This is a genomic window from Vibrio sp. Isolate34 (assembly GCF_022397915.1).
Classification (GTDB): Bacteria; Pseudomonadota; Gammaproteobacteria; order Enterobacterales; family Vibrionaceae; genus Vibrio.
In genome coordinates this window covers 1-82515 of sequence record NZ_JAKEUO010000019.1, presented here as the reverse complement: position 1 = coordinate 82515, position 82515 = coordinate 1, and the positions used below count along the sequence as shown (strand labels likewise).

63 protein-coding genes, 1 tRNA gene and 1 pseudogene are annotated in these 82515 nt (G+C 43.3%); 36 read left to right on the top strand and 29 right to left on the bottom strand.

Translation table 11 applies throughout. The annotated features are described in order from the left end of the window. On the top strand, positions 1-216 hold a 216-nt coding region (locus tag L1D22_RS18120), incomplete at its 5' end, for a transposase domain-containing protein (RefSeq protein WP_239830503.1). A 230-nt stretch (positions 217-446) separates the two neighbouring features. On the opposite strand, the gene L1D22_RS18115 is transcribed toward L1D22_RS18120, so the two are convergent. Continuing rightward, on the bottom strand, positions 447-1661 hold the full coding sequence (locus L1D22_RS18115) for a putative manganese transporter (protein WP_239830763.1): 1215 nt from the start codon (positions 1659-1661) through the stop codon (positions 447-449). Between the two features lie 201 nt (positions 1662-1862). Here L1D22_RS18115 and L1D22_RS18110 point away from each other — a divergent pair, with 201 nt between their 5' ends. Both L1D22_RS18110 and L1D22_RS18105 read left to right on the top strand, forming a co-directional pair. Then, positions 1863-2768, top strand: coding sequence for a manganese-dependent inorganic pyrophosphatase (locus L1D22_RS18110; protein ID WP_239830762.1), 906 nt, complete (start codon positions 1863-1865; stop codon positions 2766-2768). A gap of 149 nt (positions 2769-2917) precedes the next feature. Next, positions 2918-3307: a DUF2750 domain-containing protein gene (locus tag L1D22_RS18105; protein ID WP_004742050.1), complete on the top strand. Its 390-nt coding sequence runs from the start codon at positions 2918-2920 to the stop codon at positions 3305-3307. Positions 3308-3434: 127 nt separating this feature from the next. Here L1D22_RS18105 and L1D22_RS18100 read toward each other — a convergent pair whose 3' ends face one another. The 7 genes from L1D22_RS18100 to pspF form a co-directional block, all read right to left on the bottom strand. Then, the gene (locus tag L1D22_RS18100) at positions 3435-4214 is read right to left on the bottom strand and encodes a DUF2927 domain-containing protein (RefSeq protein WP_239830761.1); all 780 of its coding nucleotides are present in this window, start codon (positions 4212-4214) and stop codon (positions 3435-3437) included. A gap of 35 nt (positions 4215-4249) precedes the next feature. Then, positions 4250-5032, bottom strand: a complete 783-nt coding sequence (locus tag L1D22_RS18095; RefSeq protein WP_239830760.1) for an ATP-binding cassette domain-containing protein — start codon at positions 5030-5032, stop codon at positions 4250-4252. Beyond that, positions 5029-6030 (bottom strand): oligopeptide/dipeptide ABC transporter ATP-binding protein, encoded by a 1002-nt coding sequence (locus L1D22_RS18090; RefSeq protein ID WP_239830759.1) that lies wholly within the window; start codon positions 6028-6030, stop codon positions 5029-5031. The genes L1D22_RS18095 and L1D22_RS18090 overlap by 4 nt, the downstream gene beginning before the upstream one ends. Next, entirely contained in the window at positions 6030-6917 is an 888-nt protein-coding gene (locus L1D22_RS18085) for an ABC transporter permease subunit (RefSeq protein ID WP_239830758.1), read from the bottom strand. Before L1D22_RS18085 ends, L1D22_RS18090 begins: the two co-directional genes overlap by 1 nt. Further along, complete coding sequence (locus tag L1D22_RS18080) at positions 6904-7866, bottom strand: ABC transporter permease subunit (RefSeq protein ID WP_239830757.1); 963 nt, start codon at positions 7864-7866, stop codon at positions 6904-6906. Before L1D22_RS18080 ends, L1D22_RS18085 begins: the two co-directional genes overlap by 14 nt. Beyond that, complete coding sequence (sapA, locus tag L1D22_RS18075; protein WP_239830756.1) at positions 7866-9488, bottom strand: ABC transporter substrate-binding protein SapA; 1623 nt, start codon at positions 9486-9488, stop codon at positions 7866-7868. The genes L1D22_RS18080 and sapA overlap by 1 nt, the downstream gene beginning before the upstream one ends. Positions 9489-9590: 102 nt before the next feature. Further along, positions 9591-10613 (bottom strand): phage shock protein operon transcriptional activator, encoded by a 1023-nt coding sequence (pspF, locus tag L1D22_RS18070; protein WP_102433192.1) that lies wholly within the window; start codon positions 10611-10613, stop codon positions 9591-9593. A gap of 272 nt (positions 10614-10885) precedes the next feature. On the opposite strand from pspF, the gene pspA reads away from it, so the two are divergent. The 7 genes from pspA (at position 10886) to L1D22_RS18035 (ending at position 18209) form a co-directional block, all read left to right on the top strand. Next, entirely contained in the window at positions 10886-11557 is a 672-nt protein-coding gene (gene pspA / locus L1D22_RS18065) for a phage shock protein PspA (protein WP_239830755.1), read from the top strand. Between the two features lie 14 nt (positions 11558-11571). Further along, complete coding sequence (gene pspB, locus L1D22_RS18060; protein WP_029222098.1) at positions 11572-11805, top strand: envelope stress response membrane protein PspB; 234 nt, start codon at positions 11572-11574, stop codon at positions 11803-11805. Next, a complete protein-coding gene (gene pspC, locus L1D22_RS18055; RefSeq protein WP_026084203.1) occupies positions 11798-12184 on the top strand; it encodes an envelope stress response membrane protein PspC in 387 nt (128 codons plus the stop codon). The genes pspB and pspC overlap by 8 nt, the downstream gene beginning before the upstream one ends. Before the next feature lie 156 nt (positions 12185-12340). Then, complete coding sequence (locus L1D22_RS18050) at positions 12341-13375, top strand: efflux RND transporter periplasmic adaptor subunit (protein ID WP_239830754.1); 1035 nt, start codon at positions 12341-12343, stop codon at positions 13373-13375. Position 13376: 1 nt separating this feature from the next. Beyond that, entirely contained in the window at positions 13377-14462 is a 1086-nt protein-coding gene (locus tag L1D22_RS18045) for an efflux RND transporter periplasmic adaptor subunit (RefSeq protein ID WP_239830753.1), read from the top strand. Next, positions 14455-17565: an efflux RND transporter permease subunit gene (locus L1D22_RS18040; protein ID WP_176681612.1), complete on the top strand. Its 3111-nt coding sequence runs from the start codon at positions 14455-14457 to the stop codon at positions 17563-17565. Before L1D22_RS18045 ends, L1D22_RS18040 begins: the two co-directional genes overlap by 8 nt. A gap of 77 nt (positions 17566-17642) precedes the next feature. Continuing rightward, positions 17643-18209: a DNA-3-methyladenine glycosylase I gene (locus L1D22_RS18035; RefSeq protein ID WP_239830752.1), complete on the top strand. Its 567-nt coding sequence runs from the start codon at positions 17643-17645 to the stop codon at positions 18207-18209. Positions 18210-18324: 115 nt separating this feature from the next. Here the strand turns inward: L1D22_RS18035 and L1D22_RS18030 are convergent, their stop codons facing one another. Together L1D22_RS18030 and cls are read right to left on the bottom strand one after the other, a co-directional pair. After that, the gene (locus tag L1D22_RS18030) at positions 18325-19509 is read right to left on the bottom strand and encodes a cystathionine beta-lyase (protein ID WP_052879889.1); all 1185 of its coding nucleotides are present in this window, start codon (positions 19507-19509) and stop codon (positions 18325-18327) included. A 181-nt stretch (positions 19510-19690) separates the two neighbouring features. Further along, positions 19691-21145, bottom strand: coding sequence for a cardiolipin synthase (gene cls, locus L1D22_RS18025; protein WP_239830751.1), 1455 nt, complete (start codon positions 21143-21145; stop codon positions 19691-19693). A gap of 366 nt (positions 21146-21511) precedes the next feature. Here cls and L1D22_RS18020 point away from each other — a divergent pair, with 366 nt between their 5' ends. The 4 genes from L1D22_RS18020 (at position 21512) to L1D22_RS18005 (ending at position 26579) form a co-directional block, all read left to right on the top strand. Continuing rightward, positions 21512-22945 (top strand): sodium-dependent transporter, encoded by a 1434-nt coding sequence (locus L1D22_RS18020; RefSeq protein WP_081090249.1) that lies wholly within the window; start codon positions 21512-21514, stop codon positions 22943-22945. Positions 22946-23122: 177 nt separating this feature from the next. Further along, on the top strand, positions 23123-24739 hold the full coding sequence (locus tag L1D22_RS18015; RefSeq protein WP_239830750.1) for a methyl-accepting chemotaxis protein: 1617 nt from the start codon (positions 23123-23125) through the stop codon (positions 24737-24739). Between the two features lie 179 nt (positions 24740-24918). Beyond that, the gene (locus L1D22_RS18010; protein WP_239830749.1) at positions 24919-25617 is read left to right on the top strand and encodes a TIGR01621 family pseudouridine synthase; all 699 of its coding nucleotides are present in this window, start codon (positions 24919-24921) and stop codon (positions 25615-25617) included. Positions 25618-25625: 8 nt separating this feature from the next. Continuing rightward, positions 25626-26579, top strand: a complete 954-nt coding sequence (locus tag L1D22_RS18005; RefSeq protein WP_239830748.1) for a class I SAM-dependent methyltransferase — start codon at positions 25626-25628, stop codon at positions 26577-26579. A 77-nt stretch (positions 26580-26656) separates the two neighbouring features. Here L1D22_RS18005 and L1D22_RS18000 read toward each other — a convergent pair whose 3' ends face one another. From L1D22_RS18000 to L1D22_RS17985, 4 genes are read right to left on the bottom strand one after another with little or no spacing between them, the layout of a single operon-like run. After that, positions 26657-27277 (bottom strand): CDP-alcohol phosphatidyltransferase family protein, encoded by a 621-nt coding sequence (locus tag L1D22_RS18000; protein ID WP_017630062.1) that lies wholly within the window; start codon positions 27275-27277, stop codon positions 26657-26659. Beyond that, positions 27267-27917, bottom strand: a complete 651-nt coding sequence (locus L1D22_RS17995) for an ATP-binding cassette domain-containing protein (protein ID WP_239830747.1) — start codon at positions 27915-27917, stop codon at positions 27267-27269. Before L1D22_RS17995 ends, L1D22_RS18000 begins: the two co-directional genes overlap by 11 nt. Next, positions 27883-29583, bottom strand: a complete 1701-nt coding sequence (locus L1D22_RS17990; RefSeq protein WP_239830746.1) for a thiamine ABC transporter permease — start codon at positions 29581-29583, stop codon at positions 27883-27885. The genes L1D22_RS17995 and L1D22_RS17990 overlap by 35 nt, the downstream gene beginning before the upstream one ends. A 5-nt stretch (positions 29584-29588) precedes the next feature. Then, entirely contained in the window at positions 29589-30755 is a 1167-nt protein-coding gene (locus tag L1D22_RS17985) for an ABC transporter substrate-binding protein (protein ID WP_132935844.1), read from the bottom strand. 661 nt (positions 30756-31416) lie between these two features. Between L1D22_RS17985 and nadA the strand changes: the two genes are divergently transcribed. Both nadA and L1D22_RS17975 read left to right on the top strand, forming a co-directional pair. Beyond that, a complete protein-coding gene (gene nadA, locus L1D22_RS17980) occupies positions 31417-32478 on the top strand; it encodes a quinolinate synthase NadA (RefSeq protein WP_239830745.1) in 1062 nt (353 codons plus the stop codon). Between the two features lie 174 nt (positions 32479-32652). After that, entirely contained in the window at positions 32653-33684 is a 1032-nt protein-coding gene (locus L1D22_RS17975; RefSeq protein WP_239830744.1) for a potassium channel family protein, read from the top strand. 107 nt (positions 33685-33791) lie between these two features. Here L1D22_RS17975 and L1D22_RS17970 read toward each other — a convergent pair whose 3' ends face one another. Continuing rightward, positions 33792-34361, bottom strand: a complete 570-nt coding sequence (locus L1D22_RS17970; RefSeq protein WP_017630625.1) for a UPF0149 family protein — start codon at positions 34359-34361, stop codon at positions 33792-33794. Positions 34362-34531: 170 nt separating this feature from the next. Here L1D22_RS17970 and L1D22_RS17965 point away from each other — a divergent pair, with 170 nt between their 5' ends. The 3 genes from L1D22_RS17965 to L1D22_RS17955 all read left to right on the top strand — a co-directional run bounded on the left by L1D22_RS17965 (position 34532) and on the right by L1D22_RS17955 (position 38047). Then, complete coding sequence (locus L1D22_RS17965) at positions 34532-37078, top strand: hybrid sensor histidine kinase/response regulator (RefSeq protein ID WP_239830743.1); 2547 nt, start codon at positions 34532-34534, stop codon at positions 37076-37078. 248 nt (positions 37079-37326) lie between these two features. Next, a complete protein-coding gene (locus tag L1D22_RS17960) occupies positions 37327-37776 on the top strand; it encodes an L-alanine exporter AlaE (protein ID WP_102423554.1) in 450 nt (149 codons plus the stop codon). Positions 37777-37956: 180 nt separating this feature from the next. Next, a tRNA-Ser gene (locus L1D22_RS17955) sits at positions 37957-38047 on the top strand. Between the two features lie 1567 nt (positions 38048-39614). On the opposite strand, the gene L1D22_RS17950 is transcribed toward L1D22_RS17955, so the two are convergent. After that, a complete protein-coding gene (locus L1D22_RS17950; protein ID WP_239830742.1) occupies positions 39615-39770 on the bottom strand; it encodes a hypothetical protein in 156 nt (51 codons plus the stop codon). A gap of 435 nt (positions 39771-40205) precedes the next feature. Here L1D22_RS17950 and L1D22_RS17945 point away from each other — a divergent pair. Further along, positions 40206-40781: pseudogene (locus tag L1D22_RS17945) on the top strand (IS5 family transposase); the annotation flags it as partial. Positions 40782-40850: 69 nt separating this feature from the next. Here the strand turns inward: L1D22_RS17945 and L1D22_RS17940 are convergent. From L1D22_RS17940 to L1D22_RS17930, 3 genes are read right to left on the bottom strand one after another with little or no spacing between them, the layout of a single operon-like run. Continuing rightward, positions 40851-41522: a hypothetical protein gene (locus L1D22_RS17940; RefSeq protein ID WP_239830741.1), complete on the bottom strand. Its 672-nt coding sequence runs from the start codon at positions 41520-41522 to the stop codon at positions 40851-40853. Then, on the bottom strand, positions 41476-47766 hold the full coding sequence (locus L1D22_RS17935; RefSeq protein WP_239830740.1) for a hypothetical protein: 6291 nt from the start codon (positions 47764-47766) through the stop codon (positions 41476-41478). The genes L1D22_RS17940 and L1D22_RS17935 overlap by 47 nt, the downstream gene beginning before the upstream one ends. A gap of 9 nt (positions 47767-47775) precedes the next feature. Further along, on the bottom strand, positions 47776-48051 hold the full coding sequence (locus tag L1D22_RS17930; protein ID WP_239830739.1) for a hypothetical protein: 276 nt from the start codon (positions 48049-48051) through the stop codon (positions 47776-47778). A 1339-nt stretch (positions 48052-49390) separates the two neighbouring features. On the opposite strand from L1D22_RS17930, the gene gltS reads away from it, so the two are divergent. After that, positions 49391-50605: a sodium/glutamate symporter gene (gene gltS / locus L1D22_RS17925; RefSeq protein ID WP_239830738.1), complete on the top strand. Its 1215-nt coding sequence runs from the start codon at positions 49391-49393 to the stop codon at positions 50603-50605. Positions 50606-50844: 239 nt separating this feature from the next. Then, positions 50845-51771: a LysR family transcriptional regulator gene (locus L1D22_RS17920; protein ID WP_239830737.1), complete on the top strand. Its 927-nt coding sequence runs from the start codon at positions 50845-50847 to the stop codon at positions 51769-51771. A 130-nt stretch (positions 51772-51901) separates the two neighbouring features. Here L1D22_RS17920 and bcsG read toward each other — a convergent pair whose 3' ends face one another. From bcsG to bcsE, 3 genes are read right to left on the bottom strand one after another with little or no spacing between them, the layout of a single operon-like run. Then, positions 51902-53530, bottom strand: a complete 1629-nt coding sequence (gene bcsG, locus L1D22_RS17915) for a cellulose biosynthesis protein BcsG (RefSeq protein WP_239830736.1) — start codon at positions 53528-53530, stop codon at positions 51902-51904. Beyond that, positions 53530-53706 carry a hypothetical protein gene (locus tag L1D22_RS17910; protein WP_239830735.1) on the bottom strand — a complete coding sequence of 59 codons (177 nt, stop codon included), beginning with the start codon at positions 53704-53706 and terminating at the stop codon, positions 53530-53532. The genes bcsG and L1D22_RS17910 overlap by 1 nt, the downstream gene beginning before the upstream one ends. Continuing rightward, positions 53703-55286: a cellulose biosynthesis protein BcsE gene (bcsE, locus tag L1D22_RS17905; protein ID WP_239830734.1), complete on the bottom strand. Its 1584-nt coding sequence runs from the start codon at positions 55284-55286 to the stop codon at positions 53703-53705. Before bcsE ends, L1D22_RS17910 begins: the two co-directional genes overlap by 4 nt. A gap of 478 nt (positions 55287-55764) precedes the next feature. Between bcsE and L1D22_RS17900 the strand changes: the two genes are divergently transcribed. The 7 genes from L1D22_RS17900 to L1D22_RS17870 all read left to right on the top strand — a co-directional run bounded on the left by L1D22_RS17900 (position 55765) and on the right by L1D22_RS17870 (position 68061). Further along, on the top strand, positions 55765-55962 hold the full coding sequence (locus L1D22_RS17900) for a hypothetical protein (protein ID WP_239830733.1): 198 nt from the start codon (positions 55765-55767) through the stop codon (positions 55960-55962). Next, positions 55959-56741 carry a cellulose biosynthesis protein BcsQ gene (gene bcsQ / locus L1D22_RS17895; protein ID WP_239830732.1) on the top strand — a complete coding sequence of 261 codons (783 nt, stop codon included), beginning with the start codon at positions 55959-55961 and terminating at the stop codon, positions 56739-56741. Before L1D22_RS17900 ends, bcsQ begins: the two co-directional genes overlap by 4 nt. 3 nt (positions 56742-56744) lie before the next feature. After that, entirely contained in the window at positions 56745-59378 is a 2634-nt protein-coding gene (bcsA, locus tag L1D22_RS17890) for a UDP-forming cellulose synthase catalytic subunit (protein WP_239830731.1), read from the top strand. Continuing rightward, entirely contained in the window at positions 59368-61662 is a 2295-nt protein-coding gene (gene bcsB, locus L1D22_RS17885; protein WP_239830730.1) for a cellulose biosynthesis cyclic di-GMP-binding regulatory protein BcsB, read from the top strand. The genes bcsA and bcsB overlap by 11 nt, the downstream gene beginning before the upstream one ends. Then, positions 61659-62768 carry a cellulose synthase complex periplasmic endoglucanase BcsZ gene (gene bcsZ, locus L1D22_RS17880; protein ID WP_239830729.1) on the top strand — a complete coding sequence of 370 codons (1110 nt, stop codon included), beginning with the start codon at positions 61659-61661 and terminating at the stop codon, positions 62766-62768. The genes bcsB and bcsZ overlap by 4 nt, the downstream gene beginning before the upstream one ends. Next, the gene (locus L1D22_RS17875; RefSeq protein ID WP_239830728.1) at positions 62759-66529 is read left to right on the top strand and encodes a cellulose synthase subunit BcsC-related outer membrane protein; all 3771 of its coding nucleotides are present in this window, start codon (positions 62759-62761) and stop codon (positions 66527-66529) included. Before bcsZ ends, L1D22_RS17875 begins: the two co-directional genes overlap by 10 nt. 278 nt (positions 66530-66807) lie before the next feature. Further along, positions 66808-68061 (top strand): D-amino acid dehydrogenase, encoded by a 1254-nt coding sequence (locus L1D22_RS17870; RefSeq protein ID WP_239830727.1) that lies wholly within the window; start codon positions 66808-66810, stop codon positions 68059-68061. A gap of 78 nt (positions 68062-68139) precedes the next feature. Here the strand turns inward: L1D22_RS17870 and L1D22_RS17865 are convergent, their stop codons facing one another. From L1D22_RS17865 to L1D22_RS17850, 4 genes are all read right to left on the bottom strand, one after another. After that, positions 68140-68877, bottom strand: a complete 738-nt coding sequence (locus L1D22_RS17865) for a dienelactone hydrolase family protein (protein ID WP_060467434.1) — start codon at positions 68875-68877, stop codon at positions 68140-68142. Positions 68878-69095: 218 nt separating this feature from the next. Beyond that, complete coding sequence (locus tag L1D22_RS17860; protein WP_239830726.1) at positions 69096-70025, bottom strand: 1-aminocyclopropane-1-carboxylate deaminase/D-cysteine desulfhydrase; 930 nt, start codon at positions 70023-70025, stop codon at positions 69096-69098. Positions 70026-70117: 92 nt separating this feature from the next. After that, positions 70118-71416: a HAMP domain-containing sensor histidine kinase gene (locus tag L1D22_RS17855; RefSeq protein WP_239830725.1), complete on the bottom strand. Its 1299-nt coding sequence runs from the start codon at positions 71414-71416 to the stop codon at positions 70118-70120. Then, positions 71413-72090 carry a response regulator transcription factor gene (locus tag L1D22_RS17850; RefSeq protein ID WP_239830724.1) on the bottom strand — a complete coding sequence of 226 codons (678 nt, stop codon included), beginning with the start codon at positions 72088-72090 and terminating at the stop codon, positions 71413-71415. Before L1D22_RS17850 ends, L1D22_RS17855 begins: the two co-directional genes overlap by 4 nt. A gap of 125 nt (positions 72091-72215) precedes the next feature. On the opposite strand from L1D22_RS17850, the gene L1D22_RS17845 reads away from it, so the two are divergent. From L1D22_RS17845 to L1D22_RS17835, 3 genes are read left to right on the top strand one after another with little or no spacing between them, the layout of a single operon-like run. Beyond that, positions 72216-73235 (top strand): glycosyltransferase family 2 protein, encoded by a 1020-nt coding sequence (locus tag L1D22_RS17845; protein ID WP_239830723.1) that lies wholly within the window; start codon positions 72216-72218, stop codon positions 73233-73235. Beyond that, positions 73232-74719: a glycosyltransferase family 39 protein gene (locus L1D22_RS17840; RefSeq protein ID WP_239830722.1), complete on the top strand. Its 1488-nt coding sequence runs from the start codon at positions 73232-73234 to the stop codon at positions 74717-74719. Before L1D22_RS17845 ends, L1D22_RS17840 begins: the two co-directional genes overlap by 4 nt. Next, positions 74706-75170 carry a GtrA family protein gene (locus L1D22_RS17835; protein WP_239830721.1) on the top strand — a complete coding sequence of 155 codons (465 nt, stop codon included), beginning with the start codon at positions 74706-74708 and terminating at the stop codon, positions 75168-75170. The genes L1D22_RS17840 and L1D22_RS17835 overlap by 14 nt, the downstream gene beginning before the upstream one ends. A gap of 77 nt (positions 75171-75247) precedes the next feature. On the opposite strand, the gene L1D22_RS17830 is transcribed toward L1D22_RS17835, so the two are convergent. Then, positions 75248-76462, bottom strand: a complete 1215-nt coding sequence (locus L1D22_RS17830; RefSeq protein WP_239830720.1) for a benzoate/H(+) symporter BenE family transporter — start codon at positions 76460-76462, stop codon at positions 75248-75250. Positions 76463-76593: 131 nt separating this feature from the next. Here L1D22_RS17830 and L1D22_RS17825 point away from each other — a divergent pair, with 131 nt between their 5' ends. After that, entirely contained in the window at positions 76594-77232 is a 639-nt protein-coding gene (locus tag L1D22_RS17825; RefSeq protein ID WP_239830719.1) for an XRE family transcriptional regulator, read from the top strand. A gap of 101 nt (positions 77233-77333) precedes the next feature. Here the strand turns inward: L1D22_RS17825 and L1D22_RS17820 are convergent, their stop codons facing one another. Beyond that, complete coding sequence (locus L1D22_RS17820) at positions 77334-79733, bottom strand: YgiQ family radical SAM protein (RefSeq protein ID WP_239830718.1); 2400 nt, start codon at positions 79731-79733, stop codon at positions 77334-77336. A 237-nt stretch (positions 79734-79970) separates the two neighbouring features. On the opposite strand from L1D22_RS17820, the gene L1D22_RS17815 reads away from it, so the two are divergent. Continuing rightward, positions 79971-80651: a hypothetical protein gene (locus L1D22_RS17815; protein ID WP_176680109.1), complete on the top strand. Its 681-nt coding sequence runs from the start codon at positions 79971-79973 to the stop codon at positions 80649-80651. A 113-nt stretch (positions 80652-80764) separates the two neighbouring features. Continuing rightward, entirely contained in the window at positions 80765-80965 is a 201-nt protein-coding gene (locus tag L1D22_RS17810) for a DUF4250 domain-containing protein (protein WP_004741624.1), read from the top strand. A gap of 139 nt (positions 80966-81104) precedes the next feature. Here the strand turns inward: L1D22_RS17810 and L1D22_RS17805 are convergent, their stop codons facing one another. Continuing rightward, positions 81105-82016, bottom strand: coding sequence for a LysR substrate-binding domain-containing protein (locus tag L1D22_RS17805; RefSeq protein ID WP_239830717.1), 912 nt, complete (start codon positions 82014-82016; stop codon positions 81105-81107). 343 nt (positions 82017-82359) lie between these two features. Between L1D22_RS17805 and L1D22_RS17800 the strand changes: the two genes are divergently transcribed. Then, positions 82360-82515: transposase (locus tag L1D22_RS17800; protein WP_239829853.1), on the top strand; the 156-nt coding region annotated here is incomplete at its 3' end.

The window sequence follows — 82515 nt, the reverse complement described above, 5'->3', positions numbered from 1 at the left end:
GAGCGCGCAATTAAACCGCTGGTCATTGGCAGGAAGAACTGGCTCTTCTCGACCAATCCTAACGGGGCTGAAGCGAGTGCGATGCTTTATAGTATCGTCGAAACTGCAAAAGCCAACGGCCTTATCCTCTACGACTACATGGTCAAGTGCATGAAAGAGCTGGCGAAAGCAGAGCCAGATATCGATGCGCTCCTACCTTGGAATTTCAAACATTAGTAATATCGCCCCGTGGGTTCATGGGGCGGATACCTTGTATTTACGGTAAAGCAACTGTGTAGAGTGTTTAGAAGCGTATTGAGGGTGGAGCTAGTAACTGTATAGATTAGAGGGCGTTTACAAATAAGAGCGGCGGAGAGCAGTGATTAGAGTGATAAGGGGTTAGAAAGCAAAAAGGCCGATACAAAGTACCGACCTTACAGAAGCCTATGGAGTTAACTCTGATCAAGTTAGATCTCAAACATAAACCAATATCCGTATGCGCAGATTAATGCGGGTACACTTGAGTACAAGGTCGCGACCAGTGCGGCTTTGGGTGCCATCGCAATGGCAGGGAACAGGGCATCACCATCATTTGAAATTGCATTGCCTACCTGAGCTGAAAGAGGAAGTGCGCCTGAAAGGTATAAGCTAGTGACCAATAATTGTGGTCCACAGCCCGGTAGCAAACCCATCAGGACCCCAGCCAGGGGGAGCATGATCCCCCAATTTGAGAAAAGCGTCGAAAAATCCACATTTGCCAACACTGAGCCAAATTCAAAGAAAAGAAAGGCAACCACAACCCACGCTGTCACAAAGTTAGTGTCTTGAGCGGTTTTTTGCAGTGGATGAGAGCCTAAACATTTCTCGTCTTCACTTACGGCTGATTTGTAATCTTCAATTTCTCGAGTGAGACCCCATAGAAACATTGAGCTAATCAGTAAAATTGTCCCCGCCCATTCCATCGACATTTCAGGCAACGCGAGTAACTCGTTGACATCCACTTGAAAAGAACCAAGTAGAGCCACTGCAGCGCCGGGGATAATCAATACTGACCACAAGTAACCTTGCAAATTGATCGCTTTTTTAGAAACGGCTTCTTTGTTTTGTGATTGCGATGAACAGCTTCTAACAGGTTCATTATTCTCAACTTCTTTAGGGCGTAAAAAGTCATCGGCGTGGAATAGATTGATGATTCGACCTGAAGCCGTACCGACAATGACCCCCATCGCCATCATAGCGAGGCCTGTCTTCGGTTCGCTAGCGATAAGAAGAAAGGCCGCATCGCCCATAGTGGACACCAATACAGCGACAACAGCACCGAAACCGAGCTTACCTGAGATAAATTGTGTGGTTACCACGATAGCACCACCACAACCGGGCAGCGCCCCCATCAGAGCGGCAAATACAACTTGGTTAGCGCGAGATTGATGGACCAACTTACTGAATACGTTGTCTTTGTTGATGTAGAGAGCCAGCCAGTGATAGACAGCCAGGGTGAGAGCTACATAACAAGACACGGCCCAGAAGGCGTCAGATAAGGTGGTTACCGTAAGCTCTCGCGTAGCCGGTGCTGCAACTAGAGCGGCAAGTGAAATAGGCAAAAGCAGTCGCTTGAAAGAGAGTGAAAACTGAGTGGTTTTCGCAGTGCTACTGCTTGGTAAAAATGAGATTAGTCGATCCATAGGTGTTACTCAAAAATAGGTGTCTAAAGATCAATATATACGAATGATAATAATTATCAATTGCATTCTTGGGTTTTTCTCTATTCTTGAAGTGGGGAAAATCGACGAAACATGACCAAACTAAAAAAATAAGGTAAAGTGTGCCTAATAAAGAGAGGCTCTATAGGTAGAGTCGTAATTGTTAGTGTAATAGGAAGAAACATGATTTTAGTTGTTGGTCACAAAAACCCTGATAGTGACAGTATTTGTAGTGCGTTAGTTGCAACAGAGCTTCTTAAAGCTCGTGGCGAGGAAGCGACACCAATTCGCCAAGGCGAGATCAACCGCGAAACTCAACACATTCTTGAAGTTGCTGAAGCAGAAATGCCAGAACTTCGTACTTCTGTTGCTGGTGAGAAAATCTGGCTAGTAGACTACTCAGATCTAGCACAAGCACCAGACGATGTTGCTGACGCAGAGATCCTAGGTATTGTCGATCACCACCGTCTAGGTGACGTGATGACAGTTAACCCAATGGAAGCTTGGATCTGGCCTGTTGGTTGTACTAACACAGTACTTTTCAACATGTTCAAGATTGAAGGTCACGCTATCTCTCAACAAATCGCTAAGCTAATGATGTCTGCAATCCTTTCAGACACTGTTGGTTTCGCATCTCCAACTTGTACTCAAAAAGACCAAGACGCGGTTGCTGAACTTGCTGAAATCGCTGGCGTAGAAGACGTTGATGCATTCATCAAAGCACTTCTAATCGCTAAAACAAACATCGAAGGCCTATCTGCTGCACAGCTAGTAGAAAAAGACCTTAAAGGCTACCCATTCAACGGTCGCGATGTTGTTGTAGGTCAAGTTGAACTTGCGACTCTTGAGCAAGTAGATGGCATGATCGAAGCTCTAGAAGCTGATCTTGAAGAGCGTTGTGAGAAAGACGGTCTAGCATTCGCAGCTGTAATGCTTACTGACATCACTACAGCTCAAACTCGTCTACTTTACAAAGGTGAGTGGGCTGAGAAATTGGTTAAGCACGAAAAAGACGGCATGCTAATGATGGAAAATACATTAAGCCGTAAGAAGCAAGGCTGGCCTTGGCTACAAGGTGAGCTTGTTTAATCAAGTCACTTAATAATAAACGCCTGCTAACTTAGCAGGCGTTTTTCTTTGAAGTAAGCGCTTTTCTTCATCGATAATATTTGCAGTTAAAAGCACTCGGCATAAAATAACTTTAAGCGCAAAGTTAATGACTAACGTAGGAAATTAAGATGACTACACAGCTAGATGATAAAAGAATCGCTGAAATTAATAAGTATACGGGTGAGCAACGCCTAAAGTACTGTGTGAAAGAAATCGTAGCAAACCGTGAAGTATGGATCTTAACCGATGAGCACGGTTGTGTAATGCTAAACACAGAAGACGAAGACTGTGTTCCTGTATGGCCAAACCAAGAGTTTGCTGAGTCATGGGCGACGGGTGACTGGGCTGAGTGTAAGGCTGAGTCTATCTCATTAAACAAATGGCACAGTCGTTGGACTAACGGTCTAGAAGACGATGAACTTGCTGTCGTTGTATTCCCGAACGAGCAAGAAGAAGGCGTTATCCTGTTCCCTGATGAGTTCGATTTTGAACTGAAGAAGCAAGCCGCTAAGCGCTAATATTCTTGTAACATCATAAGTCAGCGTTGCCTTCTGCTAGGCAGCGCTTTAGTTCTGTTTACTGCTTTAGCTCTGTTTTATCGTTTCAGCTCTCCCCAAACAACAAAATCACTATCTCACGCTCTAATTAATATCCAATCAACTGATACAGAGGTGCTTGTTGAGCCGCTTTTGATGCTTGTTGAAGCACACCTGCTTCGCTGTATTTCTTTAGAATCTTTTTCACCACAGGCTTAACTTGTGCTTTGGTCATGCCCGCTTTCAATTCCGGTTCATATAATAGCTTTAGTAGCACCACATCTAATGGCGATAATAGGTCCTCTGGTGTGTGATCATTGAAGATAGAAGGGTAGGCTTTGTCTGAATCGTTAGGAAGCCCTAGCACTTGCGTTATCTCCTCTACGATACAAGCGACAAGCTTGCCTCGTGATCTTGCTTGATCAACGGGAATAACTACCCCAGCATAAACAATTTCACCCTTGGAGTTAGTTCGATAACCGGCGGTACAGATAGCGCTGTTTAAGTGCTGGGTCGATTTAAGCTTGAGTATGCTTTTAGATTCCGCTACCCACTTACTCTGCCTCGTGTATATCCACTTAACATTGGCTTCGGACTCTTTGTTGACGATTTTGATGGGGTGTTGCGTCACTTCGGATAAGTGCTGGATATGAAGTTCTGTGAGCTCTTGATGGAGTTCTTTGTCGCCGACTCGGTGATCAACCCATATCTTGATCGGTTGTTTCCATTTAGCGAGTGGTTTATTGCCTGAGGAATATTCGTGTTGCAGTGCGACGTTGTAGAAGGCCGTTTCGACAAACGACTTGTCTAACCAAGTGAGTGGTGTACTTACGGCATTAAAAGAAACAGCAGCAAGCAAAAGGGGAAGCAGTGAAGCGGTTCTTAACATACTTTCCCTCTTACCGAATATAGCCTTGTACCAACTTAGTGGTTTGGTGCTTTGGAGAAATGGCTCTCAACCAATCTTTGGGTGATTTGGTGAGTTGGGTTTGTCAGCACTTGATCTGTTTCGCCACTCTCAACCACATTGCCTTCGTGCATCACGATGATCTTGTCGGTGATGTGTTTAACAATACCGAGGTGTTGAGATACGTAAACGAACGACACGCCCATCTCTTCTTGCAGTTCTAAGAACAAATTGATGATTTGCGAGCGCATTGCCATGTCCAAACCATTCAATGCTTCATCAGCAACGATGATTGATGGTTGAAGTATCAAGGCACGAGCCAAACAAACCCTTTGTTTCTGACCTGCAGCCAGCATCTGAGGGTAGAAGTAGGCATGTTCCGGTAGAAGACCCACACGTAACAATGTGTCTTTCACACGTCGCATACGAGCTTCTGGAGGCATGTTGGTGTTTCGTTTCAACGGGCCTTCAAGAATACGACCTATCTGAATGCGTGGGTTAAGCGATGTGTTCGGATCTTGGAAAATCATGCGAATCAGCTTACAACGAGTCGAGTAGTCTTTGTGTTCTAGCTTTTCACCGTTTACGCGAATCTCGCCCGCAGTCGGTTCTACCATCCCTGCTAGCATTCTTGCTAATGTCGATTTCCCAGAGCCGTTCTGACCAATGAAGCCGATCGTTTGGCCTGCTTCAAGCGTAAAGCTTACCGGTTTCACCGCTTGATGAATCTTTTTACGGAAAAGACCAGAGCGAGTCGTAAAGTCTTTGGATAATTCACTGACTTCTAATAATGCACTCATGATTTCTTTTTCTTCTCCATATTCAGAGGGAAGTGGCAGTTAAACTTATGGTTCTTAATTCGCTTGGTATGTGGGATTTCCACACACTGTCTTTGCGCATATGGGCAACGAGGGCCCAATCGACAACCAATAGGAAGATGCTGTAGTGGAGGGATCGACCCTGGCAGCGACTGAAGCTTCTCTTTGTGTGGGAGCCAGTCATTAAAGTCTGGCATCGCTTTCAATAGGGCGACCGTGTAAGGGTGTTTCGGCACATCTAAAAGCTTTTGCGTGTCAGCCGACTCAACAGACTGACCACAGTACATAACGGTAATGCGAGTCGCCCATTGGGTAATGGTGGTTAAATCATGGCCGATCAGAACAATAGTCGTGTTATTGAGCTGATTCATTCTACTCAATAAACGCAGTATTTGAGATTGTGTAATTGGGTCTAAATCGTTGGTTGGCTCATCGGCAATTAAGACTTTTGGCTTGGCTGCGATCGCCATGGCAATCATCACCTTTTGACACTCACCGTCGGTCAATTCGTACGAATAGCTGTCCATTAGACGAGAGTGACCTTTAATACCAACTTTGTGCAGTAAAGCGATAGCTTGTTTCTTACGCCATTTAAATCGTTGCCACCAACGACCTTCAAAGGCACGAGATGGAATGACTTCAATGAGTTGCTTTCCAACTTTTTCAGAAGGATCAAGACACGTTGACGGTTCTTGGAAGATCATCGCGATATCACGTGCAATAACGCGCCTACGCTCTTTAGGAGTCAGTTGCAATAAGTCAACGTTCCCCAGTCGCATTCGGTCAGCTGAGACCTTCCAGTTTTCCTTACAAACACCAACGATCGCTTTCGCAACTAAACTCTTACCGGAGCCTGATTCGCCAACTAGACCACGAATTTCCCCTTCATTGAGGGTAATACTCATTCGATCTACCGCTTTAACCATTCCTTGAGGTGTTTCAATCTCGATGGTTAGATGTCGAATATCAAGTAACGGCATTATTCGATTCCTGCATTTAGCGCTTGGCGAACACCTTCACCGACAAGGTTAATCACGATCACTGTAAACATAATAGCTAAGCCGGGTAGGGTGACTGTCCATGGTGCTAGGTAAATCAATTCTACTGAATCCCCCAAAATTGAGCCCCATTCTGTACTTGGTGCTTGAGCGCCAAGGCCAAGGAAACCCAAAGCTGTGATATCAAGAATCGCCACTGATAATGCCAGTGTCGTTTCTAGTGCAACCACGGTAAGAATATTGGGAACAATCGAGTTCCATAATAGGTAAAAGTCGTTCGCACCATCAAGGCGAGAAGCGAGAATATAGTCTTTCTCTACTTCAGCATGCACGGCGATATAGACCGAGCGTATAAACCTCGGTATCAGGGCCAAACAGATGGCAAGCAGGATATTAAATTCACCAAAGCCAAGAAAGGCGACGAAGATAATCGCTAATAGCAACGATGGAATCGACATAACCGTATCAAGCAGGTGGTTGAGTGTGCTTGATAGCAAACCACGTGTCATACCGGCAAGTACGCCAATTAGGCAACCAATCACGGCCGCGATAAAGGTGATAACAACTGCAGCGCCAAAGGTAAGCTGAGAGCCAATAATCAGACGAGAAAGAATGTCTCGACCTAAATCATCGGTACCTAGGAAGTACTCAACCGTTCCTGCCGGATCCCAAGAAGGCGGCGTTAATAGGTGCCCCGTTTGTTCTTGTGAGTCATGCGGCGTGAGCCATGGTGAAGTGACCGTAACCAGAATGATAAGCACCAAACACCACAGGCCAAACATCGCTAGATTATTGGCACGGAAGCTTCGCCAGAAACGCTCGAACTGGGTTGGAATCTGTTCTTCTTGGTAGACGTTATTTGTTAGCATACCATTCCTTCCTTACCAGTGGATTGACCATCGCGCCCAAGAGATCGGACAGAATGTTCGCAGTCAAAACCAGTGTTGCCACCACAATTACGCCCGCTTGAATTGACACATAATCTTGATTAGACAGAGCATCTAATAACCAGCGACCAATCCCCGGCCAGTTAAAAATCGATTCAGTAATGATCGCGAGCGTTAACATACTCGATAGCTGAACACCGACCTTAGGAATAATTGGTGGAATCGCATTTCTTAATACGTGCTGAGTGATGATCTCTCGTGTTGAAAGACCTTTTATTCGTGCTGCACGGATGTAGTTTTGAGTCATCACCTCTGCAACCGATGCACGCATGAGTCGGATAACTTGAGTGGTCGGCGCGAGTGCTAAAACAAGACAAGGCAGTGCCATATGTTCGATAACGCTTTGCAACGCATGTGCTCGGTAACGACCTTCTGCAAAAAAAGCATCAATCATCGCGAAGCCAGTCACGTGTTCAATCTCGTAAAGCAAATCGTATCGACCGCCAACAGGGAACATCTCAAAGTGCAGTGAAAATACCATGATCATCAATAGTGCGACCCAAAATATAGGTGCCGAGTAGCCCGCCATTGAGGTGAACGAGATCGTCGTATCGACAAATTTACCTTGCCTCATGCCTGCGATAGTTCCGAAAGGGATACCAATAAAGAGCGCTAGCACAAAGGCGAAGAAGCACAGTTCTAGAGTCGCAGGGAATACGACGACCAGCTCATCAATGATGGGCACACCGTGTTTACTCAAACCGAAGTTCAGCGTTGATAGTTCAGTGATATAGCTAATCCAACCGGGCCAGAAATCTTGTATAGCCCAAGGAGACGTTTGGTCAAGTCGAAGCAATGAAAAACCAACCAAAGTCAGAATCGCTAGGGTAATAAGGAATAAGTTTATACGTCTTAATGTATACCAAAACATCAGCGCACCTCTCTTCTGACTTGATCAAAAGGTTGGGCATTGAATGGGCTCTGTTTAAAGCCGGTTAGCGAACGGTCGTGAACGCGGAATTGCACGCCATGCGCCAGAGGAATTACAGGAACTTCTTCATTGAGAATGTTTTGCGCTTGTCGATACAAGTTCACTCGGTGCCTTTGTTGATTGATCTCTAAAGCTAAATCCAGAAGGAAATCAAAGTCCGAATTACACCACATAGAAACGTTTAACCCTGCGCGTTCAGAACTGCAAGAGAGCAGGGGACGTAAGAAGTTGTCGGGATCGCCCGTGTTGCCAATCCAACCTGTAAGAAGCAAGTCTGTTGAGGCAATGGATGACAGTTGAGTGCGATCGAATCGGTCGTCGGTATAGAGTTTCAGTTCAATACCAATGTCAGCCAAGTTGGCTTGAATCAATTCTGCCGTTTTTCGTGGGCTTGGGTTGTAGGCGCGAGGCACTAAAGGTACCCACATTGAAAGTTCTAACCCCGGTTCAACACCTGCTTCTTTTAGCAGTGCGACAGCATAGTTTCGATCGTAGCGAACTTGAACGCTGTCCTTTTGGTGAGCCCAAGAGGTTGGAGGCAGCAAGGTATAAGCTTTGGTGCCTGTACCGTAATAAACAGAATCGAGAATGTTCTGGCGGTTGATCGCCAAGTTCAGCGCTTTACGGACACGCGAGTCACGCAAGGCTGGGTGCTCTGTGTTAAGCGCAATAAAAGAGACATTAACCGCAGGCGTTGCGGAAATCTGTAACTCTTCATGAGCTTGAATAATCGGGATCTGACTTGAAATCGGTGAGTTCAGTACGTCACATTCGTTACGAAGAAGCTTGGCAAGTGTGCCTGTTCCGCGTTGTGAGGTGTCGAACACAACTTGGTCCATTTGAACGTCACCTTTCCAGTAATGCGTGTTCTTTTTCAAGCGCACTAGATCGTTGATCTGGTATTCATCTAAGTAGAAAGGACCAGTGCCTACTGGCTTAGAATCAATTTGGTTTTTCTCATCCGCCGCAACGAGCTTATTGGCGTATTCTTTGGAGTGAATGACCGCGTAGCTGGTGGCGATGTTGTTGAGGAATGAATTATCAGGGCGACTTAGTTGGAACTTAACCGTCAGGTCATCGACTGCTGTGATGTCGACAATCAGGTTTTTGAAGTCGATGCCTGCAAACCATGGGTATAGGCCACCACCTACATAGTGAAATGGGTTCGAGCTATCGATGATGCGTTCGAAACTAAAGACCACATCTTGCGCATTCATGCTACGAGTTGGAGTAAACCAATCTGTGGTTTGAAACTCAACATTAGGACGCAATGTGAAAGTGTACTCAGTACCTGATTTATCGACAGACCAGCTTGTCGCCAAGTTCTGTTGTGGTCGATAAGTCATAGGATCAAGCGTTAGCAAGGTATCGAAGATTTGAGGGCTCAGCGATTCTGCGGTAATGCCACTATCAACCAATTGTGGGTTGAAGGTACTAGGGTTACCTTGGCCGCAATAAATGAAGCCTTTTTCACGGATCTGTTCGTGATCCACACTCTCACCACATCCGGCTAAAAAGCTCAGCGTGCAGATGCTCAGTGATAGTCTTATTAGTGCTTTCATAAAAAGAAATACTTTTCGAAACGAGGCGTTAGAGGAGCCTCAAGATCCGGACAATTTAACATTTTATTTATTCGGCTCCAAATAATAATCTAGTGTGGGCAGCTATTTATCGTTAGCTTGTCCGACAATCGCGTACTTCCTCACCATTCCTCGTAATTGGTTGTAGGTTAACCCGAGTAATTCAGCGGCTTGTTTCTGGTTATACTTGCTTTGTTTTAAGGCCTGATTGAGTAGCTTGATGTCTTGTTGCTCTTGCCATGCTTTGTAATCCAACGGCAAAGAAAAAGCGCTATCAGATGAAGTATGGCTGTTGGATTGAGCATTGCCAGTTTCTGGCGTCGAATCTTGCTCTGTTTTCCATGCTGGTTTGAATGGGTTAAACACTAAAGATTCAATAGGATATGGATTCTTACCATGCTGGTAGATTGCGCGCTCAATGACGTTTTTCAGCTCTCGCACATTCCCTGGCCAAGAGTACTCCAATAGCGATTCAACGGCTGATGGAGCGAAGCCGACAAACAACTCCAATTCCAATTCACGACACATCTTGATGGCGTAGTATTCTGCCAATAACGTGATGTCTTCTTTGCGCTCACGAAGCGGCGGGATAGTAATCACATCAAACGCTAATCTATCGAGTAAATCGGCTCTGAACTCGCCTTTTAATGCCATCTCAGGTAAGTCTGCATTGGTCGCACACACCAGTCTTACATTGGCACTCAAAGCCTTTTGGCCACCAACGCGTTCATATTGTCCGTATTCGATAACGCGTAATAGCTTCTCTTGAACGGCAAGGGGAGTGGTAGCAAGCTCATCGAGAAACAGTGTTCCGCCTTCAGCTCTTTCAAAGCGTCCTTGATGACGACCTTTCGAACCAGTAAAGGAACCGGATTCATGACCAAATAACTCAGAATCAATCAAGCCTTCGCTGAGTGTCGAACAGTTCAGAGAAATCAAAGGTTGATCCCAGCGTCTTGAAAGGTAATGCAGTCTTTGCGCGATCAACTCTTTACCTGTACCACGCTCACCAATTATCAGAATGGGCCTTTCAATTGGTGCGAGTTGAGAAACTTTATCTAAAACAGAGAGAAAGCTAGGTGATTCACCAATAAGATTCTGCTGCATAGCGGGTCCTTGTGTGAGCTGAGTGCTGGTGGAGGTCATTTAAGGGCTGTAGTGGTGAAAAATACCAATACTTGGCTAAATTCATCATAGCATGTCTCGAGTTAATCACCATTTTATTGTAAGTGTCTGATATGAAATGGCTTAAAAGTTGGCACGCTACTTGGATTAGTTATGGTAGGTTTAACAACAAACGTAAATTTGTGAGTAAGTGGATTGAGAATCGAATAACGATTTAAAACGCATTTGCCATCATTGTAATTAAGGAGTTCCTCATGGGTATTTTTTCTCGCTTTGCAGACATTGTAAATTCAAACATCAGTGCACTATTAGATAAGGCTGAAGATCCTGAAAAGATGATTCGCCTGATTATCCAAGAAATGGAAGATACGCTAGTTGAGGTTCGCACTAACTCGGCAAAAGCTATCGCAGACAAGAAAGAGCTAGCGCGTAAAGTTGAAGCTATCGAAACTCAGATTCTAGATTGGCAAAATAAAGCGACACTAGCGCTAACTAAACAACGCGAAGATCTGGCGAGAGCGGCTTTGATTGAAAAGCAAAAACTTGAAGACATCATCAAGAGCCTGCATACAGAGCAAACTTTGGTTCATGAAACCATCGAGAAGCTAACCAGTGAGATTGGTAAGCTAGAAACTAAAATTACAGAAACTCGTGCCAAGCAGCAAGCATTGATGATTCGTAATAATGCTGCGAGCAATCGTCGTGATGTTCAAAAACATCTGCATTCGAGCAAAACCAACGAAGCAATGGCGAAGTTTGAGCAATTCTCGCGTAAAGTGGATGAATTAGAAGCTGAAGCTGACGTTTACGCAAAAACAGGTAACGCAAAATCTTTAGACCAAGAGTTTGCCGAGCTACAAGCTCAAGACGAAATTGAAAAAGAGCTAGCGAAACTGAAGCAACAAGTTGAAAACCGAGATAAATAATTTAGGAGTTTTCTATGTCAACATTTCTAATTGCAGGTCCACTGATTGTCTTCTTGATCTTCGTGGCACCGCTATGGTTATTCTTACATTACCGCAGCAAGAAGAAATCCAGTAACGGTCTTTCAGAAACGGATCTTCAGCGCCTGCACAAGCTTTCAGCGCAAGCAGAATCGATGCAAGATCGTGTGAAAACACTAGAAAAAATACTGGATGCGGAGTCGCCTAGCTGGAGACGAAACTATGAGTAGAGAACTGTATCGCGACCCAATCAACGGCAAATTGTCCGGAGTGTGTGCGGGCTTAGCGAACTACTTTGGACTTGAAGTTTGGCTGGTTCGGATCTTAGTTATCTCTGCAGCGCTGCTCGGTGGTAGTTTTCTGGTTTTGTTAGCGTATTTAGCTTTGACATTTATGCTTGAAAAACAACCACCTCAGTATGTTGATGAGATGAAAGCCAAACAAGAGCATACGCTGAAGCAGAAGCCTTGGGAAAAGGGGCAAACTGCGGAGTCTTTACTGGGCACTTTAGAGGGTGATTTCCAGAAGTTAGAGACCAGTGTCCGCAACATGGAAGCTTATGTCACCTCAGACACGTTTAAAGTGAATCGTGAATTTAAGAACATGTAGCGATAAAACCTAAAAAGATTAAATAACGGTTTAGGAAATTTATTCCAAGCCGTTATTTTTTTTAATAATTTTCTCTAAATAAATCTTACGCCGACTGGTAAGTTGCATACGATTAATCTATGTTATAAAAATATTTATAGATATGGATGATCACCAATGTATAGAGCCTCCCTTGTCCTATTGACGGCCTTAGCTGGGTTGTCTGGGTGTGGTAAGGAGCTTCCCCCCGTACCTGAGCCTGAATCTAGACCCGCCAAACTCTTCACTGTCTCCGTTGGCAATAATGCCTTTGAACGTAGTTTTCCCGCCACCACAGAAGCTGGCGATAAAGCCGTGCTTGCGTTCCGTGTTCCTGGGTTACTTCAGACTATCGATGTTACATCGGGTCAACAGGTTACCAAAGGTGACAAACTTGCAACGCTTAACCCTGATGAATATCAACTGTTAGAGAAGCAAGCGAGAGCTAACTTTAAGCTTGCCGATGTTCAATACCAACGTTCGATCAAGCTGCGTAAAGATCGAGTAGTCTCAGAGCAAGATTTCGACCAAGCGAAAGCGAATCACAACTCGGCTAAAGCTGTCTTGAACCAAGCTAAAGCTAACCTGCGTTACACCACTCTGGTTGCACCTTACGATGGAACGATTTCCATCATTCCTGCTGAAAACCATGAATACATCGCGGCGAAACAAGGTGTGATGAATATTCAAACCAATCAGATTCTTAAAGTCATTTTCTTATTACCCGACCAACTTATCACGCGCTTTTCTTCAGGGTTTGAAACCGATGCAACCATGGTATTTGATGCGTTCCCTGAGAATCCTTACGTTTTGACTTTCCAAGAAGTTGATACCGAAGCGGACCCAAAAACGGGTTCATACAAGGTAACCATGGTAATGGAAAGACCAACCGATATCGGTATTTTACCGGGCATGTCTGGCACGGTAAGCCTTGTTTCTGCGCAGGCTGCTGCGACCAAAATTCCTACGTCTGCCATGATAACTGATGGCGATGACGTGTCGGTATGGCGCGTAAACAACGACGGAATTGTCGAGAACGTGGCAATCGTTATTGATGAAAAACGTTATATCGTCTCTGGACTGAATGATGGAGACCGCATTGTTACTTCTGGCGTTAATGGTCTTGAGCCGGGCGTGAAAGTTCGAGAGTGGATCAAGGAAAGGGGGCTATAACATGAAAACACTTAAAGTGGCCGCAGGGCTGTCGTGTTTAGCCTTACTGACAGCTTGTGAAGATAAACAAGTGGTAGAAGTGGACAACACGCCCTTAGTTAAAGCCGTCGAGATTTCAGTCATCGACTTTAGCGACAAGCTCTATTTCCCAGCGGTCGCAAATGCGGCTGAGAAAGCTCATCTCAGTTTTCGAGTTGCAGGTGAAATCAATAAGCTCGATGTGAAAGAAGGCGAACGTGTTTCTGCTGGTGACATCATTGCAGAGCTTGACCCGACCGATTATCAATTGGATGTGGACAACGCTCAGGCGCGTTACACGGTAATCAACAGCCAATACAGACGTTCAAGTCCGTTGGTGAAGAAAGGTCTATTGGCGAAATCGCAGTTTGATGAAATCGCCGCGCAACGTCAGATCGCTTATGCCGAGTTAGAGCTTGCGAAACTGCGTTTGTCTTTCACTAATCTTCGAGCACCAGTTGACGGGATTATTTCTCGTGTGAGTGTTGACCAATATGAAAATATTCAAGTAGGCCAACAGATTGTGAACATTCACAGTGTTGAGGATGTCGAGGTGGTGATCCAGCTCCCTGACCAAATCTATGTGAATCAACCCAATGAAACGCTGCTGTCGAATGTTGAAGCTGTGGTGCGAGTACCAAGCGGCAAGGAGTACACCGCCGGTATTAAGGAATTCACGACTGAGCCGGATCCAAGCACGGGTACGTTCACGGTGACACTAGCTTTGCCTATGCCGGAAGACGATTTGATTCTTGATGGCATGGCTGTCGAGGTGACTTCAAACGGCCGAGATATCGGTTTGGATCTGAAGGCTGGCGTTTTGATTCCAATCGAAGCGGTATTCAATGCAGACGGCGATGAACTGGATCGTCAAAACTCTTATGTGTGGGTTCTTAACGACGACAAGACAGTCTCGAAACAACAAGTCGTGTTAGGAAAAGCAAACCAGAAAACATTGCAGATAATGAAAGGATTAGAAATGGGGCAGCATGTCGTTGTTGCAGGCGTATCGCGATTGCGAGATGGGATGACAGTGGAAGTATTGTCTCAGGAGACCAACAATGAGTGAAGTGAATAACAAGCCTCAAAATGACGATCAACAGGGTGATGATCAGATCACAGGTGTTGCTTCTTACTTTATACGTAACAAAGTCATCAGCTGGATGCTATCTCTGATCTTTCTTATTGGTGGTGTCTCTGCATTCTTTGGTTTGGGTCGTCTAGAAGATCCTGCCTTCACCATTAAAGATGCAATGGTCGTGACCTCTTACCCTGGGGCGACCCCTCAGCAAGTGGAAGAGGAAGTGACCTATCCACTAGAGAAAGCGATCCAACAACTTACTTATGTGGATGAAGTGAACTCTATCTCAAGCCGTGGCCTGTCTCAGGTCACGGTAACGATGAAGAATAATTACGGCCCCGATGATCTTCCGCAAATATGGGATGAACTTCGTCGAAAAGTGAATGATTTGAAGGTCGAACTGCCGCCAGGCGTTAATGACCCTCAAGTTATCGATGATTTCGGTGACGTTTACGGTATTTTGTTGGCGGTAACGGGCGATGGCTACAGTTATAAAGAGCTGCTGGATTACATTGATTATCTAAGGCGAGAGCTGGAGTTGGTTGATGGGGTCAGTAAGGTCTCTGTTTCTGGTCAGCAACAAGAGCAAGTCTTCATTGAAATATCGATGAAGCGGATTAGCTCATTAGGTCTGTCTCCAAGCACGGTATTTAATCTTTTATCGACTCAAAATATTGTATCAAGTGCTGGTGCGGTAAGAATTGGCGACGAATACATTCGAATCCATCCAACGGGTGAGTTCCAGAATGTCGAACAGCTCGGCGATTTGATTCTGACAGAAGGTGGTGCTCAAGGTCTTATCTATTTGAAAGACGTAGCTGACGTCACTCGTGGCTATGTTGAAGTACCAAGTAACATCATCGGCTACAACGGTAAACTCGCACTCAACCTTGGTGTCTCTTTTGCGCAAGGTGTAAACGTGGTTGCTGTCGGTGAAGCCTTTGACCGACGACTTGCTGAGCTAAAGTATCAACAACCTGTCGGCATAGACATCTCTGAGGTTTATAACCAACCGAAAGAAGTAGATAAGTCAGTAAGTGGATTTGTGGTGAGCCTAGGTCAGGCGGTTGCGATCGTAATCGTGGTTCTGTTGTTCTTCATGGGGCTACGTTCCGGTCTGTTGATCGGTTTGATACTGCTGTTGACCGTTTTCGGTACCTTCATTTTCATGCAGTACTTCAAGATAGACCTCCAACGTATTTCATTAGGCGCATTGGTTATCGCTTTGGGGATGCTGGTGGATAATGCCATTGTGGTGGTGGAAGGGATATTGATCGGCACGCAGAAGGGGCGAACCCGGATGCAGGCCGCCACCGATATCGTTACTCAAACCAAATGGCCGCTATTGGGTGCAACCGTTATTGCGGTGACCGCTTTTGCGCCGATCGGCCTGTCTGAAGACTCAACCGGCGAATACTGTGGCACCTTGTTTACGGTTCTACTGATCTCGCTCATGCTAAGTTGGTTTACGGCAATCTCGATTACGCCATTCTTTGCTGATATGTTCTTCAAAGGCCAAAAGGTTGATCCTGATAACGAAGGCAAAGACCCATACAACGGGATGGTTTTTGTTATCTATAAAAACTTCCTTGAGTTCTGTATGAAGCGTGCCTGGCTCACCATGTTCGTTCTGATTATTGGTTTGGGTGCGAGTGTTTACGGCTTTGGTTTTGTAAAACAAGCCTTCTTCCCATCTTCGACAACACCAATGTTCCAAGTGGATGTTTGGATGCCGGAAGGGACCGATATTCGTGCGACCAACACCAAGCTTAAAGTGCTTGAAGGTTGGTTGGCAGAGCAAGACGAAGTTGAGCACATCACGACGACAGCAGGTAAAGGTCTACAACGTTTCATGCTGACTTACTCACCAGAGAAAAGTTATAGCGCATACGGCGAGATAACGGTTCGTGTGAAGAGCTATGAAGTGCTTGAAGGGCTGATGCTGCGTTTCCGTGAACATGTAAATGGTCAGTTCCCTGAGATCGACTACAAGCTGAAACAAATCGAATTAGGCCCTGGTGGCGGTGCGAAAATTGAAGCGCGAATTGTAGGTTCTGATCCAACGGTATTACGTTCAATTGCAGCTCAAGTCATGGATATCATGCGTGCTGATGATGGTGCATTTAACGTTCGTCACGACTGGCGTGAAAGAACTAAGGTGTTAGAGCCTCAGTTCAATGAAAGCCAAGCTCGTCGTTACGGTATTACTAAGTCTGACGTTGATGATTTCCTTGCGATGTCTTTCTCTGGTAAATCGATTGGTGTGTACCGTGACGGTACTACGCTGATGCCTATCGTGGCTCGTTTGCCTGAAGACGAGCGTGTTGATATCCGTAACATCGAAGGCATGAAGATTTGGAGCCCAGCACTAAGTGAGTACATCCCACTGCAACAAGTAACGTTAGGTTACGAACTGGAATGGGAAGACCCACTGATCATCCGTAAGAACCGTAAGCGTATGCTGACGGTAATGGCGGATCCTGATCTACTGGGTGAAGAAACGGCTTCGACTCTACAAAAACGCTTACAACCACAAATTGAAGCGATTGAGATGCCACCGGGTTACTCATTGGAATGGGGTGGTGAATATGAATCGTCGGCAGATGCACAGGCGTCACTCTTCACAACCATGCCTCTGGGTTACTTGTTCATGTTCTTAATCACTGTGTTCTTGTTTAACTCCGTGAAAGAGCCACTGATTGTTTGGTTAACGGTACCACTCGCCTTGATAGGGGTTACAACAGGCTTGTTGGCCTTGAATACACCATTCGGTTTTATGGCGTTGTTGGGCTTCTTGAGTCTATCTGGGATGCTTCTGAAGAACGGTATCGTACTGCTTGATCAAATTGAGATTGAGATGAAGTCAGGTAAAGATCCATATGTAGCGGTTGTTGATGCGGCTCTGAGTCGTGTTCGTCCGGTATGTATGGCGGCGATCACTACCATTCTTGGTATGATCCCTCTACTACCAGATATCTTCTTCAAACCAATGGCTGTAACCATTATGTTTGGTTTAGGTTTTGCGACTGTACTCACTCTAATCGTAGTACCTGTGCTGTATCGCCTATTCCATAAAATTGAAGTTGCTTAACGTCAACTAACCTTTGAAATAATGCCCCTTTTTGGGGCATTATTTTTATGTACGATTACTAAAAAGAGACCATCGAGATGAAAGCGAATACAGTGGACAGAACGTGTGCATGGGCACTGAAACATGAACTTGAAAGGGAATATCACGATGCAGAGTGGGGCGTGCCTGTTTATGATGACCACGTGTTGTTTGAGTTCATTACGCTAGAAGGTGCCCAAGCCGGTCTAAGTTGGATTACGATACTCAAAAAACGCGAAGGCTATCGTGCTGCATTTGAAAACTATGACCTCAATAAGCTAGCTGCACTTAATGAAGATAATGTGCCAAATATCATTGAAAACTTCGATGTGGTTAAGCATAAAGGCAAGATCGCCTCGGTCTACAACAATGCGCGTGCAACGCTTGAACTTCAGGAAGAGTTTGGGTCTTTATCGAATGCTTTATGGAAGTTTGTCGATAATGAGGTGATCGTCAATCAATGGACAGAGATGTCTCAAGTCCCAGCTTCTACCGAGCAATCCAAAGCGATGAGCAAGTTTTTGAAGAAAAAAGGATTCAAGTTTGTAGGGGAAACAATCTGTTACGCGTTTATGCAAGCAACAGGTATGGTTAATGACCATCTAGTTGGTTGTCCTTACAAATAAAAGTGTTATTTCTTGTAGTTAAGCAATTGTGATGCCGTAGAGTTGAGTAAAAAGGTAGGACAATCCTACCTTTTTGAAATGAGTCTATTTTGTGTGATAGCTATAACTTTCGAAATTAAACCAGAGCGTTGTAACGTTCCAATCCAGCCTCTAGGTCTGCAATCAAATCATCGACATCTTCTAAGCCGATATGAACACGAATCAAAGTACCTTCGAAGTTCGGGTTCGCTACCGTTCTTAGGCTATCAAAACTGCTTGGCTCATTCGCTAGAATCAAGCTCTCGAAACCGCCCCATGAGTAACCCATGCTGAAGTGTGTCATGCCATCAAGCAGTGCTGTCGTTGCTTTTGTGTTTGAGTTCTTTAGAACAAAAGAGAACAGGCCATTGCCGCCAGTAAAATCTCGTTTGAAGAACTCATGGCCAGGGCAAGACTCAAGAGCAGGGTGACGAACATGGTCAACCTCAGGGCGAGTTTCTAGCCATTTAGCGACTTTCAAGCTGCTCTCTGCGTGTTGGCGCAGACGAACATCAAGAGTACGGATACCACGAAGACCAAGGTAAGCATCATCTGGTGAAACGCATTGTCCCATCAAGTAGCTCTGCTCACGTAGTTGATCCCAGCATTTCTCGTTGGCAACCGCTGTACCTAGCATGACATCTGAGTGACCCACTATGTACTTTGTCGCAGCTTGGATAGAGATATCGACACCAAAATCGAACGGTGAGAAGTTAACGCCAGCTGCCCAAGTGTTATCTAGCATCACGATGATGTCGTGTTCGTGGGCAATACGCGCGAGCGTTGGAATGTCTTGGACTTCCATGGTGACTGAACCCGGAGACTCGGTAAATAGCACCTTAGTGTTTGGCTTGATGAGGTCTTGGATGCCTTCACCAATCGTTGGTTCGTAGTAAGTTGTCTCCACACCCATCTTCTTCATGATGGTGTCACAGAAATCACGCGTCGGTTCATAACAGGTGTCGACCATCAGAATATGATCGCCCGTTTCTACAAAAGAGAGAATGGCGTTAGAGATAGCTGCCGTACCACAAGGATAGAGTGCACAGCCTGCGCCGCCTTCTACTTCCACCATGGCATCTTGGAAGGCGAAATGAGTGTTGGTTCCACGACGTCCGTAAAAAAGTGTTTTGTTAGCGCGGTTAATCGTAGCTTTACGCTTCTCTTCTACTGAGTTGAATACGACAGTTGAAGCGCGCTGTACTGGTGGGTTAACGACACCATTGGTCCACTTCTTATCACGACCTGCAGTGATCAGCTTAGTGGTTTTGTTCTCGGACATGCTGTGAATTCCTTATCAATCGGTTATGTCCTATTTAAAACATGCCAATAGCCTTCAAAGCAAGAGGGGAGCGGGAGTTTTTACGCTTTTCTTTCGCTTTTTAACCTTTCACTTAATTAATGATGAAAGGTTAAAAACATAAGGGAGGAAGTGATGAGCCGCAATTGACTCATCATAGGTATTACAGCAGAGGATTGAACAGATAGAACAATCTTTCAAAGAAGCGATTTCGCAAGTTTCTCTGTTCCCACTGCTCCAGTACTACTGGGTGAGATGATTCAATGTACGATTGTTGTAGCTCAGAGAGCTGCTGAGTGAAGTGCACATCATCTACGGCTAGTGTCACTTCGAAGTTGAGCCATAGGCTGCGCATGTCGATGTTGACCGTTCCGATCAAACAAAACTCTTCATCGATAACAACCGACTTGGTATGAAGAAGGCCACCGTAAAACTCGTAGATCTTCACGCCAGCTTCAAGTAATTCAGTATAGAAAGCGCGAGATGCCCACTTAACCATCAGTGAATCGTTGTTATGTGGAATGATGAGCTCTACGTTGACACCTCGTTGCGCTGTCATTTTCAGTGTCTCTAACAAGTCGGCGCTTGGCACGAAATAGGGCGTAGTGATACGTACCGAGTGATTCGCTTGATTGATCGCAATGGTTAGCACTTGCAGGATCAAATATTCAGGCATGCCAGGGCCAGATGGCACGACTTGAACTGGGTGATGCGTTATTACCTCTTCAACCGGACATTCTGGTAAATCAGGTAGGATTCGTTCTCCTGTTTCCACTTCCCAATCCCAACCGTGAATGGCAGATAACACGTTAACGGTCGGGCCTGTCACTCGAACCATCACATCTATCCACTGACCTACGCCTGAACTCTGTTTGAAGTGAGCAGGGTCGACCATGTTCATTGAACCTGTATAGGCAATGGTTTCGTCAATCACGATGATCTTGCGATGCTGCCTTAAATCTAAGCGTCGCAGGAATATACGCCAAGGGCTCACTTCCAGTGCTTGCACAACGTGAACACCGGCATCTTTCATCATGGATAGCCAGTGGCTTTTGAAAAAGCGTGGGCTGCCCGCAGAATCGAGCAAAACTTTAACATCGACACCACGTTTTGCGGCTCGAATAAGAGCAGAAGCAACTGAATCGGTTAGGCCGCCAGGGTGCCAAATATAGAAAACCATCTTAATGCTGGTCTGGGCGTTTTCTATATCTTCGATAATTGCGTGTAGGATCTCGTTTGGAGAAGATTGCAGCGATAGGGTGTTTCCGCTGAGAGCAGGAATGCCCATTCGATTATTACAAAGCTCATCGATCTTGTGGATAGGAGAGCCGACTTTGCCTGGCAGGTGGAGCTGGCAATCATCGAGTTTTCTGAACCAATCACCAAAGGGAGTAAACATGCGATGTGCGCGTTCAGCCCTTTTTCTACCTAGGTTTAGCTCACCAAAAAGGAAGTAACAAGCGACACCGACAACTGGGATAATGTAGATAACCATCAACCACGCGAGAGAAACGCTGACAGAGCGTCGTTTTAGTACAACACGCAGTGTTACACCGGCTACGAGAACCCAGTACAACGCGACAGATGCCAAAGTTAAAAAATGGTAGAGCTTTTCCACATTGAATACTCGAAAAAAGAGACACTTAGATAGTAATGCTATTTTACGGATATGGGAATTTAAGGAATCAACTATTTACAAATTAGAGCTAAAGCTGTAAACAGGTTATAGTTGTTAAGTTTTGGTTAACTTAAGACGAAAACGATTGTTTTGTATGAAAACGCGGCATTTAACCATAAAAATTTACATTGGTAACGAAATATGTACGGTTCGGACTTCCAATTTTATTCTTAAACTGGTTTACTTGCTATATACGAGCGTCAATCAAATCTTTTAGATGTGTAAATTTTTTTATACATCTTATCTTTTAAAGACGCCACCCAAAGCAAAACACAACATCACATAACACAAAAGTTTGGAGTACACGTGGCTACTAGTAATACAACCACAACACCCCGCGATACCTGGGGTTCGAAGTTAGGATTCGTAATGGCTGCAGCAGGTTCTGCTGTTGGCTTAGGTAACATTTGGAAATTCCCATACACAGCAGGCGAGAGTGGCGGTGGTGCATTCGTTGCAATTTACCTGTTTTTCGTAATTTTCATTGGTTTCAGTGTCATGCTGACTGAATTTGCTATTGGCCGTCATACGCAAAAATCAGCAGTAGGTGCATTTAAAACAACTGACCGTCGTTGGACGTTCGCTGGTGTTATCGGCGTAGTGAGTGGTCTACTAATCATGGGTTTCTACCCTGTAGTAGGTGGCTGGTCTATCGCATACATCGGTAAAATTGCTGGTGGTCTACTAGACGCACCTGAAGCAATTGGTGACAGCTTCGGTGGCTTTATCTCAAACCCAGTTCAACCACTTATGTGGATGGGCCTATACCTACTACTTAACATTGTTATTGTTATGAAAGGTATTTCTGGCGGTATTGAGAAAGCGGGTAAGATCCTGATGCCACTTCTTTTCATCATCCTTATCGTGGTATCTATCAAAGGCATCATGCTTCCGGGCGCGATGGCTGGTCTTGAATTCCTATTCAGCCCTGACTTCTCTAAAGTAGACAGCGGTGTAATCCTAGCTGCACTAGGTCAAGCATTCTTCTCACTATCTCTTGGTATGGGTTGTATGTTGACTTACGGTTCTTACCTTAAGAAGAAAGAGAACCTAGTTCAAACGACAGCTATGGTTACTGCAATGGATACTGGTGTTGCTATCCTAGCTGGTGTTGCAATGTTCCCTGCAATGTTCGCATTCGGTATGGAGCCTGCAGCTGGTCCTGGTCTAGTATTCGTTGTTGTTCCTCAGCTATTCGCTGAAATGGGCGGCGTAGTTGGTCTTCTATTTGCTCTTATGTTCTTCGTTGGTCTAAGTGTTGCGGCACTGACTTCTTCAGTATCTCTGCTTGAAGTTGTGGTTTCTTACCTAATCGATGAGAAAGGCATGAAGCGTGTAACAGCTGTACTGTCTGCAAGTGTAGTAATGGCGATTCTATGTATCTTCGCTTCTCTATCACTTGGTGGCTTCGGTCCAACACTGTTCGGTACAGGTGCGTTCGATATCTTCGACCTGCTAACTGATAAGATCTTCCTAGCAGTTGGCGGTATGTTGGTATGTATCTTCGCTGGTTGGAGACTAAACCGTGCTGACCTAGAGAAAGAAATCACTAACGACGGTGAAGTATCTTTCCCACTATTCGGTCTATGGTACACACTGGTTAAATACATCATCCCAGTAGCTATCGCTATTGTAGCGTTCATGGGTATCTCTTCTGGCTTCGACAGCGGTAAAGGTGCAATCATGCTACTAGGTATTGGTATTATCGCTGGTTCTGCGCTTATCTCTAAGAAGCTATAATCGCAAGCTAAGTAAATAACGAAAAAACGGGAGCCAATGGCTCCCGTTTTTTTTGCTTTAAATACTTAATTATTATCGAAAAATAAAAACCTTACATTCACTAAAGTTATCCGTCTGGTAGACGATATATTAAATGTTAAGGCTGTATAAGCTGTCGTTTATTTAGGTAGGTGTTGTGTGAAATTATCTGTAAGAAAAAAGCTTTATGCTGGGTTTGGCTCAATTTTGGCGGTGCTTGTTACCTTAGTTACCATCGTCTGGTTTGAAGTCATTGATGCCCACAAAAGCGCAGATGAAATTAGAATGGACGATGTTCCGGGTACTGTTACCTATCTTGCATTGATTGATGAAGCGGGTGATGTCTACCGAGATGCGCTGGGTGCAATTACTCAGGTTGATAATGCGCTTAATGATTATCGCTCGAATAAGAACGAGTTTGCTCAAGCCATCGCGCAAGCAAAACGTTTGGAAAGCAGAGGCTCTGAAGATCATCGCCGTATTCTGCGTATTGAAGAGTTAATGGGACGCTTCACCCAAGAGTTTGAATCTAAGCTTGTGCCTAAGATCAATGATCAGTCTGAGCTATTAGCCAACATTCAACAGCTGCGTTCTCTATACGAGACGAACTTGATACCCATTGAAAACTTACTGGATCAAGCATCTGCAAGTGAGCGTGCAGATACTGAGCAATCATTGCTTACGCTAACCGATACGTTTACTACCATCGAGCGCACCATCATGGTGTTGTCTGCGATTGCGATCGTGTTTGGTTGTGTGATTGCGTATGTGTTGTCTAGCTCTATCACCAAGCGTTTGACTCGTGTTGAACAAGTTGCGCGACGTGTCGCAAATGGTGACCTAACGGCAGGCGACATTATTGATGATGCTGGTGACGAACTGGCTGAACTGGCTAAGTCGATTAACCAGATGCAGAAATCATTGGTCGACCTACTGGGTTCTATCTCTTCTGTGACCCATGAAGTTCAATCTGTGACTGGTGAGCTATCTTCTATTAGCCAAGACATCGTAACGGGCGCTTCAGCTCAAGCTAATAAAGCGAACTTGATTGCAACGGCTGCTGAAGAATTAAGCTTGACCATTTCAGAAGTTGCGCAGCAGGGCACGTCTACTTATGAAGAAGCGCGCCGCTCTGAAACTTCTGCAGAAGATGGCCGTAACGTGATTGTTGAGATGGTAGCAAGTATTCAACAAGTGTCGACTCAAATGAGCGATATGTCGCTGCAAATGAATACTCTCGGTTCTCACGGTGAGCAGATTGGTAGTGTTATCAAGGTAATCGAAGACATTGCTGAGCAAACTAACCTGTTAGCTCTTAACGCTGCAATTGAAGCGGCTCGTGCAGGTGAATTCGGTCGTGGTTTTGCTGTGGTTGCCGATGAAGTTCGCGCACTAGCGGAGAGAACGACCAAAGCGACACAAGAAGTATCTGGCATCATTCAATCTATTCAGTCGGGCACGCAAGAAGCGGTCACTTACACCCAAGATAACTGCCGTTTGGTGGAGATTGGCGTAGAGCAAAGCTCAGGTGCTGTTTCAGCGCTAGAAGCGATTGTTAGCGGTGCGGGTAATGTACAAAGCATGGTTAACTCTATCGCGACTGCAGCAGAAGAACAGACGGCTGTGACTAAAGAGATTGCGGCGGACATTACGGCGATCAGTGATATCTCTGAGCAGTCTTTGCAACTGGCGACACGCAGTTCTGAAAACACTTCAGGTTTGAATGCTAAGGTTGCTGAGCTAGAAGCTCTGGTTGGTAAGTTTAAGCTTGCTTAGTGCTTAGTGCTTAGTGCTTAGTCCGTATTCAATCGGAACTAAAAACCGATTACCGAAAGCGGACAAATAAAGAGAAGCCCAATGATTCAATGTTAATTGAGTTGGTTGGGCTTTTTCGTAGCTGGAATCTGGGTTCAGACGCGGTATACTCCACGTTCTACAATGGAGCTAGCCTTTACATGTTCGATATTCTTCTGAACCACTCTGATTTTTTACTTATCAATAAGCACCCTGGTGTCAGCGTCCACAAAGACGATGGCGATACTATGCTGCTTCAAGAAGTGGCTAAGGCAATCAATGAACCTAAGCTGTATCTCGTTCATCGCCTTGATAAAATGACCTCAGGCATTCTGCTGCTAGCAAAGAGTTCTTCAGCGGCGAATGAGCTTTCACAGCTTTTCGCAAAGCGTGAAGTGGAGAAGTACTACCTTGCGATTGGCTCTAAGAAACCGAAGAAAAAGCAGGGTTTGATTTCTGGAGATATGGAGCGTTCACGACGCTCTAGCTGGAAGTTACTGACCAGCAAAGAAAACCCAGCGATTACCCAATTTTTATCAGCAACGGCTGAACCCAGTGAGCGTCTACTTTTATGTAAACCTTATACTGGGCGAACTCACCAGATCCGTGTCGCGATGAAGTCGATCGGTTCCGCTATTGTTGGTGACCCTATTTATAATCCATCGAGTGAGGCTGACAGAGGTTATCTGCATGCCTTCGCGATTCGATTTACCTATCAATCACAAGCCTACGAATATGTCTGCGACCCAAGGAGCTTAGACTCTTTAGGAGAGAAGTGGCATCAAGAAATCGTCTCTAACGGTTTGGACAGTTGGCTTGAACCTTGGTCATTAACGTGGCCAAAGCTAAACACTAAGTGAGTGAAATAATGGAAGCATTAGCTTTACCTCTGTTTTTTAGTCATATTGAACAGCAACTTAATGAAGTACCGAATGAACTGCGTCGTATCTTTCACGGTCGTGGGAAGTTTTGGCCAGGTCTAGAGCAACTGACATGTGATTGGGTTGATGGGCAGCTACTGGTTAACGTATTCAAAGAAGTAGACGAAGAGTTCTTGTCATCTCTTAAAGCTGGATTGGTTGACTTGACCAGTAAAGACATCTGGCAAGCAAAGCAGGGCACAAGTATTGTTCTGCAACACCGTTATGCCGATGGTGCGCCTTCTGAAGTGCTGTGGGGCGAGCTAAACGACTCCCCAGTCGTGGTTGAGCATGGTCTGAAGTATCAGCTCGACATTGGCCGTAATCAGAACTTCGGTTTGTTTCTAGACATGCGTAACGGTCGTCAGTGGGTACAAGATAATGCCAAGGGTAAGAATGTTCTTAACTTGTTCGCATACACTTGTGGCTTCTCTGTCGCAGCTATCGCTGGTGGCGCTCGCCAGTGCATGAACGTGGACATGTCGCGTGGCTCGCTAAACAAAGGCCGCGATAATCACCGTTTGAATGATCACGATATGCGCTCGGTGAACTTCCTTGGTTACGATATCTTTAAGTCGTGGGGCAAAATCAAGAAAGGTGGCCCTTACGAGCTCGTTATCATTGATCCGCCTTCGTTCCAAAAAGGCAGCTTTGCGTTAACTAAAGACTACAAAAAGATCTTACGTCGATTACCTGAGCTTCTGACAGAAGGTGGTGAAGTGATTGCGTGTGTTAACTCACCAGCGGTTTCTCCTAACTTCCTTATCGAAACGATGGCAGAAGAAGCGCCAAACGTTGAGTTTATTGAGCGCCTAGACAACCCGCCTGAGTTTGTCGATGTCGATCTTGATTCAAGCTTGAAGGTGCTGAGGTTTAGAATTAACACTGCTGCTGACGCTTAATCGAATGTTAGCATTATAAAAGAAAACGCCGCTCACATTGAGCGGCGTTTTTGTATCTTGTTTTTGTCGTTAGATTGCTAACTTTCTTGCTGAGTCTTGAGGGTTTGGAACCCAAAATAAATTCGCATGAACGTCGTCAGCCAACATGCCGCACCAAAGGTGTAAGCAATAACTGCAAAGTGTTGAGGCCAAATACAAAAGGCAATGAAACAGGCGATGGTCTCTGTGCCCTCAGTTAACCCAGACATGTAGTAGAGCGACTTGTGCTTATAAACGGGGTTCTCGATTCCTCGCTTGCCTGCCATCACCGCAAACGCCAAAAAGCTGCTGCCTGTGCCGATAAAAGAGAAGATCAAAAATGCACCGGCAATGGCGTTGTGCTCAGGATTCGCAATCACAAAGCCAAAAGGAATTAACGAATAGAAAAGGAAATCCAGGCTGATATCGAGGAAGCCGCCCGCATCACTGATGCCTTGGATTCGAGCCAAAGCGCCATCAAGTCCATCACACACTCTGTTGAATACAATGAAGCCTAACGCCCACTCATATTGTTGAAATGCTAACGCAGGAAACGCTAAACAGCCGACTAAAAATCCGAACAGAGTTGTTTGGTTCGCTGTGATACCGATTTGATTCAGTACTTTTGCTGATTGGTTTAACGGCCACTTAATGACCTTGATAGAGTATTTATCCAGCATGATTACTTCTCCATGGCCAAGAGAGTACTTGTGCCCCTTGAGGCACGTCTGCGTCGTCGTGCGTCACCATCAGCGTAGGGATATTGGCTTTCGTCAACTGCTCAAACACCCAATCACGAAACTGTGCTCTGAGCTCTTGGTCTAACTTACTGAACGGTTCATCAAGTAAAGCCAGTTTAGGCTTGGCTAACAACATGCGAGTTAAGCTTATTCTCGCACGTTGGCCGCCGGAGATTTGATCGGGGAAGGACTCAGCTAAATGAGTCAGTTCGATGTCTTTTAACGCCGCCATAGCTTGTTGTTGGCGAGCCGAACCCTTAACAGAGTTAGGTAATGAGAATGCCAAGTTTTCCCACACTTTTAGATGAGGGAATAGCAAGTCATCCTGAAACAGAATACCGACCTCACGTTGATGTGACGGAAGCTCGTCGAGCTGAATATCGTTCAAAACCACGCTGCCAGAATAAGAAAACTCATCATTCAGGTGTCCAGCAACGGCATCCAACAAAGTCGATTTTCCGCATCCGCTAGGCCCCATCAAAGCCAGTACTTGGCCTGATTCTAATGTTACGTTTAGCGCTGAAAACAGCGATTCACCATCGTTCTTACGGATGGCGAGGTCGTTGAGGTACAGACTCATTGCTTAGGAAACCCTTAAAAGTAAGACGGCGATATCTGAGTTGAAGTCGGCTGACTAATATCGCTAAAGAGAAAAAGAATAGAGGCAATAAGGCCTGCCAAATGGCGTAAATAGCGGTCACTCTGCGGTCGAAACCACTCGTTAGCGCAACAGCTTCTGTGGTGATGGTAGTAATGCGACCCGCGCCAAGCATTAATGTTGGTAAGTATTGAGCCAAACTCACACTGATCCCGACCGCCCAAGCGAAGGCAATGGCAGGTAACAAGATTGGCAGTTTGATGGAGTACCAACTTTGAAATGGCGACTTGCCTAGACTGAGTGACGCTTTAATGAGTCCATCATTGAAGCTCTTCCAAGGCCCGTCTAAAGACAGGTACACAAATGGAAAGGCGAAGAATACGTGCGCCCAAATCACCCAGAATTCATAAGCGCTGCTGCCGATATAAAGCGTGGTGACTTGCATACCGAATAACACAGAGAGTTGAGGGATCAACATTGGGATCGCGATGATAAAACCGGGAACTTGCCACTTGTACTTGATCCGATATTCGTGAGCAACCAGCGCAAGTATTAAAGCCACAGAAGCGGCGATAAGACCAATCCATAAGCTTTGTCCGACGGTATTCATGATGCCATCCCACTCAAACTCCCAGAAACGCGTACTATAGCGGCTAGGGAGTAGGTCAGGGAAACGCCAACGTTGGGCAACACTCCAAATCACCATCAATGGAATGATAAGCAGTGACAACGCAGCAAGCACAGTAAACACGGTTTTCCCCGGAAGGTTCGCGCCTGTTCTACCTGAATATTGCCAAGTTCGAAAGTACTTCAAAACTGCCCATTCGATTAAACGCGCTAAGGCGATGATCAACGATGCTAAACCGAATAAAACGATGGCGCCAGCGGCTGCTCGCGGCAGTAGATTAAGATCTGGGTCGTTAAACCATTGCCATACTAGTACTGCAAAGGTCGGCGGGTTAGTCGGGCCAATGATCAAAGCAATATCAACAACCGATACGCTGTAAGCGAGTACCGCAAGCATTGGGAAACGAAGCTTAGTAAACCATTGTGGGAAAATACACTTCCACCAAATCTGAGAGCGGCTGTAACCCAGTGAAGCACTCACCTTAGTGATACGTTCGACATCGATTTGTTGAAGTATCGATATGCTCATCAGCAACAAGAAAGGGACTTCTTTGAGTGCCAGCATAATGATGAGGCCGAAAGCGTATGGGTCTTTGACCAACAAAGCCAATTCAGAGCTCGTCGCCGATTCACCGAGTAAGTGATGTACGGCTCTCGCTCCAAGGCCTGTTGGGCTGAATAGAAAAGCAAAGCCAATAGCGAAAGCCACATGTGGAATTGCCAGCATTGGCGACAACGTCAGCTCAATCTTTCTCCAAAACTTGTTTCCCCAAGAGGCTTGAAGAATACAAAAGGTAAGGAAGCAGGCGATGTAGCTGCTTGCGATTGCAGAGCTTAGGCTTAAACCGATGGAGTGCCAAGCACCTTCCCATTGGAAGACTTGGCTAAAACCGTTGAGAGAGGGCTCCTCTAAACCTAGGGGCGGGATAAAACTCAGTGATGAGGCCACCACTCCCGCTACCCCAGGAATCGTAGGGATAATGCACACAGCTATAACAACAAAATATAGAGCGCGTAGCATCAAGCTTAGTTACCGTATCGCTTAAGCCACTCTTTCTCGAGCGCGTTTTGCCAGCTTGGGTGTGGTTCATCAACCGACTTAAATTGCTGAGTATTTTTAGCACTTCCAGTCAGATATTTGCTGCTTAACACTGAAGGATCGCCCCAAACATTTAGGTCACCCTTACGAGATTGCGCTTCTGGGCTCAATAGGAAGTTGATGGTCACTTGAGCGCCTGCCGTTGCATTGGCATTCCAAGGGATCGCAAGGAAGTGAATGTTAGATAAAGCGCCGCTTTCTAACGCATAAGCTTTGGTGGTTTCCGCTAAACGGCCACTTGCTTGTGCTGAATACACAGAGTTTGGATTGAATGTTATCGCGAGGTCGAGTTGTCCATCATCCAGAAGTTGGATGCTTTCAGATGTACCTGCAGGGAATTGTTTGCCACCGCGCCAAGCCACTTTATGGAATTTATCTAGGTAAGCCCAAAGTGGTGCTGTTACCGCTTGGAAGTTGTCTTCCGAAACCGGTTGAGCCAGCGCTGGGTTGTTATTTGTTAGCTCAATCAATAGAGACTTGATGAAGCTTGTGCCGTGAAATTCAGGTGGGCGAGGGTAGCTCAAACGGTTTGGGAACGCTTGAGCGTAGCTCAACATCTCCGAAAACGATTGTGGCGGATTGTGTAGTGTCTCTTGGTCGTGAATAAACACAAGTTGTCCAACGCCCCAAGGTGCTTCAAGGCCTTCTGTTGGTTCAGAGAAGTCGACATCAATCGGTAAAGATTTATCGACGTACTGCCAATTTGGAAGCGACTCCGTGAATGGGCCAAACAACAAAGCGTTGTCTTTCATTGAACGGAAGTTTTCCCCATTGATCCAAACGATATCAACACTGCCTTCGCTGTTCTTACCTGCCGCTTTTTCTGCAAGTAAGCGAGTCGTGGTTTCTGCAATATCGGTTACTTTTACATGCTTTAAGGTCACACCGTAGTCACTCTGTAACTTCTTGCCTGCCCATTGTAGGTAACGATTGATCTCTTGGCTTCCGCCCCAAGCGTGAAAGTAGACAGTTTCTCCCTCTGCCTGCTGTTCAATTTGGTTCCAGCTATCGGTTGATGTTGCTTCATCAGCATAAATGGTTGCGCTGTATGCAACGGTTGCCATGATTCCTAACGTACTTACTATCTTGTTCATAAACTTTTCCATTTGGTAGTGAACGGGCAAGAGCATTGTGTTTTCGAACTCCCTTGGCCGTGTTGGCCTTTCGTGGCTAACGAAAGATCAACACTGCATAACAGTTATTCTATCTGTTTCTGAAATAATTTCTAATTCAATAGTAAATTCAATCAATTACTAGGGGTCTCTGCCATCCTACCAACAGACCGTTAAAGCGGTGAATTAATTGCACCTAAATGAGGTTTTTTTGATATTTATTGGATGTTGGTACGAAAAGAAGGCGAGAAGTAGCGTTTTTAATGATTAGGTTTTGAGCAGGCAATAAAAAAGGAGCCGTGAAGGCTTAATATTGGAAAGAACAGAGCAATGCCGATATTGCTACTTACCGATGTGTCATGGTAGTACTTACCCCTGCTCAATGACTGACGATTATGACTCTTATTCAGGAGGTACCGATAGAGCGGAGAAATGGAATACTGAAGATGGAGTATTTGCTTAATAAGCTTAATGGTTTATATGAAGTGCATCGAGCGTCTAGTCACGTAATTGTCACTCAACGTTAGGGAGGGGCCCCTTCAATACTTATCCGTGCTTGCTTACAACCAATCCTTTTTGATCCCAATCGCTGTCCTGTGTAGAATACTCAGATTCTCGGAAGAAGTTGCGTAGAGCAAGAGCAATGAGTCATATACTAGATAAAATCGATACAGTTTACCCGTTTCCGCCTAAGCCAGTTCCATTGAGCGATGCTCAGAAACAGGCCTACATCGCAAACATTAAAAAACTACTTCAAGAAAAAGATGCAGTTCTAATTGCACACTACTACACAGAGCCTGAAATTCAGGCTCTGGCAGAAGAAACTGGTGGTTTCGTTGGCGATTCATTAGAAATGGCTAAATTCGGTAACCGTCACTCAGCAAGCACTTTGATCATCGCTGGTGTTCGTTTTATGGGTGAGTCTGCAAAGATTCTTACTCCTGAAAAACGCATTCTAATGCCAACACTTGAAGCTGAATGTTCACTTGACCTTGGTTGTCCTGCTGATAAATTCACAGAATTTTGTGATGCTCACCCTGACCACACAGTAGTTGTTTACGCGAACACCTCTGCAGCTGTTAAAGCTCGTGCAGACTGGGTGGTTACGTCGAGTATCGCTTTAGAAATCGTTGAAAGCCTAGACGCTGAAGGCAAACCAATTATTTGGGGCCCAGACCGTCACCTAGGTTCTTACATCGCAAATCAAACTGGCGCTGACATGTTGCTTTGGCAAGGTGAGTGTATCGTTCATGATGAGTTCTCAGCGGATGCTTTGAAGAAAATGAAATCGGTATACCCTGAAGCGGCTATTTTGGTTCACCCAGAATCACCAGCAAGTGTGGTTGAACTGGCTGACGCTGTGGGTTCAACAAGCCAACTGATTAAGAAGGCGAAAGAGCTTCCTCATCCACAGATGATTGTTGCGACAGACAAAGGTATCTTCTTCAAGATGCAGCAATTGGTTCCTGAAAAAGAACTGATTGAAGCGCCAACAGCTGGTGCTGGTGCAACTTGTCGTAGCTGTGCACACTGTCCTTGGATGGCGATGAACGGCCTTGAAGCAATTGAAAATGCGCTTGAGAACGGTGGTGAGCAACACGAGATCTTCGTTTCTGACGAACTGCGTGTGAAGTCTCTTATCCCACTGAACCGCATGCTTGATTTCGCTGAGCAATTAAATGTGCAGGTAAAAGGTAACGCGTAAGCTGTCCTTATATCTAACCAACGAAAAACCAGCCAATAGTGCTGGTTTTTTTGTATCTAAAGATAGGTCGCTAATATCAATATTGTGGTCATGTATCTTTTTCTGATGATACATCTTGTTGATATCAGGTATTTTTTCTAGCATGTAAGTAAGATCGAAGGATTTGAGGCTCGAATGATAATCTGGTTACAACTCAAACGTTGGGTCAAAGCAAATATCTTTGTTTTGAATGGAAAAAACTTACTGTTCACCTCCTTAGGCTACGTATTTCTATCGTGGTCGACTTTGTATTTAGCGGGTGAAACAGCGCTAACCAGCTCGTTTACCACGTTCGCTTACTACCTAGTCGTGACTGCCTCTACTGTTGGTTACGGTGATTTATCACCAACGACAGAGGCAGGACAATGGATCGTTATACTGTTTGTGATTCCGGGTGGACTGAGTCTTTTCGCTGCCTTGCTTGGTAAGGTAGCGACAGAAGGTGTTGAATATTGGCGAGCGGGCTTGCTAGGAAAAAGGAGAGTTAGAGTGGAGAACCACATTTTGATGCTTGGATGGAATGAGCAAAGAACCATTCACCTCATTCGCATGTTGCAGCATGAAGAAACGGGCAAGCGACCAATCGTGTTATGTACTCGTTCAGATATCGAGAATCCGTTACCCGGCGAAATCAATTTCGTTAAAGTAAACAGCTACACTGATGGCAAAGAGATGGAAAAAACGGGCATCGAATCTGCCAGTTGTATTCTTATTGATAACCCAGAAGACGACATTACGTTATCTGCGGCGCTTTATTGTGCAAACCGTAATCCTAAAGCTCATCTTCTGGTTTACTTTAAAGACGAAGCATTGAGCGATTTGCTACACAAGCATTGCCCTAACTCAGAATGTATTCCTGCGGTGGGCGCAGAAATGCTCGCTAAGGCCGCGGTTGACCCGGGTTCAAGTGCGCTTCACCAAGAGCTATTGAGCTCAACACGGGGGATGACACAGTACTCGACCTATTACCCAGAGAATTCTGAGCCTGTGACGGTTGCGCCGATTTTCTCTGTATTTAAAGAGAAGTATCAAGCCACTTTGATTGCGATTGATACGGGAAGTGGTATTGAACTTAACCCAGAACTCGACCAAGTTGTCAGCAGTGGCACTAAGCTGTTCTATATTGCCGATGAGCGGATTGATCATTTTGATTGGAAAGGCTTTTAAATCAGCCAACTACCTTCAGAACTAAAAAAGGCCTCGTTAGAGGCCTTTTTGTTATCGTCTGATCGAGTTAAGCAGTGAACTTAATTCTTTTGCGGAGCTTGTTGAGATTATTGAGCTTCTGCCAATGCGATGCCACGCTGCGTTAGACCGCAAAGCATCACAGGAACCGCGTTAAAGATCTCTTCGAACTGCTCTAGGCCTTCAATGCCTTGCTCAGCAAGCGTTGCGATTGAGGTTTCTGGATCGTAAAGCATGCTAAGTGAAAGCAGTACGCCGCCAACTAATGCATTGTCTTCGCTGTCTTCAGGCATCAGTGTTTCCCAATCATCACGGGCAACCTGCCAGCCTTGAAGCAAACCTTCACAAAAATCGCGAGCCGCTGTGTTAACGACTTCTTCATCATCCAATTGACAAGCTTCAGGCCAAACCCAAGTGCCTTCGATCAGTTCTGGACGTGTCTTATTCCAAAGCGCGATGATAACTTCAATGTAGCTTTCAAGTTGCTCACCATCAGTAAAAGGAGCGACTTCTTCGCCACCCCAAAGGAACGGTAGCCACTCATGCGGGGTTAACACATTAGGTGCCGCTGCCATTGCAGTGACAAATCCGATGGTTTTGTGTTCTGTGATTAGCTTTCCTTCCAACTCTGGAAGCGCAAGAATATCTTGTAAAGTCAAAGTGAGGTACCGTAAAGGGAACATATTTGCGCTTATAGTACCAATGAACTTGTGCCAATCAAGCTTCAATCTAAAAAGCCTTGATGTCATGGATGATAAACACTAGTTTTAACAGAAAAGAAAACAATAAAAGAATTATGCAGATACGGTCGTCTCTTAAGAAAAAAAGCATGGTAGCGCTTGGGCTGTACCTTGCTATGTTTATTGCCATTGTCGGTAGTGTGACGTATTACGCTGTAGAATCCCCTGTGCGCGCCAAATTACAACAAAACCTCGACTTGCGTACGCAACTGTTATCCGCATTGATTACAGAGCCACTCAGCAGCTCTCAAGGCTTTGTTGATAGTTTAGTTGGTTTTGCTCAAGCACATCGTAAAAGCGAAGATGTTATTCCGCTATTCAAGTCGATGTTAGCTGCAAGCGATGAAACAATCGTCAGTGCAGGTATTTGGCCAGAAACTTATGCATTGGATTCCGACAAGCTCTTAAACAGTTATTTTTTCAACAAAGCTGACGATGGCACGATTGACCAACTGTTCTCTTACAACAATCCTAAAAACGCCCCTTATCACCAAGAGTATTGGTATACCTCGGTTGTAGACAAGCCAAAGGGAACCATCTCTTGGAGTGATGTCTATATCGATCCTTATACGCACGTTCGAATGATTACGGCGTCTTCCCCTTATTATTACGACGATACTTTTGCCGGCGTTACGACGGTGGATCTCTCGCTCGAAGAGTTATTGGGTTTCATTAAAAACCACGCAGAAGAGTACAACCTTGGTATTACCCTGAGAGATAAACTCAACCAAGTCTTGGTTTCGCATAACTTCAATCTCGTTGAGGGGATCTACATCAGTAGCAATCAATTTGGTGAGTTTGGCTGGCAAGTCGATGTGGTTAACGCAAAATCACGCGTATCAGACGAAGTCTTTCGTCAAGTCATGAGTATTGAGGGCGGTATTGTTCCGCTGTTACTACTGTGTGTTATGGCCGGTTATTACTTGCTGAACCGTTACTTGATCAGCCCGATTACCAACATTGCCGCTAAGGTCGGCGGTTCTAAAGCGGGTGAGATCATCGATGTTGAATACTCAAGTGATGATGAAATTGGCCACTTGATTAAAACCTTCAACGAGAAGACCATCTACCTTGAAGCGGAAAAGGTTAAGGCTCAAGCATCAACCAATGCCAAAACGGCTTTCCTCGCGACCCTGTCACATGAAATCCGTACGCCGATGAATGGTGTATTGGGTACCGCTCAGATCCTATTGAAAACGCCTTTAAATTCGGAACAAGAGAAGCACTTGAAGAGCTTGTATGACTCGGGCGATCATATGATGACACTGCTCAATGAGATCTTGGATTTCTCAAAGATTGAGCAGGGCAGGTTGGATCTCGATGAAACTCGATTCCCTCTGGATTCGATTATCGGCAGTATTAACAGTGTCTACTACACCTTGTCTTCTGAAAAAGGTCTCCAATTTAAAGTGTACTCTGAAGTGCCTTCGGGCCGTTGGTACTTCTCGGATAAAGCACGCCTGCGCCAAATCTTATTTAACCTATTGCATAACGCTGTGAAGTTCACTTCTAGAGGCTTTGTTGAGGTGTACTTTAAAGAAATCGTCGAGGGCAGTGACACCTATCTTAGTATTCGAGTTCGTGACACTGGCATCGGTATTTCTAAAGAAGCTCAAAAACGTATTTTCAAACCTTTCGAACAGGCAGAATCGTCGACCACAAGACGTTTTGGTGGTACTGGCCTTGGCTTAGCGATTGTGAAGAAGATTGCCCAGCTCATGGATGGCAGTATTACCGTTACCAGTGAAGAGGGCATAGGCACAAGCTTTGATGTTCGATTGAAGATTCAACCGTGTCAGCCTGGTGAGATAGAGAGCTTACCTCACAAGAAGTTGGATTATTCTGGCTTGAAAGTGCTGATTGTTGAGGATAACCGAACCAATACCGTCATCATCGAAACCTTCATGAGTAGTAAAGGCTTTACGTGTAAAAGCGTAGAAAATGGCGAGCTTGCTATCCAAGCCGTTGTTGCGGAACATTTTGATTTGGTGTTGATGGATAACCACATGCCAGTGATGGATGGCGTTGAATCAACAACTGCGATTCGCGCTTTAATTGGCGATGTTTCATCCGTCTTAATATTTGGTTGTACTGCTGATGTATTTAAAGAGACTCGCGAGCGTATGCTTGGTGCGGGTGTGGACTACATTATTGCAAAGCCAATCGATGAACGTGAGCTCGACGATGCTTTATTCCGTTATTCGAATAAGCTTTACCAGTTCCACGAGGAAGAGAGCAATGATGAGCAAAGCGATAGTGCCGACTATAGCGATGATCAAGCTAATCATGAAAGAGCAAGTCGTGAAACAGAAAACCATGGGTTAGAAAGCAATAACGCTAATACTCAAAAAACACATCTTCATGGTCAAAAGAGCCAAAGCCGCTCATTGCCTAAACCTGACCTGCGAAACAAAGACAATACTGAAGAGTTGTTAGTGACACTTTACGTGGCGCTTGAAGACAACAACCTAGAGTCAATTCAATTTGCCTTAGAGAGCTTGCGTGTTCATGTCAAACCTATGAACAATGCTGAACTTACCTACCAAGTGGATAAGGCTTTAGAGCAGGTTTCTCAGGGCGTTCCTCCTAGTCAAGATGTTATTAATATCATTACTGTCAATCTGCCCATGGCCTAGTTGTTGTTTAATTACAGAAAGTAAACAACGAATTGTCCATTATTTGACCTTAATGTGATTTTTTGGTGGAAGTGACTGCTTTATAAGCAGTTTTTGGTTGTTAATTTACAACTTGATTTTTAATTTGGAATGTATGACTACCTATCTTGTGATTTAATAGCGACATTATCTGGTAGGGTGTGAAAACACCTTGTTTATATGTTACTAAATCACTAAATAGGTAGTGATATATTTTAGGTTTGTCATCAATGAAGTCTCGTGGTCCATTTTGTATCCGTAACGCAGCGGCGGATACATTTGCTATGGTAGTTTTCTGTTTTATCTCTGGCATGATCGTAGAAGTGTTTATCTCTGGAATGACGTTTGAGCAATCTCTTGCTTCACGAACGTTATCTATTCCAGTAAACATTGCTATCGCATGGCCTTATGGTGTCTTTCGTGATTGGTTCTTGCGCAATGGTGCAAAACTTTCACAAAGTTCGTTGATGAAGAACTTGTCTGATCTTATGGCGTACGTGTTATTCCAATCACCTGTGTATGCGGGTATTTTGTTGGCGGTGGGCGCTTCAAGCGATCAGATCGTGACCGCGGTAACCAGTAATGCCGTTATCTCATGTGGTATGGGTGTACTTTACGGTTACTTCTTAGATATGTGCCGCAAATGGTTTAGAGTTCCAGGCTACTATCAACAAGCTTAAGAAAAGCAACAAGCGTAAGTGTAGCGATAGAATAAAATTTGGTTTGTTTTTGATCTAATGAGTTAATTTGTAATCGAACAAGCTGAAAAAGGCACTTTTTTTGAGAATGCCCCTTGACCAAAGCAAGCAGAATCAATAAAGTAGCGCCTCGTTGAGTGACAAGCTCAACACACAATTTGTGGAAGGATGGCTGAGTGGCTTAAGGCGCTCGCCTGGAAAGCGAGTATACGTTTATAGCGTATCTGGGGTTCAAATCCCCATCCTTCCGCCACATTGATACGAAAGAGGGCACTAGTTCACTAGTGCCCTCTTTCGTTTTTGACACCATATTCAACATGCCAAGTTTAGATCCGCTAATTGTTATTTTATTGGGATAAACTCTGACTTCTTTGAGAAGACTTAAGTAGACCGCTTTTTTCGAGTCATTATCTAGATCTTTGAAAACACGCCTGATAACACCAACAAAATTATCGATTTGTTTCTCTCCAAATTTTCTTAGCAGTAGTCGCCCTTGTGCCTTGATCGTTTCAATTTTGCCTTGCAGTTCAGATCTCTGATTTTGTAATCCAGCCAAGTACTCTGCATACGAGTCATCCATCAAGTCTTGTTTCATTGCAATTTGATCGTAAGTGTTATCTAGTTTTTGTTGTATTAACTTCAATTTACGAGATAGCTTAAGAAGCTCCGGCTCAGACTGTGAGTTGTTTTTTGTTAGTGTTGACTTAATCTCCCCGATGATACTTTGAATAAACTCTTTGTTGACTACCTGCTCAATGACAGCCTCCTCAACTTGCTCTTCTAGTGCTCGTTTTGAAACCCATTTTGAGTTACAAAGGGATACACCACTCTTTATTTTTTTTGTACATGCATAGTACGTGTACTTCCCAGATTTTCCTGTTGCTACCATCATTCCTTGCCCGCAAATACCGCACTTTAGTAGCCCAGTTAGCAAGCTATTAGAGCGTATCGACTTCACATGGATTTGCTCTAAATCTCTTTTTTTTAAACCTTGCTTGACAGAATTAAACATTTCTTTGTCGATAATTGCTGGCACAGGGACAATAACTTTTGGAACATCTGCATTGCTTCGATTCTTACCGAATACAAACTCTCCAATGTACGTTGTGGAACTAAGTATTCGGTGAATAGAATTAGTCGTCCATTTGGAACCACGATTAAGTATAGAATTGTCATTTAGATATTTACTAATGGCTTTAACACCAAAACCTTTTCCTACCTTGCCATTTAGAGATAGTTGAAAAATATTCCGAACAATCTCGGCTTCTTTTTCACATATAACCAGTTTTTTGCGGGAATTTTTCTTTGACGGATCACAAGCAACAGATTCGTAGCCAAATGGGATTGGACCACCGGTGAAATACCCAGCTTCTGCTGTTTGTATTAAACGAGATTTGACGTTGATACCATTTTGTTTGCTATTCATCTCATTAACTAGCCCTAAAACAACTGTTAGTGATTTGAACGTCATATCATCGTCGGGGAGGGGTTCAGTCGCTGAGATTAGCTTGATCCCAGAGTCTTCAAGCTTTTTTATCGAAGATAGTTGATACAAAAGATCCCGTGCAAAACGGGATAAGCTGTAAACAATTACAGCATCCACATCAAATACCCCCGAAGTTACCTCTGTTAGCATTTGGTTGAAAACTGGTCGCTCACCTTTATACGCAGAATTACCACTTTCAATATATTCTTTGACTACAATATGCTCATTGTGAGAACAATAGTTGCGTAGGTCTTGAAGTTGCCCCTCTAAGGAGTGCCCTTCTTCCGCCTGTCGATTTGATGAAACTCGAATATATAACACCACATTCATTTCATTACTCCTTTTCTTCCAAAGAATTAAAACAGCCTTCAATTATCTTAGCTTTATTTAAATCAATAAACGCCAATAGAGCTTTTTGAATTACACTTCTATCTATAAAAACATTCACTACGTGTGTTTTATTTTTTGTTTTGTTTTTTCTGTCGTTCATTTCACATCTCCTTGTCATTTGAGATTTAGTAAAGAACCAGAAGTAAATAATATCAAGTTTTAAGAGTATTTCTATTAACATCATATATGTCAACGTGTGTGAATTTTTAAATAGACATTACAATTAATATCAATATAATAACCGCGCATTTGATTGATATTTAAAGGAGAGTATTTTTGAATGTATTTACTCAAGTTTTTTTCAAAAATAAACTTTATGTCAATAGTTATATTTTGTGGTTTTATAACTTCGGTTTTAATAATAATTCATTCTAAGATTAATGAAAAAAATCGCCATGAGGAGTCTTTGTTTCGTAAATCGATGGAACTAAACTCATTGCTTACGATCTGATCGGCTACATTCATTAAAATCTGTAGCCTCATGCCTAAACCACGTTACAAAACAAACAACTGGAAGTAATACAATCAAGCTCTCATCACACCGTTGATGGTAAAGCGTGTTTTTTCAATGCCACTTCGAGCTTCGCGACGGTTTATTAATTCCGTTTTTCAACTTGCTCAGCTCCCATTGCGCTGCCCACACTACAGTTGTACCAGTCGTCGAGCTAAAGACGTTGAGGTGAGTTTTAAAACGAAAATCTAAGGACCGAATCTACACCTTGTCATCGATGCGACAGGTCTTAAGGGTTATGGTAAGGGCGAGTGGAAAGTCAAACATGTCACGGACGTTAAACGCATAGTGTGGCGCAAACTCCACCTTACAGTAGATACGAGTACACACGAAATTATTGCCGCAGAGTTGAGTTTATCAGCGGTGACTGATGCCGAAGTGCTGCCTAACTTACTCAAACAAACACGCGGAAAATCCTGGAAATATCGGGCTATGGGGCTTATGGCACAAGGGATTGCCACACAGCAATCCGCATTAAGCGAGCTGTAGCGCTTATCCCTCCAATAGAGGGGGGCGGCATTTGGGGTACGAGGTCACCCAAGAAACTTAGCGGTTGGCTGCCAAAAATTATATGGTTCGAACAAGCATCAGAAAGAACGCTTGGTGATCACAGTTAAAGTCGGCACTTTCAAACACGAAAGTGCCCCAAAATGTGTTAACGTAATTACCTTATTTGTTAATGACAGCAATTTCGTTTTGATATTTTTCTATAAACATATCGCAAATAGATTTGAGGGCTTCAATTTTTTCTATTTTTGATTCAATCGCTTTTATTTCATTTTCTTTTGAATTAGCTTCTTCACCCGAAAGAAAGCTGAGCATTATCCGAATATCTTCACCTGAGTCTTCAGGCGCTAGCTTTAGTATCTTCCTAGACCTCTCTGTAGTAGCTAAAGCAGCAGCCGAGTTAAAGCTCTCTGAAACTAACTCTTTTGCTGCTTTATCGATAGATATGGCTATATCAACCCATTGTTTGCATTCAGCTGCTTCTTCAGGAGCTATCTGATGATCAAATTGTGAAAATTCATTGAAGTATGGTTTCTGAGATGAGTTATCTAGCCTTGAAAGACCTCTGAATACAGAATCGAATTCGCTAAATGGGTTAATACCTCTAGGTAGCTCAGAGCGATGATGCCAAAGCTTAAAAATTGCATCTACACATTGCCTTTCAGCGGTCTCTTTTTCTTCACCTCGACAGTTTTCTGACTTGTGAATATTTTCAGCAATATAATGTACCAACCAGCGGGCTGGAGTATTACAGTCAACTATCATACCTAGCTCAGTGATGATAGCTTTACCTAAGTTGATAACTTCTTGATTGGTAATCTCTGATGACTCCATCTTTTGAGAGAGTATACAAGTTGCAATATGGTCCCGGGTATTTGACATCGTCTGGTGTATCCTTATCGTGAGTTGAGCTTTGGCGGTTAATTGATACTTCCAAAATTAGTGATAATTTAGTTTTAACGCATAAATGCTTTAATATATCTAAAGACAGATAAAGCCTATTACCATCGCGAATTATGTTGTCACTATAACGGTCATTACTGCGTGTATCGGTCCATGTTTGAGAGAACCCTTGAAAACTTCCCTTATCATCCAAGTATGTTCTTGTGAGTAAGGAATAATTCAAATTGAGTAACTCTTCGTATTCTTTACTGATTCTTCGTATTGGAAACTTTAGCTCCCCAGCGTAAGGATCTATTTCATCCAGTTTTTTATACTCGTCAGGTTCAAGCAACCAGCCTTTCAATTTGAAACCAGAATCATCTAATTCGAGATGTTCCTCGTTATAGGAAGGTAATTTGTAATCGTGAGGATTTCTGCATGAAACTAGAGCTTTTAACAATGAGGCTGAATTGTTATCGGATACTAGTGCGCTGGAGACAATGTAGGTTTCGTTGTTGCCGCGACCATCATTGTCAGACCAAGAACCTGTAACACATATAAATGTTCTACCATTTTTACTTAATAGTAGTCCTTCGAGAAAGTCACTATATTCAATTTCCCATCTCCATGAGTCAGTAGCTTTTTTGCTCAGCCACTCCCTTCTTACTAAAGGTGCAGGATCTCTGAGGTCTGCCAAAAGATAGCCATTATCCATCGATAAAAGGTTACCAGAAATCCAGTCAGCCCAAAGATCATCTTCCCAATCATACTTACCTTCAACTACAGGGTGGTTTTTGAGTAACCTTGATGCCATTGTGAAAATGACGTGATACCCCAAGTAAAAATCATATGGCTGAGTCGACGGTATAGAGCTGTGTCTTGCATGAGTTTCTTTATGACTATGAGGTCGTGGATCTTTAATAAACCTTTCGTCTAGAGTAACTCCCCACTCGTTAACTACTATGTTTATCGCAGTCCGTTTTAATTCTTTAACAGATACATTAAACACATTTGCTAGTGGCTTTAGCCAGTATTCTTGGAAGTCTAGAAAAAATGATAATTCGGGTAACTCTTTATCAATATCAGAAATATTAGCTGTTTCAAATTCATTAGTTTTATTATGAATATTCTTATAAAATGTACTAACGCCTACCGTATCTAATTTTTCTTTTTCATTAGAGGTATAAATATCTTTCCTTTGTTGTAATAAGCATTGAGATATCCTCCCTGCATAATGCTCTAATAAAATATGGTCTGCATTTAGCGCTTGGTTGAGAAAGAATGCACTATGTTTAAACAAAGGTTGAACATTTGATTGGGCACCTCTGTAGATAGCAATCATAAAATATAATTGAGCATGAAACTTATAAAATGGGTAACGTTTTGAGCCATAGGCTCCTATTTCATCTCTATCGAATAAAGCGAACATTGAGTCAATGATCTCATCGCAGTTAAGTTCTACAAGGCGGTAAATGATGTGGACTGCCTCCCATCTAATTTTTGATGTGGGGTTGGCTAATATTGACCAAATAAAAGATGCATAGGCTTCGGTATTACTTTCCGTTGGGATCAGATCTTCTGACCAATCTCCATCAGCATCATTTTCATCAATGTGCAGTTCCACTCTGTCTAAAGAGTAACTTAGAGCTTCTTTTGCTTCGTCAGGAGTTAGTTGTTGTGATAGTACTGTGATAACAGAGAAAATAAATTCAGCATCATCAAAGTCACTTTTATTTTCTAATGCTTTTATTACACCAGGGAGCCTAAGTTTTGAAAAATCTGTTTCTAATTTAAATCTTGAAGTCCAGTTCTCAGGCCACCATGGGTTTGAGACGGTACTTGCGTTTAATTGTACGTAAATATCAAAGCCTTTTATCCATACCTCTTTCACTCCCTCTCTTTCAAACCACTCTTTAGGTGTATTTTCCAAAGCATTTAATAATTCGAAACTGGAAGAAAACTTGCATTTTAATATTGCATCAAGAACGTCTGCTGCTGAAATTATAGAAGCTCTATCATATAGTTGACTCCAGAAACATTCATCAAAACTCTTATCTTTAAGGGCTTTAAAACTTGCTAATGATGCTTCAATAGATTCTGAGCTTATAAAGCTGTTATTCGATTTGAATATTGAATCCCAATCTACGGGCTTGTACATCTTATCAGTGACATGAGCGGTGTGGGTAGGTGTATGTTCTAGAGCATGTTCATTAAAATGTATTATAGCGTCATCAAGAGCTTGGGAGGATAGAGAAAATTCAGCACCAGTACTTTTTATGAGTGATAGTGCTGATTTTGACAATTCTTTAATTAAAGCTTGCTGAACAGCATCATTAAAAATAACTCCTCGTAGTTCTGGGGATTCAGATTTTTTAATACATCGACTAAAAAATTCTGAATAACTAGCGTTATCAATTAATCCCTGAGCTGCCCATGCTTCTTGGCAGTTCAGTGTATTAGCTGATATGGATTGCTCTAGTACAGTATCTTGAAAAGGTCCCCAGTAGGTGACTTCTCTGTCTAACCATCTAGCCATTATTGCAAATGATGAAGGTGCATCCATATCATGAATAGCTCTCACTGTACGTTCTAGCGGGAAATGGTCATATATGTACTCATAGAAGGTTTCTGTACTTCGAGCAAATCTGTATGTCAATTCAGGAGAGCAGTCACTTTCAGCACTTTTCTCTGCCAAACTCAAAATCGCAAAGTGTCTATGTAGAGCTTCATTCCCAAATTTAGATGCTGCTTCTATAGCTTTGTTGAAATATTTTGCAGATAGTTTAGGTGCTAATGAACAAGTTGCATTGGCGATATCTATATAGGATTCTGAAATGCTTTCAGGGCTTTCATTTTTATTATTTGTGGTATTGATTAATGCAGTTTCGTAAAACTCAGCTAAGTAATTAAGACTTTTTACTCTACAACTATAATGCAGGCCGTTGAGCAAACAACTATAAGGTGCATCGTCAATAATGTTTGTTAGTAATTGTGTTTGTAATGGTCTTTCTATGTCACTGGCCCAAAATATGCTTTTCTGTTTTCGATCTTTGACAAAATCTGGGATAAAATTCTTGCGCTCATATGCTTGAGGTAGGTACTTTCTAATTCCATCAAATACTTCGTTATATTCTGATTCGAAGTTTTCTACACGATTAGCTCTAGAGCGTATAAGGAAACGTTGTGCTGGCAGCATGGCAGACAATATTTTCTTATATTTTTCTTTTTCTTTGCTTTGCTCGTAGTTCAAGTCATCGGCTAAAAACTCAACAGGGAACACTTGATTCTCTTGGAGGGATTCATCAGCCAACTCTTCCAATAGCGCTACTGTTTCAATAAACTTTACTAGACCATCATTCTGATAATAAGACGGGTTTGCGTACCAAGTTTTGGGCTCTAATTGTACATAACGAAGCAGTAGCTGATTTAGTTTAGTGCCATTGTGCCCAATAGCAAAACAATACTCGATAAATACTAGTAATTCTTGAGTTGGAATAATTTCATTAGCTTTTTTATTTCGCTTATTTGATGGGCTATCTATATTTTTTAAACAACTTAAAACAATTTCTTCATCTACAGAATGTTGCGTTAAAAATAATAGGTTTATAAAGTTAATACATAAATAACTGTATTCTTTAGAAAAAAGGGCGAGTTGTTGTAAATCTTCAAATCTAGATGTGTCGAGTAAACTCTCTGCAAATATACTTATAGCGTTTTGAACAGCTTGTGTAGGAGCAAAACTTAATATTCGATTAATTGCTTTCTCTGGACCAAGTAGGTTTAAGTAGGCTGTAAAAAGCAAGGCAACATCTTCAGCAGAAAGATTTTCATTATGCCTATTTTGTTTATCTTTTGCTGTTGATTTTAAGTAGGTATTTAACCAGTTTTCTGCTGCTCTTAGATAACTGAGTGCTTCGCCTTTAAACTCCCCATGCAACGATAGCAATGCAGACTTGTAAAGATTTTCAGACCCCTTCCACCCGCCAGATAATCGTCCTTGAAACGCTAATTTTTGGATTTCGGTTGGCGATTGAACCATACCAATTAAGGTTACATTTTGATTTAATAATTCTATTTGCCTTTGGTCACCAGCGAACTCTTCTCCAGTTCTCAATGCTAACTTAATAAATGAAAAATAATCTTCCAGTTTTATGGCTGATTTCAATGCAGCATTTAGTCGCGATGTACTGATGCTTCTAGCATCCACTGGATTGCCTTTAGGCAAGAATTCTTCTGAAAGTGCTAACTCTATTAAGTCCTCGTGATTTCCCCCTGCCAACATTAGGTAGGGTAAACATTCAGATACGTAGCTGTTTGAATTTGCTATTTCTTGAATATTTTCTACAAACTCTTTAGCTTGATCAGATGTAGAAGCAAACTGTTTCCTAAACCATGTTTCAGTTGGTTCGTCTCTAAACTGAATACACTTATCGATTAATATTAAACCACGACCAAAATCACTTATGAAGCTTGCAATTTCGTCTTCAGAAAGATTAGATAGTTTTGATATAACGTCTATGGGAATAAATGGAGGTAAACTAGCTAAAGCTTTACAAATCAGATCGATTTTTAAGCCTTCTGTAGCGGTATTTTTATTTTTTAGTCTTTCAATTGCATTATTTAGCTGAACCTCTATTTGAGCGTCTACAGTGGTTAGAGTTGGTCCTAAATTTTGTAGCATATCATTCAAAGATACAGGAAACTCTTCTATAGCGTATGCTTGAACACGAGGATTACCTCCCGATAAACGATGAAATTCTTTGGCATGCTCTTCTGTTGCATCCGAATAATAATGTTTTAAATGAGCGAATGATTCACTTTCAGAAAACTCTCTTAATTCAAATTGAACAATTTCGTTTCTGGGCTCTAGCAATCCAATTCGCTCGGTTCTGCACAACGCAATAACAGTGCAGCCATCGATCATTAAATCATTTAGTAACTGAGTAACAATTGAATTTTCAGCTTTTTCTTTAGCAGCCATGACCGCATTGTCTGCGGCATCTATAAAAACATATAGATGTGCCTGTGTATTTGCTCTTTTTAAGCATTTCACTGAGGATTCTATGCAAGAAATAAAATCTTGCATTAATCGATCTTTGTTTTTTCCGTTTGCAACTAAAGGTTCGCATAGACCATTAATTGCTAATTCATTAGCGATTTGAACTAATACTTTATCAAAAGAGTGTCTTGGGCTGTTAATGGAACGATAAAGGCCATCACCGAAGCAATCGTAAACAATTGAGTGAGAATGAGAGGGGATTATTGTATTGGCTAGCCTAGCCATTACTGTTTTACCAACTCCGCCACGAGCATGAATTATCGAGTTTTTGTTTTCGGTTAGTATTGATTGTAAAATTGACTCTTGGTGGTTTCTCAGGTTACTTGGTATGGAGGCTTCAAATTTTGGAGGTGATGGGAATATGTCATTATAGTGCTCTGCACCAAATCTCACTTCTAAATCATGGCGCTTTATCGTTACGTATTCACTTAATGATCCCTGTGATATTAGGTATACAGCTAAAGCCTTAGTTAGCTCACTTACATATTCTATATTATCGGGATTAATATGCGGTGTTGCATAGCTTTGTTTGTTTAAAGTTTCCACAGTCGATCTAGGAAAAATATTACTGAGAGTAGCAACTTTAAAATTAGTAAATGAGTCTTTTTCTTTATTAAAAAACCTTGTTGTGAATTTTCCAGAAGCAGCCTTTGAGTAAAAATCATTAACCGGTTTTGAGAGCTCTTTATTAGATATAATTTGGAAAGATAAATCTGGTTTTGACTCTTTTGATAATATTGAAATAATAGATTTTAGGTCGTTTTTATCAATATCACCACTAGTTGTTTTAAAGTGAAGTAAGCTTATATTTTTCGCTTCATCATTCAAAACAACTACGTTAACGCTATTCTTACTTTCAATAACCTTTATTTTTAAACTTTCTTGAGGTTGTTTATAAGGCGAAAGTAATTCTAAGCATTTGTGCGTTGCCCAAAGTAATGGAATTTTATTTTTATAGCTATCAAAGGTACTAGCTTGCGCTAAAAATGATGCTTGTGCGAATGACTTTTGATCAATGTTAATTTCTGAATCTTTTATATCGCCAGTAAGTATGGGGGCGTTAATATCTCTCCCCGCTGCGACAGCACGATTATTAGCAACTACTTTATTAATTAAACTGTGTATTTGCTTAAACATCTCTTGGGCCTATTTTAATAAAGCTAAGTAAGAAACATATAAAGTAGCAATACTAACCAAAACAGCAATAATCGTGGCAATATTGGCAAGTACTCCTAATGCGCTGGTTTGATTGGAGTTTATATCACCAGTCATTATCGGAGCATTGATATCTCTACCAGCGCTAACTCCTCGATTTGAAGAAAGTGTTTTTGTTGAGGTACGTATTAAAATAAATAATGCAACAACCACAGCTAAAATTGTGAGGATTGGGTTCTGAGCTAAAAACGCTATTAACTTTTCCACAATTTAAATCCTTTATTTGATATTTTATTGAAAACATAGCTATATAGCTTGCCAATTTATATTGGACTTCAAACTATTCAGAAAACTGATTAACTTGATGGCTACGCAGTTAAACTCAATTTTAAAACACTTCGATATTATTATACAAGCCTATTCTTACTTCATCTATATTCGTTTCCGTTATGAAGAGAAGTTTGAGCTCGCTCGTTTTTGTCCATTTTTTAGCTAGTCGACCTTTAAGTTGATGTGTGATCTCTAAGTTGATGCTCAACAGATAGTTATTGCTTCGTAATCGAGGATTATTAATCAAGTTTGGTTAACCGACTCTTGGAAAGATGTAGCTTCGAAAACTTACTTCAAACATGGAAGTTGGTTAACTAGGCTTGAGATTACAGTTTGTACATATGATTGACTCTTAGTCAGGTGTTAGCCATATAGCTACCTTTTCGCACTTTCAAGTAAATGTTAGCTATATGGCTAACATGCCTCAATCTGATTATCTGGCATGTGGGCGTAAATGCTCGAATAGTTGGGTGGTAATATTATGGCGTAGCAGTAGGATCGTTGTCTGAGCTTAGTCACAATGCAAAAAGCGAACCTTGTAGGGGTGGCGCTTTTTTTACCTTTTGGATTTAACCAAATTCACTCAATCGTTAACCAATTAAATGATTTATCCACAGTGCTCGTGTATCGCAGTTTCCAACTTGATATGACATGATCAATACTCAATTGTTCGGAACTCACTTCTGTCCAAGGAAGTGCTGACGGAGATCTCGGCAATGTGTGATCACCGAGCGATTTTGTCGCATCTTAATTACCAAGCGACTTTGTCATGACTAACTAGCGCATGTGTGAGACGAAGTATGAGTAATATAATTAAGGCAAATGAATGCCAGTTATCTTGACATTCCTATTTAATGCTAAATATTTAATTAGGCTGCTAGAGCCGTATATGATACGACCCTAGATTAAGCTTTTTATGTTAGAGATAACAGCTCTATTCTATTTTCCTGGTTCCCATCTGGTTAGTAATTACGTAATACATTGATTTTCCAGTGCCCATACTCGTCCCAATCTGCCCACCACTATTCAAAACCCTAGCAGAAATGCTGGGGTTTTCTCGTTTCAGAGCTCCTATATTCCGCACTATCTTCATACGTCCCTAATATGACTTTCTTTAATCATTTCTTGATAGTTATTTCCTCTATTTATACTGACGTAAATTGATCCATATTAGCCGTTTTTGTCACTGATAAATGCTTGATTTTTTGGTCTAGATCTTGATTATTAAGGGTAAGCAACATTATGAATAATCTTACCACTAGGAATTTATTACCTCATGACAGAAACCCTCGTTTCTCCAATGCTCTCCTTTACCATCGCGATCTCTTTGCTGTTTATCGGTAAAGGTCTGATCGAGCGGTCGGAAGTATTAAGGAAGTACTCACTACCAGAGCCGGTTATTGGCGGCTTCGTTTGTGCTGCAACCGTAGCAGCGCTTTACTATCTGTTTGAAATTCAGATTACTTTTAGCCTAGATGTCAGAGACTTTTTGCTTCTTTACTTTTTTGCTGGCATCGGACTTCAAGCGGATATTAAAACGCTGATAAAAGGTGGGCGACCGCTGTTTATACTGCTATGTCTTGCTGCTGTTTTTATCGTGTTGCAAAACGTGGTCGGGATGGCTGTCGCGTCAGGCTTTGGAATGGATGCGAAAGCAGGTTTGCTCTCGGGTTCAGTGAGTCTGATTGGCGGTGTTGGTACTACGTTAGCGTGGGCACCAATGTTCGTTGAAGAGTTTGGTATTGCTAACGCGCTAGAACTTGGTGTGGCTTCCAACACGGTAGGTCTGATTGCGGCGTGTGTCATTGGTGGTCCGATTGCAAATTACCTTCTCAATAAACACAAAGTCAGCCCATCTAATGAAGAAGAGGTGACGGTTGGTGCATATCAAGAGAGTGAGACAAAAACAGAGCTAAGCCACTACGGCGTTCTGTGGGCATGGCTGATTTTAAACCTCACTCTGATGCTTGGTTACAGCCTGAGTGAAGTTATTGATTCAATGGGCTTAAAACTTCCGTTATTCGTAAGCTGCTTAATCGCCGGTATCCTGATCGGCAATATTGGTCGTGCGCTGTTTAAGAAGCGCCGCACGCAAGAGAAAATAGCTCAAGGCCGCAAAGGCTTGGCGATGATCTCTGACATCTGTTTGGGTATGTTCTTAACGATGGCATTGATGGGGTTACGCATCTGGGATCTTGATGGGCTGTTTGGCTATATCTCGGTGGTCATGAGTATCCAGATCTTGCTTTCGCTGTTATTTACCATCTTTGTCGTTTATTACTTGATGGGAAGAAACTACGACTCAGTGGTGATATGTTCTGGCTTTGGTGGTATCACCCTAGGCTCAACTGCTACTGCGATCGTAAACATGACTGCGGTTACACATCGTTATGGCGCAAGTCCACAGGCTTTCATTGTGGTGCCATTAGTGTGTGGTTTCTTTGTCGATTTGATTAACGCGCTTGTAATCAGTTTCTTTGTTGGTATGTAGTGAGGTGACTGGTTATTAACTGCTTGATATTAATATCGGGATAATGATTACAAAGGCTATGACGAAAGTTATCGCCTTTGTTTTATCTAGAGTAGATTAAAACTATTAGGCTTTTCGTTTTGAGGTGACTCGACGCACAAGTTGGTAAGAACGCACACGATCTCGATAAATTGGAATACATGTTTGCCTCCAATTTATGAGACGCTTGTCTTGTGTCCGTCGAATAACAAGGAAGTTGCATGCATCATTTTAATCTCCGTGCGCTTGAGTATCTGAATGCGTTATCAAAGTATGGGTCGCTGCGTAAGGCATCTAAGATGATGAACGTTGACCCTGCAGCAATGAGTAGGATGCTGACACAGCTTGAAGTACAGGTAGAAATCACAGTATGGGAACGTAACAATCGTCAATCATTGCTGACTGAGGCGGGTAACGAACTGTTGAACTACTACCGCTCCATTGTTCGCAGTGAAACGGCAGTACTGGCTCGTTTAACCAAGCTGAAAAACCTCAAGGGTGGTAACGTTAGCATTGCGATTGGAGAAGGTTTTATCACTAACTTGGTCTCTAAATCGATGCAGACTTTCATGGCTCGATACCCTGATGTCAATTTATCGATTGAGATTGCGGGTGCATTGGATGCCGTAAAAATGTTGGAAGACCAACAGATTGATTTCGCGATCACTTATGCGTCTGCACCGCACCCAAAACTGCATTCACACGTCGAGCGTAGCCATCCTTTAGAGCTTATCGCGCCGAAAGGGCATGTATTGACGATGCAAGAACCACCAGTGACTCTGCAAGATATTAAAGATGCGTCTATTGCATTGATCGACAATTCAACTGGTATGGGGAGGCTAGTAAAGCAGGCTGAGCAAAACTCTCATCTTACCTTGCAGCCAAAACTTCAAACCAATTCGGTAACCGCACTCACCAACTTCGTTTCGGCAGGGCTAGGCGTGACCTTTATGCCCAAACTCACGGTGCTTGATGAAATTAAATCGGGACAGATAGAAGTGGTTGCGACTGAGCTAGACATGTTCTCGAAAGCAACTGTGAAAGTTCAATCTCTTAAAGGACGAGCTCTGACTCTTCAAGCCGAAACCTTTTTAGATTTCCTGCTCGAAAACGCCACTTTCTTAAGCCTCGATGCCCACAATATTTAGACTGAAGTGAGTTGATGTACGTTTAGATTAAGCAATCTGATAGATGATAGGTATTAAAAAGCCAGTGATTGATGCACTGGCTTGATTTTAATTGCCACAACTTTATGCAATGACAGAGCCTGATTAATGGCTATTTATTTGGGTATTCAATCCAACTAGAACCGTCTAAAGTGACGTAATATTTTCCATCTACCTCAATCACCGTTGAACCAGAGTTTTGTGCCACAAGGCGTGTTTCTGGTAAGTTTTGAGTTAGCTTCTTTGGGCTAAACTGTGTGTTATTGTAGATATTTTCCTCTAAAATATTGGACACTAATTGTGATAGTGCTAGGTAGCTTGAAGGTGCTTCGACATGTATCGTCTCGCCTTCACGTTTGATATTTTCCCCGAAAACCTTAATACCTACAGGAGTATGCACAATACCAGGGGCTGGGATTTCTCTCATACCTTGAATTTGCATTCTATCACCACGCATACCTGCTCCGTGTTCTGGTACTAAAGCAACAACAATATTACGTTTCGATGCTTCAAGTTGTTTGAAAAAATCATAAAGATCGTCAAGTAGGTTTTTCAAACGCTTCTTATAACTGATCATTGACGTACTGGACTTGGAATTTATGATTCGATTGCCATCATGTAGTGAGATCGAGTTATATAACGCTACGACTTTTTCATCACTGCTGTTTAGCCTTTGTTGTAGCCAGTTATCTAGGACTTGTTTGTCTCGGAATATCGAAGAGCCATCAAATGATTTTTGGTAAGGCTTAAATCCATCTTGAGACATTAGCTCTGTTGTTATGTCACCGTCTTTCTTAATCAGTTCAAGGAAGCTGTCGAAAACACCGTTATGATTCATTAATAGGTTTTCTTGGAAGCCTAGATTTTTGAGATTGTCAAACAGGTAACATTGGTTTGAAGGCGCCGAGGCGAACAGTTGGCTGTGCTCTTGTTGACCACAACTCGCTCTTAATAGACGAATAACAGCAGGGCCACTGTATGATGTGCCTGCACTGAAGTTGTCGAACATGATGTCGAATTCTTTAAACAGTGGATGATCAGCTAACCCAGCAATCTCAATGTCGTCCCAGGCGACTGAGCAAATGCTCAAAAATAGTAAATCAAAGGGGGCTGATGCTTGACTGCCTTGACTAAACTTCACAGAGCGAGAGGCTTCTTGCTCGAAAAAGTTTGCTGTCATGTTGTTCAGGGATTGATCATTTATTTCAGTTATTTGAGGTTGAGGCTGCGTTGGTACGGTTGACTCGTTTTTTGGTGTTAAGTCATCAGTGCTAACAACCTGAACTGAAGGTTCGGTACTGTCTGGTAGGCTGACATAAAGCATCGCTATAACGACAAAGACTGAGATGCGTAGGAATCTACTTAGAATGTAGTAACCAGCACATAGAGTAAACAAGCCCACCATCGCTTCAACTGAAACAAATCGGCCCATAAGCTCAATTAGGTATCCAATCTCAAACTGCGCCAGTTGCCCTACTTGCGCCCAAAGCCTATCCAATGGGGGAAGATAAGAGTCATAATGTAATAACCAAGCAGCTATCACTATTGCTATAAGATGACGAGCTACGTTGATTGGCTTCAGTGTCACGGGTAGCAAAATAAATAGTAATAAAGCGAAGTTTTCAACTGCGTGGAAGTTAATTGTTCCTTGAATAAAAAGAGCCACTTTTGCGATAAAATAGATGTTCCACCAACCCAAACTCAGGTTTGAAAGAATGGAATCTTTAACATGCGGTTTCATTATTTTAGCTTCTTATTTTTAGTGATAATGACATCTTGTTCGAAATACTGAGAACGTGTGAAGTAACGTTGATAAACACGTACACCAAACTCAACAGCGTCACGAAGAAAGTAACCGAGTAGTCCCCCGATTAAGGCGCTGATACTTGCCGTGAGCAAAAAATCATTAATGTTCATACTGTTCCCTTTGAAGCGATCACTTTTTTTATTGCAAATAGGGGAGCTACGTCTGAAATAGGGTTAGTCTTCTCTGAAAATATCTTTTGTTCTGTCGTCAATTGTGACACTTCAGGTGAGATTAAGGTTTGATCTTCTATAATATTTTGCAGCTCGGCTTCGATATCATGTTGAGTATCATAAGTTTGAACTGTATAAAACAGATCACGAATAGGGAACTCGAAGACGTTACTCAGTGCAACGTTGATATCGTTGTGGCGAATCGCACTAAAAAGGACATAGAGGGCATTATTACATGCAGTTACAACATCACCATCTCTACGGATATGGCATAGACGCAAGCACTCTTCAGCAGTCATCCCTGGCAACAAACTAAGCTTGATTAGTGCAAACCGAACACTAGAACGTGATGACATAGCAATCAACTCACCACAATAATCGTTAAACTCTGCGTTTAGCATATAACCTTTATTCCCGAACTTTAGGTCATATTTGAGGAGAGATTCGATATTCTTCGGCAATGGTCGAGTGGATAGCTGACCTTGTATTGCCTCAACTTGGGTCATAAAGCGCATATGAGGAAGTTGAACCGGACAGATCAAATTGACCCCAGCACGAAGTAGAAACTTCTCGTCTGTGTATCTCAGGCATTGCTTAGTCTCGCGAATAACTATTTTTAACTGATTTCCCGCTTTAGAACGTAACCTAAAGCAGTCAATAGCTAACTGCCTAACTTCCTTTTGATCGTTGCAGCTAAAGATAACGGTAGAAGCCCTCGGACTATCGAGCATTCTTAATAGCATTTGGTTGTCATCAGCTAAATTTACGCTTTTGGGAACCTCAACTCCCTCACCCAAGACTTCTTTGCTCAAATAGATCCGATCACTGTCCGCTTTATCTTCAATTATGTCTGCCGAGCTTAGGCTCTGGTTTAAGGTAGCCTCTAATTGAAGGTTACTTGAACCCGAAAGAATATACTCACTATCAGACTTAACACCATGTTTATTCGACCAAAAATCAACAAGGTAGTTATAACTAGACTCATCGATTGGTGTCATAGTTGCAAGCCCTGCGATGTAGCGGTTATTCGTGAGCAATTTCGGTTTTAATATTGACGTTGCAAGGTTGCCGTAAATACATAAATTGATGGATAAGTGCTTTTTATTAGCAAGATTTTGTATATTGCATAGAAATTTATTAATTTCATTGTCACCACAGTGAGCGAGTAAGGTGTCATGAATAAATAAAATATAAGTCGAATTGCTCTTTATATTGATTTTGTGAATATCAAGGGACAGTGAAATGGGATTGATTGTTTTTTTTGACTGATGTTTATTAAAAAAATGCATTTGTTGTAATGATGTGTTTGCTAAGTTATTGATTTTTGATATTGCTTCTTCAGTCAGTCCTGTCAAAAATGTATCTTTGTCAGTGAATATTGTAAGTGAAGTGTTGTCTTTGTTTATTAATAAATGGAATAAGGAATCGATTGCTAGTCTTTTGTGTGTGAATAAATTGACGTATACAGATTCATACTCTCTTTCACTGGTCGTTGCAGGTAATCCATGGATCGAGTGCATAAAGTTCCTTAAGTTCAGGTGTTTAATTCTAGTTGATAGGCAGCATATAACGCAGGGCATTATTTTTTGAAGCTACAAAACAGAATCATGACAATAAAATGACGCAGATATCTTAATCAAGTTTGATCGAAAATTAAAATAGATATATTATAAATTTTCAGATGGTTATGTGGCATATTGATGAATTATAGTAAGTTTAAATAAATGTGCCCATATTATTGATTTTTAATATATATATACTTCGTAAGTAGTTACAACTTGTCTTTGTGTTGCTAATTCCTTATTACCTAAGAAGACACCATTTATTGAGCTATCAGTAGTGTGAGTCAAGACTCCACGGTTTATGTTTACACCCTATTCATGTCCTGCGCATAGGTTCGTGCGTCAAATTGTTATGAGCGTAATATATACAGGTTAAAGGAATTGACAGGAACGTCTTTGCCTCTGTGTTTTTGTGCTTTTATTTTGGAAAGATCTAGTGGCTGAACCAGCAAAAGACATTAATTCGATCTACGCTTCATATAATCTAACTCAACATCAGTACATTGAAATGACAGAGAATGAGTCTTATACACGAGCGAAAAGTAAGTGGTTAATATTTCAATCAAAGCAAGCACGTAATACTGATCACTTGGTCGGTAAGAAGCAGGCAGGTATAGAAACGGAAGCGATATGAAGCGCCTTCTTTTTACTAGTTTACGTGGTGGTTGTGGATCTACGACTATAACTGCAAACCTTTCACAGGCTTTAGTGAAAATCAATAAACAGGTATTGGCGATAGATACTTCACCTGAGAATCTTTTAGGGCTCCACTTAGGTCTTCCGTGTGACGAGAACGACGGATGGGCAGTTAGAAGGCTGTGTGAACTAAGTCTGTTTGACGCGGGTTATCAGAGCCCACAAGGGGCGATGTTTCTTCCTTTCGGGCAGTTATCTTTTGAACAACACTATGAGTTTGAACAAAATCGAGTTCAACACCTGAATTCGTTAATAAATACTACATTAAATGTTAGTGAAGAGGAGGGTGAACAGTGGCAATTGTTCCACTCACCGCTATCTGATCTCACCAACCTAACAGCCCACGGCGCTATTGATGCGATAGATGTGGTATTTATTACCGTTACGGCCGATGCCGTTAGCTATAGTGCGCTTCAGTCCTGGATTCAAAACTATCCTTTCTTTGATGACTTGTTAGAGAAGAATAAGATCCGACTTGTCATTAATCACTATCAACCAGAAACTGAAGTCGGTCGTGATTTCATGCTCGTATTAAAGAAAGAATTTGGTTCAATATTAGTACCAGTATTACTCCATCGTGATACCGCTCTGCTAGATTGTGTTGCTAACCTTACTACGGTTCAGCATTTCTCTCCGGTTAGTCAAGCTGCTAAGGACTTTCAATCCTTGGCTTTTTGGTGTGTTTCAACGTTTTCATCTCATTATTCTCAAGGCTAACTAATGCGTAGCCTGAATTTGATTTTCCAACCTTGGATAACGGAGCAATTTAAGTCTCAAACGAGAACCTACGAGAAGTACTGGAATTGCAATAGTACAAGAGTAGGGCAGATGATTTTGTCGATATGGTTCTCGTTTTGTTTTACTCTTTTGAAACCTGAAATAGCGGGGATTGCTACATGGAAGCTGCCTCTGTATTTGTACCCACATATTAACTTTACAGCTCCAAGGCTACTTGACCCTGTTCGATTCATGATTCAAACGTTGTGGCTTGTTTTCTTTAAGCAAAGACCTTGCAAATTCTTGTCTAAGAAAGTGTTAGCTGGCGCTAGCGATGCTTTGTCTTGGTTGAAAAACGCATTTTATATACCGTTCTCTCAAATATCTAAATTGGTTCTTTGGCTAGAGAAGGCTGCGGATCAAACCAATAGCTCCGAAGTACGTGAACGTATGAACGAAAGCAAATTGGTTATGTTTTTGAACTATATGCTGCTTTTCATTGTCGTTTTTATTGCGTTGCTTTGTTTTACCGTTCCTTTTGGCTATCAAGCTCAAACCGTGTTCATATTATTGCTTTGGGCGTTGGCTATGATGGTGCGTCGTATGCCTGGACGTTTCCCCACCATGTTGCTGATTATTCTTTCGGTGACGGCTTCGTGTCGCTATCTGTGGTGGCGTTACTCATCGACTTTAAATTGGGACGACCCGGTAGCTCTTATCTTGGGGAGTATTTTACTTTTGGCAGAAACTTACTCTTGGATTGTACTTTTGCTGGGCTATTTTCAGAATATTTGGCCTTTGAGTCGCAAGCCTGTGTCTATGCCAAAAGACCATTCAAGTTGGCCTACGATCGATTTAATGATTCCAACTTACAATGAAGATTTGGATGTTGTTAAAGCAACAGTTTATGCGTCGCTTGGGGTTGACTGGCCAAAAGATAAACTGAACATTCATATTCTTGACGATGGTAAGCGTGACAGTTTTCGAGACTTTGCTAATAGCGTCGGAGTTAATTATATCCGTCGTCCGACTAATGAACACGCCAAAGCGGGCAACATCAACTATGCGTTGAAGCAAACCCATGGTGAGTATGTGGCTATTTTCGATTGCGATCATATTCCGACGAGAGCTTTTTTTCAGTTAACCATGGGAATGTTTCTTAAAGATCCAAAGCTTGCGTTGATACAAACGCCTCACCATTTCTTTTCTCCTGACCCGTTTGAGCGCAACTTGTCGAATTTTCGAAACGTGCCTAATGAAGGGAGTTTGTTTTATGGCTTGATTCAAGATGGCAATGATCTTTGGGACGCGACTTTTTTCTGTGGTTCTTGTGCTGTTTTAAGGCGTGACCCGTTAGAGGAAGTTGGCGGTATTGCTGTTGAAACGGTAACAGAAGATGCACACACTTCTCTCAGAATGCATCGTCTTGGTTATCGTTCTGCGTATTTAAAACAGCCAATTTCAGCAGGCTTAGCGACTGAAACCCTATCAGCACACGTTGGTCAACGTATTCGATGGGCTAGAGGTATGGCGCAGATATTCCGTGTAGATAACCCACTGATAGGTAAAGGGCTTAAATTGTCACAGCGACTTTGTTACCTAAACGCGATGATGCACTTTTTATCTGGTATCCCGAGGATAGTATTTTTAATAGCCCCACTCGCATTTTTGATTTTACACTCGTATGTCATTTACGCACCGGCACTTGCCATTATTCTCTATGTGTTACCACATATGATACATGCCAGTATGACGAATTCGCGAATGCAGGGTGACCATCGTTACTCATTTTGGGGTGAGGTCTATGAAACAGTGTTAGCTTGGTACATCGCAAGACCAACGACTGTTGCACTGTTTGCTCCACATAAAGGTACTTTTAATGTTACAGCCAAAGGTGGTTTAGTTGAGAAGTCTCATTACGACTGGGTGATCTCGAGACCATATTTAGTTCTCGTTGCCCTCAATATTTTAGGGGCTGGTGTTGGTTTCTATCGCTTGGGCTGGGGACCAAATGATGAGATTGGTACCGTTATGGTTAATTTGATCTGGACCTTATACAACTTGTTGATATTGGGGGCAGCGGTTGCTGTAGCAGTTGAGGCGAAGCAAGTTCGTAAAGACCACCGAGTAGAAGTTTCAATGCCAATTTGGGTTAAGCTTCATACAGGACATTTAATTCAGGCGGAAATGAAGGATTTTTCTTTAGGCGGTATTAGGGTTGTGATCGATGATGCCGATGATAAAACTTGTGAGTATTTACTTGGTCAGTGTTTAGACGTTGTGCTCAAACGTGGTGGACAAGAATTCGTTTTCCCAATGACCGTTGCTTACGCATCTAAAGGTATTTTTGGACTTCGTTTGGAGGAGTTGTCTCATCAACAGCAAGTTCAATATGTTCAATGTACATTCGCTCGAGCTGATACATGGGCGAAATGGCAGCAAGGATATCAGTCAGATAAACCGTTATCGAGCATGCGAGCAGTGCTCCAAGTTGGTTTTAATGGCTATAAACGTTTATTGAAACACAGCCCTAATTTTATAAGAGTTTCTGTGGATTTACTTTTAAATAGTTTCGTATTTATTTGGTCGTTGAGACCACGCTATGTCCCAATCAGGACCCAAAGTCATGCTAAATAATAAAACAATAACGGCGTTAACAGCACTCTCAATCGCGTGCTTTTCGGGTAATGCCGCCGCAAATAATGTTAATCAATATCAACTAGAAGCGCCTGCTGAAGGGTTGCTGAGCCTGAGTGAAAGTGCCGAAATCGTGCAGCGCGTCATTCCATTTAGTCAACTGGGCTATAACGGTTCGATTGCGATTCAAGGGAGTGAGGCAAGTGCTTATGTTGGGTTCGGCTCTCGCCTTGATGAGGTCGTTTCACAGGCGACTTTATATTTTGATATAACTCCATCTCCAGCACTGTTGTCTTTGGTTTCTCACGTAAAAGTGTATTTGAATAATGAACTGATGGGAGTGACGTCTATTGTTGATGGGCAACAAGGACAAAAGCTGAATTTATCTATACCGCTAGATACGCGTTATTTCAGCAATTATAACCAAATTCGCTTTGAGCTGATTGGCAACACAAGAACAGATTGCGCAAATCCCAATGATTCGAGTATTTGGGCTGAGATCAGTCAAAGTAGTCGAATTGAAATGTCTGTTCAGAAGACAATGATCAAGAGTGATTTGAGCTTATTGCCAGCCCCATTTTTTGATGTTCGAGATTTTAACAAGTTGGATCTGCCCGTTGTTTTAGGAGACCAATATAGCCTTGATGATATTAAAGCGGCGGGTGTACTCAGTTCATATTTTGGCGCATTGGCTAGTTGGCGTGGGGCAAATTTTCCTTTGAGTTTTGATACTTTGCCAGATCGTAATGCAGTAGTTTTTGTTACAAATGACAATAAACCCGACTTTTTACGAGATTTCCCTGATACAGATGGCCCCTATCTACAAGTGATCACTCACCCTACGGATCCTTATGTAAAACTTCTTTTAGTCGTTGGCCGTGATAGCGACGACTTAAACACGGCAGTCCAAGGGTTAGCATTAGGTCATCAAGTCTTGACGGGGCCGATTGCGAAGGTTAACGATGTTAAACAGATCAAACCACGAGTTCCTTATGATTCGCCAAACTGGGTTAGTACAGATCGCCCTGTAGCTTTGTCTGAGCTTGTTGAGCAGAAAAGTGTGCTTCAAGTTGAAGGTCGTACGCCTCCGCCAATTAGTGTCAGCCTGCGCTTACCACCGGATCTGTTTACTTGGCAGAGCCGTGGTATACCGATGGATTTAAACTATCGTTACTCTCCGCCAACCGATGATCACTCTGGGTCTCGTTTGACGTTAAGCATTAATGACCAGTTCATTCAAGCCTTTAACTTAACAACAGAAGGGCAGGGTGGCGATTCCAATCGTGTAAGGGTCCCATTGCTTGATGACAGTTTTTTAAGTTCGGGTGATCGAGTAAGAATCCCCGCATTTAAGGTTGGTAGTAAGAACCAAATCGACTTTGAGTTTGGCTTTGCTTCTGTGACTGATGGACAGTGTCAAGTGACACAACCTAGTAAGCAATACGCGGTGGTTGATGGCGATTCAACTATCGATTTTAGCGGTTTCCCTCATTACATTGAAATGCCTAATATGCGTGCATTTGCGACTTCGGGTTTTCCATACACAAGGATGGCAGATCTGTCGGAAACAGCGATTATTTTGCCAAAGGACGCACCAAGAGAAGCATTACAAACTTTTCTCAATATTATGGGGTCTTTAGGCAGAGACTCTGGTTACCCGGGTCTTCAGGTTATGCTAACCGATAATTGGGATAGTGAGTCTTTGGCAGATAAAGACATACTAAGTATTGGTGTTGCTAGTGAGCTTCAACAAGCAGGCTATGCTCCAGAGCAGTTGAATATTGTTATGGAAGCTGGAGAACGTCAAATCCGATTGCCAAGTAAAAATGAGGAACAACTTGGCATGAACTGGATGAGTCCTTCGAATACAGAGCAAGATGCAACCGACTATGTTTCAGTAGAAGCTCATGGTTCATTCGCCGCAATTTATGGGATGGAATCGCCATTTACAAGCAATCGTAGCTTAGTGTCAATTATGGCAGCACAACCGTCTGATTTTGCTGCTATAGACAGTGCGTTAAGCGATTCAGGTAAAGTCCAACACATGTTTGGTTCGCTTATTACGGTCAGAAATGACGAGGTTGCAAGTTACAATGTAGGTGCCCATTACTATGTTGGCGAGCTACCAGTCTGGCAGTTGATTTGGTATCACTTTTCGAGTCATCCGATTCTTATTGCCTGCTTTGCTGCGTTGATGATGGTTATTGTAACCATCGTGTTATGGCGAGTATTACGTCAAATCGCGGCTCAGCGCTTAGAAAAAACAGAGGGGGATGAACAATGAAGAAGTTAATGTTTTTGTTGTCGCTCTTATTGTCTCCTCAGCTTATGGCTGCGACATGTGAGTGGCCTCAATGGAGCAATTTCAAATCAATATACATTGAGAATGGGAGAGTAATTGATGGCAGTGATGAACGTTTGATCACGACGTCAGAAGGTCAGTCTTATGCTTTGTTTTTTGCGTTGGTAGCTAACGACCAGCAGACATTTGATCAAGTATTGAAATGGACACAAGCGAACCTAGCTGGTGGTGATTTAACGGCTAGGTTACCTGCGTGGTTGTGGGGAAAAAGACTTGATGGGCAGTTTGGCATACTCGATACAAACCCAGCTTCAGATTCTGATTTGTGGATTGCTTATGCGCTGGGTGAAGCAGGACGTTTATGGAATAACTATTACTATCAGTCATTAGGGCATCTTTTAGCTGCTCGTATATTGAGAGAAGAGTCGGTTGATGTAGCAGGTGTTGGGACGACTTTGCTTCCAGCTCCAAAAGGCTTTGATCTTGGTAAAGGTAGCTATCGTTTGAACCCTAGTTATGTTCCTTTACAGTTGATTGCTCGGATGAAAGAGCTCTATCCACAATACTCGTGGGATTCAATGTACCAATCGAGTACTTTGATACTTGGTCAAACATTGACTGCGGGTTTTAGTCCTGATTGGGTAACTTTGAATGGCAAAGGATTTAGTGAAGACAAAGTCACAGGGCCAATTGGGAGCTATAACGCAATTCGAACATACTTGTGGGTCGGTATGCTCAATGAAAAAAATAAAGAGAAAGAACATTTAGTTAAGAAAATGGGGCCGTTTGCTACCGCTATTGAGCGGTTAGGCGCGCCCCCACGTGAGGTCGATACAGAAACAGGTAAGTATTCTCAACCCGGTAGCGCCGGCTTTTCAGCTGCCGCGTTACCTTTCCTTGCTTCAATGGATTATTCCAATCTTCTTGAGGCACAGGTTACTCGCGCTCAAAATGAACTAGTGACTAGCAGGAACGATCATTATTACGACAATGTGTTGGGCTTATTTGGTCTTGGTTGGCACAACGAACGCTTCCGATTTGGCGAACATGGTGAGTTGCAACCTAAATGGGGCAAGCAATGTCAGTAAGGGTAGGTTCTTATTGGTTAGCTCCCGTTATTGTAGCGAGTAGTATTTGTTCTGCTGGCACAGTACTGGCGGTTGGCGTTGATTCGACACCTCTATCTGAGGCGGAACGTGAGTTGGTTTATCAGCCAGTTCAGTTGGTTCAGCTATCTTCTTCTCTTGAACGAGTTGATTCCGTGGATTGGCTAATCAAACAGCTAAAACTTGCAGACGCAATTGGTCGTGACGATATTGTAGAAAGTACTCTACAAAGGCTGTTTGCTATTGAAAGAGCTAACTTGTCTGGGCTTTATTATCAGGGAACTATGTTCTTGAAACGTAAGCAGCCTGAATTGGCAGAGCAAAGCTACGAACGCTTAAAAGACATTGCTCCTAACTCACCACAAACCCAGTCTCTGTCTTCGATAATGGCAATTCAAGGTGAAAAGCGAGCTGATTATCAGCGAGCAAGGTTATTGGCTAAATCAGGTCGCTATGTAGAAGCCATCGAAGCTTATCAAACTGTTTTTCCTAACGGGATGCCTTCTGCTGCGCTTGAACTTGAGTACTTGCAGCTTCAAGCCAACCTAGATGATAACTGGGATAAAGTGAAGGTTGGACTTGAACGTCTTAATGCTGATTACCCGGGTGTTCCTCAATTTCAGCTTGCATTGGCAAACCATATACGAAAAGTAGACCCGGGTGACCCTTGGATTTTGGATACGTATCGAGAACTGGCGTTGGCTCCTATTGTAGGAACGAGTGCTGCGACTTCTTGGTTAAGAGCTTTAGATCAATTACCTATTTCAAAGCAAGTGACGGAGCAATATGCAGTCCTCGCGAGTTACTACCCTTCAGACTTAGAGATTCAAAAAGCAAATCAAGCGGCTAGGAAGCGTTGGATCCAAGAACAAGAGTTACGTAAAGATCCTACTTACCTAGCAAAGCTAAAAGGGTTAGAGTTGCTCGAACTGGGAAAAACCGATCAAGCAGAAGCGCAGTTGCGTTATGCCATTACCACGCGTCCCAATGATCCGGAGATTTTAGGCGGGATGGGGAAAGTCTATCTGCGAAAGGGGCAACAACAAAAAGCACTTGAGTATTTCAAGCAAGCTCAATTATTGGATAAGAACCCAGATACTTCTTCTAAATGGACTACGTTGGTTGAAACATCTCAGTATTGGGCATATTTAGATCAGGGAGATCTCCAGTTAGCCAGAGGAGAACTTGGAGACGCTGAACGATTATACCGTAAGGCGATAGCGCTAGATAATACACAACCATATGCTTTTGTCGCTCTAGGCGCTCTCTTCCTTGAGGAAAAAAAGTATTCGTCCGCTGACAAGGCTTACTCACAGGCTTTGTCGCTTGATTCGCTGAATGGTTCGGCATTGCGTGGAAGACTTGACGTTGAGATTTATCAAGGGAATTGGCATGAAGCTAGAGAAGTGGCTAACCAATACTCCTCAGCCCAGAAGTTAGTGGTTGAAGATAAAATTAGCAGTATTGATTCTGAGATTATCCTGATTCGCTTAAGAGACGCCATTGCTAATAATGATGACAAGGTGATGGCTGAATCTGTCGAAGCGCTAATCAAATTAAATCCGGGTTCTCCTTGGCTTAGATTAGATATTGCAGGTGTTGTTCGTTCTATGGGGAATAAACCCCGTGCAGATCAATTGATGGAAGGTTGGGCAAAAGATACCTCAGATCCTGAAATGAAGTTCGCTTATGCACTGTATCTTGCACAGAGCTTGAGAGTTGCCCAAGCCATTGTTGAACTAGAAAGTGTTCCACAACAAGATATAACCGACTCCATGCAGCGAAACCTTACCCGGTTAAAGTTAGACTCTGAGCTTCAGGGTATCGAAATACGTTACCAGCAATCACCTAAATCGGTCTCAGAAAAATTAAGGGATCTAGAAGTCCAATATCAAGGTCAAGTTCAACCATTATCTCGTATTGCTAGCGCTTGGGTTGATGTTGGTGAAACCAAAGAGGCGGATAGGATTTACAGGAGCATTGATTCGTCTTCATTTATCTCTACTGATGAGCAGCTCGCTTATGGTGGGTTGATGGTTAATTTGAATAAATTTGAAGATTTTGATACTTGGTTTAATGGATTGGCTCCGAGTTTTGATGCGCAAGAATTTACTGCATCAGAATTTATACAGTTTGATGAACTCAGAACTCGACGTATTTTGTCTGAGGCTGACTTAATGCTAGAAAATGAAAACTTAGATCGTTCTTTAGCGCTTTACAGTCGGGTATTGTCAGAGCCTGAACCTTACAAAACCCAAGCTGAAATTGGTATGCTGCGTACCAGTGCTATGAGTGGAGATACCGCTGTCTATGACCAATATCGTCCTATTCTAAGCCAAAAGGCTGACGTGTTATCGGCATCACAATTGATGACAACGGCGAATGTATTCAATCAGCAAGGTAATGTGCAAGATGCAAATCAGCTCAACGCATTACTAGATACTAAGGCAGATGCGGGCGCGCTTGAATACCGAGACGGTATGGCAATTGCGATGAAAAATCGCCAGTGGTCACTAGCGGAAGAGAGAGCTTATCAAGCATTGAACAGTGACCGAATAGAAAAAACGAGTCAACAAGGCACTTTAGAAACACCAACTCCGTCGCTACGAGATTTGTACAATGAAAGTGATGATTATTGGTTAACACGAAACGTAAAATCGGATTTAGATGCGTTACATGACCGTAGTGATGGTCACATTATTATTGGTTGGGATTACAGTGCTCGGGATGGTCAAAATCAATCAAATCAAGTACCGATTGAAGCTAGGTTGCCTATTGAAGAATGGGAAGGCCACCTGTTGCTTAGAGCCGACTATGTATCAATTGATTCAGGTAACCTTGAATATTATGACAAATCATCGAATTCATCAGGCAAACAGTTCCAAGATAGCTCATCAGGTTTGGGTTTGGGTGTTGGTTGGCAAGCTAAAAACTGGAGTGCTGATATTGGTACAACACCAGTAGGTTTTGACCACACGACTTTGGTTGGTGGTGTCAGTATTGAGGGTGACTTAGGGCAGTTCGGCTGGACCGCAGTTGCCTCTCGTCGTCCAGAAACAAGCAGTACACTCTCTTACGCGGGAATGTTAGTTCCTTCTGGTACTCCCGATATAGAGGGAACTAAGTGGGGGGGAGTTGTAAGAACGGGAGTTAAGTTTAATACCAGTTGGGATATTGGAGGGCCTTACGGTTTTTGGAGCAGCCTTCAATATCACACGCTAACGGGTGAAAATGTCGAGGATAACAATCGACTTGGTGTTCTTGGTGGGGCTTATTACAAGTTGATCTCTAACGATCACGAGCGTTTGAGTATCGGAACAAACCTGATTTATCTTGGGTATGATAAAAATCTTGGTGAGTATTCGCTGGGCCATGGTGGTTATTACAGCCCGCAAAGTTATCTGTCGGTTTCGTTACCTGTTAATTACTACGGTCGATACGACAACACTTGGTCATATTTATTAAGTGGCTCTATTTCCAATTCATGGACGCAAGAAGATGCACCTTACCTGAGCCCAAATGGTACGTCTGAATCGGGTGGGGGCTTTGGTTCTTCTTTTCAAGCAGCTGTTGAAAAGCGCGTGAGTAAGCGTTGGTATTTAGGTGCATTACTGGATTTACAGCGCTCGGAGTTTTACACACCGAACCATTTTATGTTGTATGCCAAATATACCTTCAATGACCGTTGGCAACCTATTGAGGTTCCTCCTGCAACGCCAATCCTGTACAGTGATTTTTACTAGAAACCAAGACTAAACAATCCCAAAGCGGCTCAAGAGAGTCGCTTTCTTTATATTTTTGTAAGTAAACTTTCACTAATTATCAGATCGCTCGATAACCTCCCCAATGTCACACTTCCCAAACTCATATTCAGATTTACTCGTGAATTGATTTTTTATCAACACTGTATGCATTGTTAAGTCAACACGTGCTGAATAAGTTACAAATTATTAACGAAAGTAGTTTGAAACAAACAGCAGTGTTCGACACATTTTGTTGTGTCGGATATTAGGGGAAGAGAATGGAAGTAATTGTAATTGGTAGCGGCGTTATTGGGTTGACCAGCGCATGGTATCTGGCGAAAGAGGGCCACTCGGTGACGGTTATCGACCGCCAGGATAGTAGTGGTAAAGAAACCAGTTTTGCGAATGCCGGGCAAATTTCTTACGGTTATTCTTCACCATGGGCAGCTCCTGGTATTCCGTTGAAGGCGATGAAGTGGCTTACTCAAGAGCATGCGCCACTAAAAGTGAAGCCGTCACTTTCCCCTGAATTAGTTTCTTGGGCGACCAAGATGCTCGCCAACTGTAACGAAGCCAAATATGCTGTGAATAAGTCACGCATGTTAAGAGTGGCAAACTACAGTCGAGACTGCCTCACTCATCTAAGAACCACTGAAGAGTTGGCTTATGAAGGTAGGCAGAAAGGCACGCTACAAGTCTTCAGAAACGAAAAGCAACTGGACGCGATTCAGCAGGATATGAAGCTACTAACAGAGAGCGGAATCGAACACTCGTTGTTTGGTGTTGATCAGTGTCTTTCGGTGGAACCGGGTTTGGCGGACGTGAAAGATAAGCTGGTGGGCGGTTTATACTTACCTCATGATGAAACGGGTGATTGCCATCAGTTCTGTTTAGCTTTGACCGAAAAAGCTAAGAAGCTTGGCGTTCAGTTCGCGTTTGATACTGAAGTGGTGAGTTTGAATCATCAGAACCAAACCATAAAAAGCATTATGACAACCCAAGGTGAATTCAGAGCGGACGCTTATGTGGTGGCTTCGGGAAGCTATTCTCGTGAACTGCTCAAGCAAGTCGATTTATCTATCCCTGTATATCCCGTGAAGGGTTATTCTCTGACATTGCCGATCGTGAGTGCGGAAAAGTCACCAACTTCAACGGTTATGGATGAGACCTACAAGGTAGCGATGACTCGCTTCGACGACCGAATTCGTATTGCAGGGACTGCAGAGCTTGCAGGTTTCAATTACCTGATTCCAGAAAAACGTAAAGCTACGATTGATATGGTGATAAAAGATCTTTTCCCACATTCGGGTGATTTCTCGAAGGCAGAATACTGGACAGGTTTAAGGCCGATGACGCCAGATGGCACACCTATCATCGGCAAAACACCGATTAAGAATCTGTTTACCAATACTGGTCACGGGACGTTGGGTTGGACGATGGCATGTGGTTCAGGAAAGCTATTAGCGAGTGTGGTCAGTGGCTCGGATTGCGATATAAAAGCAGACGACTTGAGTATCCATCGTTACATGTAGTTCATCAAAAGACTTGGTCATACGAATTAGCCCATGTTTATTATTAAGCATGGGCTGATTTGGTTTAAGTGTTACGGCTTATCGGGTAGTGGTTTCTAACACATGCGTGAATCTTTCCCACGATTTTTGGTCAGCTTCATTTTGGTAATTATTGGAGCCGAACACGGTAAACGCATGGGGAGCGCCACTGTAGGTGATCATTTCATGTGGAACTTTGGTCGTTTCAAGTTCAGCGGCAAGGTTGCCAAAATCTTGCATTGAAATCATGGTATCAGCCGTTCCGTGGAACACGACAACCGGAGCCTTAGTCTGCGAGTAGTCTTGGCCTTTCGGTGTTGATAAACCGCCATGGAAGGTGACATAAGCCTTCGAAGGAATTCCAGCACGAGCCGCTTCCAATACAGCAGCTCCGCCAAAGCAGTATCCCATCATCACGTTATTATCTAAGTTGCCGCCAAGTCTTTTCGCTTCCATGGCTCCAGCGTTGAGCAGCGCACGCATTTTCTCTCGGTCCTTGTACAGCTCGCCTGTGTGTTGCTTTTTGTCTTTCACTTCGGTTGGGCGAATGCCTTTACCAAATAGGTCGATGGCGAACACGTTGTAACCGAGTTCGTTGAGCATCTCAGAACGCTTCTTTTCGTAATCCGTTAAGCCATCCCAATCGTGTATTAGCAGCACCAGAGGCGCTTGGTCACTGGCTTCACTCCAATAACCTTCGTAGTCCATTCCGTCGACTTGGTAAGTAACGTTTTCTCCAGAAATTGCTGAAAAGGGTAGTAAAACTGAAAACAGGCCGAGTGTAGTGAGTTTTCGCATGCGTTATTCCTTTAGATGACAATGACGTTCCAATCGAAAGTATAGATAACACGATGATTCTCGCCAGATTTCTGTTTCTAATTTGAAGTGTAAGCGTAGAGGTGCAAGATGAAGGGGGAATGCTCAAACAGCCATCACGATGAAGTGTGATGGCTGTATGACGGTGTTCTTAGATTACGGAAATTTGCATATCCAGAGCTAGGTGTGACGGGATGCAATTACCAGGAAGCGTTGGTCGTGCTAAGGCACATATCCGGATATTTTCGCTGATAGCGTGGCAACATCGATTCGTTACCTAAGATGCCACCTTGGTGAATGTAGATAATGGTTTTGGTTGGGTTATCTTGTTGCCATTTTTCTAAGCATTGCCACATCAATGGGTCGTAAAGCAGGTCAAACTCGATGTCGGTTTGCTCTTGCAGATCCAACCAAGTTTGATAGTCCTGTTGATACAATTTTCCAAAGTGGTGTTTGGTTTCGAGCGATAAAATCTGTGGGTGATCGGTTTCACCTAGCTCATTAAATTGTTGCGTTAAATAGTCGCTGCCACCAACACAAGCACAGGTTAACACTGGGATGTTGTGCAGTTTTAAATGCTTATGAAGGTACAGGGCAGTACTGCCTGTGCCCGCGGGCAGTGCAACCACAAAATCGTGTTGGTTTTCGAAGCGAGTCCAGCTCAGTATTTCCATTGCCAATTGCTTAACACCATACTCAGCAAGCTGAGAGCGTCCACCTTCAGGTAATACAATGCAATGGGAGTCAGGTTGTCTTACTTGATCTATATACTCTTGTGGATGAAGTTCAGAGCCCGTCTCTTTGACGGAAATAACCTTAGCCCCAAGGTCAATCGCACCACGGTAATTACCGATAGGACGTTCTTGTAGCCATTGAGGGAGGTGGTCGACGTAAAACTCAAGCGTCCAGCCTTTAATTTTTGTAAGTGCGGAGAGTGAGAACAGAGAGTTCGCCTGCGCAGAACCATAGCTGATCAAGGTGGTGGTTTTTGGGTGATCGTCTTCCAGCAGCTTCATGAATTTACGGGCTTTGTTGCCGCAAAAATGGGAGTGAAGCTGATCGTCACGCTTTAAGAAAAAGGTGTGGTCGTTAAATTGATGCTGAGTTACAGGGCTATTATTTAGTTTCATCGCACTTAAACAAAATGCTGACTAAAGAGCCAGCATTTTTAAATCAAATAGGACGGACGAGTATCTAGTAGCCAGAGGCGGCTGTAAACCAACTAAATCAAGTTTTCGTTCGATATTGATGCAGATGAATCGGTTTGAAAAGTGATCTTGGCTGTGCATCCACCACAGCTGCGATTGAACAATTCAAAGTCCCAATCAAAACGCTGACACAAGTCATCGACAATCAACAAACCTAGCCCGTGTCCATTCGGATTGTATTGTTCCTGCAGGCCTTCGCCTTGGTCTTCAATAACAAGACAGCCTTGTGAAAGGATTACCGTTACTGTACCGCTATTGGTGGCTGCAATCGCGTTTCTCAACAAGTTTCCGACCAACATATTCATGATCGCGCTGGTGGCTTGAATGGTGGGTTCTGATTGAACTTGTAAGGTTATCTCGACTTCCTTCTCGTCTGCCTGTAGCGAGTTTTTCGAAACGATTGTCTCTAGCTCTTGCTGGCTGAATAAACGCAGCGGTGCATCGTCACTGTTTCTTTCATAACGAACCAGACCAAGTAAGGCATCGACCATTTCTGACATCTGAACAATGGCGTCATCGATACGCTCAACCTGGCGAGATTGAAACTCAGTTGTTTCACTGCGAAGGAGTAGCTTATTCGCTCCGCGAGCAACTGTCAGCGGTGTTCTCAATTCATGGCTTGAATAGCGAGCAAAGGCTTGTTCACGTTTGACTAACGAATTGATTTCTCGACGATATTGATTGAGCTGATCAGTCAGTTGACGAAATTCCACCGCCGCATCATCACTCACACCAAACTCTTCGTTGAGATTAAGCTTATTGGATTCGAGTTGCTCGGATAGTAAGTTAAAAGGCTCAATCAGTCGTTTCGACAATCGATAGAGTAAAGCTCCAAAGCTAAAAATCAAAACGGAAAGTAGTGTTAAAACGAATGTTGTTGCGTACACCAATTCGTCATGACTAAACTCGACTCGGTCAACTTCAGACAAAAGGATGATTGGATAGGTTTCCCCTTCATCAGAATACTCACCGACATACACCATACGTGAATCAGGCTCTTCTCCTACTTCACCAACAAAGCTATCTTTACCTTCAATGTATTTCCGGTATTCGGCAGGTATGAATGAAATGTTATTGTATGCCATGGTAAGGCCATCGATACGAATTTTACCATTCTCTCCTGACTGAAACTGCTCGACCGCATAGTTTCGATCAATCAAGATACGTCTTTCCCCCACGCGATCTTCTGATAGATAAAGCGCAGACATAAACACTATGTAGGTAAAAACCGAGACAATAACCGCCATTACCCCAAAGAAAAGCGCAAGGCGGCCGGTTAAGGTTTTGGTGCTTGTGAGAACATTTAGGATCAATTCGACGACTCCAAACGGAATCCAACTTTAGGCACAGTGATTAACATTTGCGTGTCGAAAGGCTTGTCGAGTTGATTACGCAATTGATAGATGTGACTGCGTAACACATCGTTATTGGGCTCGTCTTCTTCCCAGAGCTTGTATGAGATATCTTCGCGAGTCACTACTTCAGGTGCGTTTTGGCAAAGCATCTCAAGTATGGTGTAAGTGGTTGGGTTCAGCACAAGTAACTTGTTTTGGCGGTAAGCTTTACGAGTCTTTTGGTCTATGGTGAGCTCATCGAACTGAAGTTTAGAAGAGGCGACCTTTCCGCGGTACCGACGAACCAGTGCATTCATTCTTGCTTCTAGAATATCCAAATCAAAAGGCTTGGTGAGGTAATCATCGGCACCATGTTCAAAGCCATTTAGCATATCTTCTCGGCTATCCAGTGCAGTCAGCATCAAAATGGGTGTCGCGTTGCCTTGGTCTCGCAGTTTATTACAAACCGTGAGGCCGTCCATTCTTGGCAACATCAGATCCAATATGATGATATCAAATGAGTTTTCCAACGCGAGTTGTAGGCCAAGTTCACCGTTGTCTGCGTAATCGAGTTCCATGCCAATACACTCAAAATAATCAAATAAGACACCTGCAATTTCACGGTTATCTTCGACTAATAGAACTCGCTTCATTTTGATTCTCATACAGAAATAAACAGTAACATTATCCTGAGTGAGCGTGAAAAATATGTCAATAACATAACTTTCACTTATAGGAGGGTAGATTGGCTTCAGATTAAAAAATGGAAGAACGTATTATGTCTGAACTTCACATTAGCCGCCCTAAGATATCCACATCGCAGATTAAACCTGCGGTATCTCTTTCAATCATTGTGCCTTTCTACGATGAACAAGAGGTGCTGGAAGAGTTTCACTCTCGCCTGACTAAGGTTCTCGATAGCTTACCGATCACGAGCGAAATTGTTTATGTCGACGATGGCAGTAAAGACAACAGCTTGGACTTGGTGAGTTCATTTACTTCAATCAACAGCTCAATTTCTGTTATTGGTTTAAGCCGTAACTTTGGTAAAGAGTCGGCCATGAGCGCTGGCCTTGAGCATTGTCGCGGACAAGCGGTGATTCTGTTAGATGCAGACCTGCAAGATCCGCCGGAGCTTATCCCACAAATGGTTGCCAAGTGGCGCGAAGGCTATGACGTCGTCAACATGCAGCGCAGCCAGCGCGACGGTGAAACCTGGTTTAAGAAGTTTTCAGCGGCGAGCTTTTACAAAGTCATGAACGTGGCTGCGAAGATCGATGTTCCTGAAAATGTCGGTGATTTTAGATTGTTGAGCCGTGAAGTCGTTGACCATATCAATCAACTTCCTGAACGTAATCGCTACATGAAAGGCATTTTCTCTTGGCCGGGGTTCAGGCAAGCGACGATCCAATTTAAGCGCGATGCTCGCTTTTGCGGCGAGACCAAATGGAACTACTTGAAGCTGATTGGCTTAGCGATGGATGGCATTACTTCATTCTCTATTCGACCACTGCGTATTGCAACGGCTGTCGGTGGCCTTGTTGCCCTAACGGCTTTTGTGTATGGGATGGTCATCGTGTTCAAAACCCTGATGTTTGGTGAGCCTATCACGGGTTACCCATCAATGATGGTCGTTCAACTTGCCCTTGGCGGCATTCAACTTTTGAGTATTGGTTTGATGGGGGAATACATAGGTCGTATTTTCATCGAAACCAAGAATCGTCCTTTGTATCTGATCCAATCCGTGGTCGATACACCTGCATTAAAAACACATTTTAAATTAGAGGAGTCAGCATGAGCCTGAACCGAACGCACCTATGGTATTTGTTGGCTTTTGCATTGATTCTAAGGCTTTTATCTTTGGCAACTTATCCATTAATGGACACCACTGAAGCGCGCTACGGTGAAATGGCTCGTTTAATGGTGGAAACAGGAAACTGGTTAACACCGCAATTCGACTACGGCATTCCTTTCTGGGGTAAGCCACCGCTGTTTACATGGATGAGTGCTGCGGGTATTGAGTTGTTCGGCCTAAGTGAATTTGCCGTTAGAGCACCTCATTGGTTAGCGGGTGTCGTAACGATTTTGCTGACGGCTTACATGGCGAAGCGAACAGGACGAAGTGCGTTGGTCGCAGCCGTAGTGTTGGCGACATGCGGTATTTTCTCTATCGCTGCGGGCGCAGTGATGACTGACATCGCGTTAACCTTGGCGATGACCATTGCCATGTTGGGTTTCTATCTATGTTGGCTAGGAGGAGAGGCTCAGAAGGGAGAAGGGAATGAGAAGACCAATAGAAATTGGGGCTACGTTGGCTTTATTGGTTTAGCGTTAGGTTTGCTTGCAAAAGGGCCGGTAGCGATTGTCATCATGGGTATCGCAGTTTTCCCTTGGTTGGTATTACAACATGGCTTCTTTGGTGCTTTCAAAGCGCTTTGGCAACGTTTCCCACTGTTGTCTGGCTTAGGTGTGATGTTAGCGATCGCGCTGCCATGGTACATCATGGCAGAAATGGCGACACCGGGTTTTATTGATTACTTTATTGTTGGTGAACACTTTAAGCGTTTTGTAGTCAGTGGTTGGGAAGGGGATCTGTACGGATCCGCTCATGATGAAACACGAGGCATGATTTGGATATTCTGGATCCAAGCTGCTGCGCCTTGGTCGATTGTATTGCCGATATTGGCGTTTGCTCGACGTAAGAAAATTGTGGAAATTAACGCTGAGAATAGCGGGCTGTTTTCATTCCTTGTGTGTTGGTTGGTTTCACCTCTGATTCTTTTCACTATGGCGGGCAATATTCTTCCTGCTTACGTTCTGCCAGGTATTCCGGCTCTGGGTTTGTTGATTGCTATACTCGTAGTGGAAAAAGATAAGAAGTGGTTCTCTAGCGTTGCTTTAGTTTTGCCTGTGTTGCTGATGGTAGCGATGGTTTACCTGAATCTAGGCAAGGCGAACGAGAAGAGTGACCGTATCATCTTTGAACAGATCACCGATTCATCGCCAAGTTTTTATGTTGGTAAACGACCGTTCTCTGGGCAGTTTTATAGCCACGGGCAAGCAAAAAAACTGCTTGATATCGAACAACTAGATGGCATCGACAAATTCTATTTGATTGGTAAAAGAGCAGAAGTAGAAACCAAGATTAAAGACAACGCGTTAACGTGTATTTTGGAACCAACGGTGAAAATAAAGCGCGCTTTGTTTAGTTGCCATAGCCAAAATATCAAACCAAATTTGTCGCTGAGCCACATTAGAAGTGCAAGTGATGTTCAGCGTTAACTCAGGGCTGAAAATGATCAATAACAAGCTTCAGACACACACTCAAAGGCTTCAGTCCCATCACAAGATGGTTCGGTTCGCTGTGGTTGGTGTGGGTGGGTTTGTTGTTGATTGTGCGGTGTTTGCCTTGCTGCATTACATGGTTGGTTTGCCTTTAATGACGGCGAGAATTGGCTCTTTCATTGCGGCTGCAACGACAACTTGGTTTGGTAATCGTGTGCTGACTTTTGGGTTCAAAGGGCAGGGTAGTTGGTCTGAAAAACTGATTCAGTGGCAAAAGTTCATGTTCTCAGCGTCGATATCTGCAGTACCTAATCTCTTGTGCTTCAAGTTGATGACTGAATTACTGCCAGCGTTTACTGGCGCTGTGTTTATCGCGATGGCCGTTGGTATTTTGGTCGGCATGGTGACGAACTATCTGTTTAGTCAGTATTGGGTCTTTACCCGCTAAAAAAGAAAGAGAAAGGCAAGTCGTACAATGACTAGCCTTTTCTATTGAACGTTAACTATTGAGAACGACTGCTAATTCTAACTCTGCTCTTTGCCTTCGTTCGCTTGTGTAGGTAGAGCCTGTTTCGTTTGAGCCGCTTTTAGTTGCCAGTTCTTGATCGCGTAACAAATTAAACCTAAACCCAATCCCCAAAACGCGCTGCCAACTCCGGCAAAATTAATCCCAGAAGCGGTAAGCAAGAAGGTGAGGAGTGCAGCCTCTCTATGTATCTCATCAGCAAGTGCCGTCGTTAGGCAGTTCGCAAGAGTTGGCAATAAGGCTAATCCCGCAATGGTTATAATGATGGCTTGCGGAACCGATGAGAACAGAGACACAAAAGTTGTGCCTAATATCCCTGCCAACAGATAGAAACCTCCCATCGCCAGTGCTGCCTTATAACGACTTTTCGGGTTTGGGTCAGCGTTCGGGCTCATGCATATTGCGCCTGTTAACGCTGCCAAGTTAAAGGCAAAGCCGCCAAAGGGCGCAAGTAATAACCCCGTAATGCCTGTTGTTGTGATAATTCGTGATGCTGGTGGGTTATAGCCGTTGGCTTTTAACACCGCGAACCCAGGAAGGTTTTGCGATGCCATTGTTACCACAAATAGTGGAATTCCAACACTCAACAGCGACGCCAAGTCAAAATCTGGGGTGATGAACATAGGTTGAGTCAGCGTTAAGCTCACATCCGATAAATCGAGTTTCCCCGCGACGCCACTCATGATAACGGCAAGCAGTAAGATAAAAGGAATCAACAAATTACCAAACTTAGGCTTAGCAAAAATATACGCGGCTAACATAGTGCCGATGATAATTGCTTCTTGAGACAAAGAGGTAAATATTCCGATGCCAAACATCCACAACACACCTGCTAGCATTGCAGAGGCAATCGATGTGGGGATTCTCTTAAGTAGCGTATCAAAGATGCCTGTTAGACCCGTAATGGTGATCAGCAGCGAGCTAAATAGGAAGATCGCCACAGCTTGCTCTACGGTGAGCCCATCCAACGAGGTGATAAGTAGCGCAGCACCGGGCGTAGACCATGCGGTCACGACTGGCTGTTTGTATCGCCACGAAAGCGAAATCGTCGACACACCCATACCAATTCCGAGCGCCCAAAACCATGAAGCGATCTGTTGCTGACTTGATCCTGCACTGGTCGCCGCTTGGAAGATGATCGCCGCCGCACTCGCATAACCGATAAATACTGCAATAAAACCAGTACTGATGTGAGAAAACTTAATCTGACCCATACTAACCACTCTCGTTGTGCGTTATAACATACATAGAACTAACTTAGCATTCGTGCGTTATAGCGCACAAGTGTTATTTGTATAAATTTTGTTCGTGATAATTTTAGTCATGAGCAAACTTAAGTAGGTAGATGAACGAAAACATGCCGAAGAACATGAATGTAGAAGCTAGCGTTAATCTAAAAGAGAGCTTAAGTGGTCAAGACGAGTTGCAAGTCAGCCACAACCTAAAACGAATTCGTAAAGAGAAAGGGTGGAGCCTAGACGCGACCGCAAAGGCGACTGGAGTCAGTAAAGCGATGCTCGGTCAGATTGAGCGTGGAGAGTCTAGCCCGACCGTAGCCAAGTTATGGCAAATCGCGACGGGCTTGAACGTTTCGTTTTCTAGCTTGATTCTGTCTTGCTCTAGTGATGAATTGGTGAGCTTGTTCCGAGACGCTAATGAACTGCGCGATGAAAGCCTGAATAAGGGCTTCTCAGTCAGTGTTGTTTTTCCTTTTGAACCCTCGTTAGGCTTTGAAGTGTATGAGCTTGGGCTAGCAGAGAACTATGAGCACTATTCTGAACCACACAGTACTGGGGTGATTGAGCATATCTTGTGTGTCTCAGGTCGTATGGCGGTGTTCTTCGATGATAGCTGGTATGAACTGAGTCCGGGACAAGCGGTGCGTTTTAATGCCGAACAACTTCATGGATACAAGAACATCGGAACTGAACAAGCGGTTTTCCATAACATCATCCATTATCCGGATCAGTGGCAGCGTTCATAACTGTACTGGTTACGGCTTGGAAAAGCTTCAAGACACAAAAAAGCGCAGCTAAATAGCTGCGCTTTGTATTTTATTATGACTAAGTTTATTGGCTCACAATATTAGCGTTGTGTCGCGCGTTGGCGATTCTTTCCGTTGCCAGCAGGTTTGCCACCTTGACCATTGCCGGCTTTGTTGCGGTTTCCGCCGCCATTGCCTTGTGATTGACCACCAGGGCCTTTCTTAATGAAGCCAGTAGCTGGCTTACGAGCGTTGCCATTACCGCCACCGTTTTGCTTTCCGTTACCTTGGTTAGCATTGCCTTGGCTGTTACCGTTACCATTCGGCTTTTTACCACCAGGCTTATTGTCACCAGATTTGGAATGGTTGCGTGGCTTCTCGCCGCCTAAACCCGGTTGAGATTTGCTGTGCTTCGTTGCAAAACGCTGCGATCCGTGACGACCAGATTTACGACGTTGTGCAGGTGTTTGTGCATCAAAGTCTTCTTCCGGAATCAAACAGCCCGGCTTGTCACCGATAAGGTGTTTCTTACCCATATCGATTAGCGCTTCACGGATGATCTTCCAGTTTTCTGGATCGTGGTAACGAAGCAGTGCTTTATGCAGACGACGTTGACGGTCACCTTTAGGTACTGGCACATCTTCACGCTTCTTATATTTCACACGCTTCAGAGGGTTAGTCTCTGAGTAGTACATCGACGTTGCATTACACATTGGCGATGGGTAGAAGTTCTGTACTTGGTCACACTCGTAGTTGTGCTTTTTCAGCCACAACGCAAGGTTAAGCATGTCTTCATCTTCTGTGCCCGGGTGAGCCGAGATGAAGTAAGGAATTAGATACTGTTTCTTACCGGCTTCCGCGCTGTACTTCTCGAACATCTCTTTGAAACGATCGTAAGTGCCCATGCCCGGCTTCATCATCAGATCCAGAGGGCCTTTTTCAGTATGCTCTGGAGCAATCTTCAAGTAGCCACCTACGTGGTGCGTCACAAGCTCACGCACGTATTCCGGAGATTCAATCGCCAAGTCGTAGCGAACACCAGAAGCAATCATGATCTTCTTAACGCCCGGTACTTTTCTCGCAGAGCGGTACAGGTCAATCGTGTGTTGGTGGTCTGTGTTTAGCTTCTCACAGATTTTAGGGAACACACATGATGGACGACGACAGTTAATCTCTGCTTTCGGATCTGAACAACCTAAACGGTACATGTTCGCCGTTGGGCCACCCAAGTCAGAAATCGTACCGGTAAAGCCAGGTACTTTATCTTTAATGTCTTCGATCTCATCCAAGATAGATTCTTTCGAACGGTTTTGAATGATACGACCTTCGTGCTCTGTGATTGAACAGAAAGAACAACCACCAAAACAACCACGCATGATGTTCACCGAGGTTTTGATCATGTCGTATGCAGGAATCTTCGCTTTGCCATACATCGGGTGAGGAACACGCTTGTAAGCAAGGCCAAACACGTAATCCATCTCTTCAGTCGTCAGTGGAATTGGTGCTTGGTTAACCCAAAGTTCACGGTCACCGTGACGTTGAATCAAAGCACGACCTGAGTACGGGTTTGTCTCTAGGTGCAAGATACGGCTAGCGTGAGCGTAAAGAATACGGTCGTTGTTTAGCTTCTCGTATGCAGGGATACGAACGGCTGTTGTTTTTGCATCGTGACGAGAAGGGCGAATCGTGATCGGCTGCGCTTTTACTTCTTCTTTCTCATCCTTCTTAGTATCACATTGCGTTTCCACTTCGTACGGGTTTACCGGCACGTAAGCTTTGTTCGGCTTTTCGATACGAGAAGAGTCGATGATTTTGAAGCCTTCAGGCGCTGCAGCAAGATTGATTGCCGTACCGCGAATATCTGTCAGCGTTGACATGTCTTCGCCATCAGCGATGCGGTGTGCCACTTCAACCAGTGCGCGCTCAGCGTTACCAAAAAGAAGGATGTCTGCTTTTGCATCAAACAATACAGAGCGACGAACTTTATCCGACCAGTAATCGTAGTGCGCAACACGGCGCAAGCTCGCTTCAATACCACCAAGAACGATTGGTGTGCCTTTGTAGGCTTCGCGACAACGCTGAGAATAAACCAGAGTTGCACGGTCAGGACGCTTACCACCTTCGTTATTTGGCGTGTAAGCATCATCGTGACGTAATTTGCGATCAGAGGTGTAGCGGTTGATCATGGAGTCCATGTTACCCGCTGTGATGCCGAAGAATAGGTTAGGTTTACCTAGCTTCATGAAGGCATCTTTATTGTCCCACTTAGGTTGAGCAATAATGCCCACGCGGAAACCTTGAGCTTCAAGAAGACGGCCAATGATAGCCATACCAAAGCTCGGGTGATCGACATAAGCGTCACCAGTTACAATAATAATGTCACAGCTATCCCATCCAAGAGCATCCATCTCCTTTCTACTGGTAGGCAAAAAGGGTGCAGTTCCGTAGCACTCGGCCCAGTATTTTTTGTGTTCGTGAATAGGAGTGATATCGCTGTACATATTTCGACCTCTGATTTTTGAGGCGGGAATTATAGCGACATGCGCCCTGACTAGCCAGTAGAACATGTCCCTGTTAGTTCTGATGTCTTTCGTGTTATCGCTTTTAAAAGCAGCAAAAGAGCCATGCAACAGCATAGTTGAAGCCTTGAATAACGTCGCTAATTTGTGATTTTGATTAGTGTTCGCTGCAGTTTTTGATATTATTCGCGAAAATAAGTCTGAAGAAGTAGATCCACAATGGTCGAAACGTTATTAGTACAATTTGCTCCAATGCTTTTAGGAGCCCAACTGATCTTAACCCTCATCTTGGTGAAAGGGGATATTTGCCCGGGACAACGTGGCCGTATTCACAAGATGTTACCTGCAATTGGCGTGTTGTGGCTGGCGGTTGCCTCAGTGAAAATTGAAGCCTTTCTGGTCGTGTTCGCAATCTTTTATTTCTATTCTCAAGTTCAAACCAAAAAGACACGTGATTCTGGTCCTATCTGGGTAATGTATTTGGCGTGTGGTTTGGCGTTGTCGTACGTTGCTATTCAAGCGACTGAGCAAGCAACCACAGTCGGTATCATTACGACTCTGCTGTTGGTGGTATTGTTAGGCGCTGCGTTTGGTCATTTACTGCTGACGATCGCAAGAACGCGTTTGCAAGCGTTCCACCGTGTTCTTCCTGTGGTGGGTGTATTGACGGGTATGTTGGTGGTACTGGCGACAGTCGTGAATGTTTACTCACTCTCTGAAGCTCAGTTAGAGCCAGTAATTTCCACTTTGCTATTTAGCTTTGCTTTGTTGATCTCTTCTATCGTGGTGTGGTGTTGGCATCTACTGTTCGTTAAGACACCTGAAAAGCTTCAACTGACGGTTTCATTGCTGATGTTATTAGCGGCTGCTGTTGGTTTAACGCCAGTTTGGGCTCTGTAACTTTGGGTATGGTAACCACGTATCTGATTTAAGAAGTGTGATCTGTTTTTTAGCGTGACCTTAGTAAGCGTTCTAAACTTAATTTTAGTTAGTGTGTTCGTAAGGAGTACGAGATGGATTTAAGCAACGTCAAAAGTTTGGATAGCATTATCTTGCTGGGAATAGTGAACGAGAAACTGCGCTTAGAGTGCGACAGTTTTGAAGAGCTCATTAGCATGTATGAGATGGATATAGAAAGTGTCGTCGGTAAGCTTGATATGCTTGGCTATCAATACGACCCACTGACTAACCAGTTTAAATCTTACGCAAGATAGTCTATTTTTCGCGAATCAACAGATATCGAAAATCATCGGTACTGAAACTAAAAAGTCACAGATTATCTGTGACTTTTTTTGTTTCTGGCATTTGTCTCTTGTGCTTGGTGTAAGCGGAGTTAGCTGATGATGGTTATTGTTAAACGACCTCAATACCATCAAGGTGACTCTTACTTTGCTGCCTTGCTGTGCTAAAGAAAGCCTGTAGGTAGCGCTTGTCTTTTTCTGAGTTTCTCACCGCTGCAAACAGTCTTCTCGAGAGTCCTTTCCCTAATGGCTTACTGGCGATTAAGCCTTGTCGTGAAAACTCACTGATTGCCCAATTTGGCAATGCCGCGACACCTAGCCCTGCCGATACCATTTGAACCAACATCAATGTGTTGTCAGCCTGTTTCCATTTCTTCGGTTCAATACCAGCAGGTTGCAAAAAGTGCTTCACTACATCCAAGCGCTGCTTTTGAACAGGGTAGGAAAGCATAGTGAGATCGCTAAGATCTTGCGGTTCAATGCTTGGTTTGTCAGCCAAAGGCGAATTAATTGCAGTGATCAAACGCATCTCGAAATCGAAAAGTGGCTCGTAGTGAACTTCTGAACGCGGCTGAATGTCTGAGGTGATCACCAAGTCTAATTCGCCAGCCATTAATGCGGGTAGGGGTTCAAAACCAAAGCCCGATGAAAAATCTAATGTCACGCTTGGCCAAGCAACTTGGTACTCCTTCAAAGCGGGCATTAACCATTGGAAGCATGAGTGACACTCGATCGCCATGTGCAAACGCCCATTCACATCCTCTTTCAGGCTTGCGAGCTCGTTCTCTGCTTTAGCGATTCTTGGCTGTATCTCATCGGCGAGCTTAAGCAAAATCTCACCTTCAGAGGTGAATTTAACTGGCCTAGTTTTACGAAGGAAAAGCTGACCGCCAATACGCGCCTCAAGGTCTTTCAATTGGTGAGAAAGCGCCGACTGCGTCAAGTGAAGAGAGGTTGCAGTTGCTGTCAGTGAGCCGCTGTCTCTCAAGGTGGTCAATGTTCGAAGGTGTTTAAGCTCTATCATGAGTATTCCTCATATTCCCTAAGCCAATTCAATATTTCTTAATAATCACCCTACGGGTTTTTTTATTATTTGTAAACGTCTAGATGTCCAGATGGATTTAAGTTCCTCATCTTTGGTTTATTCAAGATGAATATTTTTAATAAACAAGATGAATATTTGGACGTTGTTCATTATTCCTATTGGGTAGATAGTTTAGCCATCCAGACGCCTTTTTTAATAATCAAAATTACGACAGGCCGTTTGAACAGAAACTAGGGCATGTTGATCTTTCGAGAGTGTTTTTTGAACAGCATGGTAAAGAGTTATAATTTGCTTCGCCAAAAGTAAAACCATAACCAATACCATGCCAAGAACAATGCTAACTGATATTCGCTGGAAACTGCTACTCCAAGTTATGAAAAGTACAGGTCGTATTTACGATAAAACTGAACATCGAATGACATTTGAAGGAATACTTTATCGAATGAGAACAGGTATTCCTTGGCGGGATCTACCCTCT

What these genes read in the sequence shown, in the direction of transcription:
- L1D22_RS18105 (WP_004742050.1), top strand. Translation starts at nt 2,918, where the DNA reads ATGACTACACAGCTAGATGATAAAAGAATCGCTGAAATTAATAAGTAT.
- L1D22_RS17825 (WP_239830719.1), top strand. Translation starts at nt 76,594, where the DNA reads ATGAACGAAAACATGCCGAAGAACATGAATGTAGAAGCTAGCGTTAAT.
- L1D22_RS17830 (WP_239830720.1), bottom strand. Translation starts at nt 76,462, where the DNA reads ATGGGTCAGATTAAGTTTTCTCACATCAGTACTGGTTTTATTGCAGTA.
- L1D22_RS17920 (WP_239830737.1), top strand. Translation starts at nt 50,845, where the DNA reads ATGCATCATTTTAATCTCCGTGCGCTTGAGTATCTGAATGCGTTATCA.
- bcsZ (WP_239830729.1), top strand. Translation starts at nt 61,659, where the DNA reads ATGAAGAAGTTAATGTTTTTGTTGTCGCTCTTATTGTCTCCTCAGCTT.
- bcsG (WP_239830736.1), bottom strand. Translation starts at nt 53,530, where the DNA reads ATGAAACCGCATGTTAAAGATTCCATTCTTTCAAACCTGAGTTTGGGT.
- L1D22_RS18035 (WP_239830752.1), top strand. Translation starts at nt 17,643, where the DNA reads ATGAAAGCGAATACAGTGGACAGAACGTGTGCATGGGCACTGAAACAT.
- L1D22_RS17995 (WP_239830747.1), bottom strand. Translation starts at nt 27,917, where the DNA reads ATGAGTCTGTACCTCAACGACCTCGCCATCCGTAAGAACGATGGTGAA.
- L1D22_RS18040 (WP_176681612.1), top strand. Translation starts at nt 14,455, where the DNA reads ATGAGTGAAGTGAATAACAAGCCTCAAAATGACGATCAACAGGGTGAT.
- L1D22_RS17820 (WP_239830718.1), bottom strand. Translation starts at nt 79,733, where the DNA reads ATGTACAGCGATATCACTCCTATTCACGAACACAAAAAATACTGGGCC.
- L1D22_RS18095 (WP_239830760.1), bottom strand. Translation starts at nt 5,032, where the DNA reads ATGAGTGCATTATTAGAAGTCAGTGAATTATCCAAAGACTTTACGACT.
- L1D22_RS18045 (WP_239830753.1), top strand. Translation starts at nt 13,377, where the DNA reads ATGAAAACACTTAAAGTGGCCGCAGGGCTGTCGTGTTTAGCCTTACTG.
- L1D22_RS18110 (WP_239830762.1), top strand. Translation starts at nt 1,863, where the DNA reads ATGATTTTAGTTGTTGGTCACAAAAACCCTGATAGTGACAGTATTTGT.
- L1D22_RS17850 (WP_239830724.1), bottom strand. Translation starts at nt 72,090, where the DNA reads ATGAAGCGAGTTCTATTAGTCGAAGATAACCGTGAAATTGCAGGTGTC.
- L1D22_RS18090 (WP_239830759.1), bottom strand. Translation starts at nt 6,030, where the DNA reads ATGCCGTTACTTGATATTCGACATCTAACCATCGAGATTGAAACACCT.
- sapA (WP_239830756.1), bottom strand. Translation starts at nt 9,488, where the DNA reads ATGAAAGCACTAATAAGACTATCACTGAGCATCTGCACGCTGAGCTTT.
- L1D22_RS17990 (WP_239830746.1), bottom strand. Translation starts at nt 29,583, where the DNA reads ATGCTACGCGCTCTATATTTTGTTGTTATAGCTGTGTGCATTATCCCT.
- L1D22_RS17875 (WP_239830728.1), top strand. Translation starts at nt 62,759, where the DNA reads ATGTCAGTAAGGGTAGGTTCTTATTGGTTAGCTCCCGTTATTGTAGCG.
- L1D22_RS17860 (WP_239830726.1), bottom strand. Translation starts at nt 70,025, where the DNA reads ATGAAACTAAATAATAGCCCTGTAACTCAGCATCAATTTAACGACCAC.
- L1D22_RS17935 (WP_239830740.1), bottom strand. Translation starts at nt 47,766, where the DNA reads ATGTTTAAGCAAATACACAGTTTAATTAATAAAGTAGTTGCTAATAAT.
- gltS (WP_239830738.1), top strand. Translation starts at nt 49,391, where the DNA reads ATGACAGAAACCCTCGTTTCTCCAATGCTCTCCTTTACCATCGCGATC.
- L1D22_RS17845 (WP_239830723.1), top strand. Translation starts at nt 72,216, where the DNA reads ATGTCTGAACTTCACATTAGCCGCCCTAAGATATCCACATCGCAGATT.
- pspF (WP_102433192.1), bottom strand. Translation starts at nt 10,613, where the DNA reads ATGCAGCAGAATCTTATTGGTGAATCACCTAGCTTTCTCTCTGTTTTA.
- L1D22_RS17810 (WP_004741624.1), top strand. Translation starts at nt 80,765, where the DNA reads ATGGATTTAAGCAACGTCAAAAGTTTGGATAGCATTATCTTGCTGGGA.
- L1D22_RS18115 (WP_239830763.1), bottom strand. Translation starts at nt 1,661, where the DNA reads ATGGATCGACTAATCTCATTTTTACCAAGCAGTAGCACTGCGAAAACC.
- L1D22_RS18080 (WP_239830757.1), bottom strand. Translation starts at nt 7,866, where the DNA reads ATGTTTTGGTATACATTAAGACGTATAAACTTATTCCTTATTACCCTA.
- L1D22_RS17870 (WP_239830727.1), top strand. Translation starts at nt 66,808, where the DNA reads ATGGAAGTAATTGTAATTGGTAGCGGCGTTATTGGGTTGACCAGCGCA.
- L1D22_RS17840 (WP_239830722.1), top strand. Translation starts at nt 73,232, where the DNA reads ATGAGCCTGAACCGAACGCACCTATGGTATTTGTTGGCTTTTGCATTG.
- L1D22_RS17805 (WP_239830717.1), bottom strand. Translation starts at nt 82,016, where the DNA reads ATGATAGAGCTTAAACACCTTCGAACATTGACCACCTTGAGAGACAGC.
- L1D22_RS17865 (WP_060467434.1), bottom strand. Translation starts at nt 68,877, where the DNA reads ATGCGAAAACTCACTACACTCGGCCTGTTTTCAGTTTTACTACCCTTT.
- L1D22_RS17815 (WP_176680109.1), top strand. Translation starts at nt 79,971, where the DNA reads ATGGTCGAAACGTTATTAGTACAATTTGCTCCAATGCTTTTAGGAGCC.
- L1D22_RS18005 (WP_239830748.1), top strand. Translation starts at nt 25,626, where the DNA reads ATGGAAGCATTAGCTTTACCTCTGTTTTTTAGTCATATTGAACAGCAA.
- L1D22_RS17950 (WP_239830742.1), bottom strand. Translation starts at nt 39,770, where the DNA reads ATGAACGACAGAAAAAACAAAACAAAAAATAAAACACACGTAGTGAAT.
- bcsB (WP_239830730.1), top strand. Translation starts at nt 59,368, where the DNA reads ATGCTAAATAATAAAACAATAACGGCGTTAACAGCACTCTCAATCGCG.
- bcsA (WP_239830731.1), top strand. Translation starts at nt 56,745, where the DNA reads ATGCGTAGCCTGAATTTGATTTTCCAACCTTGGATAACGGAGCAATTT.
- L1D22_RS17965 (WP_239830743.1), top strand. Translation starts at nt 34,532, where the DNA reads ATGGTAGCGCTTGGGCTGTACCTTGCTATGTTTATTGCCATTGTCGGT.
- L1D22_RS18085 (WP_239830758.1), bottom strand. Translation starts at nt 6,917, where the DNA reads ATGCTAACAAATAACGTCTACCAAGAAGAACAGATTCCAACCCAGTTC.
- pspC (WP_026084203.1), top strand. Translation starts at nt 11,798, where the DNA reads ATGAGTAGAGAACTGTATCGCGACCCAATCAACGGCAAATTGTCCGGA.
- nadA (WP_239830745.1), top strand. Translation starts at nt 31,417, where the DNA reads ATGAGTCATATACTAGATAAAATCGATACAGTTTACCCGTTTCCGCCT.
- L1D22_RS18030 (WP_052879889.1), bottom strand. Translation starts at nt 19,509, where the DNA reads ATGTCCGAGAACAAAACCACTAAGCTGATCACTGCAGGTCGTGATAAG.
- L1D22_RS17975 (WP_239830744.1), top strand. Translation starts at nt 32,653, where the DNA reads ATGATAATCTGGTTACAACTCAAACGTTGGGTCAAAGCAAATATCTTT.
- L1D22_RS17835 (WP_239830721.1), top strand. Translation starts at nt 74,706, where the DNA reads ATGTTCAGCGTTAACTCAGGGCTGAAAATGATCAATAACAAGCTTCAG.
- bcsQ (WP_239830732.1), top strand. Translation starts at nt 55,959, where the DNA reads ATGAAGCGCCTTCTTTTTACTAGTTTACGTGGTGGTTGTGGATCTACG.
- L1D22_RS18000 (WP_017630062.1), bottom strand. Translation starts at nt 27,277, where the DNA reads ATGCTGGATAAATACTCTATCAAGGTCATTAAGTGGCCGTTAAACCAA.
- L1D22_RS17940 (WP_239830741.1), bottom strand. Translation starts at nt 41,522, where the DNA reads ATGGAGTCATCAGAGATTACCAATCAAGAAGTTATCAACTTAGGTAAA.
- L1D22_RS17910 (WP_239830735.1), bottom strand. Translation starts at nt 53,706, where the DNA reads ATGAACATTAATGATTTTTTGCTCACGGCAAGTATCAGCGCCTTAATC.
- L1D22_RS18010 (WP_239830749.1), top strand. Translation starts at nt 24,919, where the DNA reads ATGTTCGATATTCTTCTGAACCACTCTGATTTTTTACTTATCAATAAG.
- pspB (WP_029222098.1), top strand. Translation starts at nt 11,572, where the DNA reads ATGTCAACATTTCTAATTGCAGGTCCACTGATTGTCTTCTTGATCTTC.
- L1D22_RS18100 (WP_239830761.1), bottom strand. Translation starts at nt 4,214, where the DNA reads ATGTTAAGAACCGCTTCACTGCTTCCCCTTTTGCTTGCTGCTGTTTCT.
- L1D22_RS18050 (WP_239830754.1), top strand. Translation starts at nt 12,341, where the DNA reads ATGTATAGAGCCTCCCTTGTCCTATTGACGGCCTTAGCTGGGTTGTCT.
- bcsE (WP_239830734.1), bottom strand. Translation starts at nt 55,286, where the DNA reads ATGCACTCGATCCATGGATTACCTGCAACGACCAGTGAAAGAGAGTAT.
- L1D22_RS17985 (WP_132935844.1), bottom strand. Translation starts at nt 30,755, where the DNA reads ATGAACAAGATAGTAAGTACGTTAGGAATCATGGCAACCGTTGCATAC.
- L1D22_RS17960 (WP_102423554.1), top strand. Translation starts at nt 37,327, where the DNA reads ATGAAGTCTCGTGGTCCATTTTGTATCCGTAACGCAGCGGCGGATACA.
- pspA (WP_239830755.1), top strand. Translation starts at nt 10,886, where the DNA reads ATGGGTATTTTTTCTCGCTTTGCAGACATTGTAAATTCAAACATCAGT.